The following is a 115,343-nucleotide window of genomic DNA, read 5'->3' as shown; positions in this document are numbered from 1 at the left end:
GTGTTCATATTGAAATTTTGATGCCGTTTTCTACAGCTAACGAACTGAGGTGACGCTATTTGGCGCATTTCAGCTCATCTGAAAATGTAACGAACCTGAGACACGTTATATTCGCGTTTTAGGTGCGTAGAAGTTGTATATCACCTATTTCGAATAAAATAGCGTCACTGAGATTCGTTACATTTCCCACCACATCAATTCCCGATATAAGGTGTGTGTGGTTCGTTAGATGTGTTTTGCGCCTTTTCACACCATGCCTCTTATTACGAAAAGATGGATTCCGGTTTGCTTCGCGTGGTGCGTACCTCTACAACTTTTCCGGCACAACCATTGTCGCCCTTCGCCTGGAACATTACCGTAACGCTGTCTTTGCCTGATGTAACCGCCTCAGGAATATCATAGGTCACATAGAACACTTCGCCGATTTTGTTCATATGAATTCGCTGCTCTCCGATGACGGTACCATCCACAGAGATGATGAATTGTCTGTCATATAACGTACCTTCCCGTTCAAACGGGGAATGATCTCCGCCCCAATAGGCCACACATAGATAATTGGTTGTCTCGCGATCTACCGCCAATTGGTAACTGAAGTAAGCCCCACTGACGCCAAAAGCCTCTCGCCACATATGCAACTTCTTACGGCCATCTGTGGTTGAACCGTTGTGATGCTCCCCACGGCAGTTGCTATCCAGTTGATGTCCAATCTCATCCTGCTGACCATCCGCTTGAACCCTGTCGATCGTGATATCGTTCAACTCTTTCTCCAACGCATCACCTTCGTCGTTAAACAGCCAGTACACAGTATAAAATTCGTGATGCACATCATAGAACGGAATGAGCTTCACTCCTTCGCCCGTGGAAGTGACATCTTTGCTAAGTTCAAATGTTAACGTATCTGCATCCACAACCTTGATCCACTCTCGTACATCCTCCTGCTCCGTCCAGATCACAGGTACAGGTGCAGTCTTGGGATTCAGCGCTGTTTCGTCCACAATCGTATCCTCGGGAAGATCCTCGTTTCCTAGTGCACCAGCGAGTACAATCGGGCCGTACAAGAAGGCTACTTTGTGGGCATCATCCCGGGAAGTGTACTGGCGGAGTGACATCGGCAGTGTGATTGTGATGACATCGCCCGTTGTCCATGTGCGGTCGATGGAAAGATAACCGGGTTCCATCCGTGTATACGGATGTTCCGTATCCCCATTAACCGTTGCCGTCATTGGCTGTTGCAGCCACGAGGGCACGCGTAATCTTAGATGGGCCGAGGCGTTGCCTCCGGTGATCGTCAGGGTCACCTTTTCCGAATAAGGAAAGTCGGTTTCAAGCTTCAGGGATAATCCCTGTGACGCCCAATCCAATTGGGAAGCGATATACAGGTTGACGTACAGGTCCTGTTCATCCTCAAAATAGATGGCCTCGGCATATTTGCCCGGGTTCTCCATGCCTGATCCTGTGCAGCACCACCAAGCGGTATCGTGAGTACCATAGATTTTGTAGTGGCCTTGCAGCGTTGATGCAAAATACGTTTTGTTCCCTGTATCGGGGTCCTGCGTGCCAAGGATGTGATTGTAGATGGCGTTTTCATAATAGTCCATGTAGGCACTATCGTGATTCCAGGCGAAGAGTTGCTTCGTTAGATGTAACATGTTATGAGTACAGCAGCTCTCTCCTGTTTTGATGCCAAGACTCTCCATACCCTTTGCTTCGTAATGCTCCGAGATGCTCGTCGCACCAAATACGTAGGAACGATGATGCACCGTGGTGTTCCAGAAAAACTCTGCCGCTGTCCGATAACTCTCATGGGTATGGTCCTGATTGTAGATTTCGGCTGCACCGATCACTTTGGGAATCTGCGTATTGGCGTGTTTGCCTTGAAGATCGTCCTGCTTGTGCTCCAAGGGTCTCAGGATCAATTGATGGGTGAACTTGTTAGCGATCTCAAGATATAAGGCCTTGCCCGTGATCCCGTACAAGTGTGCAAATACTTCATTCATGCCCCCGTGTTCACTTTGAAGCATCGTCTGCATCTGTTCTTCTGTCATCGGGAGCAAACCTTCTACCGCCCAGTCTGCAAATCGAGTAACCACTTCAAGTGCCTGTCTATTGCCAGTGAGTTTATACGCATCAATCAGGCCACGATAGATTTTGTGCACACTGTACCAGGGAACCCAGTATTCACCGATGTTGAACCCACCGATATTCTCTGCTCGAAAAGCCATGTGGAAAGGTTCTTCGGACAAACCACCGATATACCCGCGCCCCGTGGTCTGCTGGATTCTCGCCAGTTCGGTAACCGCATAATCCAGTCTTTCTTTTAACGTGATATTCCCGGTTGCCTGATACGTCACAGCCAGGGCAGACAGATAATGTCCAAGGGAATGTCCGCTGATGGTACGTGCCTCCCAACCCGCGTAACGCTCTTTTCGGGCAGGTAAACCATGAGCTTCGAAGCATGGAGCCAGGAATCGATCAATATCCAGCGATGACAGGTAACGCTCCCCCACCTCTTGTGATGTTTGGAACACACCGTTTAACAGATCTACATGTTCCGGTCCCAGAAATCCTTTTTTCGTTTCAATCATTACACTCACTCCTTCTCGGATGTACTGTATAAGTTGAACTAAAGATTATTTACACTGACACTACGATGACAGAACAACCTTCCAATCACTGTTATCCCCAGATTTTTTTGATCCCCTTTCTCAAGGGAAAATCCAGGGATAAAGGCGAACGCTTCGCTTTTTCAGGTTTTTTCTGTCCTCTCCGTCATCATGTAAATGATTAGTTCAACTTATATAGATATCCATTCATTCTTGAGGGGTAAAATCCGTTTTATTAGTTACAAGACTAATACTCATCAATCCACTTTAGAGCTTGAATATCCTCATATTATCAAATAAAATACAATTACATCAGACTCATAATCCAAGAAAAGGTGGATAAATCCGTCCTATGCAAAAGCCACTGGAGCATTACCTGTGCGGCAAGTTCATATCCGAAGGCAACTGGAGCCACATGAGACGCAGCATGCCTGTGCATGAGATTATTTTGATGCTGGAAGGTGAGATGTACATCGCGGAAGAAGAGGAACAATATGTAGTTTGTGCCAACGATCTGTTGTTTCTGCGCGCTGGTCGCACCCACTATGGCTACCAGATCAGCGACACACCCGTCAGTTTCTACTGGGTTCACTATGATGCCATGTCGGCAGAATTCAACCAGTTTAGGACACATGCCACCATTCAGGTGCCTTCCATGGCCAATCAGTTATTCAAGCAATTGCTGCATGTGTCATCCTTCTCACCCGAGGAAGCCAACGCTGCTTTGTTATTGTTGTTCAGAGAACTGGAGCGGAATATAGAGGCGGATTATCGCCCGCACAATGCAATTGTGGACCATATCTGCAAGTGGGTCGATATTCATCTGCATACAAACATCACGGTGAGTCAGATTGCGGAAAATTTTAATTTTAACAAAGACTATATCTCCAAAATGGTGAAACGCGAGAAAGGTACTGGACTCAAAACTTATATCCTCACAGAACGTATTCGCCGGGCAAAACAATTGCTGCTGAACACCAATGCCAGTGTAAAAGAAATTGCCGGACAGTGCGGCTTCTCCGACTACAAGCTGTTTCTGCGCATGTTCAAGCAGTACGAAGGCAATACGCCAACCGAATATCGCAATCATCTGTATTCCACACAGCTCAATCGCTGATATGCTTTGATCAATAGAAATGACTGAGTTACCTATAGAAAATTTGAATGAATCGGATTGAATCCGTTATGGTAAAATGCAAGAAAACTATATTCCATACTTAACCCATAAGAGAAGGGGAATTATAAGATGACAACGGCTGCCGTTACGATTCATCCTGCCACAGAAGCAGACCATCCAGAGATTGTAGATATCCTTGTTGCAAGTTATGCCGAGTATCGGGAGACTTTTGAACAAAATGAACGATGGGAAGCCTACCTGAAAGACATTCGAGAGTCTGTGGTTAATCCGTACCTGACACAATTATGGATCGCGAAGATTGATGATCAGATTGTCGGTACAGTCCAATTATTCGAAACAGCGCGCAAGGCTTATCCAAACTTTGAATTGCCAATCGATTATCCGTTTATTCGGCTGTTGGGTGTTGATCCAAAATGGAGAGGTCACGGGATTGCCAGAGTATTGCTCCAGCAATGCGTAGATTCTGCCAAAGAAATGGGCAAAAATACGGTGTACTTATATACGGGCGGTCAGATGGTCAATGCCATCCGTTTATATGAGCGTTTTGGATTTACAGAGGATGAGGAATTCAGCTCCGAGAGTGGCGGGGGCAAGGCGATCTGTTACCGTTATGATTCCTAGTGTTGGGTAACAGCCACCCGGGATCAGCGAACAGAGAATGAAATGTAAAAAAGACCGATCATCTTCATGAACGGTCTTTTTTACGTTTATAGATGATCAATTAGCATTTGAAATGATACATCGCTATTGATTTTTTAGCCGCCAATCTCCACCAAAATCTTCGCATGGCTCTTGTCGCTCATCAACAGCTCAAGTCCTTCCTGCACGATGTCGTCCAGTTTAATTTTCTTGGTGATGACCTGTTTCACATCGAGCGACCCTTCTGCAATCAATGAAATCACTTCAGGGAAAATGTGGCGATATGCCAGCGTTGCCGTTAGATTCGCTTCTTTGACCAGAAGATCGAAGAAGTTCACTTGAAGCGGATTTGGTATCGCAGCGATGACAACAACTTCTCCACCTTTTTTGACAACCGCAATGGCGCTATCCATCGTTGGTTGTACACCCGCTGCTTCATAAGCCACATCAATGCCACCCGATTGTTGCAAGATCACCTCTGTTGCATTAACTTTGGCACTGTTCACCGGAATCGCTCCCAGCTTGGCTGCCAAGTCCAGACGTTCCTCAAATACATCAACTGCATAGATCTCAGAGGCTCCTGCAGCTTTGGCAGACAGAATGGTCAATAATCCAATTGGACCTGCTCCATATACGGCTACTTTGTTCCCCACTTTCAGCTTGCTGTGACGAACCGCGTGAAAGGCTACTGCCGTAGGCTCTACGAGCGCGCCTTCTTCGAAAGATACGTTATCCGGTATAGGATGAACCATGTATGCTTCAACAACAACATACTCCGCAAAACCACCATCACCATTCAGTCCAACGAATCCAAATTGAGCACATTGGTTATAGCGCCCCTGGATACAGTACTCGCATTTTCCACAATGGTACAATGGCTCTACCACAACTCGATCCCCTACACTGATACCGCTTACATTGCTTCCCAATTCACTCACGGTTCCTGCAAATTCATGACCCAGTGTCAGCGGTGCTTTCTGTCCTGAGAGCGGATGATTCTCGCCTTCTTGAATCCCCACACCATGATGATAAGCATGCAAGTCACTGCCGCAGATCCCCGCATATTCCACTTTAATTTTGACCTGACCCGCTTGAGCAACCGGAACCTCCCGCTCTTCCACACGCACGTCTTTATGGGCATACCATACTGCTGCTTTCATGAAGTTCATCCCCTTTATATGATTGTCTATATAAGTTGAACTAGACATGTTACACCTAATTACGCTGGTTGCAGTACCATCTTTCGATCGCTCTTATCCCCAGATTTTCTTCATTTCCTTGATCCAAGGGAAAAATCCGGTGATAAAGGCGCACGCTCTGCTTCTTCAGATTGGTTCTGCACTCTGCGTTTCTGGTGTAAAAGAAAGGTTCTACTTATATAGTAAAAAACTATAACGCTTGTCTATATATTATATCGCTGTTCATGTATTATTCATATTTATAGATACTAATGTTAACATTAGTTGTATTAATGCTAAACGGAGATGAAATCATGAATCTGGAACAGCTCGAATATGTCGTTGAAATTGCGAAGACGCAATCATTCTCCGCCGCCTCAGAGCATCTACATGTCACACAATCGGCGATCAGCCAATCGGTTCATCGTCTGGAGAAAGAATTGGGTATCATCCTGTTCGAACGCTCGCGGCAGGGAACTCATCCCACTCCCGAAGGCAAACAATTCATTGCCAAGGCACTGGACATTTTACAGCGGATTGATGAATTGAAATCCCTGAACGCAGAAGCCTCCTCTCTTAGCGGAGAGCTTCATGTGGCTACTTTTCCAAGTGTCATGCCCTATCTTGTCCAGTCTGCTGCGGATATGAAGCGTGAGCACCCGCAACTTAACATCTCCATTGAAGAGAAAGGGTCCATGGAAATTATCGAGGATATTCGCAATAACAAAACCCATCTGGGCTTTATCGCGATCTATGCCAAACAATTGCGGGAATTCGATGGACTTCACTTCAGTCCCATGTACTCGGGTAAGCTGGTAGTTGGTACGCATCACCTGTCTGAACTTGCCAAGCACAGCCGTGTATCACCTGATCAATTAAAAGAACACAAGCTGGCACTCTATCGAGATGGTTTCATCGAAGACTTCATCAAGGAATTCACCTATGATCATGGACCTCTGTCCATTCTGTTTAAAACAAATAATTCAGAAGCCATCAACATGGTGTTAAGAAACGATATTGCCGCCACGATTGGTCACGACTTTTCCTTTCACCAAAACCTCTTATGGAAAGAAGGTCTGGTGAAGATGGTGGAGATCGCTGGAATCGATCAACCCAAAATGCAAATTGGCTTCGTACAGACGGAGTCCAAGGAGGCCGCCGTAGCCGCAGAACGATTCGCCCAACGCTTCAGACAGGCGATAGAGCTGGATCATTTAAAAGTTTAAATCTAAAAAAGTGCTCCACCCTTTGAAGGAAGTTTGGGATGAACACCAACTTCTCCAAGAGCGGAACACTTTTCTAACTACTTTTTGCGTTACTATTACTACACCTTACTCAAACTATACTTTAACTTTACGTACGGCTTCACTCATCTCGTTCGTCTGCTGCTCCAGCATTGTGGAGGTCTGCGCCACCCTGTTGAACATGGCCGATTGTTCACGCATCAAGCGATAGATTTCATCCGAATGATCCGACACACCAGCTGATATCTGCGAGATCGTATTGACGGAGGCTGCAGCCTCTTCCGATCCTGCCGAGATTTCCTCTGCCGCAGCGGAGACTTCCTGAATGCGGCTGGTCACCAGTTGGAACGCATCAACTACATGAGCGAAAGCTTGCTCCGCTTCTGCGGTAATCGTAACACCTTGTCCAATCTCGGTTGCAGTAACCCCCATCTGTGAGCCAATCTGCTGTGATTCTTGTTGAATACGAAGCAACAAGTCGGAGATCCGTTCCATGGATGTGCTTGAGGCCTCAGCAAGCTTCCGAACTTCATCCGCCACAACCGCAAAACCTTTGCCGTGTTCTCCTGCATGTGCTGCCTCTATGGATGCATTAAGCGCAAGCAGCTTCGTCTGACTCGCAAAATCACGAACCGTGTGCAGGGCACCACCAATTTCCTGGGAGTAATTGTTCAGCACCTGGACCATCGCTACAACTTCACTTGAGACATTTGAGATGCTCTCCATCTGTGTTTTCATCAGTGTCATGCTCTGTTTACCGGACTCCGCCGTAGAAAGCGCACTTGTTGCCGCATCCGATACAACCATCGAGGATTCAGAAATATCCGTTATGCCTTTTGCAATCTCTTCCATCGCATGCGCGCTATCGCTTGCACCCTGCTTCTGCGTATGTGCACCCTGCCTAATCTGTTCGACAGATTGATCAACCGTCTTGCCCATCTCAAGCATCTCTTCGGTACTGCGATTAAATTCCTTCGTTGATTCTGATAGTATATCTGTGGTTACTGCTACGCCTTCAACCATGTTACTCACAATCTTATTCAAGTTACCGGACATATGTATCATCGCTTGGTATGTGGTTCCAATCTCATCCTGGCTGCGCAAACGATACGACGTCAGAATTCGGTTGGCTTCTGCAAGCTCACCCTGTGCCATTTTTTCCACACTCGCCTTCAGCGGTTGAAGTGGTCGCAGTCCTCTTACGATAAACGACGTGACAACAGCAATGCCTATAAGTGTAATTAGTAGCAATAAGGCATAGAAGGGTATACTCGATTTCATTATATCTGACTCAATACTTCCGATCACCGATACCGCCGTATCGATACCAATTACACCTGTTACAGCGCCATTACTATCCAGCATGGGAGCGTAAGAGGAAATATAGTCGCCGTACTCCTCATTGTTGATAATCGAAGAACTGGCTGTTTGCCCCTGCAACAGCTTCTGCACAGCCTCTTGAGGGACATCCGTTACTTCATTAATCGGCGAGGCTTTATCTGTATCCTTCATGCCGTCCACCATAATAAGTGGCGTACCTTTATCATCTATTTTGACGAAATACACATACATTGCACCAATGCTTACGCGAAAGTCATCCAATTCATCACGAATCTTCACGAATTCGTCATTCTCCTTGGGGTCCTTGGCAAACTCGGCATAAGATGCTGTATCCAGCTGATTCACATAACTCTGAGCAATCTGGATGTTGTAACTCGAAATGGCCTCCTGCGCAGCTAGTTTCATATTGGCCACCTGTAACAGCATGCTTCCAACGGCTATAATCGTAATGACCAGTGTGACTACTGCAACAATGCGCACCACCAAACGTTTTCTAAAAAAACCAATCATCCGCTCCTCTTCCTCTCCCGTGAACCCAAGCCTTTTTGACTAGGCGCTACCCAAAAAACGCATGCTTGAAGCACTATGTATGGGAAAATAGTAAACGAATATGTCGAATTAGGCAAGAAAATATTGGGTTAATATAAAAACGCTATCATGGCTGTGGTAGCTTTGTTCTTGGAACAAAAAAACTCCAATGCAAGCATTAGAGTATGTTCAAAGATTGATAATTATCTTTATTCTGTAACTTGATTTACCATTCTAACTCTTCAATCAAGTTAAATATCATTTTTTTATCAAAATCATCCATTGATTTAAAAATAGCTATTTCATCTGTTTTTTTGTCCAATTTGATGAGTGTAGCTATGGCTAAATCTCCGACTTTATAATAACCTAATAATTTATCTGATGGCCCTCTTCTCGATGTAAGTTCCTCCAGTTTTTCATTTATACCAGTTGACCCCAATTTTTCTTTGCCTATATAAGTCATTACATGATACAAGACTATTGGATTTGATTCATTTAATAAAAGTTGCAACTCATCAATTGAACATTGTCCTTCTTCAATTTTCTTTATTAAATTCATATTTCTACCCCCATTAAATTTTATTTCAAATGACTCGTAAGGGTCTGCCTTTCTCTTACATAATTTTCAAACAGAGCATTTGCAATATCATTTCGACCTAATTCATCAGCTATTTTTATTTCTCTCATGTATGCATTTAATTCCATTTTAACACGATTCATAGTCTGAAAATGATAACTCATTCCCGGAAAACCTTTGTTCATATCGTCTAGATAATGTGTGTATTCGTGTAAAAGCGCCCCTATGGATGCATCCTCATTTATAATTAACTGTCCAGGTCCCCCTTTTTTTGGAGAATACGCCATATCCTCGCCTCTATGAATTACTTCGACACCGTTTGATTCCAAGTTATCAATAATTTCTTTCCATTTCTCGGGATGAGATTCCCTACCAGGGCCAAGAACTTCTTTTAATGGATCATCTATACCTTTTCTGAACATATCTTTACTATTATCTAAGCGTGTCCCAACCTCTTTTTCCTTGCCCAGATACTCGGAAAACTTAGAGGTTTCTCTCACCTTTTTACTCTCAGCAATGTTATCTAGAACTCGAAGGCGTTGATCTTGAAGTCCATTAAAGCCACCTGTTAACTGCCCTGTACCAGGCGGACGATTGAATGAATTAATCTTCGCACCGCCTCCTGACGAAGTCAGAAGATTATGCGGCTTGATCATCGTGGAAGCATAACCCCCTCCAACCATTAGACCTCCCAACCCAATCATATTCGCCCAGTGTTCACTGGACCAGGCATTGGTCGGAAAGGTGGCTTCTCGTATCGTTCCATGGATACCAAACGTGAGCCAGTTGGCAGCATCATTCGGAGAGTTGAATGCTTTATCCGCCCTGTCTACATACCCCTGAACAAGACCACTTGGAATACCAAATGTCCAATAATCCAGAAATCCACCTACACTATCATAACGCTTTTGATATCGATCATCCGCAGATTGCATAAAGGCTTGTCCCAATTCGACTAAACTGTCTGCAGACTTCTGAAAAGCATTACGGGTGTCGTTTGCTGGTGCCCTACATTCATCTGGCGGTGGCGGTACGCAACCCGCATCATAGGATTGTACAGTTTGCTGATCAGCAAGTCTGAATTTCTCCGCATGCCCTTCAAGCTCTTTGGCAATGGATAAAGATAGTGAGACAAAGTCATCCATCACCCGCTGCACAACCATAAAATCAATATAAAACCTTTCCTTCGTGCTACCATCCCACTGTCTTTCGATATCGAATAACTGTTGTTTCAAGATGTGGTTCATCTGAAAAACCTGATTCTGAGCTGCTGCAAATTGTTTCGAAACAGATATCAACTGTTCAGGTGTTACTTTTATTGTTGTCATGTGAGACCTCGTTCTAAATATATTTCGTTGTTATACGAATATTTGTCGTTTAGAATGCTATAAGTTTTATATGTACAGATGGGCTTTTATTATAAAGTGAACACAGATCATTTCGTAGAGACTGTCGGTTTATTTATCTAGTTCGTATTACCCCTAATTTGTCCCAGATATAACAAAAACAGATCTTACAGTTTCGAAATAAAATCGTTCCCTTAGTGCATACAAAAAAACACCCCGGCGCAAGCGCCGAGATGTCATGTTGTTCTACATTTGCATACTACCCATTCATACTAAACTGTTTGTTTATTCGTCCTTCTGAATCGAATCAGGGACCAGATAATCAGCAACGCAAGCACGGCAATACATATGCTAATGCTGAATCGATTACCTTCATCAAACACAAACATCACCGCAATCACACTGAGACATAGTACCACAACTCCGGTTATATAAGGGAATCCCCAAACTTTGAAGGTCGGTTGAACCGGATATCTCTTCCGCAATTTCAACTGTGATGAGGCAATACAGATCCACACAAGGATTACCACAAACCCCGGAACGGCGAGCAATACACGGAATAGTTGATCCTGTGCGAACAGGCCAAGCATGGAACCTCCGAGCAATACAACCGCGCATACCAGCAAGGTATTAACCGGGCTACCGCTGCGATTTGTCTTTGACAATGCCTTCGGAGCTTCCCCGCCCACTGCCATGGAGTGCATCATTCGGGATGCACCATAGATCCCTGAATTCGCAGCAGACAGAACTGCCGTCACCAAAATAAAGTTCATTATGTGTGCTGCTCCCGGCAGTCCCGTGGAGGCAAGCACTTGTACAAACGGACTGCTTCCCGGCCCAATCTCATTCCACGGGATAAGACCACAGATGATGAGAATCGGCAAGGTGAAGAACAGAATAATTCTGAGCATGAAATTGCCCACGATTTTGGGCATCACTTTTTCTGCATTTTCCGTCTCGGTCAGGGTCAGACCAATCAGCTCCGATCCCCCATAAGAGAACATGACCACAAGCAGTGCCGAGAAGATCGATGACCAACCGTTCGGGAAGAACCCGCCTGCTTGCGTATAATTTTGCAGATAAGGGGTGTTATCACTTGGGATAATGCCAAAGATCAACCCTGCACCCAGGAAGATAAAAATAATGATCATGGCAATTTTGATCCCGGCTAGCCAAAACTCAAATTCCCCGAACACACCCACACTGAGCAGGTTAACAAGTATAATGAACGCCGCACAAGCCAGACTCAGCGTCCACAGCGGTACTTCACTGAACCAATACTGCAAAAAGCTCCCGGCAGCAATCACCTCAATGACACACACCGATAACCATAGAAAGCAGTACATCCATCCCATAACAAAGGATACTCTGCTACCGAATGCTTCTTGCACGAAGTCTTTCATATTTTTGTTCTTGTACACCGTAGCCATCTCCGCCATCGCGGCCATAACAACCAGCAGCAATAATCCAGCAAAAATGTACGTGACAATAACGCCCGGACCAGCGAGTCCAATCGTCTCTGCACTGCCTTTGAAAATTCCTGTTCCAATTACACCACCCATAGCCATAAAACTGATGTGTCTTGGTTTAAGCTTCTTCTGTAGTGTTCCTTCTGTCTGAGCCAATTCAAGTCCTCCTGATGTAAAAAACGTCTGTAATGCTGTCTTGTTTCATAGACATAATGTCCAGTATACCCTATTGTCCATCAATCAGCCCAGAAGTTCCTTATGGCCAATTCATCCCAAACATATATGGACATAACCTATGTTTTATACCCCACAATCGCATGAAGCAATCTATGTACAATCCAGCTGAGCAAACTGTACACTGCCCCATAGATGAACCAAGCGCCTATGTTACTACCCATTGTTGAAAGATCACTCGCGATATACAACAAAGGCAGCATAAAAGAAATAATCAGCGCTCCCCAGAGTCTAAACCATTTGGCAAAATAACTGCATACTCCAAGCACCACAGCAATGATGGGACATAATATCAATACAGCAAACAGCGGATTCATATGATCGAACCACCAATATATCATGCACGACTCCCTCCACATTCTTCGTCACAAGGCCACGTTGCTTTAATGCTGTATTATTTAGTTTATTCTACTCTTTTTCCAACTTTTAAAATGTACGATATGTTGCAAAATAAAAAAACCAGCATCCTGTAAAAAACAGAAATCTGGTTTCTCATGTAGATCACTTTAGATTTTTTTCGTCATAAACGTGCTGTTCGGGTCCAATATATAATCTGCGAATGGTTCGCAATATTCGAATCCGAAATCTTCGTACAGCTTCCGTGCCGGGATAAATGAATCCATTGAGCCCGTTTCCAGACTGATTCGCTTATAACCGCGGTCTGTGGCAACCTCCATAATATGAGCCAAAATTGTTTTCGCGACGCCTTTTCTCAGATGAGCCGAAGCGGTACGCATCGATTTCAACTCTGCATGCTCTGGATCAAGTTCTTTGATAGCCCCGCAGCCGAGCAAGTCGTCTCCTTCCCAAGCACACCAGAATGTAATTTCGGGCTTCTTGAGTCCATCCAGATTCAACGCATGAATACTCTCTGGAGGCGAATCGGCTGCCATCCCTTGCAAGTGCTCTGCAATTAAAGCCTTAACTTGTCCTCCACTCAAATCATCCACTTTAATCTCCAAAACGTACCACTCCCGCCGACATTTTTATTGGGTCTATCACTGAATGTATATCAATCATTTCATCTTACTACCGTGTCAGGTTTTATGACAAGAGGTTACTTTTATCCACTAAAATACGCTATTGTGATTCACCTGTAATTTCCAGTATGATGAGGCTATCATATGCCAAAGGGGCGAGGTCTATTGCGAAATATACATAGAGTTAAACGTGGAACTAAGGTGAAGCAAGCTTAACTTAATTTAAAGGAGACCCCTATGACACTGACAACGGACAACCTGTTTTATAGCAAACGATTAAAGATGACGCCACCACGCCCTGAAGACGTGCAGACCATGCTGCAATGGAACGAAGACCCGGAGTACCTTCGGAATGTGGATACTGATCTGGCCATTCCCTATTCAGAGAAACAGTTGGAAGATGAGGGCGAAACGAAGAACAAAGAAGTTTACTTCAGACTTCGCACGCATAAAGAGGATATGCTGATTGGTTTTGTCGTCATTCATAGCATTGAATGGAACAACCGCTGCGGCCAGCTCGCCATTGGCATCGGACTTGCCGAACATCGCAACAAGGGATATGGCACGGAAGCGTTGAATCTTATTTTACGATATGCGTTCCACGAGATGAATCTGGACCGGGTTGGCCTTGATGTCATCGCCTACAATGCCAAAGCAATCCGTTCCTATGAGAAGGTTGGTTTTCAGTTGGAGGGTCGGGCACGCTCAGCTGTATATCGTGATGGTAAGCGTTATGACCGCTTGATGATGGGAATCCTAAGACCAGAATGGGAAACACACAATCAGATCCATACGGAGGGTGAACAAGTATGACCAAGAATGCAGAAGTTACTGCGTTTATTGAACAGATTCAGATCCCTTGGCAAATACAAGTCTCTGAACAATTGCGCGAGTTAGTGCATGATACCATCCCTGATGTAGAAGAACGCGTGCAATACAAGAAACCTCATTTTTTGAAAAACGGAAAGTATGCTGCGGTCATCTCGCCATCCAAACAGGCCGTGTCTTTCACCATCTTCCATGCAACCGGACTTGATCTACCCGATGGGATCTTCGAAGGCCCGGAAGAACGCAAAACGATCAAGCTCAAGGAAAAAGATACACCCGATTATGAATGGTTGGCTGGTTTGTTAAAGCAGGCATCTGCGGACTTGTAGACGGATGTAGTGAAGAGGCACATACGCCGAAGTAGTAACTTAGGTAGTAATGTGCGGAACGTATGGTTTGGGCCGTAATGTGCCGGTGGTATGTATGGGGTGAATTTAGGTTTAGGGTTAGGTTTGTGGCAAGCGCTAACGAATCGGACACACCTTATGTCGCAGTTTTACAAACATATGAAATTCTAACGAATCTCAGCAGTCTTATTACAGACAAAACCTCCGATTTGCTTCATAAAAACCTACCAATAGAAGCAATAACGTGGCTACGATTCGTTAGAATACTACACTGCTGCATATTCGCCCAATAAGACGTGCCAGGTTCGTTAGACTATGTAAGAACGACAAACTGCCTCTGCACGTAGAAAAAACAACCCATTGTCTCTCTGGTGACTAAATAACATAACCTGATAACTGTAGCAGAAGTCCCCATCCATCCTGCGCAGGGCAAAGGGGCATCCCATGAAGTTCCAAGAACTTCGGGATACCCCTTGGTTATAGTCTGTCTACTACTGTCATTCCAACCTTAACAGCGGTGTAATATTATAATAAGATAACTGCTTATAATTACTTAATAGCTCATACTAGCTTCCACCATCAAGATTGCTGGTACGATACGGCGGTCATCTGGCACGGCTCACATATGAACATGTAATACATGCCCTCACCATATTCCTCTACCTCACCCCAATCCAATTGTGCGACAGCCTTCATTCTCGCGGAACAGCGTGGACATGGTGGGTACTCCGCATCCTGAACCCATCCCGGATGGCCGCCAATCTGAGATAGCGATGGCTCCATCGCCCACTCACTGGCATGGAATGCATGACGCGATGCATTCGCAATCCGAAACTGCCGGCCAACATCCGCTGCAAGTTTACCATAGTCGTCCAGGTCAATCTCGTCCATTCCCGCAGGCATGACATTATGTGAACTCCATAACGGTTCCCCTGCTGCGTCCAGCTCCATGTAAACCACACCGTAACTGCTGCATATCACGCATGTCTGTATCTGAAGTCTCTGGGCATGCCAAGACACGTCTTTCAGAGCGGGATGTTTAACATCCAGACTAATTAAGGTGGTTAACGCATTGCCACACCATGGACAGCCATTCTTGCTAGGGTTCAGCATCGAGAGTGAATTTCCGGTTGACTCCACGTTAGCCTCTTCATTCTCTTTTACTTTATAGAGTGAATAACTTGGGGTGGTGAATAATTCTCTGCGCTGCCCGTCTTTTGTAAGCTCCCAACCAGCTTCAGTGGTGTAGTGCTCTGGCGCCACGTACAATTCACTCGCCCAAGATGGCGGAGACTGTCTCCATTGTCGGAACTGCTGCACGACAACATCATCCCCGATATGGGCCAGCATGAGCAATATGTGATTTCGATTTTCATCATCGGTGTTCACCTGTTGCAACAGACGATCACGAACCTCACCCGAGGCACTTTTATACAAAATGGCAGGATAATAGATCTCCTGTTCCAGCAGCTCAGGAATTTCGGCAGTCAACGATATATCATGGTAGCAGACCAGATATACCAGAATGTCTTTGCCCGTATCTTCATTACGTGTACGAATCCGTTTCATCGCGTAATCCTTCATCTGATCTTGTTGCTCTACAGACAAAGATAGATATACCTGTTCCTCGGATTGTTCATAGGGTGTATAACGAATTAGTGGATCGCGAACCTGAGGTTTGTGCATGATTTTCAAAACTTCGACCGGGTCTGTGATACCTGCATACAGGTTCACGTCACATCGATTCGCTTCAATGTATCTCTGGCGCTCCTCGCGTTCCATCTCCTGCTTGCAAGGCATGCAATACCCACCTGTTCTCGCAGCCGTTGCTGGCAAAATGGTATTTGCACACCCCTCCCGTATACACGGAATTCGTTCTGTCATCTATAGGTACCCCCTCTGCATGTAGTGGCTATCATTGGAGTATATCATAGTAGGAATTGGCCTCCATTTAGAGAACGGATAGTCAATTAGGATGTTATCCGTTCCTGAGTTGCTTCCGTCGTCCCTTTCCCTATAAAACAGGCTGCCGTCAGCCCGATTACCAAGACAAAAGCAAGCATCAGAAACGTGAGCAGATAACTGCCGCTTCGCATGAATTGAATGGAGAGGATTGGTGCAATACTTGTACCGGCAAACAGAATAAACGTATACACTGAAACTGCAATTCCCCGTGACTTACCTCCAAGCTCACCCACCAAAGCTACCAAAGAAGGAACCGACACAGCGATCCCGGTCACAAAAAGTAAACTCATTAGGATAAGCAAAGATAAGTTGGTGAAGAAGCCCATACATGCGAGTCCAACCACCGCCATTGTAAGTCCTAATCGTAGAACCGAACGTACACCTAGTCGCTGAGTTAATTTCCCTGCAAAAGGCGAAACAAGCATGCCCAGTATACCTGCTGCACGAACGTACAAAATCTGCTGCGCACTTAATCCAAATTCAGGCCCGCTCAAATAACTACCAAGGACACTATACATGCTGACAAAGGACATCAGCAGAACCAGAGCCACCACGTAGCTCAACCGTAATTTGGGCTGTTTCAGTACAGTGCCGATCTGTAGAAGAGATTCCCAGATCGAAGTGTCTTTTCCTCGTTTGATCTCATCTCCCGGCAACAGTAACCAGACTACCAATGAAGTAATCAAGTACACAACAGCCAGCAAAACAAATAGTGTGCTCCACCCGTATTGCTGACTTATTATGCTGCTAATGATTTGGCCTACAATGCCAGCTACCAGAAATCCGGTACTGATGAATCCGATCGCCGTCACTCTACGATTCGCCGGATACATCTCCACAGCATACGCCAATGCAACCGGAGAAAAAGTGGCCGCAGCTGCCCCCTGTATTCCCCTCAACACAATAATCCAGGCAAAAGAATGTACCAGACCCAGCATGAATGAAACGAACGATAATATGAGCATGCCGATCAAAATCACTCTTTTACATCCATACTTGTCAGATATCGCGCCATACATTAAACACCCTACTGCAAACCCTAGCGAAAATATACTGCCCGCGCCCGAAGCCTGGGTTGGTGTTATTCCAAATTGATCAGCAAACACGGGGATGAGCGGAACTGTAACATATAGACTGGACATGACGACCAGACCAGACCAACATAAAATAATAGTCATGATGAGGTAATTTCTGGAGATAGCTCCAGTTTGCATTAATTTCGACATCGTACACCTCTATAAACTTTAGTATCAATCATTTTAGTTAGATAATCTAATTATATATCCAAAAAAAATTTATCTCCCCATACCCAGCCTCTTCTCTATGTTTGTATTTAATTTTAATAAAACCTTCTCCAATACGTCCCTTTCATCCGGCTCCAGGTCCTCCACGAGGGATTCACAGGTGGACCAGAACGAAGGTAACACTTTTTCTACCAAGTCCCTACCTTCTGGTGAGATGCGTACATGAACACTACGACGATCCCGGGCACTTGATTCCCGAATAATCCAGTTCCTTTTTTCCAACCAATCCAGCAATGCTGTGACAGATGCCCTGCGAATACCGAGACGTTCTGCCAATGTCGATGGCGTCACTTGCGTGTTCCCCTCATGCAGGGTTAAGAGTAGTAACAGATCAAACTTGCTCTCGGTAATATCATACTGATCCAGATTCAGATCCATGACATCCAGTATGTTATCGCCAAACCAAAGTGAGAGCAAACCTATATAGGCTAACTTTTGATCCGTACCTTTCGTTGCCGTCTTTTGCATCAGTTCTACATAGGGTTCAGGCCCCAACTTAGGGAGTGGTTCTGTTGTATGTTCCCTGTTATTTTTTCCTTTCATCGTGACCTCCGCCAATACTCGTTATATAATTAGATTATCTAACTAAATGTGATCTTATCTCAAATTACGAGAATTTACAAGTTCAAAATAGATCAGTTCATAAAAACACATCTATCCACTGCAAAAAAAGCACGCCACATCGTGACGTACTTGAATTTAAATTTGCAAACATTCGCTATCTCTAGCCGAGAAGTTGTACATCAGTGATGTCCCAACTGGTCCTTGGTGAATTCGTAAAAGGCAAGCGCATCTTCACTGCTGGCAAAGCCTGCCTGAGCCATCTTTTCACTGCCGCCACCTTTGCCATTGTAGGCTCCAAGATTGCCTTTGAAGAAAGGTCCACAAGCCCATTCAGACGGCTGTCCATTCTGTGCCAGAACAACTTTGGCCTCTGAGATACTGGCAAAGAGCACAAGGCCTTCATGTTCTGCCGTCAGCTTGGTAGCCAGGCTCTGCATATCCTTGAGCGATTTGTCTTCAAAGACCTGAGCAATCACCAGCCCTTGCCGAGCGGCCAGAAGTTCCTCCGCATAATAGGCATCGTTCGTTGTTTTCACTGCATTCAGCTCGGTTTGCAGCTGTTTTTGCTCCAGCTCCATTTTCTCAATACGCTCCAATAATTCGTCCTTGCTGGTCTTTAATTTAACCATGATACTATTGAGCACGTTTTGTGTGGATGTGAATTCATTCAGCGCCCTTGTTCCACATTTGAAATAAATGCGTGTGCCACCCTTCACTTTTTCGGTTTTCAACAGTTTGATGATGCCGATCTCACCTGTCGCGGACACATGGGTTCCACCGCAGGCGTTATACTCCACACCCTCGATCTCGACGATGCGAATGTCCTCCGTTACCGTAGGTTGCTTCACCAGTGGCAATTGTGCGGCCTCTTCTGCTGTAACCCAAGAGGTGTTGATGCAAGCGTTACGATAGATCTGACGATTCACTTCTTGTTCAATGGCAGTCAATTGATTCGCGCCCAGTTCAGGCGCAGCCACATCAATCGTGTCATACTCCGTTCCAAGATGGAAACTGAGCGTCATCGCTTCTGTCAGCTTCAAAGTGATTGCCGATAACAAATGCTGACCCGTATGCTGCTGCATATGATCGAATCTTCGCTCCCAATCCAGCTCACAATGTACCTCGTTCTGTTCAGGGGCGCGTTCCACCTTATGCCATACTTCACCATCTTCGATGTTCACATCCAGAACAGTGATGCCGCCAATTTGTCCCAGATCACAAGGTTGTCCGCCCCCATGCGGGTAAAAAGCAGTCTCCGCCAGCGTGACATATACGCCGTCTTCCTTGTCCACTTTGCCTGTAATCGTTGTATGCCACTCTCTTGTATAAGCAGAGTCATAATAGATTTTTTGCGTCATTGAATCATCCCGATCCCTTCTCGTTCAAATGGTTTTTACCGATCTGCACCTAACCTCCAGATTACACTATCTGGAACTGCGAATCCAATTTAAGGCACACGAGATCGCATCTCCATATCAAAAAGACCGCCCTGTAAGCCATGCTCCAGAGCGGTCTTTTTACCTATACCTTATATTACCCATTTCACTTTTAATGCATATCACATTTAAATGCTGACAGGCTCGACTTTACTTCATCGACTCGGACAACTCTGTGAAAATAACACCCAGCGCATACGCGCCAGCATCCGGGTAGCCCAGACTACGATCGCCGACAGTACCTGCTCGGCCCATACGTGCCACGATGTCTTCGGTTTTCTTCGCACCTTCAACGGCTGCTGCTGCACCTTTGGCAAATGCTGTTTTGAAGTCATCGCCAGACTCCGCACTTTGTGTCCAGGAATCGGCACACGGCACGAGCGCATCAATCAAGGTTTTATCACCTACAACGGCACCACGTCCGAAGGAACGCTCTCCAGTAGACTGAATCCCTTGTACAGCTGCATGGATCATCTCAGCGAATTCAGCAACGTTTAATTGCTGTTTATCCCCTACTGCTTTGCCAGCCGCACGGAATGCCGAACCCCAGATCGGGCCGGATGCGCCGCCACAATATTCCATAATGACCAAGGAACATGCATCCAGGAACGATCCGATGTCTTTTTTATCTTCGTTAATGATGTGATTCCATTCGCGTTTCAACTGGCGGAAGCCTTTTGCCACACTCATACCGAAATCGCCATCACCGGCATGGGAATCCAGTTCACAGAACGGTACCTCGTTCTTGATGATGATCTCACCCATTTTATCGATCAGATAGACGACATTGTCCAGTGAAAATTGATTGCCTTTGATTACCGCAGCTGATGCATCCGTCTCCACTTCGTAAGATACGGGAGCGTCTTCACCCACAACAGCTTCCAGTGCTTCGGAATACGCCACTTGTGCTACTGGAGGGCCAGACACTTTAAATGCAGGTGTATCACTTTCCTTGAACAACAGCGTTTTTAGTTCCTCATCCAGTTTCAGGATCGTAACCGATGCACCCGCCATATCGATACTTGTCATGTAGTTGCCTACAAACGTAGTAGCGACCTTCAGACCTGCATGTCCTGCAAGCTCACGCTGAACGGAATTGTTGAGCAGGTACAGTTCTTGCAGTGGCGTTGCACCAAAACCATTCACGAGCACCGCAATCTCAGCGGATGCATCCTTATCCAACTTCATATCTGCGAGCAATGCTTCGACCATACGTCCTGCCAATTCATCAGCCGATACGATTTTCTCCCGGCGAATCCCTGGCTCACCATGAATCCCTACGCCGAATTCCATCTCATCTTCAGCAATTTCGAATGTAGGCGTGCCTTTGGCGGGCACGGTACAGGATGTGAATCCAAAACCAATACTACGAACGTTCTGAGCTGCTTTCTCGGCAACGGATTTCACATCTGCCAGACTGCGACCTTCTTCTGCTGCTGCTCCAGCAATCTTATGAACCAGTACAGTTCCCGCAACGCCGCGACGTCCAACGGTATACAAGCTGTCTTGTACAGCGATGTCATCCTCAACACGCACATATTGTACGTCGATGCCATCTTCTTCAGCCAGATGCGCTGCATTCTTGAAGTTCATCATGTCGCCGCTGTAGTTCTTGATGATCAGAAGTGTACCCTTGTTGCTGGCTGTTGCTTTAATCGCTTGATACACCTGGATTTGGGAAGGAGATGCGAATACATCTCCACATACCGCTGCATCCAGCATGCCTTTACCGACATAACCAGCATGAGCCGGTTCATGTCCGCTGCCACCGCCACTGATAAGGCTGACTTTATCAGCCTGAATCTCTCTGCGTTTGATGACTTTATATTTTTTCAGAAATTCCAGCTCCGGGTGTGCAAGCGCAATCCCGTTACACATTTCCATAACAACATGTTCGGCTTGGTTAATAATTTTCTTCATTATTTGGCCTCCCGGCGAGCTGCTTTGTACTGCCGACCCATACGGTCAGCCGCTGCAATGGCAGCAGCCACTTCAGGAACGGTGATCGGGAACGGCATGGCGTGAATGGATTCTTCCGGAATACAAGCGATCTCGGCAACTTTCAACAGCTCTTCCTGACTAATCGTATCTACACCGATGTCCGCCAAGCTGATTGGCAGTCCCACTTCGAGACAGAAGTCCATGACTTCGTGCAGCTCTTCAGTAGGTGCATTTTCAAGAACGAGTTGTGCAATCGTACCGAAAGATACTTTTTCACCGTGGAAGAAATGATGTGTGCCTTCCAGAACAGTCAAGCCGTTGTGGATCGCATGTGCTGCGGCCAGACCACCACTTTCAAATCCAAGACCAGACAACAGAATGTTCGTCTCAACGATGTTTTCCAGCGCTTGTGTCACAACGTTGCTGTCACTCGCTACTTTTGCTTTTGCACCGTCAGTCAGCAGCATTTCATAACACAGTTTTGCCAATGCAAGTGCCGCATTAGTACCGACTGCAGATGGTGTATATCCTTCGCGGGAACCCATTGGCAGACTTGCGTTTACACGGGAATAGGATTTCGCTGTTGCTCTTGCTTCGAAGTATGTAGAGAGCGCATCTCCCATACCGGATACGAGGAAACGTGTTGGTGCATTAGCAATTACCGTTGTATCAACGAGTACCACACTTGGGCTTTGTTTGAAGTAAGCATAGTCATCAAAAGAACCATCCGGTGTGTACAATACAGCGGAGTGACTTGTCGGTGCGTCTGTTGCCGCAATCGTTGGGCAGATGATCAGTGCTTCGCCTTCTGCTACACATTTAGCCGCATCAATGGCTTTACCACCACCAAGACCGATGGTAGAGTCACATCCTTTTTCCTTCGCGATTGCTTGCAGACGAGCAACTTCCTCACGGGAACATTCCCCTTTAAAACCGCTTTCAACAAACGTAATATTAAATTTCTCGGCTGTTGCATCAAGCTTTGCTTTGACACGCTGTACATCATCCGGATGTGCAATCAGCAAGGCAGATTCTCCGAAGGATTTAACAAAGTACCCCAGGTTCAACAATTCGTCTTCGCCTTGTACATATTTGGTTGGGCTGATAAATGCTTTTCTCATAATAATATATGCCTCCTAATGATATGAATGGGTGTAGTGATTACATCAAATTTTAATTTCTTACAATTGACCTTAATATAACGCATGAGCAGCAGGTTTACAGTGGACTTTGATAACAAATTATTATAATTTATAATCGTAATTTTTTGCTTTTTGGCACAATCATGGTATCTTATTGTCATGAGATGGTTGAATTTTGACCTCCCATTATACATTACCCGTCATCATTACATCTTAATATGTACAACTTGCTAACTTTTAACGGCCTAAATTATGATTCAGGTTAGCCTATGGAGGTTGCACCAATGATCAAACAATATCTGCATATCAACAAAATTCTCGACCTTAATAAATGGAAGCGTCTACAAGATTCTCTCGCAACAGTAACCAAACTGGCGATCCTAACCGTTGATTATAAAGGCATTCCCGTAACCAGTCACAGCAGCTGTCAGGCCTTCTGCCAGAATGTACGTAAAGACCCGGAGCTGCTCCCCTACTGCCAAAAATGTGATTCGCGCGGTGGTCTGGAAGCGGTTCGATTAAATGAGCCTTATGTGTATTTATGCCATTTCAATATTATAGATATCGCGATTCCGATCACGATTGATGGCAAATATATCGGCGCCGTCATGGCAGGACAAGTGAAACTCGCCGATCCGGAAAAGGGTAGTGACTTGGAGCAAATTGTCACGTCCAAAAACGTACCCATGCATGCAGCCAAGCTGGAGGAATTAAAGGACGATTACGCCCAGCTGCCTGTGATGACCTATGAAGAGATTGTGAAAATCTCCAACATGTTATCCCTGCTCTGCAACTACATTGTGGAAGAAGCGCTTAACAAAAATCTGTTAGTTGAAATGTTCGAGAAAGCTTCAGGCAATCAGGAGTCTCTAAACCTCTCCACCATTCTTCCTGGGTACTCCATTCGCAATATTGAGTCGATCAAAAAAGAGATGACCAATGCGATAGCGGATGCCTATCTCAAAAATAGCCCAAGTGACACGGAAAGCTCCAGTCCAGTGCTCCAGCCTGCTTTTGAATACATTCACAGTCACAAAAGCGAGCAAGTTTCGCTCAAACAAATGGCCGATCTATGCCACCTGAGTCCGAGTTATTTTAGCAGACTGTTTGCCAAGGAAACGGGTGAGAACTTCACCACCTACCTGGCAAAACTCAAGATTAAGTGGGCCAAGCAATTGCTTGAGGTTACCGACATGCCTGTCTCACAGATCAGTGATGAGTTGGGATTTAATGAATCGGGATATTTTATCAAAATATTCAAAAAGTTTGAGGAGATTACGCCTGCCCTCTATCGCAAATACATCCATGAGAAAATGTAGGTCCACTGATACTTTTTTCGTATCAAAGATGAGGTTAAAAGATATTTCACCTATTAATCTGCCATTGCTACAATGGATTCCAGATGACTTAGGGAGGCGACATGAATGGAATATCGCAAATTAGGAAACAGTGGATTAACCGTCAGTGAGATTTCACTCGGCAACTGGATTACGCATGGAGCGCAAGTCGAGGATGGTATAGCAGAAGCTTGTGTTCAGGCTGCATTGGAGGCAGGCATTACTACATTTGATACCGCAGACGTGTACTCCAATACCAAGGCAGAAACCGTACTGGGACAGGCTCTTAAGGATGTAAGAAGAGAAAGTATTGAACTGTGCACCAAAGTCTGTCACCCAACCGGCACAGGTCATAATGACCGTGGACTTTCACGTAAACACATCATGGAAGCCTGCAATGGTTCATTACGGCGGCTACAGACGGATTATATCGATGTCTATTACGCTCACCGTTATGATTACAACACTCCGCTGGAAGAGACGTTTCTGGCATTCTCCGATCTGGTACGTCAGGGCAAAGTTCATTACATTGGCATAAGTGAATGGAACGCAGATCAGATTGCACGAGCAGCCGCTTTGGCGAAGGAACTTCATATACCCTTCATTGCAAGTCAGCCCCAATATTCGATGTTGTGGCGTGTGATTGAGCAAGAAGTGGTGCCTGCAAGCGACCAAGCAGGACTTGGACAGATTACATGGTCTCCTCTGGCTCAGGGTATACTATCGGGCAAATATGCGCCTAACGAAGCGTTGCCCACCGGATCACGTGCAGCTGCTGAGGCAGGAGCACCCTTTTTCAATAGACTGGCTGGTCAGTGGTTACGTGAAGATGTTCTTACCGCTGTGCAACAGCTTGTTCCACTCGCTAAAGAGATTGGTCTAACGCTCCCCCAACTCGCTGTGTCGTGGGTTCTACAACATTCGTATGTCAGTTCCGTCATTATCGGTGCATCCCGGCCCGAGCAGGTATTGGAAAATGTAAAAGCCTCCGGTGTGAAACTGGACTCTGCCATCATGACTCGTATTGATGAAATATTGAATCCGTGGATTGAGCGTAATCCAACCAAGACGGGATAGTTTCTTTTTTTACTACTCACAACATACTAAGTTGAACTAATCATTTACACGATAACGGAGAGGACAGAAAAAACCTGAAAAAGCGGAGCTAAAAGCTTTCTGCAAGAAAGCTACTTCGAAAGCATACACCTCGCCTTTATCACCAGATTTTCCCCTTGAGAAAAGGGATCGAAAAAATCTGGGGATAACAGCGATTGGAAGGTTGTTCTGTCATCGCAGTGTAAGTGTAAATAACCTTTAGTGCAACTCATATTCCCCCTCAACAATGCTCATAAAGCGGGAAACCACTTCCTGATTCATATCCGTCCGCCATGCCGTGTACAACGGTACGGAGGGCGGATTTTCTTCTAATGGAAGAAAGACTACACCCTTCCGCTGGAACACATCCACCGAAGAAGGAACAATAGAAATGCCCATGCCCGCCGCAACGAGATTTACAATCGTATACATCTGAATCGCTTCCTGCGTAATTCGAGGGTCTACGCCATGCTCCCTACAATAATCCAGAACGAGACGATGGAACGGAGAACCCAGATGCCGTGGGAATAAAATAAAATCTTCATCGGCCAGTTCTCGAATCGAAACTTGAGTCTGAGAAGCCAACGGGTGATGATCTGGCAATACGGCAATCAACGTTTCCATCTGACAGGGGCGGAACGAGACATGACGAGTATCTTCCTGATATCGCAAAAATCCAATATGGATCTGTCCGTCTTCCAGTGCCTGCAATTGTTGGGACGAAGTCATCTCACGCAGCGTCAATTCAATTTGCGGATATGCAGCGCGAAATTTCCTAAGGACATCCACCATAATGCTCCCCGAAGCCGAATCCACGAAAGCTACGGTTATATGCCCGATGATACCCTGATCTGCCTTTTGTGTAAGCTGAATGGATCGATCGAGTTGGGCCAGGATAAGTCTGGCCTGTTCCAGAAAGACGGCACCTGCCGGGGTGAGACGAACCATTTTCCTCGTGCGCTCCAACAGCTTCACACCAAGCTCTTCCTCTAAATTCTGAATCTGTTGGCTCAGGGGTGGTTGTGTCATATTTAATTTCTCCGCTGCACGGTGGAAATGAAGTTCTTCTGCCACAGTGATAAAGTATCTTAACTTTCGGATATCCATAAGCCGATTGCGCATCCTTCCGTCTACCCTGTTAATTCATCTGTTCCTGAACCCAGATTGCCGACTCAGCCAGCATTGTCATTAATTCATTAAAGTCCACAGCAATCTCCCGCAGAGGAGTTTCCCCTGCATCGTGGATCAACATCAGCACCTTGCCTGAACTTTGATCCAGTATAGCCATACTTCCTTCACCAAATCCACCAATCGGGAAAGGCTGGAGGTCAGCTGGCAGCTCATATTCTTTCTCAACTTCACGGTATGCTTCCAGAAACTCGGGATAAGCCCAGCTCAGTTCTTTCACCGAATACAAGGCAGGGTCGCCGAAGTTACATGCACCGAATTCAAGTAAAAGTGCACGATACGCTCCCGGCAGTTTCACATTATACTTTTGCTCAAAATCCTCAATGCTCTGTTGCGTCTCAGGAGTACATCCTTCTCCCATTGTCGTATCGTAGGCTTTCACCAAAAGATCACGAATCGGTTTCAATTCTATTGACGTCACTTGAAATCCCCCTTAAGGTACTTTTCCCCACTGATCAGCCGTTGTGAATTCAATAGTTCTGCTTGAAGCACAACACCTTACCCAAAAAAGAGTCGAACATTAAAATCAACTTTTTATCTCACTTGTTTACGCAACTCTTGATCCAGCCATTCCAGTGCTGCACGCAGTTTATCCTGGGGAATTTTCTCATAACGATCACCCGTAGACAATTCAAAGGCGCAGCTGTTCCCACTTGTTTTGTTCAGATATGAAGTCATTCCTATGCCATACTGCTGAGCCATTTGCACAAGAATGGGTTCAACTTCGGCAGCAGCGAGCGCAAAGTGTACATGGAACATATTTGATACAGGTACCTCGGGCAACGTTTGTATCCCGTGACACGCATTCAGTAGAGAGGCGAGTTCTTGAGCCTGCTCGTAATACAGCTCCATTTTGCCAATCCGTTCATTGTAATAATACTGAGAACTCAGAATATACGGATACAGGCCGATCAGATCTCCGCCGTGCCGCCGTTTCCATACTTTGGACTCTTGCATCACATCCGTGTCGCCGGCCAATATGGCCCCCGCAATGCCTCCAATGCCTTTGTAAAAGGACACATACACCGTATCAAACAGACTGCAAATCTCCGCAGGTGTTTTCTGATAATAGGGAGTAATCTCAAACAGGCGTGCCCCGTCCAGATGCAGCTTAATCCCGCGTTCACGGCAATAGGCCGAGATCGCTTCCAGTTCTTCATATGCTGGCAATTGCCCACCAATCTCGCGTTGTGGCAGTTCCAACAGCAGGCAGGCAATGTCCTGGTCAAGCGCTTGTACATCTTCCAAACGAATCAAACGATCCTTGTCCGCCAGCAAAATCGATTCAATCTGGTGTAACTCTTTCAATCCGTCTTCCTCATGGATTTCCAGATGACACAGAGGGTGGTAAGCTACTCGCTTTATCCCTTTGCGGTCACACCAGATCCGTAATGCAATCTGCTGCGCCATCGTTCCACTTGGGAAAAACACCGCCGATTCCTTGCCGAGAACGTCAGCCATCTGTTGCTGAAATTCTTCAATGAGGGGGCCGTTGCCGTAGTGGTCACTAAACAACTCCCCATCGATCTGCTCCAGTACGTTCTGAAGTACCTTCACTTGGCGACTGCCGTGACCGCCTACAATAAAGTCTGCCTGATTAAATGCATCAGCCAACGTTAACTGAGTTTCTTTCAAGATCACTCACTCCTTTATAGTGCATGTTCATAAACGGAATTTTGAACAACCTCTTATAGTTCTGGTTCTGTAATAATCTCAACCAAAGCGTTGAGCGCACTAGATATATGTTCACCACGGGAATACACAAATCCTACTTCCAACCGACAATAAGGATCAGGCAAAGATAACACTGCAATCTCACCTCTTGATTCTGCTTTGGTAACCGAAGAACGTGGCAGCAATGATACACCGAGCCCGGCAGATACACCATTCAGAATCGTGTCTAGTGTTCCATATTCCATGATGTTAAGCGTGTGAATACCCTGATCTTTCAAAAAAGATTCCGCCTGATCGCGATGTGTGCATCCGATCTCAAAAAACAACATCGGCTTGGACAATAACGTGTACATCTCATGTACTCCAGGTTCAGCGATCAACACCAATTCTTCGTCATACATCTTCATATATTTCAGCTCAGGATGATCAATCGGGCCATATATTAAGGCTCCATGCAATTCATGTTGGATGACCTTCTGGTTCAGTTCATGGGTCCCACCCGTGACAAGCGAATGTTGTACTTCTGGGTAGCATGAAGTATATTCAGCCAAAAGCGGCGTCAGAAAAGTGGAGGCTGCTGTCTCTATGGCACCTAGACGAAGCATGCCAGCTGGTGGGTTACCCCCTTGTGTGGCATGCTCTGCTTCATATAATAATTCCAATATTCTATCCGCATACCCAAGCAGGTTCTCGCCTGCTGGTGTAAGCGACATCCCCCGATTGGAACGATGAAATAGCGGTACTTGCAGTTGAGTCTCCAACTGTTTAATCCGTGTTGTTACATTGGACTGCACATAATTAAGTGAGAGTGCAGCTTTACTGATACTACCTTCGCGGGCAACCGCCTGAAATATTTTCAAATCACCTGCATCCATACCCTCATCACCTGCTCGTCGTTATATCGGCATTCTGCATCATCCGATTCATGCAAAATGCTTATCTATTATTTTCAATGATACTGACAATCATTTTTGTTCATTTTACGTGAATCTGCTCCGTCTGTACAATGAGGCTCAGTAGTGAAATCTGGCTACACAGACAGGAGGAATATTAAACATGAAAGCTATTATCCATTCGGGCCAGAGCGGCCTTGCAGGTCTTCAATATACAGATTCAATCTCTCGGGCACCAGAAGCCGGGGAAGTGCAGATTCAATTAAAATCCGCTGGAATCAACCATCGAGATCTATTCATCATGGCAGGACGCGAAACCCAGGACACCCCGCTCATTCCCGGTTCCGATGGAGCAGGTATTATCGTAGCGATTGGCGAAAGCGTAAGAGGGTTCGCGCTAGGAGATGAAGTCATTATCCATCCTACACTCGGTTGGGAATATTCATCTGAAGTGCCGACCGTACCCGATATTGTTGGTGGCCCTACGGATGGAACGCTGGCTCAATATATAACATTACCTGCTGAAAATGCCCTGCCTAAGCCAGCCCACCTATCCTGGGAGGAAGCTGGCGTGCTGCCCCTTTCAGCGCTGACGGCCTATCGCGCTTTATTCACTCGCGGCGTATTGAAGATAGGTGAACACATCCTCATTCCCGGTATTGGCGGTGGTGTAGCGACCTATGCCCTGCTCATGGCAGTAGCGGCTGGTGCCACGGTGACCGTCACCTCCAGAAGTGAAGCCAAAAGAAATGAGGCACTGCGCTTGGGTGCTACCCATGCACTGGATAGTCATGCCGATTGGCGTTTGCAGAACGATCTGGAACCTGTAGATATCATCTTGGATAGCATCGGACAAGCCATGTTCCCAAAATATTTTGATATAATCAGACCAGGTGGATGTATCGTGATGTATGGTGCAAGTTCGGGGGATGATCTGACCGTACCAATTCGCTCTATCTTTTTCCCGCAGATCAGTCTAATCGGCACCTCTATGGGCAGCCGTGAGGAGTTTATCCAGATGCTGCAATGGGTGGAGCAACATGACATACATCCTGTCATTGATGGGGTATATCCGTTGCAAGACGCAGTGAAAGCATTCGAACGTATGGAAAAAGGCGAGCAATTTGGTAATCTGGCTATCCTTATGGAGTGACATCTATTTTGAGATGGGCTTTCATGAATTATTGAAAATTGATTTACGATAATGGGGTGAATCCATCTGACCCGTCTCGCTAAACGTATACTAATTGTTCTTATTGCTACTATCATTGTGGCCCAAATTCCTATGTTAAAAGAAACCTTAGCCCGAGGAGTTACTACGTTATATGTGAAGATAAAATATCCCGAACATTCCTTTCAATTCCAAGACTTCAACTACGAGTCTCATTTCGGGAACTATTTCATTTCTTATACTGATCAAGACGAACAACGCATTAGTCTGATGCTTGAGCCCAAATTTTTTCCGGTGCTCATTATATATGATCCATTGAATCAACCCATGAAAGACTAGTTGGTTCATGATATAAATCATTCAGGAGGTATCGATATGGACAATCAATTACATTTGGTAGAATTGGTTCGCAAACTGATGGATGCCGAAGGAACGGAAGCCGAGTTGGATGACATGTTAACAGAGCTACAGCAGCAGGTGCCTCATGCGGAGATCAGCAATCTGATTTTCTGGGATGATCAAGACCTGACGCCTGAACAGATTGTGGAAGAAGCCTTGGCTGCCCGTCCAATCATTCTTCCGCCCCAATCTTAATATTCTTCAGGAGGTGAACGGTAGGATATGTCTGACATGTCTGATTTAAATCATAATAACAACAATGAACACCCTGATTTTAACGAAATTAGCGGAGAAGAAAAACTACAAGCACTTCGTGATCTGATCGAACTAACCGATATTCACCTTACTCAGCAAGTTCTCGCTATTGGCATGGATACACATGAAGAAGATCTCATCCGTATCGAAGCATGGCGAGCTTTAGGCATGGCAGGCTCCTCTGCTCTTCTGGGTGAAATCCTTCATGCTGCGGCGCAACTTGTTCGTGACTCAGAAGAAGATGAGGATGTACAGAATTACGTCTTGCAAACTCTCGCTCTACTGCCCGTCACAGAAGCCGAGATCCAATTGGCTCAGGAAGTGCTGGAGGGAAATGCCTACATATTAGTCAGAGGAGCTGCCTTTGCTATTCTTGTTGCACATCAACAAGTTAATGGTGCAACATCCGCGTTAGAATCGCTTCAATCCGATCCTGATTTTGGCTCTTCTGCAATGCGGGTACTCCATTCGAAACAAGGAAGCGATCATTAATGAGCGAATATGCAGAGCGTTTCATGCGCGCCAACCTGGGACGTTTTTATGCAGAAGAATCAGCACCGCGTGAACGAACGCAAGAACACAAGATCGAGATTCTCAGATCCTGCATGTATCCATATCCGGTTAAATAAAAATCCTCCATGCTCACGTTGGGAGCATGGAGGATTCTTGATTTATTCTTTATTGAATCACACTATCTGTTAAACTAAACGCCATTGTAGCAAATACAAGTCTACGGTGTATGATTACCCACGTACTGTAAAGTTCCATGAGGGAACTCATTCCATTCACCGGTTAATGAGAACTGTTGTGAACCTGTATATATCCCGCGTTTTCGGATAAACGTCCCGCCAGCAGGCATGAATTGGTCATGTGAAGTTGGATCACCTAACACATCTACAATTCGTCCATCCTTTTTGAGAACCAAAGCAACGACGTTATACTCATTCGGATTATACAATTCCAACTCATCATTGTAGTACCAAGCTGGCGTTATATCGAAAAAATCGTAAAAAGTATAATTGATGTTTAAATAAGGTAACCCCGAAGTAACATCTAATATGTTTTTGGTTGTCACTTTCATTGTGGATGTCTTTTTCAACCACTGATGAACTTCCAATTGATACCCGGTTGCTTTATGTGACGGATCACCGTCACCTGTGTAATAAAGTTGAACAACACTGCGTCCATTCCCTGCATCTGCATACTGAGAGAAGAACAACTCTGACGTGCCCTGATTTTTCGAGTTCACCTGAACGACCACGGCCCTACCGTCATTCCCTATGATCCAGAATAATAATGGAGATACACTCAAAGGGATCTGGGAAGAATTAATCGTATCCGGCCCTGTAAACGTTGAATCTGGTGTACCGCTATAAACTTTAAAACTCGTCTGCCCAGGGAACCAATTGGACGCTGTAAGAATCAGAGGATCTATGACACCGGACTTCGTGTTGATCTGCATGACACCACCGTTAACCAGAGAAGCAGTCCGAACGTTGAAGGTGTAATTTACCTGTCCACCTTTTCCATCCTTCGCTGTTATGGTTAAAGGAGCAACTACATTCCCAGTCCCCGGTTTTAGTATGATCTGGTTACGATTAATGCTTGCATTCACCGCTTCATTTGAGCTGTTGCTTATCGTGAATTGCAACGCATCTCCATCGGGATCACTGAATAGTTGACTTAGGTCAAACGTGCGCTCATTCGTTACATTAGGTGTTAAAACTTGTTCGTAAATGCTACTTACTACCTCAGGGGGCAAGTTAGGGCCAGCAGGCTCGCCTTGTATAGCCAGGCCAAAGGACGCTTGTTCGCTACGCCCTTTCTGGTCATGTACCGTCAACGTCACTGTTGTATTCCCTTCAGCAACTGGAGCAACAGCTATCTGTGAACCATTGGCAGAGACTGTCGCAATATTGGTATCTGCTGAGGAAGCATCCACTGTTAACGTGGCTGTATCAAAATTCATCAGGTACGACGTCAGATCAAGATTCAGAGCAGACCAAGGCCATGTTACCGTTTGATCCGGAATTGAACTGATATTTCCAGATTCAAGAACTTCAATATCAATATAGGCTGTCGCTTCTTTTCCATACATATCTTTTGCTTTGATGTTAGCTTGGAATTTACCAACCTGTCTCGGATGAATAATCAGCTTGTTTTCTTGAATAACCATCTCTGCGATCAGGAGATTGTTGAAATCAAGTGGTGTATGAAACTCTAATGCATCTCCATCGGGATCATTAAAATATTCCGAGAGATTAATGACCGCATCTTCCTTGCCTACAAACAACGTTTGAGCAGGCAGATTCTGAGTAAGCACCGGAGAAGCATTAGGCTTAGGATTAACCCTTATCTGAAATGCGGTTGAAATGGAACCACCTTTTCCATCCTCTACCGAATAATAAATGATGTATTCTCCAAATTCTAGAGCGGTAAAGCTCAGTACACCCGATTCCTCCTCAACAATTAAATCAGGATTAGAGGAGTATGCACTGAATGTGAGTGGGTCACCATCCGGATCTGTATAATAATCATTTAAGTCCACCGAGGGGATAGGATCTGTCAGGAAACCCAAGTATGCTTCAACCCATCCTGGTGAATTTCCTACCGGATTATGATTTGGCACTAGTAGGATATCGATGATAAAGAAATCCTCAGTGATTCCTCCGTTACCGTCATTCACTGTATAAGATATCGTATACGTCCCATTTTGAAGTGATGTTAACTTCAATTCACCCGCATTCTCCTCTACTGTTACCCCGTCTGGATTGGATGAAGTCGCTGTATACGTCAAAGGATCCCCATCTGGATCAGTATATACCTCGTTCAATTTCACTACAGGGATCTCATCCCCCAGGTATACCTCTATTTTCGCTGGAGCTTCGCCGACAGGCGCACGATTGAGTGGTGGCAGAACAACAACTTTCATGTCGAGTTCAGTAATTCCCGTACTGCCATCATCTGCAATTTGCCCATCATCCACCTTTATTTTAAGAACAACTTCCCCCGCCTTTTTAGGCGTTAACCTTAATACAGATTCAGCATAGTTCGATTTTACGATTTCTGTGCCCACGATTTCCGGAGCACTGTTCGTTACACTGTATAGCAATTCCGATTCATATTTCTCATCATCCATAACATAGACCATGAGATCCACATCCTTGCTACCTGACTCAGCTATCAATTCCTGATCAGGAATTGGCGATGCAATAGGAGGTCTATTCACGTAGACTTCGAATGTGGATCTCAGCCTTTTACCACGACCATCATTGGAAGTCACCGTTATGGTAGCCGTGCCATCCCCCAAGGGAACAATATCTAATTGCGATCCATTAAGGATAACCTTTGCAACGGCAGATTTGGATGAACTGACCGTATAAGTTACCAAGTCACCATCCGGATCAGTCACATAGTTGTTTAGGTTTAACGTTGCTCCCTGTCCATTCTGCGTATACTTGCGACTTTCAAATGGTTTCAGAAGTTCAGGAGCACGATTAGCAACAACAGGAGATGTTTCGCCTCCACTTCCCCCACTCGCTCCCCCTGACGAAGGAGATACCGTATTGGAAGATGCCGTTCCTGTATTTCCACTCACAACTGAAGACGAGACTCCGGCAGCCAAGGAAATATCTGAAACTTTCACATTCCCCGCCACATTAATCTGCGTGGAAGGGTTATTCACTTGAAGCTGCTGAATGGTGCCTGCTGCATTAATGTTGACAACGCCTGTCCCATCCACATGGAGTTGCTGTAAAGTGACGTTACCGTTAAGTTGCAGAGATTTGGATGTATTCACATGGACCGTCTCAATGGCTCCTTGTAGCTCCACTTTGCTTGCACCTTCGAGAATATTTAATATCGAGAGATTAGCCGTTTTCTCGATATCAATCATACTGTCTGATCTAACGTTAACTTCTTGAGTACGGGTATTCCCTGTTAGTGCAACATGTACATCGCTTTTATCTACACCCACAGTATTGAGAATGGAATTTTCAAATACAACCGTATTACTATCGCCGCCATAAACGAAGACAGACTGTGCCACATTGATATTTTTGGCATAAAAATCATGCTTCACCTCGGGGGCAATCGTCAGCTTGCCCTTGACTGTAAGTCCTTCCACTGAAACAAAGTCTGCTTTCGTGGTTAGATCCCCATGAATTACAGCGTCTCCGCCATCCAATAGCAGATTGCCGCTAAATTCAGCTTTTCCTGGGCCCCCCTCTTGACCACCTGTTCTAATTTCCAACCCGTTAATTTCAGTGAGCGTATGATTTCGACTCTTGAACTGTATTCCAGCCTGAGCCAGTACAGCCTTATTACGATTATTTAGAAGACCTGCCACTTGTTCAGAGATCTGATAGATAACACCGTTGATCTGAATCTGCTTTCCTTCGATTGACTGAATGACAGACAAGCGGGTTTCCGGGAACATGGCCGAGAGCAGCATGCCTATGGCTTCGCCCCGAACAAGCCCTTGTTTAACTTTATTCTCTCCCTGATATTCGCTTAGAAGTTCATCCTTCTCAGCAGTTCGAATATATGGAGCAGCCCACGTACTCGCTCCTTTCCAATCTGAAGGAAGGGGATCTCCCTGAACTTCTTGTTTAGCCAAAGCTGTGGCTCTTACCAGGACTGTCACCAGTTCCTGTCCAGTGATCTGGGCCTGTGGACGGAAACGCCCTGTTGCATCTCCTTGCAAAATCCCCGCCTTCTTGACCGCCTGAATGGAAGGTGCTGACCAGCTAGTAGATTTCACATCCGTAAAAGATGCTGAGACTGACTTGTCCAGTGTGAGACCTAGAGCTTGAGCAAGAACAACTGCCAGTTCCTGACGGGTGATTGGATCAGCTGCACGAACGTTTCCATCTGGATCTCCCTTGATGAATCCCATGGATACAGCCCTATTCATAACATCGTTTAACTTACTATTGTTATGATGAGCTGAGGATATGTCAGACACAGACATAGTCTGTGCCTCTGACTTATCATGTTGTGCAGATACGGGTACAGTGTTGGAAAGAAGCAACGCAATCAAAGCGAGCTGCACAGTCCTTCTTATTGTTGGCATAGAGGTTCTCCTTCATGATGTGGGATATTTCAAAAATTAAGGATTGGACGGTGAGGATGTGTAGTTACCCAGACCGTTGTAATAGTTCTCTCCTTGTTGGATCCACCGTGCCCCGTCATAATTTGCATCACCATGAACATTACCTGACATTCTTGTTAAAGATTGCGCAGGCTTCAAGATGGCTGTATCCATAGGTTCTCCATCGCTAATCTGATAGAGTATCAAAGTGATGTCTTGGGGTTGATCAATATCAAAATTAAAGGACATATAATAAATCTCGTCCTCATTAATCGGGAAATCTGTAGAGTCATCGGCAATGACCATCGTTTTATAAGGTGCAATGATAGTTCCAGAAGCAAACGTAATCGGATCGTCTATATCACTACGTTTAATTTCAAACTGACTGAGTTCAATTGGTTTGGACGTTGGATTATACAGTTCGATCGCCTGAGTAGTGTCTTCTCCCCAGACTACCTCGGAAATAAACAGGCCCTTTCCTGCATCCGGGTCCTCCACCTTAACCGTAAATGTCGTCTCAACATCTTTACCAGCGGGATCAGTAGCCTTAACGGTAACGGTTGCGGAACCAATAACTTTCTTGAGATCTAAAGTCAATATATTTCCTTGGACACTCACTTCTACCACAGCTGGATCAGAAGATTGTGCTGTATACGTTAGAATGTCGCCATCCATATCTGTGAACACATTAGTCAAATCAACCGTCTTACTCACGGTACCCAGTTCAACTCCAACAGTTGGCAGTGTTTTTACCACTTCAGGAGCATGGTTGATTGGTGGTTGTGGAATGATGATTGGCGGAAATGGCGGTAAAGGTGGAAATGGTGGTGGAATTAAGACCGGTTTGACCACATAAGTGAATGAAGCCGATACACTTCCTCCTTTTCCATCTGCAGCTTTCACCGTAACCGTTGTTTGGCCTGTAGCAGTGGCCATAATTTTTAATTTTGAACCCTGAATATTCGCTGTAGCGATGTTAGAATCGATCTCCGTAATCTCATAGCTCAGCTCATCCTCATCCGCATCAGTAAATACAGCACCGAGATCAATCTCTTGCATGCCGTCTCCGAGATATACCATCATGTCAGAAATGCTAGACTGAACAACAGGCGGTTGATTCTGAGGAGACGGAGGTACAATAACCGGCGGCTCAGGTTCTGGAGTTGGTGTCGGCGTGGGAGTCGGTGTAGGAGCTGGTGTTGAAGATCCTGAGCCAGAATTGGAGTTGCTTGTCCCTGTATTGCTGGATGGTGTGGTCAGTGGCGGTGCACTGCGAATGATCTGTGAGGTTACGCCGCCCTTTGGAAGAATAACTGTATTCGTTTTCACACTTGTTGGTAATTGAATAATGGATTTCACGTTTTTCAACACAACTTCCTTCCACGTCCCACTTCCAAGAACAGTGACTTTGTCAGTCGTATCTACAGTTACCGCATCGATATCACCATCAATCGTTATAGCACTTACGCCTGGTTTTAATACAACCTTGGACAAGGTATCAGCTTTCAGAGCAACGTGATTTGAAGAGACTGTAACCACACCTGGATAGGAGGTACCGACCAAATTCAATTTCACGTAATTTTGAAGTGTGCCTGCTTGGGTAATCTGGATTTCTGATAAGGCAGACAGGTTACGTGTACGTGCATCATAAGTAATTACTGCGTTCTGCAATGCTTCTTTGTTCTCATCATTCAAAATTCTTTGCAATTCCTGACTGATCACAAAAGGACGTCCATCCATATAAGCAACATCTCCGTCCAATGCAGTCAAAGAAGCTGTTCGTTTACCCGTCTGGAAAACATCTACGAGAACCTTCGCTATATCTTGTCGTTGTACCAGAGCTCTGGATTCAAATTTCCCCTCATTTGAATCCAATAGCCCCAATTTCAACGCAGTATGTACCTGTTCTTTAGCCCAGCCACTCACCTTGGATTCATCTGCAAGCGTCTGTTGTTGTCCTCCTTTTGCTCCTTGTGTTCCTGTCACTCTTACCAAAATGGAAGCAAGCTCTTCCCGACGAATCGGATCGTTAGCACGGAAATTGCCTGTTGCATCTCCAGTCATCCATCCCTTTTGACGAATTGCTTCAATATAAGGAGTCGCCCAATCTGAATGTTTAAGTCCAGTGTTGGAAGTCTTATCAATCTCTAATTGTGATGCTTTGGCCAGTAACACGGCCATTTCTCTTCGAGTCAAAGGCTGGCCTGGGTGAAATGATCCATCTGGATAACCTGAAATTAATCCTTTCTCTACTGCTTCCTTTACGGCCTGAAGAGAGGTCGAGCGAATATCGGTCTGATCTGTAAATACCGACGATATGGAGTCTGTTGATTCTCCAGTTTGCTCTGCTGCGTTGACAAATTGAGTTCCCCACAACATGCCTACTACAAGTGAAGTCAGAAACACTTTCTTCCAATCCTGATTCATATTTGTTCCTCCCAATAAAACTCGTTTTCGGCACATAGTTTATCAAGTTTCTCTGAACAATTTCTGAACAAAATAACTAGAAAAAATTCCAGATCAAAGGAGCTTATACAGAAGGAATCCACACTGATTTCGCTTAACATGGGAATACATTGTTCTATATAAATTTTTGGGTTTTGGCATAAGAAAAATGTGCAAATAACTAATCAAAAAGTGTAAATAATATAAACCCATATTATACGTATTCATCCAAAATAACTTAAACTGGTTAAAGATATTCTTTTTCTGAAAAAGCGTGTTACTATCTCAAAAATCGTTATAATAAAAGGAACTTGGTGAGATTTGTAAGTTAATGCAATCATTCAACTTAGCTATTGGAGGATAATTATGGAAACGGAAGCTTTACGCAACGTGGAACAACTAGCTTTGAAGAAACACAAGATTTACAAACAAAGCTTAATCAGGTACCTTGCACGCTCCATGCTGGCCAGTATGTTTATCGGATTCGGCGTCATCGTGGCGTTTAAGACAGGTAACTTCTTTTATATGGAGCAGTCCCCGTTTACCTATCCGATGGCAGCAATTACGTTTGGCGCGGCCATCATCCTGATCGCCTACGGCGGGGGTGACCTGTTCACGGGCAATACGTTTTATTACACGTATGCGGCGCTGCGCAAGAAACTGCGCTGGTTCGAAGTGATCAAGCTGTGGATTGCGAGTTATAGCGGTAACCTGATGGGCGCAGCCGTGTTTGCCTTGTTAATCTACCTGACCGGATTGTTCGACTCGTCCCAGGTGAACGGTTTTCTGCTAAGCGTGGTGGAACACAAAATGGAAGTTCCGACCATGCAGCTCTTTTTCCGGGGAATCCTGTGTAACTGGCTTGTATGTATGGCGTTCTTTGTCCCGATGTTCATGAAGGAGAATGGAGCCAAAATGTTCGCCATGATGCTCTTTGTGTTCTGCTTCTTCATCTCGGGATACGAGCACAGCATCGCCAATATGTGTACATTCGCGATTGCACTTGTGCTGAACCATCCGGGAACGATCTCATTTGAAGGTGTGCTTCACAACCTGGTTCCCGTGACCTTGGGTAATCTGGTGGGTGGTGTGCTGCTGATGGGCTTTATGTATTATGCGGTGAACAAACCGTTTCTGGATGAAGAGACACATTAATCTCTGGCAAAAAAAGAGTCCCTTCCAGCCCGGTCCATTGACCGTGGCGAATCGGTAAGCAAAACTATAAACACCCCGGCAACCTTCCCATCTCAGGGAGAAGGTTGCCGGGGTGTTTCTCTATGGGCAGGCTCACGGATAAGCCGCCTGCCCTCCACACGCATAGCCATGTGATATACAACCACATGGCTCCATGCAACGGGCGACAAGCAGGCCGCAACCAGGTACCCCTGCGTTGCCCGCTTGCCAACCCCATCCGCGGCTTAATAGTAATCCCGCCACGGAGTATATTCAATATCGTTGTCGCCACGCGTGACCACTATCATATTTTCCATTTTGCCCGTTTCCTTATTGGTACGGTAGATCATCGTACGTGTCTCGCCTTCCTCCGGCACGGAGAACAGGAATTTGTCCGCGACGAAGGATGAACCTAATCCTGTCGCATGTTCCGTGAAGGCAGAGCCCGTCTTGCTTGTGAGCAACAGACCAATGCCGTAGGCTGTAGCCGTTTGTGCTGCTTTGCCAAAGAGATGCTCGCCTTGACTGGTCGTGTGCGTTTGCTCCGAATACCTATACTTTTCCGTATCTTTGGTATAGTCCACCACATTGCCCTGTTTATCCAGACTGATGGTGGTCGTTTCGCCCTTGTCGCTTTTCACCTGATACGTACCTACGATGGAATCCTCGGTAATTTTCACCGTCTTGCCCGTATTGGGGTCAGTCTGATAGATTACATCTTCATACTGAAGCCGAATGATGTTCATGCTGGCCTGAATCTGCTGCGCCAGTTCTTCGTCCCCCATCTCTTTGGCTTTCTTCAGCATTTCCTCATAGTTCTGGTATTTCTCGGCATCCTTCTCAGCCCATTCATCCATGTTCTTTGGTGGACCTGGCGTTTTGTCCAGATCATCACCTTTATTTTTGCCCATGGTTGATAGCGCCCGCGCTGCGGTCAGCGCCGTCATGATTGCCTGGCTCACCGCCTCTTCATCTGTCGTGCGGAAACGCTCGGCAATTTTCTTAAGCTCCGACTGAATGGACAGAACCAGTTCCAGAACAGATTTCATCGTGCCTTGAGCCGTTGAATAATCGTTATAGAAGCGTTCCCGTTCCATCCCATCCCAATTGCTGCGCATGACACTCATCTTGCCGTCCAATGTGGACATGAATCCCGATAATTGCTGATGTGCCTGAGCGAACTGCCCACTGACCGTCTCCAGTTGTTCCGGTGTCACCTTGATCTGTGTCATCCTGCACACTCCTCATCCTGGTCATTTATAACTCATGGTCTATCCATTACGACAATCTCTCAGCCTGTTCCTGTTGGATCTCCAGATGCAACAGCGGAAACGGATTACCGGAACCGTCCAATTCGGAACGACCTGTCTGTACAAATCCCATCTTTTGATAGAATCGGGCTGCTCCAGTATTCTGCTCATTAACATCCACCTTGAGGTGAAGGCCTTTGATTTTGAAGGTATGGTCTACGAGCAGACGTCCCAGACCCTGTCCGTGTTGACTCGGATCTACAAACAACATTTCGATAAAGTTATCATCCAAACCAATAAAACCCACGGGTTGTTGCTCTGTATTCAGCGCTTCCCAAACCTCGACTTGCCTGTGCTGCAACACATCACTCACCACTTTTTTATAGAACTGAATGTGATGCTCTTCCAAAAACGTATGTGTTGCCCGAACAGCACTCTCCCAGATCTCGACCAACTTGTCATGATCCTGTTCCCGATATGCAACCACTATCATGTCCAACGTATTCTCCTTTTCTAGTAAAAGGTTATGTAAAAGTCCGATCTTGGGATCGGACTTGTTTGATAGATCAAATTTGAAATAACTCTTCGTTTATTTTACCATGTCCATCATTCAATCTGTACCCATAATTGCCAAACTTGAGTTAACGTTCTACCCCATTTTTGGTTTCCAACGGAAGGTAACTGCCGATTGGGAAGACAGTACATATCGAAACGAATCTCCGCCCATAACTACATCAAAGGAAACTTCTGCCTCACCCGTGTTAGCTGCAACCAGCACCATCGTTCCATCCGGATTGCGGAAGGTTACGTTCTCGAGCTGGCCCTGTTCTTGCGTAGAAGCAACTCTTACGGCTCCCGGACGTACATAACTGCTGATGTGGCCTAACGCATAATACTCGACATTTCTAGTGATTTCATCACGCTCCGGGTCAATCGTCACAACCCCACGACAGTTCTCACAGCCACCGTTCGTGGGTCCACCTTGCGGATCGAGTGCGATGTTCCAGAGCAGTACATTTTTCGCCCAGTTGCGAGGTGCACCAATGATGAGATTGGACATCTGCCAGCTCAGATTCTCGCCAAAATCAGGACTCCACTCCCCACCACTACATTCGGTAAAATAGATGTTTTTGTCTGGGAAGCGCTCATGCACTTCCGACATGGCAGATGGATCACCTGCATAACAGTGAAAAGCAGATCCATCGATATAGGCAGCAGCCTGCTCATCATCAAGCACCTTACCGGTATATTCAACCGCATGATCCCAGTTATGATCATACGCGATGATTCGCGTGTCCAGTTCTGCATCCTGTAGCGCCGGGCCGAGATAATCCCGAATGAACATCGCTTGTTCTTCGGATCCCATACTCATACTCGGATATTTATCCGAGGTGAACTCCGGTTCATTTTGCAACGTGATCACGTAGATGGGAATGCCCTTTGCCTGATAAGCTTTGATATATTTCACGAAATATCTCGCGTAAGCTTCATACACCTGGGGATCGTTGTAATCCAGATACCAACCGTTAGTGGTCTTCTCCCCATACTTCATCCAGGCCGGGGCCGTCCACGGTGTGCCCAGCACTTTAAGATCCGGTTTCAAACCAGCTACACGCTTCAGCATATTCACGACTTCCTGATCCTTTTCGATCGAAAAGTGTTCCATCTCATAGTCCGTGCCGGACTCTATATCATCATAGGTATAACTTGAAGCCGCGCCTGATTCATCTACCGAATAATCGGAGGCACCAATCGTATGACGTACCATATCCATGTTTAGCCCTTCCGTCGAGAACATCTCCTTGAGTAGTTGTTCTTGCTGCTCCTCTGGAAGCTGATTAATCAGATGTACCGACGAACCCGTCATCGCTGCGCCGAATCCATCCATGGTCTGATACGTCTTGTCCGGGTCAATCTGTATGGTGAAATCCGACGAAGATGTGTCTGACTCCTGCGTTGAAAAAACTGAAGAACTTGGGTCAGCATCATGGTGATCTGTAATTGGAATGGGCTTCTGTGGTGTAAGCAGATTTTTCCGATCTCCCGTGGTTAACCAGACTTCGACCGCTCTCTGCTTGTCCGCAACCGGTGGCGGAGCGGGTTGTTCACTTCGGGTGAAGATAAGCCAGATTCCTATACCGACACAACAAACAGCAATCAATAGGATTATCCATCGTTTGGGATGCTCTCGCCAGCCTATATTCATCACGTTTCACTCTCCTTCCATTGTGGAAAAAGCCGCGGCCACTAGGCCACGACTCATTTTCCTAATCTATATGAAGTAGAACAAACTGCATTTAACGGAATAACTTCACTGGGAGAACAACCTTCCAATCTCCCTGATTGCAATTTTATTTACCGGACTTGCTTCCGATATTCACACTGCCTGTCAGACGGATATCATCCGATGCACTGCCAACATACAATTGGACTTTACCCTTAGGCATTACCCATTCATGCGATGTTTCATCCCAGTAGGACAATGCGCTGCGATCCAGTTGAATGTTGACCCGTTGCTGCTTGCCTGCTTTCAGATCAACCTTCGCCCAGCCAGCAAGCTGCTTCTCTGGCGTTTCAACTTTGGTTGGCAGGTTGCCGACATAGACCTGTACAACTTCCGCACCGGCAACTTTACCGGTGTTACGTAAGTTCAGGGATACTTCTACGGTTGCTTTGTCGCCTTTGCCTGTGTTTTTCACATGCAGATTACGATAATTAAAATCGGTATAAGACAGTCCGTGTCCAAAGGCAAACGCCGGTGTCATGCCTTCTTTGTCATATCCTTTATACCCTACAAAGATACCTTCGGAGTAGTTGCCCACCCCATTCACACCCGGGAATTGTTCCGCAGTGGATACCGGAGTTTGGGAATCATCTGATGGGAACGTCACCGGCAACTTACCGGATGGATTCACATCGCCGAACAGAACACGTGCCACTGCATTACCTTGTTCCTGACCTGCATACCAAGCCTGAACTATGGATGGCACTTCTTTTTGCCAGGAATCCATTTCAACAGCGCGACCACTCATTTGAACCACGATCGTTTTTGGATTGGCTGCCGCTACCTTGCGGATCAGCTGCTCCTGGTTATTCGGCAGTTCCAGGTCGGAACGGTCTACGTAACCTTCACTGTCATACGTGCGAGTTACCACAACGGCAACATCGGATTTTTTCGCCAACTCAACTGCTTTTTGCATCTTGGCATCAACAGCATCTTCTGGAGCTTCCCAGCCGAAACGAACCTGAGCTCCCATATCATGACTGGTTTGTACCGGGAAATCTGTACGATATTCAATCCGAATGTTGTGAGACTCGCCTTCTTTAAGCGTGATTTCTTTCTTTGTAGTGCTCAGTGTCGCACCTTGATTGTCTACCAGCAGCTGATCATCCACGTATAGTTTTGCAGAACCCAGACTGGTCAGAGACAGTTTGTAATCACCTGTTTTCGGTGCCGTAATGGAACCTGTCCAACGAGCGGACATTTTGCTATTAAACTTCGTTGGCGTCACCGGAAGTTTAGACGACTGTGCATTGAAGCCTTCATAGTTGTAAAATCCAAGATTCATGTTCACCTGATTATCCGTGCGGACCAGTTCAGGATTGCCCTCCATGTCCTTGTTCGTCCAATATTCGGCATGCAGTCCGTTTTTCGCATTGTCTGAACCACTTTCGTTAACACCCGCTGGAGACAAGAGCGTGGATGGTACCGCGGACGGTCCGTTAAACGCATCTCCTGCCGAGATTGGATCGGTTCCGGCTGCATATTGCACATCTACACCGTTTCCTGCACGGTTACGAATCCCTTCAAGCGGGCTCACCGTATACGTCGGATTAACGAGACTGCTACCTCCACCAGCAGCAGATGCGTTATCTGCATCCGGTCCGATGACAGCGATGGATTTCACGTTTTTCTTGGACAGCGGCAGTACATTATCGTTGTTTTGCAAAAGAACCATGCTCTCTTCTGCAATTTCACGTGCCTGTTTGCCGTCTTTCTTGGCATTGATTTGTGTATTCGTTACAGGGTTATCGAACAGCCCTTTATCGAACATTTGAAGCAAAATGCGTCTAACCTTCTCATCAATGGTTTGCTCGCTGACTTCGCCATTGTTGACGGCTTCCAGCAATTTGTCTCCCCATTTGCCGTAAGGCTCTCCCGGTGTCTCCAGATCCAGACCCGCATTGGCGGACTTGGCTGTGCTGAAGTTTGCACCGTAGTCACTCATGACAAACCCTTCGAAGCCAAACTGATCCCGAAGGACATTGGTAAGCATCTCCTTGTTCTCACAAGCATATGTACCGTTCACCTGGTTAAATGAACACATGGCAGAACCAAGATCCGCTTTTTCAACCATCGCCTGGAACGGACGTGCATAGACTTCCTGAATGGCACGTTCGCTGGCTGTTGCATTGGTCGTGAAACGTTCCGTCTCCTGGTTGTTCAGGATATAGTGTTTCGCTGTAGCGATAACCGGATTACTTTGAATCCCGTTCACATACGCTGCACCCATGCCCGAAGCCAATAGCGGATCTTCCCCGAGAGATTCGAAGTTCCGGGAACCCCATGGTGTACGTGCAATATCCAGCCCAGGGCCGAGCACTACATTATGTGTTGTATCATGTGCTTCCTGACCGATCAGATCGCCATATTTCTTGGCCAGATTGGTATCCCAGGAAGCGGCAAGCGCGATGGGTGCAGGCAGTGCCGTGGACTTTTTGTCCTGCACATCCGGGTTAGCCACACGTACCCCTGCAGGTCCGTCTGCCATCTGTAATGCCGGAATGCCGAGGCGCTCCAATCCATCATTATAGAAACCATAATAGTTATTGACTTTACCGGTTACGAATCCAACTTTCTCCTCCAGCGTCATCTCCTTGAGCAGCAGCTCGGTGCGTTCCTCCGCAGACAAGGATTTGTTCATCCAAGGACGATTGGCCCCAGATTCCGCCTCCGCGGCGAAGGCGTGCAGCGGCATAGCCGCAACCGCCACGATGATTAATAACATAAACCATCGTTTGAGGAAAATCAGATTGAGTCTTCTGTTCATGTTGTAAGCTCTCCTTCTCTCTTGATCATTTTTCTTGTGCACATATTGAATACATGTATACAAGGGAATGCAAACTGGCTTGATCCCAGTCTTTCAAGCATTCAGGTTGTCCTGCACATGGCTTCTGAAACTGCAGCCTGCAAGCAAGTCAGCAGATTTCGCTTCCTAACGATAGCCGACATGATCATGAATTACATCCCCTTAAATTTGGTAAATGACCGATTAGAACAAGCCTAGTTCTTTGGAATCACCATATTAACAATTCAGATAACAAAACAAGAAAACGAATTATTTACATTTCCGTAACTACTTTCGAACAAATTCTTTACTTTTAAAAACAGTCGGTTCGACCCACTCCCGATCAACCAATTAATGCAATTAATTATCAGATTAAGGAATATGTCGACACACTCTGGGTCCTAAGTCTATTTGAAAACGGAACCAATCCGGTCCATTGAAATATCCAAAAATATAAAAGCAACTGAGGTCCCTTTTAACAGGTTCTTCAGCTGCCTTTATGTTGGAATTGCTCCATATTGTCCACTTTCCGTCCATGATTCTTGTTCTACACTCGTTATATTGAGATTCGAAGTTACATTAAAATCGGAGTAGCAAATAAAAAACCGCCCCAAGAGGGGCGGCTCACTTCTGTTCAATCACTTCTAGTTCTGTAATTGTGCAAGAATCTGCGGGTCCTTGATCTTTTTATCTTCGGCGAGCAACATCACCTTGGACAAAATCTCAGCTGTTCTCGGATCTTCATCCAGGAATGGCAGGAAGATTCGACCCCGATGCTGACTGTGCACCGGAACAATATGAAGTGCACCTGTAGCTTGTTTGAACACATTACCACTCCCCAGATGAACAGCATACTCACCCAATTCACCATCAATTCGTGCGTAATTCCCGTCCAAACGTACATTGTCGATCTTCAGCAGACGCAACGACTCGTTCACAATGACGTGACGCATCTCGATTGTTGTCAGGCTGGCTTCCGGATCTACGCCTCCCACATGTGCAACGCTGACCACCAGATCGATATCACGCATAACTTCCGAGAAGAACGTCAGCGGCACATCTTGCAGCGCTACAGGTTTGTAGCTCTTACGATCGTAGAACTGCACCGTCTCCAAGGTAGGTGCCTCCGTATCTGCTGGTGAGAACCAATCTGCCATGGCATAGAGATTCGCAATCAGATTGTGCTCGTAACTTACCTTCTGCAGACCTTCCTCATAACTGACAGTCCATTGGCGTCCTTTAAGCAGAGCTACTGCTTTTTTCGGTTGAATCTGATATCCGGCGTATCGACGAGACACCGTACCATTAGCCAATTCGTCCTCGTTAGGAAGATACAGCTCACGGAATACCTGCTTGAAGGGCTGACGCTCCTGACGGGTGAACAGATCCCGCTGGAATTCACTCCAGCTTCCGCTCTGATACAGATGAAGCGGATGAGCAATCAACAGTTGATCCTGTTCCGATAGTGCATGGTTCGTACCCTCCGGCCCAGGAGCAACCAAACCATTGGATGATACATCGAATCGTCCCGTCTTGTCACCTGACTGGAATATAAGCGTTCTTACCAGCGGATGTATAACCGGATTTTGCATCAGACTGGTAATTTCCTCACGTGTAAAGGATGTTCCAGCAGTCATCGAACGTTCCAGCTCCTGCCGTGCCCGGCGATACTGATCCACCAGATCCGATTTGAGCTCTTTCAGTTCAGCGATATATCCATCTTTTTTGAACCGGGCAGGTACAGATTTGAGTGTCTTGCCTTTGCTAACGATAACCATTTCGGGTTGGCCTTCCTCATCAATGACCAATTGTGCTGTCGTGTCAGCATCTAATGCATGAGGTTCAAAGAAGGATTTCATCTCATCCAACTTACGTGCTTCCATGTCCCACATCAGCCGCGTAACATCAGCATAACCTGCATTACGAGCGAGATTGCCCAGTGCAATCTGTGATGCTACACCTTCACTGGCACGGCGTTGTGCACCGAATTGCTTGCTCTGCAACAGAAACTTCTGAATGAAGTCGTATCGCTCACGCAGATCCTGTTCCCGATTTACGGCGAATGGGATCAAACTGTAGGTTAACAAATGATCCTTGTTTCGCTTGTCTGACACGGAATCACGCATATCGTCCAATCGAAGCTTGCCCAGTGCAGCATCTGCGAACAATTGGGATCTGCGGTGGTTAGCTCCCCCGGAAATGTACTTGGCGCAATCGTATAACAGATTGAACCGTTCCTCACCGACAGCAGCATAGGCTTCTTCAAACCAAGCGATATCAAACGCACCTTCATTAAAGTCCTGTGGTGAGATTGGAGAATAGTGGGCCACGATGGTTTCTTTCTCCGCAGTAAAGCGTTCATTGATATGGGCATGGAAGTACCATGCCGCACTGCGGAGACCTTCCCATCCCAGATGTTTTGCAACAATCTCCATCCACTGCGGGGCGTACATAGCCGCTTCCAGCAATTTTTTCTCATTCACCGGATACTTCTGGAGTAATTCTCCAAGACGCTTCTCATCTTCTCCATCCCGTGGATGACAATTCTGAATTAGATAGCTAAACGTCTCTTTACGTGTTGTGTTGTCCCCATAACTGTAGATATATCCACGGACAAATGTATCCTGATCCATCGCCGAGACCAGATGTACCCAGTGTTCCATGCCTTCAATTCGTTCCAGTTTCATGGCAAGTGTACTTACTTCTGTAGAGAGTTCTCCCCGGGTCAGCTCGATCTCCAGAATCCGATTAACGACCGTATCCCGTAAATGAATCAGCTTGGGATCACTTGCGATCACTTCTGTACGAGTGGATGTTAAGTCCCGAATAAACATCAGACGATTCCCACCGACCAGAACCTGTCGGTATATCTCCTGTTCATCAATCAAGTTCAACTGGTACGCACGCAGAAAATCTTCAAGTGACAGTAAAGACAGCGGATGACTACTCTCTACAAGACTGGTGAACTGGTAAGCTGTCTGGAAGAAACGTTTGAAACTGTTATCGTCATGGATTTTGCCACGAACCACATAATTCCAAGATCCAGTCAGAATATGAAGCATGCCTGACTCTTTCTCGAGTCGATCAGCAGGCATACTCGCGATGATGGAGGCCCAGGTTTTCTCAGCTATTTCAAACGTGTCGATCGGATCGCTATCCAGAAATGCCGCCGATATCAGTGCCACTACCTGATCCTTATACGTTAACGAATCCAGCATCTGCTGCAGCTTTTCGATGTCATCCAGAGGATAGGTCTGTTCAGCAAACGTCTTGCGCCAGCCTTCCAGTAACGGAATCTTTTGCAGTTCTTCATAGTCATACTGATCATGGAAGTAACTGTAATGGTCACTCAATTTGCCATTGAAATCCCGGAGCTGTATAACCATGTATAGTTGCATCAGTTCCACACTGCTAAACCCAGCATGTTGAATAAAGTTTTCCCATATGTCATGTAGCGGGAACTGTTCCATCTGCTTCATTTCATTCCGCTCTCCATATGGAACCTTGGAGCGAAGACTCGCTCCGACTAACAATGTATCTTTGTAGCCAGCGTAGTATTCCACCTGGTACTCATAATCCCTGTGTTCATGCACTAATTCACTAAGTCCCTCCAGAAATGGTCTGGTCTTATCCAGAGAGAGTGTAAAGATATCCTTCGGAATATGGCCCTTGAGATCACGCTTCTCATCCAGCAATAGCTCACGTCGCTTCGGATCGAATAAACCAAATCCATTAGAGGCTGTGTAACGACTCCCCTGATCGGTCAGCTTATCCAGCAGTTTCTGTTCCTTCGCGGTTGGCGTCTCAATCAGCTGTGCCAATGGCTGCAATTGCTCCTGCTGATCTGCCCGATCCGGATCTGCCGCAATCTCGGTCAACAATTCGAGCGCGCCTAGACGCTGCAACTCACTCTTGGCCTGCAAAAGTCGCTTCAGTGAAACCGTCAATTGGTCCACGGGTTGTAGTAACAATACATGGATGACCTTCTGACGAAGTGAGCCTGTCTTGAGCTTCATCAGCGCCTCCATCTGTTTCATCTCTTCAACCGTCAACGTGAGCTGCTTCGCCTTGGAGAGCGCACTTTCCCGATTACTGATGCTTTTATCAGACAAACTCTCAAACACAAACTGTCTTTGCACCTCATTATCGGGATGCTGAACAAACTGGGACAACAGTTCCCCGCGCAGTTCTGGGCTCAAACGGTCCTTGATTGCGATGACTTCGCCGATCCATTCCGGGTCCATATCATAAGCGGCCAGATATAACATTTTCTTCACTACATCATCTGTATCAATCCGGTAGTGAACATACTCAAGTACACCCGATGGTCCACCTGATCCGCCTTTTGGAATGACAGCCAACATCTGTTTGAATTGATCAAAGTCCTGACGTCTCAATGCCTTATCTTCAAGCGCAGGCAATGGCCACACGTAGACACTACGCTGATTCTCTCCATTCTCGAAACTCCAGTTGTACATATACATGGCATCATAGTTGGTCACAATCCAGTGCATCAACTCGGTATCCTGCGCCTCCAGATAACGACGTGCAATGTGCAAACGAAGCTCTCTGTTCTGGCTGTTAGCCAGTACGTATTGGGCAACAATCTTCTGATATAATTGGCCTTGATCCATAATCTCGATGATCTTGCTCGTCAGTTCATTCTCTTCAATGACCGCTGTCGCCCACAGGCTGATAAAGAGCTTGTTGGCGTTCGCTTCCTGCTGCCAGGCCTCGCGTACTTCTGGTTGAACAAGCGTCTCATAGGCCTGTTCAATGAGCTGTGCGGCAACACGTTGATTGGCTGCTTCTATGCCGATTCCTGTCCATACAGCGAGCGCTCTTACCACCGAACTGAAACGGATCAGGTTGTTGGCGATAATGATTTTTAATATGTAAATATAGGCTTCCAGTGTTCCTTCATCCATCCGCTCCACAATGCTTTGGCGCAGCCCTTCCTGCAACCTTGCTGCAACGAGCAACTCACCCACCATCTGATAGGCATCTGCCTGATCGCTCATGAATATACCTTTGATCATTTCATGGGTTAACAGCGCCGTCTGATTGTCACCATAGATAATATCGTGCAATGCCTGCTTCATATCTCCGCCCTGATGATCCAGTTCATATGCGATACAATCCGCCAGAACCCAACGGATCTCATGCAGATAATCCAGCTTGTACTCACGAAGTGACACATATTCACTCAGGGAGAAATTCTTCATCTCCATTCGGAACAATCCCATCAGTTTACGGATGACTTGTGCTACATGCTGCTCCGGATCGGATGTGCGGAAAGGGCGGCGTTCATAGTTGTTACTGTATGGGAAGCGAGTCGCACGCTCTGCGATATAACGGAATCGTGCAACCAATGACTCGCTCGCCAGATGCTGGAGCACATCCAATAGTGGCTGGAATAATGGTTTCTGCGTTTCTGCAGCCAACCTTCCAAGCAACTTATCAGTATTCAAAAACATCTTTTCATCTCCACGCAAATACGTAGACCCGGCGATCTCCACAACATAGCCTGCCAGCTCAAGCTGTACCCCTGTTAACGACTTGGCTCTTTCCTGCAATCCATCCATATACACCTGTACTTGCTCTTCCTGATTCATCCTATTCTCCTCCTTCATCGCTCTCTACCACAGACGTCCGGCAAGCATTGTAAAACGAACAAACACCACGTTGTCGCCGTCTTGTATAACCACGGAATTGTCCAGTTCCTGCAATTCTTCATCGTTGAGAAACACTTTGTACAACCCATCCTCATAGGCGGTTATAGCTGTCTCCATCGCACTATTCAGATCAGGAGCGCCCTCATTGTATACTGCGCCAAACCCGACTTTCCCCGTCGCTCCCTGCGTCTCAATCTCATCCGGCATGAGGAAGGCGAGTAATTCTGCCTGTTGCTTCTTGTCCTGAAGGACTTTCACTTGCAGAGCCACCATGTTCTCAATGAGCTGCCTCAGCGTATGGGTTGTTTCCGGAAGTTCGGCAGCTTGTTTGGCAAGTGCCGGCTTGCGCTTACCCAGACTTTTTACCGTTATCCATATGTTCACCGTGTTCCCTCCCTATGTCCTGCCCTATTTGAAGAAGCTTCCATAAGCCCCGATATCTATACCATGATGCGTAATATCCTAAACTCGAAACTGTTGTCGGCCTCAAAATATAATCAAAAATACGTACATATGTACCCCTAATAAACATCATAACTAAAATTCAATCCATATTCATGAGCCAATCCTCATGTTTACGTGGAACCACGGAACTATGGCCTACTTGCGTACATATACGCAAAAAAAGCTGCACAGTCTCATATAAATATGGACTGCGCAGCCGCTAAGCTACCATTAGAACAGTTTATGTCGCCTGAGAACCTTTATAAACTGAAACCTGCATGAATCATCTCGCCAGACGCAACGGTCGAATGGTTACAGCTGCTGTCTTGAACCCAGGCATCCGGCAGAACGGATCTAACTCTGGTCTGGTGGCCCGATTCACATTCTGAATGCCGCCCCAATGCATCGGCACGAACAAGGTATCCTCCCGAATCGAATCCTTGATGCGCGAACGAACCGTGAAGCTTCCGTACGTCGATTGAATCTCTACCCACTCTCCATCGTGAATACGATAACGGGCAGCGGTAGCCGGGTGAAGTTCAACAAAGTTCTCCAATTCACGAGCTGCCAGTGCCGGACTGCGATGTGTCTGCACCCCTGTAAGATAATGAGGCAGCACACGCCCATTGGTGAGAATTAAGGGGAACTCCGAAGATATATCATTCCAGCCCGGGCTGGATTCAAATGTGAATGCCGCTTTGCCATCCGGGTGAGCAAATCGTTCACCGAACAGCAGTCCTTCTCCCTGATCCTCCAGGGCAGAACACGGCCAGTATACCCCTTTCTCGTTACGCAAACGCTCATAGGTAATGCCATAGTAATCAGCCACTCCGCCACGACTCGCCACCCGAAGCTCATTAAAGATATCCTCAGCAGTTTCATATTCAAAATAAGAAGCTTTACCCAATTGTGCGGCAATCCGGCATAATATATCCCAATCATCGAGCGTTTCTCCCGGCGCAGGCTGCCCCTTTTCACGGAGCAGAACACGCCCCTCCAGATTGGTCAATGTACCTTCATTCTCCATATAAGATGTAACCGGCAGAACCAGATCAGCCATTCGCGCTGTCTCGGACAGAAACATGTCTACCACGATCAGAAAGTCCAGCTTGCGCAGACCTTCTTCCACCAAACGCACATTGGGGTTGGATACGACCGGGTTGGAGCCCATTACAAGCAACGCCCGAATCTCCTGATCATGGACCTTCTCCATCATCTCGTAGGCAGATACCCCTTTGCCTGGCAAACTTGCAGGGTCCACACCCCAGACGGATGCCACATAGGCACGATCGGCTTCATTTTCAATGGATCGATAGCCCGGCAGCTGGTCAGCCTTCTGTCCATGCTCCCGTCCGCCTTGCCCGTTTCCTTGACCTGTGATGGCACCATATCCGCATCCTTCTCGGCCGATTTTGCCAGTCGCGAGCACCAAGTTCAGAAAGTGCCTGACGGCCATATGCCCATCCGTCTGCTGCTCCACACCACGTGCTGTCATGATCATTCCTGTCTCTGCCTCACCGTAAGCCATCGCCGCCTGACGAATCAGCGCCAGATCAACCCCGCACGCTTGTGCCGCCTGTTCGAGTTGCAGATCAGCCAACCCTTGTATCAATTGCTCGTAACCATGCGTTCGTTCGCCTATAAAATGAGGGGCCACCAATCCGGCATCCATAATCACCTTCAACATGCTATCCGCCAACAAGGCATCCTTGCCAGGCTTCACCTGCAAGTGAAGATCGGCAATGGCTGCGGTTGCCGTCTTACGTGGATCAATAACGATAATGAAGGCTCCGTTCTCCTTCGCTTGGTTGAAGTATGGCAAAAGGGTAGGTTGGCATTCTGCAATATTGGTACCTGCAAGTACAATGCAGCCCGCCTTGGGAATATCGGACAGACGGAACGTCAATCCACGATCCATCCCAAACACTTTACTGCCAGCTGAAGCCGCAGCTGACATGCAGAACCGTCCATTATAGTCGATATATTTTGTCCCCAATGCAACTCTGGCAAACTTGCCGAGCAGATAGGCTGTTTCATTTGTCAGAGATCCGCCTCCGTATACTCCGACCGTATCTGCTCCGTATGAATCTTTCAAGTCCTGAACCCGCTCTGCGATGGTCTGAATGGCCTCCTCCCAGGAACAGGGTTCAAGCTCGCCATTACGACGAATGAGCGGATGCATTAATCGTTGACCACTAAGCGCATGTTGATGAGCATTCATGCCCTTCACACACAACCTGCCCTGAGAGGCTTCATTCGGGACACCCTGAACCCTATACTCACCACGATGCTGGCCTGCAACAGGTGCAGCCAGTTCTTCAACAGTCATCTTGCACTGCACACTGCAATACGGACACTGGGTTTCCTTTACATAGAGCTTGGAGGCTGTTGGTTCTGAACTCACGGATAATCCCATCTTTCCATCCCCGCCTTTCATCTATATATCAGCTTGAAGTGTAGCTGCAAGTTCCTTCTGTAACTGGTCATCCAGCAGCGTTTCCCGAATCGTCATGAACCCCAATCGTTCCGTCCATGCCCATAACGGCTCATCATACCAAGCGGTTTGGCGATACCACTGAAGGCAGGCTGATGCGAGTGCTGCCGCTTGTATCTCTGTTTCAGCCACCCCAATCAAGCCACCTTGCTTGACCGGATGTTCTGCGTGACCGCCTGCGTATATCTCCCATCCAGCCGGTGAAGCCAGCAAGCCGATATCCTGCACTAGTGCGCTCACCAATGACCCGGGTCCTGGTGCGACTCCCATATTCACCGGCGACGGCATCGCTGCGTCGATCCAACGCGCACGAAGTTGTGCAGCCAAGCCACCCGCATCCCTCGCATAGGATGATATCGGGATCTGATCATCCCAGCGCACCTGAACCTCTGAGTGAGCCTCGATCTCTCGAACAATCATCGTTCCACCGGATACCTGTAAGTAATAATGAATTACGGGGCGACATACCGAGCAACCAAGCTCCGAACCCCAACCCAGCTTTTGCAAGATCAAAGATATGTCTGGTAGCCCTGTCTCCAGAACATCGATGTCAGCCAGGATTTCCCTCAGCTCTGCGTGCCCAAGATCCGTACAACTGCATACAGGCATTGGAGCAGGTTTATCCGGTGTGGCGACCACGCCAGTACCCCCGTTATTTTTCAGGTTATGCGTATGTTTCAATAGAGCAGCCACCATCGGGCGACAGCCACCGCATGAACCTGACGCCTTGGTCTGCTCCTTCACCTGATCTGCCGTTTCCAGACCCAGTTCCTGAATGGCCTTCATTATCGCAGCCTTGGTCACATTGTTGCAGGCACAGACAGTCTCCTGAGCCGATAATGCCGCAGCAGCCATCTCAGCAGGGTCGGGGGCGCCTTCACGCGGAGCCAATTCCGCCACATCTGCACCTCGTTGCACAAGTCCAAGCAATGCCGTTCCTTCGGTTGTATCTCCAAATAAAATGGCTCCACGCACTTTGCCAGCCTGCATCAGCACTTTTTTGTATGTGCCTTGAATGCCATCCAGATGTTGAATTGCGGTCTGCATGCCTTCCCCACTGATCTCACCCGCCGAGAAAACATCAACCCCCGATACCTTCAACTGTGAGTAGGGAATAGATCCTTTGTATTCAGGCGTTTCCTGTCCACAGAGCGTACGTGCGAGCACCTTCCCCTGTTCGTATAAGGGGGCCACCAGACCATAACTGATTCCCCGATGTTCGGCACATTCCCCAACTGCATATATATCCGGTACACTGGTGCGCATATAGTCATCTACCATAATGGCCCGATTGGTGGCGATCCCGCTTCGTCTGGCCAGATCCACATTTGGCCGAATCCCTACAGCGACAATGACAACCTGAGCTTCAAGCTTGGAACCATCTGTGAATAGCAACCCCTGGGCCTGCGATCGCCCGGTAATTTTCTGCGTATTTTTGGTCAAAAGAAAAGACATGCCCTGCGCTTCAAGTTCCTGTTGAAGCATCGCGGCAGCCTTCTGATCCAACTGCCGGTTCATAATGTAAGGTGCGTTATGGACCACCACAGCTTCCATGCCCAGATGCAACAACCCGCGCGCAGCCTCCAGCCCAAGTAATCCGCCACCAATGACGGCGGCCTTGCGATAGGTTTTAGAATAATCAGACATGCGCGTACAATCATCAATCGTTCGGAAGGACATGACCCGCTCTTTATCAATCCCCGGAATCGGTGGGATAAAAGGTGAAGACCCTGTCGCCAGAATCAGGACATCATAGGTTTCTTTTAGTCCGGATTCTGTCTCTATATATTTTCCACGGGTATCAATGCGGTGTACCGTTTCACCTGTACATAGCCGTATATGATGCTCGGCATACCAAGTCCAATCATTGATAATGATATCCTGTAACGAATGCTCACCCTGCAACACTTTCGATAACATGATCCGATTGTAGTTGGGACGGGGTTCATTGCCGTAGATGACAATCTCATACGTATCAGGCTCCAGTGCGATAATCTCTTCGACACACTTCACTCCAGCCATGCCATTCCCGATAATCACCAGTTTGCTTCTACTCATGGGCTGCCCCCCTATCTCTCTCACCTGAAAATAAACAGAAAAATCCCTTCTCCATGATTCGGAAAAGGGCACCGTTGCCTCCGGAATCCACACGCCTTTGTGTGGATTCATATTAGATTCAGATTAAGGGAATCGGAATATAATGTCAACATAATTAACACCAAAACTCCGGAATACAATAAAAAATGAATTATTTAAAATTACATGTAATTTTTGTTGACATACCTATTTTCTCTTGATTATAATTTGAATCAAAATCACAGTGCTGTGATCAACTCAGATGCGGGAACACAATGACGTGTACCGCCTGTCGGCAACGGGGCCGCAAATCGTTCAGATCTGGACGATTTGCGGCCTTTTTCTGCCTCAACAAGCACATAGACAAATCACGAAGATCTCAATTGGATGAGGAGCGATGATGGATGATGGAGAGCAAAAGTTTTTGGAAAAGCGGGCATAAGCCCACCCTCTTCGGGGCGTTTATGTATTTTGACATCAGTTTTATGATATGGGGGATGCTTGGTCCGCTCGCAGTTGTCATAGCGTTGGATTATCCGATGACTCCGCTGGAAAAGGCCAATCTGGTCGCATTGCCTATTCTCGGCGGCTCCATCCTGCGCCTTGTGCTTGGCCTCATGTCTGATTATATTGGTCCGAAACTGACCGCACAGATCGGGATGCTCGTCACCTTAGTTCCTTTATTACTCGGCTGGTTATGGGTCGACTCTTTAGGCCAACTGTACGTGGTGGCACTCTTGCTTGGTGTCGCAGGCGCTTCCTTTGCTGCTGCGCTACCTCTGGCAGGCCAATGGTATGGCAAGGAGCATCAGGGTCTGGCCATGGGTATTGCCGGGGCGGGTAACAGTGGAACCGTACTCGCGACATTGTTTGCCAATCGCTTGGCTACGCATTTTGGCAGCTGGGAAGTTGTGTTCGGACTTGCTATTATACCAATCGCTATTGTATTCATCTTCTTTTCTATCTTTGCCAAGAATAGCCCTAACCGGCCTGAACCCAAGAAATTATCCCAATACGGAAGTCTGCTTAAACAAAAAGATGCTTGGGTATTCTGTGCCTTCTATTGTGTAACTTTTGGTGGTTTCGTTGGATTATGTAACTATCTCACCATCTTCTTCAACACCCAGTATGGGCTCTCTCCTGTTCGTGCCGCAGACATTACCACCTTCTGTGTAATCGCAGGCAGTTTCTTCCGGCCTGTCGGGGGTTACCTGGCGGACAAAATTGGCGGAACCCGCATGCTGACTTTCCTGTACACTGGAGCCTGCATCATGTTGATCGGAGTATCCTTCATGCCACCGCTTCCTGTGGTAGTAGTCATGCTGTTCCTCGGTATGATGTGTCTGGGAGCTGGAAATGGCTCCGTGTTCCAACTCGTTCCCCAACGCTTCGGTAACGAGATTGGTCTGATGACAGGTATTGTAGGTGCCGCTGGCGGATTAGGCGGGTATGCACTACCGCTGATTCTCGGTCAACTGTATAGCAGCTATCAATCCTATACACCAGGTTTTGTCATTCTTAGCCTGATTGCAGCAGCTTCCCTGTTCCTGGTGCTCTTCATGCAATCCCGCTGGCGTGTAAGCTGGCTGAGCCGAGGTAACAAAGGCATGGCCGATTCGACATCCCTCTCTTCCTGAGGCGTACAACCACTCGGCCGTTAACCAAGGTACAGTGTTTACGAGTGATCCATAAGTAAGCAAAGAAACAGCGCAGCCCCATAAGGCAGCGCTGTTCTTTGCTTACGATGTCTTTCTACTTAAGATGAAAATTTTTGAAGAACAATAACCGCATTATGACCGCCAAAACCAAAGGAATTAGACATCCCAATCCGCAACTCTGCTTTTCTTGCCTCATTTGGTACATAATCCAGATCACATTCGGGGTCCTTCTGCTCCTGGTTTATGGTTGGAGGAATGATGCCATGCCGCAGACTTTGGATAAGTGAGATCGCCTCCGCACCACCAGCTGCACCAAGCATATGTCCCGTCATGGACTTATTCGCTGTGACCGGAATATCATAGGCACTTGTCCCAAAAAGTTGCTTAATCGCTCTCGTCTCAGAGAGGTCACCCGCCTCCGTACTGGTGGCATGAGCGTTAATCACATCAATGTCTTCAGGCTCAATCTGTGCTTCTTTCAGTGCTGCTTTCATCGCCAGATATGCCCCCCGTCCTTCCGGGTGGGTAGCTACCATATGATACGCATCTGAACTGGCACCATATCCAATCACTTCGGCAAGAATATTCGCCCCTCTTCCCAGTGCATGAGACAGTGATTCCACAACCAGAATTCCAGCGCCCTCCGCCATGACAAAACCGTCTCTTCCCGCATCAAATGGACGACTTGCTGTTTGGAAGGCTTCATTTCTTGTTGATAACGCTGTCGCATTACCAAAGCTTGCCAGCGACACTTCGGTTACAGCCGCTTCTGTCCCGCCAGCAATAATGACATCGGCTCCGCCATGACGAATTAACCGAAAAGCCTCTCCAATGGCTGTATTTCCAATGGAACAAGCTGTTACTGGCGATAATGTCGGTCCCCAGCAACCAAACCTCATACTGACCATAGCCGCAGCCATATTGGATATCATCATAGGTACCAGTGTTGGGCTGACTCGCGCAGGTCCCCGATCTGACAGGACCTTGCCTTGTTCCATCAATGTCTGGATTCCGCCTATGCCTGAACCAATATATACACCTACCCGTTCACGGTCCAGTTCATCCATCACAAGACCCGATTGCGATACAGCCTGGTCCGCAGCAGCAACAGCAAATTGAACGAATCGATCCATACGCCTTGCTTCCTTGCGTCCAAAACGCTCTTCACCATCAAAATCACGGACTACACCAGCGATTCTGGTTTTGTACGAAGCTGTATCAAAATGTTCTATATGCGATATCCCTGATCTACCCTCAATCAATCCGTTCCAGAATGTATCTACATCATTTCCCAGAGGAGAGATAACTCCCATTCCTGTAATCACGACTCGTTCCATGTCCATCCTCCTTCAGCGCTGTTGTCTACCTTAATCTTACGCTCTGCCACTAATAGTGCACTTTTGAATATCCTATTACAAGTTGTCAATTATAATAGTATAATGACTACCATGATAACGAGGATTGAAGGTGATGGATTGAACTACGATGTCAGGTTACAGGCATTGTCCACTTTTCTGAAAACACAGCGTTCCAAAATTTCTCCCGAATCGGTCGGTTTACCCACTGGAAGTCGGAGAAGAACGCCTGGGCTGAGAAGAGAAGAGGTTTCCCAACTGGCAGGAGTGAGTACAACATGGTATACCTGGCTTGAACAAGGTCGGGATATTCAGGTATCCCATTCTGTGTTGGATAACATTGCTTCAGCACTGAGGCTTACTGCAGATGAACGAAAGTATCTGTTTTCGCTCGCCATGGAGCATCATACAGAGCTGCCCACACTAGAAGAAGAACCGGTTCAACTTCACCCTTCCTTGCAGAAAATTTTGCAAGAACTTCATCACTGCCCTACCGTGATCTCGGATCGGCGTTGTTACATTGTCGGCTGGAATGATGCAGCCCGGCATGTTTTTATGGATTTTGAACAGATTGCCCCCGAACAGCGGAATATGATCAGTCTGTTATTTGATCGAAAGGAGTTTCGCAGGCTCGCGGTGAACTGGGAGGATTTTGTTAGCGGATTTCTGGCGATTTTTCGTGCTTACTATGGCCAGTATGTTGATGATGAATGGTATAATTTATTTCTGGATGACATGATGAACAGACATCCCGATTTTCATACCCTTTGGAAACAAAGCAGTGTCAGCAGTGCCCCGGACGTATTAATCGAATTCAGGCATTCCAAAGCAGGCAAAATGTTGTTTGATCTGACTTCGTTGCAGGTTCAGGGCAGTTCCGATCTGCGTTGCAGTGTCTACACTCCTGCGCCAGAGAGCGCTACCGAGCGCAAACTGATGCGCCTGATCGAGCGTGAAGCTGATCCACATCTTGGCAAGCATTAAATCGGAGTCTCTCACCTTCTTGGAGTCATGTTAGCGTCTTGACATCTTCATGTTGCATGTTTTAAATATCAGGTATATTAAGTAATTCATGGATCTTAGTCCTTCTACAAGAAGGGGGTTCAGAAAGGAATATCATGACGAAAGTGCTTATCATAGAGGACGACAACATGTTAGGCGATACATTATCCTTGTATTTGCAAGGTGAAGGGTATGATGTTATTCGTGTCGATAACGCAAGAGATGGTCTTCTACAGCTTCAAGCGCGGCCTGATATCCTGCTTCTTGACTTGATGCTCCCTGATTCGGGTAATAAGAATCCTTGTTCTCTCATGCGCCAACATACGGCAATCCCCATTATTGTCATCTCTTCATTAACCGAGGTTTCTGAGCGGATTCGATCATTAACAGATGGGGCTGATGACTATGTATGTAAGCCTTTCAGCATGCAGGAGCTGAAGGCACGTATTGAGGCCGTATTGCGCCGCTACTCTATATTGAACAGCTCTGTTGTCACTGAACAGGAATCAGGAATATCTCTCGATCTGGCCCGAAGAACTGTTCTGTTGAATAACCAGCGCGTAGAGATGACGTTTTCCGAATTTGAGATCATGAAGCTGTTTATTCTCAATCCTGGCAAGGTCTACAGTAGGTATGCCCTGATTGAAGCCATTCGTGGTATTGATGCGTACATTAATGATCGCACCATCGATGTGCACATTACCAAGCTTCGCAAAAAAATTGAGGACAATCCAAAAAACCCCCAATACATTCAAACCATCTGGGGGGTCGGATATAAGTTCACACCTTAAAACCACACAGCTTCATTCGATCACCATGGCAGGGACTCGGTAATTTTATCAATTTCCTGTTGTACCTTCTCCAATGCCGAACGCAGATCCTCTTCTTTGAATAACGGACGGGACAAGAGCGATTCCAATTGGAGAACCGCACACATCAGGTCCACTGCATGCAGATTCGCAGCTACGCCTCGAAGAGAATGAACACTACGAATGACATCAGCAATCTGCTGTTGCTGAAGCTGAATCGCCAGTTTTTGCTGAAACGAGCCATACTCCATTCTGAATTTAGTGAGTGCATATTGCAGAATATGCGGCTTGCCGTCCATCTGTCTGATCGCCTTATCTGCATCAATTCCATTGATCTCCCTTATGCCCTTAAGATCAATCCATATTTCCAAAATGTCTGCGAGCTGTTGTTCATGTATAGGCTTAGTCAGGATGGCATTCATGCCTGCTTCAAGATATAATTCATGGTCGCTTTTCAAACTATTCGCTGTAAGCGCGATAATAGGTGTACGATCATATTTCCTCATCTTGCGAATGTGTCGCGCTGCATCAATTCCGTTCATAGCTGGCATATAGAGGTCCATCAGAATCAGTTCCCATGTTTGTTCGTCCAATTTCTTCAAAACCTCTGTGCCACTGTCTGCCAGCGTCACCTTGAATCCGGTATGTTCCAGCATGGCCCGAATGACCAGTTGATTGATTTCATGATCTTCAGCGATCAGAATGTGTCCTTTGGATTTAAGCAAGTAGGATTCATCGCCTTCTATCATCCGCTTTTTCTCCAATGGCCCTTCACCCTGAAGTGCAAGTAACACTTCGAACAATCCCAGACGTGTAATCGGTTTGATCATCATGAGATCCGGGCGAAAGGATCTCTCCTCACTCCACAGGGCATTTTCACTAAAAGCATGGGTATAACCCACTATTTGAAATTTGGTTCGGTTCAATCGCTTCATGAAACTTTCCCATAACGATCCGTTGACTGTGTCCTCTGCATCCATATCCATCATCATCAACATGGAACTTGCCCCATCTACATGAGAGACACACCAATCACTTTCCATCATATGGTTCAACGAAGGATACAGCTTCGGCTTCATTCCGAATGAGTAGAGTATCTGCTTCAGATTTGTGCCCATCCGTTCATCTTCTTCAACGATAACCACCTCATCCGCACAATATAGAAGAGGGTATGTTTGCAGGAAGGAACTTTCTTCTTCCGACTCTGCAAGTTCAAATATCAAGTCGAATGAAAACAAACTGTACTCTCCAAGCACACTATCTACCCGCAAGTTTCCTCCCAAGGAAGTCACCAGAAGGTAACAGATGACCAGCCCAAGACCAGAACCACCATATGTTCGATACGTCGAGGGTTCCGCTTGAGTAAACGGTACAAAGAGCCGTTCCAATTGTTCGGGTGACATTCCGATTCCCGTGTCCTCTACCTTAAAACGGACCTGAACTCGCTCCGCCTCCAATGAAAGCACCTCTGCTTGCAGCGTTACATACCCATGCTCCGTAAATTTAATCGCATTACTGAGCAGATTCAATAACACCTGTTCAAGCCGGAACGGATCACCAATCACCGTTAGCGGCAGATCGGGATCGGTTGTAAAGATCACTTCGATATCTTTGTGCCCGATGGCTACACCGATCTGATCTGCCACACGTTTGATCACATCCTCTGGTGAAAAAGAGACCTTCTCCAAAATCAGCTTGCCTGCCTCAATTTTCGAAAAATCAAGAATATCATTTACGAGGGCAAGCAAGGTTTGGGAAGACGCGTTGATTTTACTCAAATAATCCTTTTGTTGTGGAGATAGATCTGTTCGTTGAAGCAACAACGAAAAGCTGATAATGCCGCTCAGTGGGGTACGAATCTCGTGGCTCATGAATGCGAGAAACTCACTCTTCGCCTGGCTTGCTTTGTCGGCCTTAACACGTCTATAGTGATCCGAAATGTCTCGAATGACTGCCTTAATTTTCTCACTCGAGTTTAATACTTTAACAGGGTATAGGTGAACCCGAACATGCTGCTCATGACCTTCTCCAATAATGAAACTCAGTTCCGTATCCTGGGCTATATTGTGATGTAAGGCTTTTTGGAAAACGAACAACCAGTTCTCCAGCTGCTCAATGAACAACAATTCTTCAATCTGACGCCCAATCACTTCCTGCCTGCCGAGACCGAGAACATCCAGAAATTTCTGATTAACCGACACTATACATCTGTTGTTATCCAAACCGACAAACCAATCTGCCGACACTCGCTCAAGTGTTCGATATCGCTCTTCACTTTCTTGAATCCTTCGTTTAACCGCTCTGTGTTCCGTAATATCAAGTCCATATCCCACGACATATTTCACCACACCCTTTTCTCGCAGAGGGCGAACTTTCACCAGCGAATAGTACCCTTCATGCTCAATCTCGTAAAAAAAAGATTCCCCTTCCCATGCCCGGTTAAACTGCTTTCGCAGAAATTCTACCTTTTCCTGAGGTAAAATATCCAATGTGCCCAGTTTGTAATCTCGCTTCAGACTACTCATATCCAAGCCCAGTTGGGAGAGCATCTCTCCTTCAAGCACAAGATACTCGAATTTTCCGTTCTGTTTTCGGATTTTAAAAGTAAAACCCGGCTGCATACGAAGCATCTCCAGCATTTCCTGATCCCTCTGAATGACCAATCTCCTATATCGATGATTTTGGTTCAGGTAATACAGGAATAATATAACGGACAGCAGGCAGATACATTGAAAAAGGAGAATCTGCCCCATCATTAGCAGAGAAGGGGAATGTGTCTTTAGTACAGAAAGTTCATACACAGTAATCAGCAGCAACGCTCCGGACAACCACTTCTGCATAAATCCCCTGATATACTTAAAGATCAGACATATGGCTACAACAAATAACAACTCTGTCAACGCATACTGCCAGTTCTCCAACAAGGGATTACGCCCCATATTAATCCGAAACATCCACATGAATGCAAAAGTAACGAAAGCAGATCCACTCCCACCAAAATAAGCAGCAAGCAGATACACACTGGCCCGGAAATTCAACAATGTACCATCCTCAAGCACAATAGAGAAATAATAGAGCGCCGTGCCCAACATGCTCAGCGTAATACCAATAATGATCCGAGTCGTGATGGATGTTGAACGGGTAGCATTTGTATGGTTCAGATAGTGATGAATTAGGAAAACAAAGATCAAAATTAGCGTGAAATTTAATACAAGATCGCGTAGCAAATGGTCACCGTCCACATTACGACTTCAGGATTTCATGCATTCAATGAATGTTGTCAGATTCATGGTCGCAGTTCCCCAGTACACAAATCATAGTATGCCGGACTCCCTTATTCAATTGACGATATTGACCATTTTTTTGAAAATAATTACTACTTTCAGCTAACATACCCTTATCACCAAACAACGATTTTTTTTCATGAAAATTCATCATTAAATATGCTGATATAAAAAAGAGAATCATCCAAATGAACCGATGTAATCGTAACTTGGGCTTCCCACACTTCCTGATCGGCCTTCATCAGTTTGGCTACGCCGGACCAGGTCTGATTTCCTCTCCAGTGGGTATCCATTAGTAATCGGGCAGGCTGACCTATGGTGCTCTCCCGTGAGAATCCTGTTTTGGTTACATAAACGGAATTCACATCCAGAATCACACCCTCCTCATCTGTAATCATGACCGCATCCGTTAGCAGTAAGAAGGCTTTGAGTTCCAGTTGCATGGTTGTCCACTCCCTCTAATGAAACATGATATGATGCTGTCGCTGTGTGATACTCTCTTCTACGATCCCGTTTAATACTTAAACTGTCTAATCAGGCGCTGCAGCTCTTCAGCCAGGGTAGACAAGCCACGAGCCGATGAAGAAATCTGCTCCATCGCTGCCAGTTGTTCCTCTGAGGAAGCGGCCACTTCTTCGGAAGTTGCGGCGTTGCCTGACGCAATGCCTGCCAACTCATTGGATACAGCAGATACTTCCTGTACACCTGCTGTGATCTCTTGCGACGTGGCAGCAATTTCTTCAATCTGAGGTGTCGTTTCCCGCATGCTATCCAGAATACGTTCAAACTTCCGAATCGCTTCTGTGGAGATGTCCATGCCCTCTCCAACCTCTGAAGTCACCTTCTCCATCATGCGAACGGAAGCAGCCATATCTTCCTGAACCGCCGTAGTCAGCACGGTGATTTCATTGACGGACTGCCCGGATTGCTCTGCCAACTTGCGAACCTCTGCTGCTACAACGGCGAATCCATTGCCATGTGTACCTGCACGAGCAGCTTCAATGGATGCGTTCAGCGCGAGCAGGTTTGTCTGTTTGGCTATATTTCCGATTAACTCCGTGATCGCTGAAATTTGGTGTGATCGTTCATATAACGCCTGAATCAATTGGTTTGTCTGTTCTACCGTCTCTTGAATCGATTGCATCTGACTCACCGTCTGCTTGACGGTGTTGCCACCTTCTTCTGCTTGTACGGTTGTATGTTTCGCCAAATCAGCGACATGTATGGAACGTTCGGCGATTCTTGTAATCCCAATCGTAATTTCATTCATGGCCTGATGGTTATGTTCAATACCTTCGGTCTGTTTCTCCGCACCACTCGCAATTTCCTGAATGGCTCGCGCTACCTGTTCACTGGCTGCGCTGGTTGATTCCGCACTCTGAGTCATTTCATCCGATGAGATGACTACCTGACTGGCGCTGTTCTCCACATTTTGAATCAGCATACGCAGATTGTGCTGCATTTTGCCAAAGGCATCACTCAGTTCACCAATCTCATCATAGCTTGTACTTGTTATGGTCTGGGTTAGATCCCCTTCACTCACCTGAATCGCCTGATCCTTCAACTGACGAATCGGTTTAACAATCGATCGCATCACCAGCCAGATGATCAAAATTCCGATGACAAGACAGGAAACGATCACCATGATTGTTCGATTCAGAATAGGCGCAGCGGCATCCTCTACTTCAGAAGAGAACATGGTACCTGCAACCTTCCATCCCGTGGATGCATTCGTGGCGTAATACATGACCTTATCAACCTGATCAAAGGTATAGTTGAAGTTACCGGATTCATTCGTATACACTTGTGTCCAAAAATCTTCTGTTGCATCTGTTCCAGGTTGCATCGTCGGATGATAGATATACTTTTCGCTGGCATCCAGCAGAATCAGATGTCCCTTTTCTCCTACTTTAATTCCGCTAACCAATTGACTAATGTCCGCCAGATTGAGATCCAATTGGACCACACCAGATTGGTCTTCCAGTGCCTTGGCGATGGTGATGGTGATCTCGTTTGTCTCGGCAGAAATATAAGGGTCTGTAACAATGACCTGCTCTGGATTTCCCATTGCTTCGGTATACCATGGTCTTACTCGGGGATCGTAATCCTTGGGCATCTCTGCATCAGAGGACATCAGATACACACCGGCTTCTGTGCCCACACCTATGGTGATGATATCTGTGTTCTGCGCAGCGTACCCCTTCAATTCGTTCACAACCCGAACCTCAGCATCTTCTTGTCGTAATTCCTCTGCAAGTGTATTCGCATAGTATTCAATATGATTCCGTTTGGCATGGATCGAAAGATCTATCGTTGCACTGGCAAGGTTCACGTTTTCCATCGCACTATGTAAAATTTGCTTCTCCACTTCATCTTTTGCACTGTTATACGACAAAACGCCAATACTTAACGAAGGAATGGCCAGGAAAGCAATAAAGGACACCACCAGCTTGGTCTTAAAGTTCTTATGCATCTTGTTGAACCAGGTCGATTTGCTATTTTTTTGGGACAAATTTCTCTACCTCTTCCAGATTAATTTTAGATTTACTTGATCTAGCTCTTGTAAAGCTCTCATAGATTGTAAACCATCTTTCTAAAAACTAGGTCTCACTTCTTGTGAAAAACACTTTTTACACTAAAAAACTCGAACAAATCTCTTAATTTATAATCCTAAAGAACTATTTTCAAACAAATTATACGAAAAAACTATTAAATAAAGTGTTCCGGGGATATGACCAAATTGTTAACTTTCTAAATACTTATTAATAAGCAGAGGATGACAAAAAAAAGATCCAAGCGTTATCGCTCAGATCTAAAGGTTATTTACATTGGACCAACGTATTCTCTATTTAAATGCCGGGATCGCAATATCTGCGTATTTCTCTTCGAAGAAAGCTTTGACCTCTGGACCCGCCATACGTTTAGCCAGCTTCTGGATCGCTTCGGAATCCTTATTATCCTCACGGGCAACCATGGTGATGGCAAAATGGGAATCATCCTTCTCGGTTAACAGTGCATCCTTTTTCGGTGTAAGACCGAGCGGACTGGCATATGCAGGTGTCATGGCTACCAGATCAGCATCATCCATCATGCGAGCCAGCATCAACAAGTCCACTTCCTCAAACTTGAAGTTCTTTGTATTCTCGGTGATGTCTGCCTGTGTGGCGTTAAAACCTACGCCCTCTTTCAGCTTAATCAATCCGTTCTGCTCCAGCATCACAAGAGAGCGACCAATGTTGGAAGGATCGTTCGCAATTGCAATCGTTGCACCTTCTGGCAATTCCTCAATCGTTTTGTACTTTTTGGAGTAGCCGCCATAGATGGCATTATAGATAGGCTGTACAGCCACCAGATTGGCATTGTTCGCTTCATTATACTGAGTCATGTAAGGCACGTGTTGGAAGAAGTTTGCATCCACTTCCTTATTCGCGAGTGCTGTATTTGGTTGAACGTTATCTGACAACACAACAACTTCCAGGTTGACGCCATCTTCCTTCAAAAGTGGTTTAACAATATCCAGCACATCTGTCATCGGCGGAATCAACGTGGCCACTTTCAGCGTAACTTCTTGTGCAGCTTGTGTGTCTTCCTTCGTTCCTTCAGCCGCAGGTGTTTCTTCTTTTTTGCCACAAGCAGCTACAACCAGCATTACTGCAAGCAACATAAGCATCATTTTTGCTTTCATTTCATGTCTACCCCTCATCGTATAATCTGTATTGGTTATTCTTGATACTGCTCTGTCATCCGCTTAAGATCTGCGATCCAGCCAGTGGGACAGTCTGCTGCCTGTGAATTGGATCATCTGTACCAGGATAATCATAATGATGATCGTAAATACCATAATCTCCGTTTCGAAGCGCTGATAACCGTAGCGAATGGCAAAATCGCCAACCCCTCCGCCACCTACAATGCCCATCACCGTCGAGTAGGAGATGAAGCTAATTGTAGCTGTCGTGAGTCCCAGTACAAGGCCAGATCGTGCCTCCACGTACAAGAATTTCACCACAAGTTGCATCGTCGATGCCCCCATGGAAGCAGCAGCTTCAACCACCCCCCTAGGTACATCCAGCAACGCTTGTTCCACCAGTCTGGCGTAGTAGGCAATCGCAATGACCGAGAGTGGCACGGTTGCCGCCAGCGTACCTATGGACGTTCCCACGACAATCCGTGTGAATGGAATCATGAATACAACCAGCAGTAAAAACGGAAACGAACGAACGATGTTGACGACACTGCCGAGTACAAAAGACAGCGTTTGATTCTGATAGCGTTGTCCTCTCCGGAATAAGTACAGCAGTGTACCCAGAGGTAACCCGATCAGAACAGCTGCCGCAATGGAGATGCCCACCATGACAAAAGTCTCTCCGATCGCCTGCCATATCTCATGCTGATACTTCAGCACAGACTCAGGTAACCTCATGACTTGTCCTCCTGTTCTGCCTGACGGAACAAAGACGAACCTGTCATCCCGTATTCGTCACCCGCAAGCAAGGAGGTCAGCAGATCAGGCTGTGGAGCGGGGATACTGCTCACTTCCGCTTTAGACAACGTACGAACGAGTCGCCCATCCTTCATGACGGATATCCTGTGACATAGTCTGCGAGCCACTTCCATCTCATGCGTCACTACAACAATGGTCACACCCAGCGTTTCATTGACATGATGCAGCACATCCAGGATACCGTTTGTGGTCTGTGGATCAAGCGAAGAGGTCGGTTCATCACAGAGCAGCACATCCGGACGACTGGCGAGCGCCCGTGCAATCGCCACACGCTGCTTCTGTCCTCCGCTAAGTTGAGCAGGATATTGATCTGCCTTGTCTTCCAGTCCAACAAACCGCAGTACCTCAAGTCCACGTTTAACTCGCTGCGCACGAGATATACCCGCCAGTTCCAGCGGCATGCAGACATTGCCACTCACCGTTCGATTACTGACCAGATTGAAGTGTTGAAAGATCATGCCAATGGATCTTCGTGCCTGACGCAGACTCTGTTCATTCATCTGGGTCAGGTGCTGCCCATTCACAACAACCTCACCATCATCCGGCTTTTCCAATCCGTTGAGCATTCGCAGAAGCGTGGATTTACCTGCACCACTCGATCCGATGATGCCATGTATTTCTCCTTGTCCCACTTCGAGGGACACCGAGCTTAATGCTTCGAATCCCTGATCTGCACGGGAACCGCGCTCGTTATAACGTTTGCTTACACCATATAATGAGATCATGGAGAGTCCTCCCGTGAATGATCATGCATGGTTCTTCAAGAACACATGAAGAAAGCCCGCACAGCCGATAACCGGAGCGCGAGCAATCCTGTTCATTTATAATAAATCAACATCCCTGATGAGACAAGCTTTTAAGGTGAGATTGCCTCCTACAGGCGGCTGGCTTCATATACACGAAAACGTCCGTTGGACGAACCCACGTAAACTTCATTGCCGATCCGGTTGATCGTTCCATTCTTCGCATCCCGGTCGCGATGCTCCGGGTTTCCCATCACAACATCATGTACACGACCTAACAGTGCTCCATTTTTTTTGTTCATTACGAGCAAATTCTCGTCCATGGGCAACAGCAACTGATCATCAATGACCAGATAACTTCCCTGATTCGTCGGATGCCTTAGTGTTGCAATCGTATCTTTGGCATTCCAGCGCGTCTCCCCCGTATCATAATCCAAAGCCGCGGGGTAACCATTTTTAATCACATACAACTGATCCTCTTCCACCAGTCCTCGTTCAATCTTGCCCTTGAGCGTCCAGCGTGTTTTGCCTGTCTTGGCATCATACAGGGTAGTTGTAAAATCTTCATATTCGCCGTAATGATCGCCGTTTTTGTTCTCACGGATCAACAACATGCCATCATTCAGCTCCTCAAATCTCTGTCCTACCCGAGCAGGGAATTGAGCAAGCTTTTTCCCCGTGTTCAGATCAAGCAGAAGCCACTGATTATCTAGTGATAGCCATCTTTCAGCATTCGTGGTTGCAAAGGGATCAAGACGTTCAATTCCACCAGTATATGGATCATTCCAAAATTGTTCTATGGTGGATCGTTTGCCCTTTAAGCTCCATACGGTTCGCCCTGATTGCGGATCGACTGCAACCAGCTTATTCTTTTCCCAATACAACACATAGGGGTCATCTGCACTCTTGTTCAATAATTCATAACCCGTAGCCAGTTTTCGCGTCCACAATGTTTTTCCGTTTGCACTGTCCAGAACCGTTAACCAACTGTTGCTTGAGCTCTCAACAACCGGGTTATCTACAACCACAACGTTCTTCGCAGCGGTGATGCCATTTAGTCTAAAATTTTGCTTAGGAGTGTACGTCCATGTGACCTTTCCGTTCTTCAAGTTCAGATGACGAATACGATCCACGTATTTTTTCTTATCAGGGTCATAATCGGTGTAGATTGTAACGTATTTACGCTCTGCATCCACCTCTGCCTGCTGTCTTCCAAAGCCCCCATTAATCCCCCATAATTTCTGGCCCGAATGTCGGTCAAGAGCATATATGGAACCTTCGTAGTAACCTCCGCTAAATCCACCGTCATCGCCTTTCATCAGGAGTACATCATCCGTGGCTGCTTGTAAAAAAGTGTAGTTAATATCCCCCTGGTTGGTCCATACCGGTTTCCAAGGGATTGTCATCGGCAGTGTTGTGCCATAGATTTTTGTTGTGAACCCATATTCATCCGCCCGACTGATGTTCCAATCGGAAACGACAGCATTTCGATTATCCTGTGCTAAATTCCAGCGTGTTCTGACCAGTCTGCCATTCTTGTTGAATGTGACCAGAAATTGCGCATCTTCCCGCTCATATCTCCAGGTCTGTCCAATACTCATTGAATAACCCGTGAAATTTAGATTGCTAGAACTCTCTTTCCAATCCGGCTCGCCTAACCACCCAGACACTTGTTTGGAGGTGGTTGCCTTGTTCAGCTTAATATCTGTCAGATGGCGTATAACCAAAGTTGGCAGCGATACCTCCTGATTAAACCAGCCATCAGCCATATTCATCCGCTGTTCTATAGCCTGTGCCTTGATCCAGAAGAGTCCTGGCCGATACGTAGAGGATTCTTTATTCCAGACTCGTGGGGCAATGGAGACCCCGTACCATCCTTTCCACTTTGCAACAATAACAGCCTTATCCGTTAGCGCTTTCTCATAAGACCAGGTTGTAGAACTATCTGGAGCCAGATACAGCTTACTGCCTGATTGGAGCGTGAAGCTTTGGGGAGCCGTTTCCGTCATGCTTCTGCTCTCCTTCAGTGCATACCAACTTGGCAGCCAAAAGTCTCCATGCTCGGTTGACTTAAGCTGTACCCACTCGCCTCGAACCGAGGCCAACGTATACTTTTCGTTTTTTGTTGTATAGTATTCAATCCCCAGCTGGTCAGCAGCCACACTGCCGTCCCTTCTGTTTTTGAACAAAGGTATGTCATTCATGAGTGTAACGGTATCTCCTTGTTTGTAGGCCAACTGTGTTGATGAGGCTTGGGAACTTGCACCCAAGGCTTGTGGCGTTGTAGCCAAAGCTTGTCCTCCAAAGGCGACCATTTTGGAATCCAGCAGCATCCATCCCGTCAACAGCATAGCTGATAATCCAGTCATGGTAATCCATTTGTACCCCGTTCTCTGCCAGTCAGGACCCGTCTTCACTCTCGTTCATCCCCATCCATTAGAAGTTATTTCCATATAGACGCTGTAAACAGGAAAAAGTTACCGGTTACCTCAATATATTTCTCTCTATCTCCCCGTATTACCTTACATCCACCATCGTAGCATGATAAGGAAAGGTAATCCCGATGTAATAAGCCGCTGTTAAGGTGAGGATATAATAAAATACAAACCACAGATCAGCTCGCGAATAGCCAATCTGAATGTAATACGTGCGGCTCGCGCCATCTATGAACCCTTTCGCTTCCATCGCTACCGCCATTCGCTGTGCACGGCGAATGCTCTGTGCCAGCAGCGGAATAGCGTAACGCTTGAGTGTACCATACACGTTCCAGCGAGAGCCACGTTGCCGTGTTCCACGTATACGAATAGCGTAACGGAGCGTCTGGAATTCATCCAGCAAAATCGGGATCATGCGCATCGCGGCCAGAAAGCTATAGGCATATTTTGCAGGAAGCTTCCATTGCTGCATCAGGGAATAAAACAGCCGTACCGGCTTGGTCGTGAGACCAAAGAATAACCCAGCCGCTGCCATGCTCAGCGAGCGAAAACCCAAGTGTAGACCGCGATAAAAGCTCTCTTCGGTTATGTGAATCAGTCCCCATTTATACCATGTGGTCTCGCCCTTACCAAACATCATCATACCTGTAGACGTGGAGATAAACACCAGAATGAATGGTGATGCGTACAGTATCAATTTATACCACGGATGACCTGTCCAGCACAGTAATAACATCATCGCCACAGCAACATTGGCCATTACATTCAGATTGTGGATAAGGATAACGATAACAAACATCATCGTCAGAATGATCATCTTTAATCCCGGATTGACGTTATGAAGCCAGGTTTCACGGTGAGGAAACGACAATTGCATCAGTTAACCTCCCCTCATCTACCGTCCAGATTCGGGTGCAATATCTTTTTACAATTTCACGATCATGGGTAACCATAACAATAGCTGTTCCCTCTCTCCGCAATTGCTCCAGTTGTGCTAACATGGCAAAAGTATTGCGGGCATCCTGTCCAAAAGTAGGTTCATCCAACAGCAGTATTCGCTGCTCTCTCACCAGTGCAGAGGCAACGCTCAAGCGTCGTTTCTGCCCCATCGATAATTGGTAGGGATGACGCTCGGACAGGTCGATTAATCCAAATTGATTCAACATATGATCAGTCCTGACAAGTCTTTCTTCCGTTGTAAGCCTGCCCCCCAGCAATGAGAATTCCACTTCTTCCGCGACGGTGTTAGTCACAAATTGAAACTCCGGGTTCTGAAATACAAACGCGATTTGATCTGCAAGCTGCTCCGTTTTGCCAGAAGGCTGGCCTTCAACCTCATAATGACCTGTTGTTTTCAGGATATTCATCAGAGATAACAACAATGAACTCTTTCCAGCTCCATTAGCTCCGACAATACCAATCCAGTCTCCATGCCATACTTTGGCCTGCTCGACCTGAATGAAGGGTGTTTTCCCACGCCATCCGGTGAACTGCTTCAAGTCCAGTGCAGGCTGATAGGTGGGTGATACAGGTGATAAGGATGAGACGTGAGATATGGGGGATATACCCGGTGTAACGGATAAGCCAGACGATTGCTGTGCTTCCAAGTTTGAGATGCCGTGATCCACACACACTTGAAGTTCTCCAAAAGCACTTCCCTCTTCTTCCTTAGCTGCCAGCTCTTGCTCCTCCCATATGCCTGGATACCAGATTCCATAAGCCTTCAGCTTGCCTCGTTCATCCGTGAATACCTGCTGCGCTGGCCCATCCGCCACAATCTTTCCTTCAGGTGACAACACAATGATGCGGTCGACCATATCCACAATCTTGTTTATTTTGTGTTCAACAATGATGATTGTTTTGTCACTGGCGATCCGTTTAACGGTATCCCACACTTGGGAAGTGCCCTCATCATCCAGCAGTGCAGTGGGTTCATCCAAAAACAATACCTCCGGGTCCATGGCAAGCATCGAAGCAATCGCAAGACGCTGCTTCATCCCCTGAGACATGGACTGGATCAATACACGATTCTGTTCAAAGGATAACCCCACTTGTTTCAGATAATATTCAATCAGAGCCGGCATCTTTTCACGTGGAATATTTCGGTTTTCCAGAACAAATGCGATCTCTTCATCCGTAAAGGACATACAGAACTGGGTATCCGGATCTTGAAAGACCACTCCTGCTTTAGCGGGAACTTGGATATCATCACATTTCATCGGAATCTCAACCGAACGTGGTATCAGACCGCTCAGAATTTGCAATAACGTCGATTTACCGGAGCCACTCGGGCCAAGCAACAGCACTTTCTCTCCTTGACGCACAGAAAGAGACAAGCCTTGAAATACCAAGGCTTTCTCTCCCGGGAACTTGCATCTTAGATTTGTCACACTTACCGCTTGCGAATTTCCCTCTCCGCTCATCTAATCCAACGCCTCATAATCCTGTTTGGATACCGGTCTGAGGGAGCGTGTTACACCGGTCAGTTCCAATGCTTTTGCGAGATAATAAGCGAACACTCCGGCAATCAAGATGCTTCCAATGAAGCGGAATCCGATAAATAACGTATAATTCCAGGCCGAGAGTGAATCAATATACCCGTATTGATAATCCAGCAAAAGCGAAGCCGCTGCGGCTCCTATGGCTGCAAGACAGGTGACAAACAGATTGGTTTTTCGATACAAAAATGCTGCGAAGAATATCTCGGCTCCCAATCCTTGCAACAGACCGTATACAAGTGTGGACATGCCCCATTCACTGCCCAGAAAGGCACTTACCGTTGAAGCCGCAACTTCGGCAAGAATAGCCACGCCTGGTTTACGAATGATAACAAAAGCAGACGTGCCCGCCATAAACCACATGCCGTAGATCATCTGCTCCGCATGAACGCCAAATGGTTTCATCAAGTCATATGTAGGTCCCCATATCTTGTAAATCACCCCAAATACCACTGCGATCACGATGGTTACCAGAATATCCGTTAGTTTCAATCGCTTGTTGCCTGCTGTTGTTGCCATGTTCTCTACGTCCTTCCTCTGTTCCCTGTGAGGGTTGTAAAAGTGTGTGTTCAAAAAGACTGGTTTTCAGTACCAAGAAGATGGGATGAAGCTAGAAATGGAGTAGCGGAGCGTAGGGAAAACTACGCGAGCAACGGACATTTCGGCTGAATTCCATCTTCGATGCTGATGATGCCGTCAGGCATCCTTCGTAATCAAAAGCAGACTTTTTGAACAACCTCTAAAAATAAACGAAAAAGCCTTCCCGGTTCCGGGAAGGCCTTACGCGCAGTATACAATCCTCACAATAATGTATCAGATGGATGTCGAAAATACGGAATATCAACAATTCCCTCTTCGCGCTGGCAGATACACCACCACAGTTCAAAGAGATCTGTTGTTCATCCACGTTCATTCCCATAATTCACCCTTACATATCGCAAATCCATGTTCTCTACGCTGGCATTACCCAGATCAGATGTACGGTCAGCGGCACAAGGCCACTCTCTCAGCCCAACTTCATTGAGCTCCCGGTTCACTTTTTTCATTGCTTCTAATGTACATCAGATGGGTATTTGTGGCAATCCCTAGAAAAAGCTTTATTTGGGGTAACAGGGAAAAGGACATCGGATGGTTCACTTTCCATAATATGAAACATTTAGGTTATGCAGTCCGTCTTAAACATTAGAAGGGAGATTGATAGTGATGAAAGATTACAACTCTGTTTGGCAGCTTAAAACATGGAAAATGGTCCTTGCCGCTTCGATACTCACCGCAGGCACGGCACCTGCCTTACTCTCATCCACTGTGGCGGAAGCCGCAGCAACCAAGCCTAAACCGACAGCTTATATTAACAATGTTCAAGCTCAATATGATGTTGTCATACGGCAGGGTATTACGTACGTGGCATTGACGGAGCTTCAATTCCTCGGCAACTATACGTTTGGTTACAATAACAAAACAAAAGAGATCAGCATTAAGACAGGCAGCGATAAGTATGTCCTTACACCTAACAGCAAAACAATGAAGAAAAACGGTCAGAATGCGACATTATCCTCAGCGCCGATTCTGGTGAATGGTAAAGCGATGCTTCCGCTCCGTGCCATCGGTGAAGCTTTTGGTGCCAATGTGCAGTGGAACCAGAAGGCCAAGGAAGCCTACATTTACACTACCGATGCTACGATTGTAAAAGAATATAACAGTTCCGATCTGACTGTGGCGCGTGAAGCCGCACTGCATCTGCCCCGCTTTTCTGAACTGGGACAAGCACGTCTGGACATTCGCAACCCTTTGGGTCCAGTGGATTCATCCATTGAATACATTTTTGAACAAGACAAAAAAGATCGTTTCTTCGTTGTTGAGGATAACGATCTAATTAGTTATTATATCCTTAAAAATGGAAGTGCCTTGCTACAGTGGCAGGCCAACATCAGCAAAAGTGCCGGAACCATCGGTGACCTGTTCTTTATTAAAACCAAAGCCGTTGCTGAAGCAGGGACTCGTCCTTCCGTAGCAGGTCAAACACTCGTATCATTCAAGTACTCTCGCATGCTTGAAGAAACCTTTTACGAAATCATGAACAAATTGGGCTCTATTGATACCGGTTCTGTTGTCCCCGAGAAAGGCAAAGTCATCGTTGGAGTTCCGGGAGAGAAATAATTTGAGCATCCTCTATAAAACATCACTCAGCAAAACTATACTATGACATCTGCATTACAGAGAGCGCCCTCTAAGTCATTGTGGCAATGACCTTGGGACGCTCTTTTTGGCGTTATATTTTATTACAAGCAAAGCTTAAACTTTTACCAACTCCAGCGATTCAATCTCCTGTCTAATATTGCGTGTTCCCAGACTGGCTCGTTTTCCCTGAAGCAAACCCCTTGAACAACGTTGGTACTTTGGAATAACGGGTATTCGTAATTTTGCCTTGTGATGTACTGCTGTCTGTACGCATAATCGAATCTTTCACATTGGAAATGTTAGAGTTATCCAGCGTCATGTTAACTGCGAAGGAAGTCCCACCATTTTGGCGAACCAGTTTGCCAATATCATCTGCACGGAAATTTTTGATGTTAATTGTTCCAGCTGCATTCATCTGGAACACTTTATCATAAGCCTTATACGCTGCCCCACCGGTTATGTTAACCGTTCCGGCAGACTTCAATGTCAGTGCATCCTCGCCCACGTCCTGCCAGACTACATTCGATATATTACAGTTGCCATAACAGTGAACACCATCAGCAGCTGGTGATCCAATGTTTACGTTTTTGAGCGTGGCCCCTGCCTCCAGACGGAAGACTGGTTTCTGACCCTCAGCTTGAGATCCGTCGCCCAGTGTGGAAGGATTGGCTACAAATGTTTTACCTTGGCCGTCATAGGTCGTGCCCTTTGGAACCACAATGGTTGAATTTACAACGGTAGGTGCAGCCGCAGCCGGAACGGCACCAAATATAGAAGCAACCAAACCAGCGGACAGCAACAACGTCAACATTTTTTTCATAATTTTATTCCTCCCTTATTCTCTCGTTTTTGGTAGTGTACAAGCCTAAGCTTGTTCTGGAAGTTCGTCAGAGGTGCACCTCTGTCCGACCCACAACCTAATCCTACCAAATAAGGAAGGTAACTAGAATGATCATTAGATCAGATATATCATGACACCGCACAATCCCTCTCATATCGGCATTTTTTGCATATCAGGTCCCTCAAGCAATATGCTGATATCAACCTACGGTATGCTCATTTGTAACGTAATGTACCCCTCACTTTAATCCCCGGTAACAAAGAAAGACCACTACATTTGTCTCCAAATGTGTGATCTTGAATGTCTTCTGGCTTGCTGATATAAGATATCAGGCTCCGAATCTCTGACGATAACCGCACTTTCGACACAACTCTTCCACAGCTTCCCGCCTGGAGAAGCCATATACCAGATTGTTCGCTCGCTCACCCTCAATAATCTCCGAGAATGACTTCTCGTGCACGTTACCCAGGTTAATTACACCCTCGCCATCGAGACAGCATGGAACCACCGTTCCATCCACAAGCACAGCTGCCTGACCACGCAATGCATGGCAGAAGCCTTTGCCATCATCTTCAGGTGCATCCAGACTTGGCCACTGGAACTCGTGGTCCTGATTCAGGTATACATTTGGGGCAATTTTGACCCCGCTGCCTGGAACCACTTTTTCCTCAATGCGGAAGTCCAGATTGAACTCACGTTCCAGCACTTCAAGGGTCTCCCGATTTCGATTCATCTGAGCATTCGTGAAGTTATCCTGCGTCAGATTCCACAGTCGGAAAGAGATGATGACATTGTGCTTAACGGCCTCATGTACAAAGGACAAAATATGACGCAGATATCCGTCACGATCTGTTGAACCTTCATGCCCATCGAAGCTGTGCAGGGAGAAATTCATCTGCCGCAGCGCCGGTTTGCCAAGCAATTTATGCTGAGTCTTGGGCAGCAGTGTACCATTCGTTGTAATGTTCACCTTGAGTCCCTTCTCATGTGCGGAATCAAGCAACAGATCTATTTTGGGATGCAACAAGGGTTCGCCTTTGACATGTAGATAAATATGATTGGTGTGTGGTTTAACTTGTTCCAGTATATTGTTGAAGACTTCAGGGTCAATGAATCCTTTGGCACGCTGCGTCTGCGGACAGAAGCTGCAAGCCAGATTGCAGATACTCGTGATCTCAATATATACTTTTTTGAACGTTTTCAACTCGGGTCCCCATTCTGCCTAGGAGGGAGAACATCCCACCTGCATTTTGTGATCCGGCCAATACGGGCCATCCCTATTATATCGGGTTCATGAGCCGAGGTAAATTGTTCAGTTATCATGCTGCCTCTTTACAGTTCATGTTCGAGTGATATATGCTGAACACACAACTGCATATCTTGAACTTTTGCACTAGGGGAGCCCCTGCGGCTGAGACGAATATGACTATTCGGACCCTTTGAACCTGATCTGGATCATACCAGCGGAGGGAAGTGGAGCGGCCTTTTAGTAAGCGGAATTTTTTCATGTATGTGAAGATAAATTGCGGATTTAACTTACAGACCCACTCATTTCTCCGGAAATGGGTGGGTCTTTTTTGTTCCTTTTGCAGAGTACAGGATGCCGTTGTTATTCCAGCAGTCTGACATCAAGGGGGTGAGGATCAGATGGCCAACCATGTAACCATTCACAACGTAAGCTTCGCTTTTCACGAAAAAAAGGATTCACCCGTACTCTCCAATGTGTCGCTTCAGGTTCAACAAGGAGAATTTGTCTCGCTCATCGGCTCCAGCGGATCAGGTAAAAGCACACTCTTCAAGTTGCTTGCAGGCTTGCATGAGCCAACCGCTGGCACCATCGATATAGCTGATGTACCGCAAGGACAACGGCTCGGACGAGTCGCCTATATGCCGCAGAAAGATCTGCTGTTATCCTGGCGTACCGTCATGGAGAACTGCATGCTGCCTGCCGAGCTGGCACCAGGCCGACAAAACAAGAACAAACTACGAGCCGATATCATCGCAGGATTGGCAAGGTTCGGCTTGTCCGGTTATGAGCAGGCCTATCCAGATGAGTTATCCGGCGGCATGCGGCAGCGGGTGGCATTGCTGCGTACCTTGCTTACAAGCGGGCAGCTCATGTTGCTGGATGAACCCTTCGGTGCACTCGACGCCTTAACCAAACGACAAATGCATCGCTGGTTATTGGAGCTGTGGGAGGGCTTTGGCCAAACCGTGCTGTTCATTACACATGACATCGAAGAAGCCCTGCTGTTAAGTGACCGTATCATTCTGTTAACTCCAGGGGGGCAAGGCCAGCAGTTGCGGGAGATGACGGTTCCCTTACCACGCCCAAGGCATTCGGACATGATCTACGAACCGGCTCTCGTGCAGATGAGGCAACAACTGGAGGAACAATTGCATGCAAATTGATAGAGCTGAGGTTAGCGTTTGGACGTGGTGTTCAAAGTGGCTCCCGAGGTCGTTTTCCCAATATGGTTTGTTTATTATGCTCATGTTCTTATTACTGGCGATCTGGGAAGTGATTGTGCGTATGGGATGGGTGCCCTCCTTTATCATTCCTGCACCCACGGCCATCGTAAGCTCACTGGTTGAGCATCGTCGTCTGCTGTTGACCATCCATCTGCCTGCTACCTTTATGGAGGTTGTTGTTGGTTTTGTCTTGTCCATAGTGACTGGAATTACGCTGGCAACAGGCATGCATATGAATCGATCGATTGAAAAGGCCTTGTATCCCTTCATCGTGATCAGTCAGACCGTCCCGCTGATTGCCTTGTCTCCCGTATTTATCCTGTGGTTTGGTTACACGTTGTGGAGCAAAGTCGCGGTGGTATTCTTAATCGCATTCTTCCCCATTGTGGTCAGTACCTACGATGGACTCCGCCAAGGCGATCCAGAGCAGCGTGAACTACTGCTCACCATGGGCGCCAGCAAGTGGGATATTTTTTGCAAACTCCAGGTTCCGCTGGCACTTCCCTCTTTTTTCTCGGGGTTAAAGATGTCTGTGGTGTACTGCGTGGTTGGGGCAACGATTGGTGAATGGCTCGGTGGCAGCAAAGGTCTCGGATACTTCAGCCGCCGCATGTCCAGCAACATGAACACGGATGCGATGTTTGCTGCTATTGTGCTGTTATCCTTACTTGGGATCGTTTTGTTTGTACTGATTGCCTGGCTGGAGAAACGGTTTAGCATACGGCGTCATCGTCATGGAGGCAAAAGAAAAGTTGGATAATACTTAGACAGAAATTAGAGGTAAATACAGGAGTTACAATCTTCAAAACATACCTTATGCACAATTTCAGCAGCATCTTCAATCAGTTCATTGTCACATTGTCCGTTAACATGCTGCTGTCCATTTTCTACAAACCAAAACGATGAAATGAGGAACTTCATTTATGAATAACAAAGGTATATACTCCCTGCTTCCCATCATGCTCATTAGCCTTTTGCTGATCGTTAGCGGATGCAGCACCACGAATACTAGCAAAAACACGCCAACAACAGACTCTGCAACCAATGCACAACAGACAGACATGTCTGCAACCGAGCCAACATCAGACGCCAAAGATAAACTGTCCATCATGCTCGACTGGTACCCGAATGCAGTACACTCCTTCATCTACGTTGCTCAGGAAAAAGGATACTTTGCAGATCAAGGTCTCGATGTCGAAATTCAGATGCCTGCGGATACCAATGATTCACTCAAACTTGTTGCTGCTGGAAAAATTGATTTGGCTCTAAGCTACCAGCCCCAAATTTTGCTCGCTCGTAGTGAGAACATTCCTGTACGTTCCATTGCTGCTGTTGTTCGCCACCCGCTTGTGCATCTGTTGACCGAAGCAAATGGCAACGTGAGCTCACCCAAAGGTCTTGAAGGGAAAACTGTCGGTTATTCTTCGATTCCGCTGTATGAAGCGATGGTTCGTACGATGATTAGCAAGGATGGCGGCAACCCCGACAACATGAATTTGGTCGACGTTGGGTTCGATCTGATTCCTTCGCTGGCTTCCGGACAGGCGGATGCAATTATGGGTGGTTTTATTAACCATGAGCAACTGATTCTGGAGAAAGAAGGACATGCCATGAAATCCATTAACCCCGTCGATTATGGTGTGCCTGATTATTATGAATTGGTTCTGACCGCGAGTGAAGCTGGCATTGAAGCAAAAAAAGACCAACTTACCCGGTTCGTCAAAGCGATCCAGAAAGGACAGAAATATGTAACGGAGCATCCAGAAGAAGCCTTGAATATTCTGCTCGCTCATGAGAATGAAACGTCTCCGCTTGACCCGGAGATTGAAACCAAAAGTCTGGCTATTTTACTGCCACTTATGAATGAAGATGGTCAGATGTTTGGTCGGCAGGAAATGGCGTCCTGGGAGAATGTACGCGCATGGCTCGTTGAACAGGATTTGATTCCTGAATCGGTGAAAGCCGAGGATGCTTTTATTAATCTGCAAGGAGAGTAAATAAAGGAGCGCAACGGGAATAAAGGAAAAGTGACTGAACGCAAGGGAATGAAAGCAAAGTTAGCAAGAACGTGAGGATCGGATGCATGAAGGTTTGTGAAATGGAATTGGCCTGAAGCAAGCATCGGAGGATCAGAATTTATAACAATCCTAAGTGGCTTGATGTGCATCTGGGCAGCTTGATATGCGTTTTGGTGGCTTGATATGCGTTTGGGTAGCTTGTTGATATGTATTTGGTAATGTAAGTTAGCGCATATCTTCAGGCCTACCATGAGCTGAATCGCGCCCTAATATGCCCAGAGTAGAACATGGAGCGAGCGCTAACGAATCTGAGGCGCCCTATTCAAGGATTTGGAGCGGTTGAAGAAATCTAAGGAACCTGAGACATATTATATCGGAAAAAATAGCAATTTATAGTGTTTCGGTCAGGGGAATTTGGGAAATAACGTGTCCTGTGTTCCTTACATTTCATAAAGAGGATCTGACAGCCATATAAGACGTCCTGTGTTCTTTAGAAACATCGTGTGACCTTCGTGCCCCGATCAGTCGGGTATCGACATCCAGGGCTTTAGGACTCTCTTTGAACGCTAACGTCCATCACCGTATCGCTTGCCTGAGTTTGGAGACATACCATGGCTCCACTTTCTTTATTCTGTCTTTTATACTGTTTCGTTTTTTACTGTTTCGTATTTGTACTGTTGCTTTTCGCGAATTTACATTTTATACGGATCCACCTTTTAGCTGTTTCAATCAAGGCTGGATATAGATCAAAGTGATTCAATTTGTCTATATCCATTTACAAAAATCCATTTTTAGGGAGTTATGAAATTGTTTTAGATTTTACGTTTCTGCTTTTCCCGTATTAATGCATCTGGCTGTAGTTATACTTGCGCCCCTACTCAACAAGGAGACTCATATCCTATTATTCTGCTGAGTGACTCCAGATATCGGACTTCCGCCGATGGGGTTACTTCAAAACAAGGAGGAAATTATATGTCTTATCTGGAACGTGTTCGTACGCAACATCCGCTGGTACACAATATCACCAACCTTGTCGTGGCTCCCTTCACAGCCAATGGCCTGCTTGCACTAGGTGCGTCCCCTTTTATGGCCTATGCTCATGAAGAGGTCGCTGATGTCGCCAAGATGTCAGGTGCTGTGGTACTCAACATCGGTACACTCGATGACAAAGTCGTTCAGGCGATCCGTCTGGCAGGCCAATCGGCTAATGCGCATCACGTGCCTGTGGTGCTTGATCCCGTCGGCGCAGGCGCAACCACTTATCGCACGGAAACCGTGCAGATGCTCGTTTGTGAGCTTCGCCTCACGGTACTGCGCGGCAATGTGGCGGAGGTCGCTAATGTCATCGGTGAGAGTTGGAGTATTAAAGGCGTGGACGCAGGATCAGGTGAAGGTGATCGGATCGGCATTGCCGAGCGGGCAGCGCATAAGCTTGGCTGTGTCGTGGTCATTACCGGGAAAGAAGATATCATTACTGATGGACAATCCACATTCCTCACGAGTAATGGACATGCCCTGCTCACTCAGGTCACGGGTGCAGGTTGTCTGCTAAGTTCGGTGATTGGTGCTTTTACAGCCATAGCGGAATCAGGAGCCGATCTTCTAGGCAGTGTTGTTGAAGCGCTTGCGTTTTATGGTATAGCAGCTGAACTGGCGGCAGAGCGGACAGCTCATCAGGGGCCGGGCAGCTTTCAGATTGAATTGTTGAATCAACTGGCACAAGTAACACCCGACCTTTTGGCAGAACGCGCACAGATCCGTCAGATCCGTGGAGGTGCAATATGAGCATTGCTCAAGCGCTAACCATTGCAGGTTCTGATAACGGGGGCGGCGCAGGAATTCAGGCCGATCTAAAAACATTCCAGGAGCTTGGCGTATACGGCATGACCGTTATCACGGCTATTGCTGCCCAAAATACAACAGGTGTGCAGGGCGTTTTTCCCATCCCTTACGATGGCATTGCCCAGCAATTGGACTCGACCGGCGAAGACTTTCAACCAATCGCAACGAAGACCGGCATGTTATATAGTGCCGAGATTATTCGTCTAGTGGCTGAGAAATGGCAGCATTACCGTTGGTCAAATCTGGTCATCGACCCTGTGATGGTAGCCAAAGGTGGCGCCCCCCTTCTCCAGCAGGAAGCTGTACAGGCTTTGGTTACGGAGCTGTTGCCCCATGCCCTGATCACAACACCTAATATTCCGGAAGCGGAATTGCTTACCGAGATGTCCATCACGAATCTGAGTCAGCGGGAAGAAGCCGCAAGACGGATTGTACAGATGGGCTCAACGTATGCTTTGGTCAAAGGTGGTCATGATGAAGGAAGTGGCATGATCGTGGATGTGCTCTACGATGGGCAGTCTTTTCATTATCTGGAGAATGTTCGTGTGGTAACACGTCATACACACGGAACAGGGTGTACATACTCTGCTGCCATCACCGCAGAGTTAGCCAAGGGTTCACCTGTTCTGGCTGCCGTTACGACCGCGCGAGCATTCATTCAGGCAGCCATCGAAGATGAGCTGGGGATTGGGGCCGGACATGGGCCGACAAATCATTTTGCGTATCAGCGCAGACAGCGGGGTGAGCAGTGATGCGCCCTTGGGATGCAGAAGCAGTACGACGCGCGATGCAGGTGTATTTGGTGATGGGCAGCGTTAATACAACGCAAGACCCTGTGGAAGTGCTGCACCAGGCCATTGCTGGCGGCATTACGCTGTTCCAGTTCCGTGAAAAGGGAACTGGCGCCCTGGCTCACGAAGCTCGCATCACGCTTGCGATGCGGCTTCGCGAGGTGTGCAGCCAGCACGGGGTCCCGTTCATCGTGAACGATGATGTGGAGCTGGCTGTAGCGGTGGAGGCCGACGGCGTGCATGTCGGCCAGGAAGATGCGGACGCCGCGCTAGTACGCGCCCGCATTGGAGATGGGCGGATGCTTGGCGTATCCGCCCACTCTGTGGAAGAGGCGCGCCGTGCCGTGCAGGCGGGCGCCGACTATCTTGGCGTCGGGCCCATGTACCCGACGCGCTCCAAAGCGGATGCCCACGCTGTGCTGGGCCCCGCAGGGGTGGCGGAACTGCGCGCCGCAGGCATCGCAGTTCCGATTGTGGGTATCGGCGGCATTACGCCCGATACCACGGCCGCCGTGATGGCGGCTGGAGCCGACGGCGTAGCCGTCATCTCCGCCATCGCGGGCGCGGCCGATGTGCGCGCAGCGGCTGCGCAGTTCGCTGCGGCAGTGCGCGGGATGCAGGCGTAGCCCTGCTCTCCCTGCACTGCCAGCCCCGTGGGCTGCACCGAATACATGGTGCAGCACACAACCGCTCGCTCTCCTTTCCATAACAGAGGAGGCGCGCACAATCCCCCTGCGGCGCGGCAGTCTATGTCTTCGACTTAGAAGCGCGTCCGCTCCCCTACAGTGACTGAATGATACAATAATTTAGTCATATCCAGTCACATCTATTCACCAATCCATGATCAAGATGCAGCTTCCATGCTCGCATCTTGTTTTTTCATTTTCAACGGTTGACTCTCACGTAACGTGACACTATACAATCGGTGTTGTAAGGAGGTTTAACACATGGCCATGAAGGTAAAAGAAGTTGCCGAACTTGCCTCGATCAGTGTGCGCACACTGCATCATTATGATGAGATCGGACTATTAACCCCGGACGAAGTGACTTCTGCCGGGTATCGATTATATTCAGATGCCAACCTGGAACGGTTGCAGCAGATATTGTTTTTCAAAGAACTCGACTTCTCTCTGAAGGAGATCAAAAACATTATAACCAACCCCTCCTTCAATCCGGAAGAAGCACTTAAAATGCATCGACTTATACTACTGGAGAAGCGCCAACGCTTGGACCAGATGATTGCTACCATTGATAGAACGGTTTTACACGTGAGAGGAGAAATTAAAATGACAGCCAAAGAACAATTCGAAGGATTTGATTTTAGCCAGAATCCGTATGAACAAGAAGCGCGGGAACGTTGGGGAGACCATGCCGTCGATCTCGCAAATCAGAAGCTGCACAGTAAATCAACCACAGATCAGAAGGCTCTATCCGATCAAATGAACGAAATCTACAAACATCTGGCTTCACTTCGTCACACAGAACCAGCATCTGCCGAGGCACAGGCCGGTATTCAAGAATGGTACACCTGTTTAAACCAAATGGGAAGTTACTCACCTGAAGCCTTCAGAGGACTTGGTCAGATGTACGTGGACGATGAACGCTTCACGCGTAATATTGATCAGTTTGGCGATGGTTTGGCAGTATTTATGAGAGATGCTATGGCTGTATTTGCTGACCAAAACAAATAATATAGCCCTGTCTTCAACCACATACAGTATTATTCAACTCTCATTGCCGTAAGATATGCGCTTTAAACGATAATCTGGAACTTAAAGCTCTGTCCTCTAGTGGTAAAAGTAATCTCTCATCATCAGCTTTATAGCTGTAAATGGCCATTCGGATATTTGAACCTACCTCCTGGGGTGACCCTATCTTTCTTGTAATTAACCTTATGAACATGCTGGATATTTACTAGGGTTACCTAAGTATACAATTTAAATCGATCCGAGTTATTACATCAGTTATGTGCAATATCCCACCTCCTACCTGGTGGATACACAAAAGGGACGTACACCCTCAGGCGTATCGTCCCTTTTATGTATGCAAGTCACTCAGCCGCAATGTGAACATGCCTAACTGCTGCTCACTCTGAGTACTTTATAAATATCTTTTAAAGTAGATGCTCTTTACTACGTTTTTCTTCTGCTGCCAATCCTTCGATATAACCTTTTCACAAGTGCTTAGGATGATGAGCATTAAGTTTCTTCTGTCAAACGTTCTTCATTTTGCTGCCAAGCGTCCACCGTCTATCCGATTAAGCTCTTGGCGCGTGATCCGATGAAGAGGCATCCGTGGCTAGACTGGTTCTCGCCATCCGGCCAGGAATCTGCCATGCAGACACAATCGCAAGCACAATGAATAACAAATCAATCGGTTGACTGAAGTAGTCCTGGAAGGTTTCTGCAAATGCACTGATCATCTCGCTATCAAACACAAGTTCCATCACGCTTACATCACCAAACAGTTCCGAAGTAAAATAAACCACCGTCAGATATTTCCCCAACAAAATGCCGACGAGCGCAAACAGTACAGCAATAATCTTATGTACCGTCGCAATTCGTTTATTGGAGAACAACACAACTGCGTAGCCCGTGAGCGCTCCAATCAAAATCGCAATTAATCCCACCTCATACTCGGTCATTGCAGCAATAGCTGCCCATACGATGCCTCCCAGAATGGCTGCAATTAAGCCACCAATGATGGGCATACCGATTTTAACTCCTTGTTTCTCTTCCACGTTGTCTTTCCCTCCTGAGTCATGCATATGCTTCTTTTCCAGAATTCACCTTTCCTATGAAACCACAAAAAGACCTATTATTCAACATTTTTCTACTTTTGGTGAGCAAATATATTTATATAACATAAAAGATATATTAAGCATCCATTTCCTTATTCGCTCGAATATCATTTTAGTTCTGTCCACAAACAACTCATAATCATTCCCTTGGGATATAAAAAAACATCCCTCCAACAGCATAATAGCCGTAGAAGGGATGTTGTCTATATCTGTATCATAGATATAACCAACGTAACCCAGAAAACTACATCGGAAAGCTCGCTCTATCTTACCTTTGTACTTCCTTGGAAGGCTGAATGACAGCTGCAATCTGTGCCAAAATGGCATCCACCGATGCCGGATCATGTACATCATACTCATCAATGTTCAGACGCAGCACAGGGCAAGCCGTAAACTGATCAATCCACACGGAATAGCGCTCGTGCATGTGCTCCCAGTACGAACGATCCGTCTGAATCTCCATCTCGCGTCCGCGTTCCGTAATTCGGTTTAAAATCGAAGGCAGACTGCCTTCCAAATAAATTAGCACGTCTGGATGTGGGAAATACGGTGTCATTACCATCGCTTCAAACAAACTGCTGTATGTCTCAAAATCTGTAGCAGACATGGTTCCTTGATCTGCATGCATTTGTGCAAAAATGCCCGTATCTTCATAGATGGAACGATCCTGTACGAATCCTCCACCCAGTTCAAAAATCTTTTTCTGTTCCTTGAAGCGCTCTGCCAGGAAATAAATCTGCAGATGGAAGCTCCAACGTTCGAAGTCATGATAGAACTTCTCCAAATATGGATTATGATCGACTTGTTCCAGAGAAGTCTTGAAATTCAAACGCTGTGCAAGCGCAGCCGTTAACGTGGATTTACCCACTCCAACCGTACCTGCTACCGTAATTAATGCATTCGTTGGAATGCCATAGTTATTCATATGATATACTCCTTTACGTGATTAACAATTTGCCTGAAGTGTGCAGGATGTTCCACAAAGTCGAGTTGCTCTGCATTGACCTTAATGATTACTGGCGGATTTGAGCTATTTGCCAGATAGTCCATGCCTGTTTTGTAATCAGCAATGAGTTGTTCCATATATGCCGGGTCCATATCCTGCTCAAATGAGCGTCCACGCTTGTTAATGCGGTACATCAACGTATCGAGTTCAGCTTCAATATAGAGCACCAGATTGGGCTTTGGCAGATCATCTGTTAACAGATGATAGATTTGACGATATTTATCCCGCTTCGTTCCCTTTAAGGTACGATCGGCAAAAATCATATTTTTATAAATATGGTAGTCCGAAATGACTGGGGTATTCTGCTCTACATAATGAGCACCCGTGTCTTCCAATTGTTTAAACCGATTACACAGGAAGAACATTTCCAATTGGAAACTCCACTCGTCGATATCCTGATAAAAGGAAGCCAGAAATGGATTCTCTTCTACGATTTCTTTAACTAACGGAAGATTCAATTCATGGGAAAGCATCGTTGCCAGCGTTGTTTTCCCCGCTCCGATCGGACCTTCCACGGCAATAAACGGGGCTGATTTCATCGTGTTCACTGTTCCTCCTCGTACTTATGCGTGTTTCCGTTTTCTATATAGACCTCACCTATTGTATCACAGCTTTAAGGATTGGAACGCCAGTATTTTATGTATATAACAAGTCAATCGGAACTTATGAATTACAATAAAATAAAAAAGACACACTCGATATCATCAAGTGTGTCTTCTATTGCTTGGCGGCGTCCTACTCTCCCAGGACCCTGCGGTCCAAGTACCATCGGCGCTAGAGGGCTTAACGGTCGTGTTCGGGATGGGTACGTGTGGAACCCCTCCGCCATCGCCACCAAACGCGTAGCTTACATTTCAGAGTGTTGTTCTCTGAAAACTAGATTCGAAACGAAATATGCGAATTACAACTTGCATATTTGGATAAGCCCTCGACCGATTAGTACTGGTCAGCTCCATGCATTGCTGCACTTCCACCCCCAGCCTATCTACCTCGTCGTCTTCAAGGGGTCTTACATACTGGGAAATCTCATCTTGAGGGGGGCTTCACGCTTAGATGCTTTCAGCGTTTATCCCGTCCGTACATAGCTACCCAGCGGTGCTCCTGGCGGAACAACTGGTACACCAGCGGTACGTCCATCCCGGTCCTCTCGTACTAAGGACAGCTCCTCTCAAATTTCCTACGCCCACGACAGATAGGGACCGAACTGTCTCACGACGTTCTGAACCCAGCTCGCGTACCGCTTTAATGGGCGAACAGCCCAACCCTTGGGACCTACTTCAGCCCCAGGATGCGATGAGCCGACATCGAGGTGCCAAACCTCCCCGTCGATGTGGACTCTTGGGGGAGATAAGCCTGTTATCCCCAGGGTAGCTTTTATCCGTTGAGCGATGGCCCTTCCATGCGGTACCACCGGATCACTAAGCCCGACTTTCGTCCCTGCTCGACTTGTAGGTCTCGCAGTCAAGCTCCCTTATGCCTTTGCACTCTTCGAATGATTTCCAACCATTCTGAGGGAACCTTTGGGCGCCTCCGTTACTCTTTAGGAGGCGACCGCCCCAGTCAAACTGCCCACCTGACACTGTCCCCGCACCGGATTACGGTACCAGGTTAGAACCTAGATACGATCAGGGTGGTATCCCAACGTTGCCTCCATGGAAGCTTGCGCTCCCACTTCAAAGGCTCCCACCTATCCTGTACAGATCGTACCCAAATTCAATATCAAGCTGCAGTAAAGCTCCATGGGGTCTTTCCGTCTTGTCGCGGGTAACCTGCATCTTCACAGGTATTAAAATTTCACCGGATCTCTCGTTGAGACAGCGCCCAAGTCGTTACGCCATTCGTGCGGGTCAGAATTTACCTGACAAGGAATTTCGCTACCTTAGGACCGTTATAGTTACGGCCGCCGTTTACTGGGGCTTCGGTTCACAGCTTCGGGATTACTCCCTAACCACTCCCCTTAACCTTCCAGCACCGGGCAGGCGTCAGCCCGTATACTTCGCCTTACGGCTTCGCACAGACCTGTGTTTTTGCTAAACAGTCGCTTGGGCCTTTTCACTGCGGCCCCCTCGTGCTATTCACACTACCGGGGCACCCCTTCTCCCGAAGTTACGGGGTCATTTTGCCGAGTTCCTTAACGAGAGTTCTTCCGCGCGCCTTAGAATACTCTTCTCGCCTACCTGTGTCGGTTTGCGGTACGGGCACCTTCACCTGGCTAGAGGCTTTTCTTGGCAGTGTGAGATCATGACCTTCGCTACTATAATTTTCGCTCCCCATCACAGCTCAGCCTTAATGATGTGCGGATTTGCCTACACATCAGCCTCACTGCTTAGACGGACATCCATCAGTCCGCGTCACTACCCTACTGCGTCCCCCCATTGCTCATAACGGCTTACGGTGGTACAGGAATTTCGACCTGTTGTCCTTCGACTACGCCTTTCGGCCTCGCCTTAGGTCCCGACTTACCCTGAGCGGACGAGCCTTCCTCAGGAACCCTTAGGCTTTCGGCGGATCAGATTCTCACTGATCTTTTCGTTACTCATACCGGCATTCTCACTTGTATAATGTCCAGCGCTCCTTACGGTACACCTTCAACCCTTATACAACGCTCCCCTACCCCTGATGCAAAGCATCAAGCCATAGCTTCGGTGGTGTGTTTAGCCCCGTTACATTTTCGGCGCAGAGTCACTCGACCAGTGAGCTATTACGCACTCTTTCAATGGTGGCTGCTTCTAAGCCAACATCCTGGTTGTCTGTGCAACTCCACATCCTTTCCCACTTAACACACACTTGGGGACCTTAGCTGATGGTCTGGGCTGTTTCCCTTTTGACAATGGATCTTAGCACTCACTGTCTGACTCCCGGAAGTAAGTCTATGGCATTCGGAGTTTGACTGAGCTTGGTAACCCTTGCGGGCCCCGCACCCAATCAGTGCTCTACCTCCACGACTCTGTTTTCCGAGGCTAGCCCTAAAGCTATTTCGGGGAGAACCAGCTATCTCCGAGTTCGATTGGAATTTCTCCGCTACCCCCACCTCATCCCCGCATTTTTCAACATGCGTGGGTTCGGGCCTCCAGTGCGTGTTACCGCACCTTCACCCTGGACAGGGGTAGATCACCCGGTTTCGGGTCTACGTCCACGTACTAATTCGCCCTATTCAGACTCGCTTTCGCTGCGGCTCCGGCTCTTCACCTTAACCTTGCACGGGAACGTAACTCGCCGGTTCATTCTACAAAAGGCACGCCATCACCCCTAAAACGGGCTCTGACTTTTTGTAAGCACACGGTTTCAGGTTCTATTTCACTCCCCTTCCGGGGTGCTTTTCACCTTTCCCTCACGGTACTGCTTCACTATCGGTCGCTAGGAAGTATTTAGCCTTGGCAGATGGTCCTGCCGGATTCATACGGGGTTTCACGTGCCCCGCACTACTCGGGATCCGTCTCGGAGGGAACAGACTTTCAACTACAGGGCTTTTACCTTCTTTGGCGGGCCTTTCCAGACCTCTTCGCTTAACCGGTTCCTTTGTAACTCCATGTGAGACGTCCCACAACCCCAAAGAGCAAGCTCTCTGGTTTGGGCTTCTCCGCGTTCGCTCGCCGCTACTGACGGAATCACTATTGTTTTCTCTTCCTCAGGGTACTTAGATGTTTCAGTTCCCCTGGTATGCCTCTACACAACCTATGTATTCAGTTATGAGTAACTGGAAATTACCCCAGCTGGGTTTCCCCATTCGGACACCCCCGGATCAAAGCTTGCTTACAGCTCCCCGAGGCAGTTTCGTTGTTCGCCACGTCCTTCATCGGCTCCTAGCGCCTAGGCATCCTCCGTGTGCTCTTAGTAGCTTAACCTCGTGCTCCGGTTTCGACTGCTCGCTTCCCTTGTTTTGCTTACGCAAAGCCAAAAGTCGCTCCCATTCGATACCATCGTACGTGCAATCTACCGTTTTTATTGAAACTTGTTTAACACAAGTTCAGCTAAAAAGGAATGTTCTAATTCGCGTTTGTTTCGTTTCGATATCTAGTTTTCAAAGAACAAGCTCCATGCAAAAGCAAGCTGTTTGAGAGTTTGAGCTCTCAAAACTGAGCAACGAGTGAGTAACTAGCCGACCTGGCTAGATTTTATATTTGAATGTTTCCGTTGCAGGAAACGATTCTCCATAGAAAGGAGGTGATCCAGCCGCACCTTCCGATACGGCTACCTTGTTACGACTTCACCCCAATCATCTATCCCACCTTCGGCGGCTGGCTCCTTGCGGTTACCCCACCGACTTCGGGTGTTATAAACTCTCGTGGTGTGACGGGCGGTGTGTACAAGACCCGGGAACGTATTCACCGCGGCATGCTGATCCGCGATTACTAGCAATTCCGACTTCATGCAGGCGAGTTGCAGCCTGCAATCCGAACTGAGACCGGCTTTGTTGGGATTGGCTCCATCTCGCGATTTCGCAGCCCGTTGTACCGGCCATTGTAGTACGTGTGTAGCCCAGGTCATAAGGGGCATGATGATTTGACGTCATCCCCACCTTCCTCCGGTTTGTCACCGGCAGTCTATCTAGAGTGCCCACCCGAAGTGCTGGCAACTAAATATAAGGGTTGCGCTCGTTGCGGGACTTAACCCAACATCTCACGACACGAGCTGACGACAACCATGCACCACCTGTCTCCTCTGTCCCGAAGGAAAGGTACATCTCTGTACCGGTCAGAGGGATGTCAAGACCTGGTAAGGTTCTTCGCGTTGCTTCGAATTAAACCACATACTCCACTGCTTGTGCGGGTCCCCGTCAATTCCTTTGAGTTTCAGTCTTGCGACCGTACTCCCCAGGCGGAGTGCTTAATGTGTTAACTTCGGCACCAAGGGTATCGAAACCCCTAACACCTAGCACTCATCGTTTACGGCGTGGACTACCAGGGTATCTAATCCTGTTTGCTCCCCACGCTTTCGCGCCTCAGCGTCAGTTACAGCCCAGAGAGTCGCCTTCGCCACTGGTGTTCCTCCACATATCTACGCATTTCACCGCTACACGTGGAATTCCACTCTCCTCTTCTGCACTCAAGTCACCCAGTTTCCAGTGCGATCCGGGGTTGAGCCCCGGGATTAAACACCAGACTTAAATGACCGCCTGCGCGCGCTTTACGCCCAATAATTCCGGACAACGCTTGCCCCCTACGTATTACCGCGGCTGCTGGCACGTAGTTAGCCGGGGCTTTCTTCTCAGGTACCGTCACCTTGAGAGCAGTTACTCTCCCAAGCGTTCTTCCCTGGCAACAGAGCTTTACGATCCGAAAACCTTCATCACTCACGCGGCATTGCTCCGTCAGGCTTTCGCCCATTGCGGAAGATTCCCTACTGCTGCCTCCCGTAGGAGTCTGGGCCGTGTCTCAGTCCCAGTGTGGCCGATCACCCTCTCAGGTCGGCTACGCATCGTCGCCTTGGTGAGCCGTTACCCCACCAACTAGCTAATGCGCCGCAGGCCCATCCCCAAGTGACAGATTGCTCCGTCTTTCCAGTTTCCTTCAGGCGAAGGAAACAACTATTCGGTATTAGCTACCGTTTCCGGTAGTTGTCCCAAACTTGAGGGCAGGTTGCCTACGTGTTACTCACCCGTCCGCCGCTAACCATCAGAGAAGCAAGCTTCTCTTCAAGTCCGCTCGACTTGCATGTATTAGGCATGCCGCCAGCGTTCGTCCTGAGCCAGGATCAAACTCTCCAATAAAGTATTGAAAAGAGCGATAAGCTCATTTTGAATCTGACGAGATTAAAAATCTCATTTGTGCTCCAACCGATCCAAGCCAAGGCTTGTTTCAAACTTTTGCGTTCATTCTGCAAGCAGAATGTTTACTCACTCGTTGTTCAGTTTTCAAAGATCAAACTTGTTTTGTTACCGAATGTCATTCTCTTCAGCAACTCTTATATAATATCATGTCCGAACCAACTTTGCAAGCTCTTTTTTTAAGTTTCTTTCGAAGCTTATTTGATTTGCTTGCCGCACCGTGTAAACCGTGTTTTCTTGGCCGGAATAATAATATATCACGTATAGATATTAATTACAATACTTAATTTAATAAAATTCATTTACTACAAATCAACTACCTTTACTGTGTAGCTCTCCTCTATCCCAGTGTAAAGTTTATTATAGCTTAAATGACACTCTTTCGATTCATACATCGCAATACATGTCTAATTGATTTTAGAATTATTAGCTACATCTCCTCTCATATAATTGAGCTTCATTAATATGCTCAATTTAGGTTGTCCTTTTATCAACGTCTTTCAAGATTACTGGGGTGACTGTAAGTTACCACGAGTATAAGTAGAACTACTATAGAAGATAAACAAAAAAAGTGATGCACGCATATCGCTATACGTGAACCACTTTCTTGGGTGTTATTACATTATATATAGAAGGAAACTCTTAATGTTGTGCCTGTGCTGATGCTGGAGGCGTCATCGTCATTTGTCCATTACCTGCTTTTTGCATGCCAACTCGCAGCAACGTAATTCCCCACGTAATAATCGAGATCAACAGAAGATGAACCATGTATCCCCCCACTGCTTCTCCACTATAGATCAAACGCATAAATCCCTGTACCCCATTGGAAGCGGGCAGAAAGTTTCCGATATAACGGTAGAATGGCGCCAGCATCTCGGCTGGAATGATATTTCCTGCAGTCATCAACTGGAGTGGAACCATCGCTACATTAAATAGAGGGCCTGCATTGCCAAACAGGGCAAAACTCATTTGTGTAAAACAGATACAAGCCAGACTCACAAGCACATGATACAGATACAAAGCGCCGAAGGAGCTCGCAACATCCGTGAACTGAAGAGCTACTGTATCCACAATCAGAGGAACGATCACAGCTATACACAATAACAGCAATTGCCGTCCCCAGAAGATTTCCCATTTTGAGTGGTTACGTTTCATGATATTCGACGTAATATTGAACTGAATGTTCATAGTCATCGAAGCAATATAGGTGATAAAACCCAGAATCATGGGCAGCATCGATGTTGCAAAATCACTTACGCTGTTCGTTTTATTAATTTCAGCCTTCACAGGCCCTTCATTCATCTTCGCCATCGCTTGTCCAATGGCTGCACTCAGTTCATCGCTGTTTGTACTATCGTCATTGAGTGTCACTTGAACCTTGGATTCCAGAATCCCTTGTCCCATTTGTGCAGTCATTCCAGTCGCCGCGTGTTCCACAATCGATTTGGCTACATCAGCATTTCCCTGATTGATATAAAAGGACAAGCTTGCGTCTGTACCGCCGCCAATCTGGTCAGCAAACCCATCTGGAATCACAATAACCATCGCGTAATTACCTGCATTCATCTGTTGCTCAGCTTCCTCGGCAGATTCCAGTACATTAACATGGAAAGGCGCGAGCGTTTCAATCTGCTTCTGCACCTCTGTTCCCTGTGTCCCGTCTTCGTTCACCAGAGCAACTTGAAGTTGATCCACTCTCTCCGTGGCTTGATGATAACCCGTCATCCAGATCACAACAAATAACAGCGGAACAATCAATGCAAAAACCAACCCTATTTTTGTCTGTGGCACTTTAAGAAAATCTTTGAAGCTTTTCATTCGTTCACGACTCCCGTTAGTTAAAATTAAAATAATTGCACTACACATATATGCACGTGCATATATTTGCCCAAAAAAATTTATTTCATCTTTTCATAGATGCGATTCATCACATTCATGAATGCTTCAAGCTCTTCAGGGGAACATTCGGCGAGTGCCTCTTGCTCTTGCTGTTTTGCCTTTGGTGTCAGAACGTTATTCATTTCCAGTCCTTCCGCCGTCAAACAAAGTAAAACCGCTCTGCGGTCCTGTGGATCTTCTTCTCTTGTCACCAGACCTTTGCGAATCAACTTGTCTATAATTTTGCCTACCGTTGTCTGGTCCCGCACTGTTAATTCAGCCAGTTTTTTCTGTGATATATGGCTTCCAGCCTTGCTCAATTCATTCAAGACTGCAAATTGTTCCGGCGTAATATCCTGTTCGCTCAGATTTCTGGTTGTTGTTTTTTTGTATGCCAGATACGTCCGTGACAGAATCAGTCCAAGTGGATTTTCATCCATATTAACAGGCATGCTGATGCTCCTTTCTCTATATAGTAGCACTACCATCTAATTTGCGTAAGCTCTATATTATTACCATATCTACAATACTGTCAATTTAATTTTTTATCTTTTCAAGCAAAAAGAGACCCACCCGTTAGTCAGGCAGCTCTCTCCTCTGGCATCGCCAAGCCATACTTACTCGGGCTTGCCACTTGAAGTTTCGGTATCGTCCTTCTTCTTTGTGCCTTTACTTTTATAAGGCTTCGGTGCACTTTTCGCCCGGTTAGCAGCGGCTTGCCAACGGTTCCAGCCTTTTTTACCCGTACCACGGCCGGTGCCGCCTTTTCCTTTTGCATTGCTCATGTTATCACTCCAATAATCCTGTATATGCTTAAAAATGACCGTCCTCGGTAACTTATTATGCAACCCAGCCCATCTAATTCACTTCCAGCATTTCTTATTATACCAAAAATCCACGTCTTTACGTCCATTTCCATAAATCATTGTATTGTTATTCTGTTATGAAAGCGGTATAGTGGACATAATTGAAAGAGGAAGCTGCGTCTTCTTCGGGATTGTTACTGGTAAGCAGGCGATACCCAAACCAAGGCTGTCTATTTAAGCCTTAGTTTGGGTTTTTTGTTATTATTACGACCAATTGAGGTGAAACACATATATGATCATCCGTCAGATTTTTAACAACAATGTCATCCGGGCAGAGAACCAGGTTGGTCACGAATTTGTTGTCATTGGCAACGGTCTTGGCTTCAAAAAGAAAAACGGACAACCCGTGGATGAGGATAAAATTGAAAAAACTTTTGTGCTGAAATCGGATAAAATACCGCAAAAACTCATTGATCTGATTGGAGAAACGTCGGTCGAATATTTGAAGTTGGCGGACGAAATTGTAGGCCATGCCAAAAAGGAAATGGGCGATATTTTTAGTGATAATATCTATATATCATTGATCGATCATATTCAGTTTGCCATTACCCGGTACCGTAAATCCGTCGGGCTGAAGAATTCCCTTTTGTGGCAGATCAAGAAGTTTTACAAAAAGGAATTTGGGATTGGAATGAACGCTGTGGAGCTGATCCAGGAGCAATTCGGCATCCAGATGGATGAACATGAGGCAAGTTTTATTGCCATGCATTTTGTAAACGCACGCCAAGATGCTCAAGGCATGAAACAAACCGTTGAAATTACCGAAGTTATTGATGATATCTTCAATATTGTGACTAATCATTACCAAATTGCCCTGGATGAAAATTCGTTTAATTATTCCCGGTTTATTACTCATCTGCAATACTTTGTCCAGAGAATGCTGAGTAATGAACAGGAGCAATTTGCTTCAGGAGATAACTTTCTGTATGAACAGGTGAAGGACAAATACAGCAAGGCTTTTGAGTGCACACAACGGATCAATCAGTACCTTGAGGAAAAGTTTGAAAGTGCCATGTCCATTGATGAAAAGGTGTATTTAACGATCCATATTCAACGTGTCACTTCCCGTAACGAGTTGCTGGACACGGAATAAAAAAAGCTTGCAAACGATTTCGGCGTCATATATAGTAGGTCTCACAACTTAACGACAAGGATTGTTACTGCTTAAGCAGGCGATACCTAAATGATTGGCAACAGGTCATCTTTCCGATGATCATAGCCATTCGTTTAGGTATTTTTTTGTTTTCAGGCAATCTTAACAACAAAGGAGAATGAACATGGATCATAAAAAAATGGGGGATGACATCGTTCGTCTCGTCGGCGGAGAAGCCAATATCAATGGTCTTGTCCACTGTGCGACCCGGCTGAGATTCGACCTGAAAGATTCGAAAAAGGCCGAACGTGAAACGCTTGAGAAGCATGAAGGCATTATTACCGTTGTCGAAAGCGGCGGCCAGTTCCAGGTGGTCATCGGTAGTAACGTGGCTCATGTATATGCGGAGATCATGAAAAACCGGGATTTGGGAGGAGATTCCTCCTCATCCGCTGAGTCCACAGGAGAAAAAACCTCGCTATTATCCAAAGTTTTTGAAATTATATCGGGAAGTTTCTCGCCGTTAATCCCGGCTATGGCAGGATCAGGTATGCTAAAAGCTTTGCTGACTGTCTTGACGATGCTTGGGTGGATGTCTGATACAAGTGACACATACTTGATTTTGTCCGCTGCCGGCAACGCTGTATTTTATTTCTTGCCCATTTTCCTCGGCATCACACTGGGTATGAAGCTGAAAGCCAATCCTTATGTAGCTGGTGTAATTGGTGCCGCTCTGATGGAGCCGAACTTCACCGGACTGATGGATAAAGGCTCAGATGTATCGTTCCTGGGCATACCGGTTGTCATGATGAATTATTCAGCCAGCGTATTCCCAATCTTCATATCAATTAGCATCTACGCTGTTCTGGATAAGTTACTTAAGAAAATCATTTTGAAAGACCTGCAATTGTTCCTTGTACCGATGATTGCTTTGATGATTATGGTTCCTCTATCCGCTATGGCCTTCGGACCGTTCGGTACTACGGTAGGTGACTGGATCTCCTCCGGCGTAACTTGGCTCATTGGCGTCAGCGGTATATTATCAGGGGTTGTACTGGGTGGATTCATGACCTTCATGGTTGTATTCGGACTCCACTGGGGCTTTACTCCAATCACGATTCAGAATATCGGGGTTGGCGGCGACCCGATCGAAGCCATGGCTGCTGCAGCCGTATTTGCACAAATCGGTGTAGCGTTCGGTATTTTCCTGAAAGCCAAAAAGAACAAAACCCTGCGAACCCTTGCTGGCTCGACCAGCCTTACCGGTTTACTTGCAGGTGTCACTGAACCAATCGTATACGGCCTGATCCTGCGTTATAAACGTGTGATTCCTATCGTGGTCATCGCGGGTGCGATCGGCGGTGCCATTAATGGTCACTTTGGTGTTAAAATGACTGCTTATGTGTTCCACAATATATTTGCCATTCCTGTCTATACACCAACGGTTGTTTACGTGATTGCGATCGCGTGCTCCTTTGCTGTAGCAGCCGTATTAACCGTGATGTTTGGTTATGAAAGCAAAACCAAAGACACAGATTCCGTTAAAAACGAATCCGTCTCCAACACATCGACTGAAAGTACACCAGCAGAACTTCCTGTTGTATCTGAGACCAAAACAACTGAAATCAAAAAGGAACAAATATATAGCCCACTTACAGGTAAAGCCGTAGCACTGAGTACCATTAACGACCCAGCTTTTTCGACTGGTGCTATGGGCAAAGGATTGGCGATTGTCCCTGAGATTGGTGAAGTTGTCGCTCCGGTGGATGGTGTTATCACTTCCCTCTTCCCAACTGGACATGCCATTGGACTAACCACCAACGCAGGAACGGAAATCCTGATTCATGTTGGCATCAACACAGTAGCGCTGAAGGGAAAACATTTCTCTCCTGTCGTTCAGGAAGGAGATATCGTCAGACAGGGCGATCTGTTGATCCAGTTCGACATCGATAAGATCAAGGAAGCAGGATACGAAACCGTAACACCTGTCATTGTGACCCTAACGCAGCAAGAAGTAGATGTGTTCGAAACAACTCAGGAACAGGTACAGAAAAATGATGTCCTGCTGACTCTCGTTGTCTGACCCAACTTATATATTATGAATTCAACTTAGGAGGAACTAACCATGAAACATACTCAACTGAAACCATTTCCTAAAGATTTCTTCTGGGGAGGTTCAACCTCTGCCTATCAGATCGAGGGAGCCTGGAATGAAGATGGCAAAGGTCCTTCTGTCATCGACATGGGCAATCATGTGGAAGGCGTAACCGACTTCAAGGTAACCAGTGATCACTATCATATGTACAAAGAAGATGTGGCGTTGCTCGCCGAAATGGGCTTTAAAGCCTACCGCTTCTCCATCGCATGGACACGCATCTATCCGCAAGGAGCGGGTGAAGTGAATCCGAAGGGTCTCGCCTTTTACGATTCCCTCATTAATGAATTAATTAAATACGGTATTGAGCCTATTGTAACCATGTACCACTTCGATCTTCCTTATGCACTTGAAGAAAAAGGTGGCTGGTCCAACCGTGCAACGATTGATGCTTTTGAACAATATGCCAAGACTCTTTATGAGAACTACGGAGATCGGGTTAAATATTGGCTGACCATCAACGAACAAAATATGCTAATCCTGCATCCTGGCTCTCTGGGCACACTGGATACAACGCTAGTTGATCCGCAAAAAACACTGTATCAGCAAAATCACCACATGCTGGTTGCTCAAGCTAAAGCTATGGTCCTGTGTCATGAAATGCTACCTGAAGCCAAGATTGGCCCAGCTCCTAATATCGGTGTAATTTACCCGGCGAGCTCCAAACCTGAAGACACACTCGCGGCTGATAACTATGCTGCCATTCGTAACTGGCTCTATCTCGATATGGCCGTATACGGACGTTATAATCATATTGCCTGGAGTTATCTCGAAGAGAAAGGATATACGCCTGTCATTGAAGACGGAGATATGGACATCCTGGCTCAAGGAAACCCTGACTTTATTGCGTTTAACTACTACACTTCCCAGACGGTTGGTGAAAGTCTGAACGATGGTAATGACTTCTCCCATACAGGAGACCAGCATGAAATCGTAGGTGAACCGGGCGCATATAGAGGATCTGTGAATCCCAATCTGCAAAAAACGGAGTTTGGCTGGGAAATTGATCCCGTGGGCTTCCGCTCTACCCTGCGCCAAATCTACTCCCGTTATCACCTGCCATTGATTGTTACGGAAAATGGTCTGGGTGCCTTTGATAAACTGGAGGAAGGCGACGTGGTTAACGATCCATATCGTATTGAATTCTTCAATAAACATATCGAACAGATTCAACTGGCGATCACGGACGGCGTGGATGTATTTGGCTTCTGCCCTTGGTCTGCGATCGATCTGGTTAGCACACATCAAGGATCAAGCAAACGTTATGGCTTCATCTATGTGGATCGTGAGGAATTCGATATTAAGGAATTGAGACGTATCCGCAAACAGAGTTTCCACTGGTATCAAAAACTGATTGAAACGAATGGAGAAATTCGTTAATACCGTACTATTAAAAAAGTCGACTGCACATGTTTCATGTGCAGTCGACTTTTTTGGTGTTGATGCATTGATATGGATGCTTTCTTTTCCAATTATAAAATTACATTTCAGCCTTCGGTTGTTTTACCGCTTTGGCCCCTCTGAGTACTCGCAGGGATAACAGGAAACAGATCGCCAGAACGGCAGCTGCCGAAACATAAGGATAGTTAATATTCACATCGAACAGTGCTCCAGCTACGATTGGACCTGCGATATTCCCCAAACTGGTATACGCCGAGTTCAGTCCGGCCACAAAGCCCTGTTGTTCTTGTGCCAGTTTGGACATCTGTGTACTGATCGCCGGACGTAAAATATCCATACCCAGAAAGACGATAAACGTTACGACGAGAATCATCCAGTACGTACTTACAAACAAGGTCAACAATACAAATACGGCTACAAATAACAGACAGACCGAAATGACCATCTTTTCACCAAACCGGTTGAGCAACCAACCGATCAGAGATACTTGTACAACTGCACCCGCGATGGAACCAAAAGTAATAATGAATGCAATGTCTTTGGTCGTGAAGCCAAATTTGTGATCCACAAATAGTGAAAATACCGTCTCATAGTTCGCCAGACCAAATGCCATAACAAACACGATAATCAAGCTGAAAAAGTACGGTTCACGATATGAATTGAGCAATTGGGATACCATACCCGGAGCTTTGACCTTCTCTGCGCCAGCTACAGGTTTAGTTTGCTCTCCTGTGCTTCGCGTGGATTCAGGCAAAATAATCAATGTGATAATTGATGCCAGCAACCCGGCAACCCCTGCGGCGTAGAACGGAATTCGAATGCCAAAGTCTGCGATGTATCCACCAATTCCCGGGCCGATGATAAATCCGGTTGTAATCGCTGCATTAATCAATCCCATACCTTTGCCGCGTTCTTCCTCTGTTGTAATATCTGCGGTGTAAGCCATAACCGCCGGGAAGATCATCGCCGCACCAATACCACCAAGCATGCGGGCAGCGAAGAGCAAGACTGGTGCATTGACGGCACCAAACATAAACTCCGATACGGCAAAGATCAGCATACCGCCAACGATAATTTTTTTACGTCCCCACGTATCCGACCATCGACCCGCAAGCGGGGAGAACAGAAACTGAGTGAAGGAAAATGCCGCTACCAGCAATCCAACCGTGAATCCGGTGATCTGCAGGAGATCCATATACGCAGGCATGATCGGCACAACCAGACCAATACCCGTAAAAACAAGAAAAATATTAAACATTAACAGCAGCAATGCGCCCCTGTTCCGTGTTAGTAATGCCATGATTCCATCCTCCGTAGTTGTCAAAATGTTGCTTAAGCTTTATCTTTTGCAATCCCATGTAAGAATACACTGGCGGCCTGGCGGTATAACGCAAGAGCCTGATCAGGCTCCATCCCCCGTGACATCTGGCTAAGACCAATAATGGTACTTTCTAATATGAGCGCGAGATGATCTACATTGTCTGCTTTGAACTCACCGCTCTCAATGCCTTGCTCTATCATTTGTTTATTAAATTGAATATGCCGCTCAAACATTAAGGAGATCCGCTCCTCAATATCATTTTCTTTCTTTTCCCCTGTGAAGAACTCATCAGCTGCCTTCGTCAGCGGGTGATTCATGTCATCCATGACGAGTTGTTCAGCTAGTCCGTAAATCTTCTCCGTGGAGGTGCGATACAGATGTTCTTTGGCCGCCCAGCTCTCTTCCCACTCCCGGTCCCACTCATCAATTAGATAGAGGAACAGACCTTCCTTACTTTTAAAATGGTAATATATATTGCCCTTGCTGCTGCCCGTCGCAGCTACAATATCCTCAATGGACGTTGCTTTATAACCTTTTTGTACAAAAAGGGCTTTGGAAGCATCCGCAAGTTTCTTCTTGGTCTGCTCGGTTTGAAGTTGCTTTTTATTCATATTCATTCCATTTCACTCCGTTCCATACATACTGAACATTCGTTCTGTATTTTAACAGATGTATCGAATATAAGCAATGAAAAAGGAGAATTGGCACATAAGCCAACTCTCCCTCCACAATCATTTCACTTTTTTACCTTTACCATGCAATATTTTCAGTTGACCATTCTCATAACCCAACTGATACTCGACCCGATATTGCGATAGTATATATTCCCCATCCTTGCGTTCATTTGCTGTAATCATTGCCTTCACTTCCATCTCGTCATCGCCTTTATTCACCGAGGATACCTCACTGATGGTCACCTCACTTGTATTCAGGTATCCTTCTCTGAACTTTGCATATGTTGTAGCACTCTGCCACTCGCTTCCGAGCAGTGCATAAGCGGTGACATAATCACTCAGATTAAGGCTTGTATAAAAGTCCGTTACAATTCCTTCTGCTTGCAATGTCTTAGTGGCTGAACCCAAGTGAGTATCTCCAGCCGTCCGTACCAACGTTGTGCCAGAAGGATTTTTGGACCACGCCTGCACCTGCTTGAGCACACTAGTCATAGGGATGCTGAATCCTATTCCCCCCTCCTGTTCCACAACCGCCGAATTAATGCCGATCACTTCACCAGTCTCCGCACTAATGAGTGGTCCACCACTGTTGCCATGGGTTATTGGTGCCGAGATCTGATAGAGGTTACTGTAGATGTAAGGCGCTATTTCAAAGCTACGCCCCAATCCACTGATGATTCCGGTTGTTACGGTGTTCTCTAGCCCAAGTGGACTACCCAATGCCAGAATCTCGTCTCCGGTCTCGGCTTTGGATTTGGCGATGATTAACGGCTTAATTTTTTTCAAATCAGGAACCCTGACTACAGCTACGTCTGTTTCATCCCCAATACCAATAACCGTCCCCTTATATTCTTCATGATTCAAGGTCCGAATAGTTACTTCATTCGCCCCCTCCACCACATGCGCATTGGTCACAACATCTCCCTGATCATTATAGAGAAAACCGGAGCCCAATCCACTGCTACTCTCGATCGTTACAACTTTCTTCTGACTCTCTTCAATAATCTGTTTGCGTGTCTTCTTCACAGGTTGCTTGGAGGCAGTCGTCGCTGCCACATTTTCCGTTTCCTTCGCGGCAACAACTGCCAGTCTGGGCCCATCCTGCAACTGATCTGCTGAATGCTGGTGTATCCAGAACACGCCTCCTGCTCCAGCACCAATGATAATAGCACTGGATATGATCGTACTCCATGTTCGTTTGGCCATTCCAACCTGTCCCCCTATTCGAGATACCACGTTGCATTCACAACAGAGATTTCCGCTTCCTCGTACACACCATAATAATAGGTTTCAAAGAAACCTTCTTCACCTACATCCAGCCAGCTTGGAGACACATCTGCATAAGTTTGGCCCAGGTATGCACCGTCTATATCATAAATATCAATCAAAACTGTAACGGAAGAGATCGGACGAGTTGCATTATTGATCAATGAACCGCTAATATAAAGATCCCCGTACATATCAAGCGTCGCATCAACGTTCACGACACCTACTGCCGACGTTCGATTCTTCAGATCTTCTTCTGCAGCCTGTTGCTCCGCCAGTTGAATGCGATCCGCTTCCGCTTTTTCAAATGCCTTTTTTTCACTGAGCACCCGTTCACGATACGAAGTCAGTTTTTCATTTTCCGGAGCATAGGACAATCCCTGGTCGACCGTTTGTAAAGCAGTTGTGAAATTCTTTTGCTTTACTTGCTGTTCCGCCTCTTTATAACTTATGCTTGCGAGCTTGTCGACAATTTGCTTCTTTACCGTCTCAGCTTCCTTGCCTTTCAAGTTTGATACGGTATCCAGCTTCTCAGCTAGTGCCTCAATTGTTGTCAAACTGTCGATTTCCTTTTTCACCTTCAATACGGCCAGCGTTACCTTTCTGTTGTTGAATGCGGCACGCACTTTGGCGAAAACGGGCTCTTTTCGCTCTTTCAATGCTTTCGCTACTGCCTGAATGGATTTGTCTCCTGCGGACAGCTTTCCTGTCTTCAGACTTGTGGATGCCTCATCCAACTGATTCATCAAGTTGAACGCCATCGTTGTAATTTGCCGATCCTGTATAAGTGCATCATAGTTCGGTCGTTTCATTAGAGCGCTGTCTAGCAGCTGAAGAGCCTCTTTATATTTCCCCTCTAGTGCAGCTTGTTCCGCCTGTTGATGCAGAGTTTTCACCTCCGCATTAATACTCATCTCCTGCTTGTAGTAGAACGTTAGTAAAGCCCCCATCACGGCTGCAAGTAGCAGTGGAATGATCCAACTAAATGCGCGGCCTTGACTGGTGTTGCTCTGTCTGGGTGCAGGCTGTTGCTGCCGGGATAATAATTCGGCTGTTTCTTCTGTTCTTTTTTCCAAACCCACGGCTGTTTCCGCCCAGATCTGTTCCTCTGTGGAGCTTGCATCTTTCAGTTTTGTGTTACACTTTCTGCACGTACTATCCCCAGGACTACTTTTGGTCCCACATATGTGACAATACATCCTAATCCCTCCATCAAAAAGAAACGTATGTATACTTACCTTCTAACTTTTTAGTACATCAGCTTTAGGCATCTTTCGATACTTAGTGTCAACAGGAATCGACACTTATCATATAGCAAAAAGGTAAAATACACCATATGTAATCCGGATAAATTCTGTGCGTGTTTCCATAAACGAAAAAGGAGATACCGACACGCGGTATCTCCTCCTGTTCAGCCCTGCTGTCCTGCGCGCACCCGGATGTTGCCCAGTTCGTTGGCATTGATCGCAAATGCATTACCGCCCTGTCCAACCGAAGCTTTGGCTGACTGTCGTGCCTGGAATTTCAAACGGCTTTTGTCCACGTCCACCCGGTTAACCTGTTTTGCTTTCTTTCTGCGTGTACTCATTATTCATCCCCCTCCCTACTTCTCTTCTTTGCTGCCAGACTAACGTCTGCGAGAAGAACGGCGACCTTTCTGTTTCATGATCTGCACGTTGACTGCATTACTTGCAAGTACATTCCCTGAATCGGCATAACCCTTCGCGGTTTGGTGAATCTGGATTACGATATATTGCTTTTTTCCAATACGATAGCGATAACTTTTCACGTTTGAACGAGTCATGGTCATCTCCCTGTGATCGTTTTTAACAAGCTCGGGTTATCCTATTCATGTCCATGTACATGGGGATGTGTGAATGCATACTTCCGATAATAAATGGATGCAAAAAAACCTTCCTATAAACTATAGGAAGGCTCTACTTATTTTCATTTTGTCACGCCGAAGGAAAAGCGCTTAGATCCATATAGGAGACTTCCCACAGATGATCATCCAGATCCTGAAAACTCCATCCGTACATGAATCCGTGATCTTGTGGTTCGTTGGATGGCTTCGCTCCTGCATCAAGGGCAGCTTGTACAATCACATCTACCTGCTCACGGCTATCTACAGACAGGGCAACGATGACTTCGGTTGTATCGGCAGCATTGGAGATTTTTTTCGAGATGAAGGATTGGAAACGTTCCTCCACCAGAAGCATGGCGTAAATATTTTCCCCGATGATCATACAAGTAGCAGACTCGTCCGTAAAATTGGCGTCAAACTCAAACCCCACCTTGGTAAAAAACTCAACGGATTTCTTCAAATCTTGAACAGGTAAATTGACAAAAATCTGCTTAGCACGAATAGCCACCATCGATCACCTCGAACTCATAGAATAGATTCCACCTCAAAATAACACCTCGCGAATACGCTGTCAATTGAATACAATTAGTGATATTCCAACTTGTGATTACTGCTCGGAATTAAATGATTCCATATTGAATAAAATGAAACAAAAAAGGCCCAGTCTCATGTTCGAACTATAACATGGTGACCGGGTCTTTTCATTATGTTTGCGGAGGCTATATATTAAATCAGAGTTACTGCGCAATCTCCAACTTTTCCAAGAAAGGCTTTAATTTATCCACGACATAGTGGCTTCCGCCCCGGCCGTTCACCTCTTCAATTACAGCGGATAACAGGAAGGTCGGAGAGTCGGTATCAAATACTACGAAAAATCCGTTTTCCTGTCCCTTCTCTCCCTTCTTCGCTTTCAATTCTGCTGTTCCTGTCTTGCCCGCGAGTCCTCCAGAAATTGAATTCAAGGTATGGGCGGTACCTCCCTGCCGGGAAACAACTTCTCCCAATGCATCCTTAACCGTATTTGCGGCTTCCGGAGTAATGATTACCTCAGGCTCAGTGCTTTCTTTTCCCTCAATCAGAACAGGTTTCACCAGTTTCCCCTCATTAATAAAAGGTGTAAATGACGATGCCAGATGAATCGGGGACATCAACATCTCCCCTTGCCCGTAGGACGTATCAGCGAGTAATACCTCAGACGACAGATCCAGATGTGCTTCATTGGCATATTGGCTTGGCTTCAGATACAGTTCATCCAGTCCAAAGTTATCGCCAAAACCAAACTTCTGGATCCCATCAATAAACTTGGCGCTGCCCATCTCGATCGCTTCCATGGCAAAGTAAATATTGTCCGAGTACACCAGAGCATCGACCATGTTAACCGGGGATAAACTCTTCACACGCTTAACATAGTAACCGCCCCAACTATCATTTTTGCGCCATTGCAAGCCAGAGATATCATGTGTTTTGTCCGCTGTGGTCACCTTCTCCATCAGTCCCGCTGCGGCTGTAATCGCTTTGAAGGTTGATCCTGGTGCATACCGGGTAGTGACTCTGTTGATAAAAGGAAGCTTCTCATTCGCCGAATAAGCATCCCACTCTGCCTGAGTAAGCCCTGTAACCATCTTGTTCGGGTTATAGGAAGGCGCACTAACCAACGCCAGCAGGTTGCCGTCCGTCGGATTCATCAGAACCATCGCACCTGCGTCTCCTCCGCTGGATAATGTCTGATACAGTTTCTTTTGCTGTTTGGAGCTAATCGTCAGCTGAACATTCTGTCCATCTACAGCATCCTTACGAATAAGCTCAGAACGGGAGTTACCGGATTCATCGGTGATTTCGATCAGACCACCACGTTCACCACGCAGCTGTTTCTCCATGGACTGCTCCAAACCCGCTTTACCGATCCAATCCTCGGCACGATAATACCCTTCCGTATCCTTATCCAGATCTTCCTTGGTGGCTTTGCGCACGTAACCAATCAGGTGCGCAGCCGCCTCGCCGAGTGGATAATAACGGATTTCCTTGCTTTGCATCGTAACCCCGCTTAAAGATTCTGGCACGTCAAACTCCTCCGTTGAACCAATCGGGACAAAATACTCCGGCTTCACCCATGTCTGAGCAAGCGCCTTATGAATGGCATCTTCCGAAACCTGATAATGGCTCGCGATTCGGGTAATCATCTGGTCCGGGTTATCACCAAGTTTCTCCGGTACAATGCCCCATTCATTCATCGTTCCCTTGGTAGCGAGTGGCAAACCATCACGATCTACAATGTCTCCACGATCCGGGAACAGCGTCCTCACTCGTACCTTACTGCCCTTAACCATGTCATTCAGGATCAGCGAAGGCTGCCAGTTTATTTGCCAGTTTTTGCCTCCGTCCTCAAGCTCTTGCCGGACCAGTTTCAATGTATGCGTCTCACTGACTTCTCCCAAAAAAGTTGTCAGTTGCAGATTATAATCCACCTCATACGTATCCGGGTTTTGTTTATCTGTATCAGTCTTACTGCCATCGGAAGCCGTTTCGGCAACATCCACAGGCTGAACCTCCGCTTTGACGGTGGATACTTCCATACCCGAATAGATCGCATTGTATTTCTCAACAAATTGTTCCTTGTTCATGCCCGACTCTTGCAGCGAAGCAGGTGTCATCAAGCTGTACAACTGGTCAAATTCTTTTTTTTGCAGATGCTCTATGTATTGATTCACGGTAGTCTGGGGTTTAGCCTCTGCTTCTTTGTTATTCTGCATGTATAGATACATTCCGATTCCACCTGCAAACAAGATGGGCAGCAGTCCGTACATTAATTTACGTTTGGATTTCATGGTTACATCACCTCTAATATACACTATAGATTTCCAGAGTCATTTAAACAATGAAACAAATCTGACGAATTTATCATTAAAAATAGCCGAAAGCTCACATAATATGTTTAAATAAGAAGAGTGAGATTACATACTAAAGCTTTTTTGCTATGCAAAAGGCTGAAAAGGAGCCCGATGATGGAAATCAGCTATTTTTTACTCCCCAAAGCCGAAGTGGCCTATATCAAGTCTACCGCTTCCATGAAAGATGCTATTGAGCAATTGGAATCGCAACACTACACCGCCATTCCCGTGATTGACCAGGATGGAAAATATGTTGCTACCCTGTCCGAAGGCGATTTGTTATGGAAAATGCGAAATACACCCGGATTGACTTTTGATACGATGGATCAGGTTCAAGTCCATGAGATTAACAATCGGGTATATAATGAATGTGTATTCATTGAGGCTGAAATGGAGGATATGCTGACACTTGCAGCAGACCAAAATTTTGTGCCCGTGGTGGATGTCGATCGTGTCTTCCTCGGTATTATCCGTCGTAAGGATATTATTGAATACTATACGCGTAACATTTCGGATTAGATGAAGTCGAACATCCTGTAATAAACGAATATTCAACTCGAAAGGGTACTCCTGTGGTCATATTTTGGCCAAAACGGGGTACCCTTTTCGTTTCATGGTATGGTCGGAATCACTCTAGGTACGCTTGGCGCGCTCTTCCTTATAATAGTTCAACACGTCCCTTGGGCTTCCCTGGAATGCCCGCTCTTTGCCGAACTCATACGCCTGATGCAAATACGAATACGCCTCGTCATGCTGTTCAAGTCTCATGCAGATCATGCCGAGATCGATCAACGGACTCGTACTTCTATCCGAACTCCGCGTACTTAACGATATCTCAGCCCACGGCTTCGCCAGTTCATACTGCTTCAGATCGATATGTGCATTCGCATGACAGGATGCGATCCAGCTTGCAATCTCCCATTCCATCTTAGGCTCGGGCAACATGCCCCATGCCTGATCATAATAGATAAGTGCTTGTTCATGTTGTTGCGTCTCATCCAGCACATTACCGGCTTCTACCGTTTCTACAATTTGTCGCTCCAGTTCGGCATGTTCCGGTGTTAGATCTTTCATTGCACCGTCTCCTCCCCCAGGACGAAATACCACTCCAGAAAAGCATTGAAATCAGCCCACTGCGGCTCACTCTCGCCATTAAGAAACCGTTCAATCGATTCGCCCAGTTCCACCAGCACCACTTCTCCCGTCTGACGGTTGTAGAAAAATCCACCTTCACCTTCAAAACTGTCCAGTGGAATATACGCCTCGGGAAGTCCCAGTGTAAGCTGTGCTACATTCATGTCTTCCATATATACAGTGTTCTCCATAAACCAGCAGATCTGATACAACTCCTGATGCCTGCTGTAAAAAGTCGGTCCATCCTCTGCATATAGATAAAATTGTGCGAAATCCGATTGAAGATCAATCTCAAGCTTCCGCAATGCTTCTTCGTATGCTGCTGGAACATCTTCATGCCACCAGCCTTGCTCCTGGCAATGATCAATTACTTTATTAGATAACATCGTAGACCTCCTAATTCAATTTTGCTCACACAGATTTTACAGGTATCCAGACTTGGGGAGGTGTGCCGTGACCTCTATACACTTCAAGTTCCGGAATCCCTGCATGCTGATATGAAGTGGAGGGAAACCAATCTGTCATAATATGGTGCCACAAGCGTTGTATCGCCTCCGGCTCTAATTCATCGGCCTCAAATACAACCCAATGGGACGCGGGAAGTTCGATGGAAACCAAACCTTCAGGCACTTCACCTGAGTGAGAGGTAGCAATCCAATACTCCATTTGATTGTCCTGCAGCTCTCTCTGATCTACACAGATGCCCACCAGACCGGGAATGGCTCCGTTATTGAACCCGTTTAAACGTTCCTCAATTCCGTCTGCCAAAGCATCCTGCCACATCTTAGGAATTTCTCTTAAATTCTCACCATCCACACAAGAGAACGTTCGTTTGATGCCCACAAAGGTAAGGGACTGCTGTTCGATCACCTTATCATTCACATTCATTAGATGGACTCCTCTCGAGAGCGATATGGGGCACGGTTCTCCATGACCCATTCATGAAAACATTGTTCCATACATAATATATACCTCCGATATGTCCTACAGATACTGTATCAAAAGAGTAAGTAGATTGGAAATAGTGCCAGTATACCTGCAAATAAAAAAAGTCCGCAGTGACTGCGAACCTTATTTCTAAAAAGGAATTACTCATAGCTTCACTCAAGAAAACACTTCCCGGCCGTGGAATATACGATATGTGGCAAGTATAGTCGAAACAGTCATGAAAGCCATCACAACTATATATAACGTTAAATAAGACATATTCAGTCCGAATAAGGAATAGTTTATTGGTGTTTGATAAAGCCCTGTTACCCGTATCATTGTACTTATCGAAAATTTCTCGACCCAATTTAATGACCCGGAATTCAAATTTAATACGTCAAAGGCCAAGTATGGCAGACCTACTATCACGGTATTCACAATTATAGCTATAAAGGATGTAGAACTGAGGACGGATACCAGTAAAACAACAGATGCAAAGACCAAGCTACCTGCTATATGAGTAAACAATTGAACTAAATAATATTGAAAAGCAGTAAACGTATATGGTGAGAACTCATAATCAAAGCTGTAAACATACATGCCCACGCTCTGTATGGAAGTATCCGCCCCAGCTAGATTACCAAACCTTAACCAATATAAAACCAAGTTTACCCCAGTAAATAAAACGACACACATCACAACGTACAATATGGAAGCAATGCATTTTGCTGATACGAGCTTGCTTTTGCCTCTTTTGCTGCTACGCAGTAGTGATGCTGTACCTAGTACATATTCTTCGGTAAATACTGGAGCCAACCCTAGCAGAATCATAATCATCATAAAAACTACACCGAATTGATCAATGTATTCCAGAAGGTAGCCCCAAGGTTTATTATAATAAATCTCGGATACATTCACTGTTCGCTCCAAAATGTTGCCACGATCATCATATCGTGTGCTGTTCTTCATCGTTTCTGGAGAAAAAAACACAATATCGTAAAATGCACCATACTGGTATCTACCTTTGGTACTATCCCAAATGGAATCATATTGATTATGTGCGATTTTTACCTTCTCTGTTGTAATAGGACCTTCATAAGGTTTGTAAAAAGCGGAACCATCCATTATCCCAGGATGCCTCCAAAAAGAGTATACGACTAGAAAAACAATTAACATAGACATTGCTATACCAATACTTTTACGCGTTATAATTTTATAAAACTCGAATTGAGTTAAACGAATCAAGACTTCGTCTCCTCTCCAAAATAGTGCATATACACATCTTCAAGCCGAGGTGATTCTGGTACGGCTTGCGGAACAGGCTGTTCTTTGGCCAGAATTCGGGCTACGATTCCATCTGACTCATAAGATAAACCACTTACTTTGAAATGAGAGGTAAGATCAGCAAGTTGCTGCGAATTCAATTTCGCTTTCCATACGGTATTTTTCATCCGGTTCATAATCTCTTCCGGAGTATTATGGGCGATGAGCTGCCCTTCATTCATCAGAATCATCTCCTTACATGAAAACTCCAAATCAGAAATGATATGCGTAGATAACATCACAATACGATCTCTTCCCAGCTCGCCGATAATGTTACGAAATCGAATGCGCTCTTTGGGATCCAATCCAGCTGTAGGTTCGTCAAGAATCAAAATTTGTGGATCATTCAGCAAAGCTTGGGCAATTCCCAATCGCTGCTTCATTCCTTCGGAGAATGTGCGGATTTTATGTTGTGCTTGATTTTCAAGGCCCACCATCACTAACGTTTCCTGCACACGTGCTGAAGCTTGATTAATACCGATCCCTTTCAAAGAGCACATATACATTAGAAACTTATAAGCACTGAATCGGTTATAAAATCCAAATCGTTGCGGCATGTAGCCTAACAAACTTCGATAACGGTCTCCCATGTTTTGGATAGACCGCCCGTTCAACAAAATTTGTCCAGACGTAGGCTTGGAAATGTCTACAATCATGCGAAGCAATGTTGTCTTCCCTGCTCCATTCGGCCCAAGGAGACCGTAAACACCACCACTAGATAGTTCCAGTGAGACTTCTTTTACCGCCAACTTGTTCCTGTATTTCTTAGATACGTTATCCATGGTCAGTATCAAAGGAGTAACCTCTTTCTGTCTGTAATGTATATTTTCTTGCCATCTCATAGATCTGACTGATTAATAGTAGGACTCCGCATAGAGCCATCGCTATAAGTACTGTGGGCTGGATCGTTTGAAGTAGAGTCTTCAATTCGGGATTACTTAGTACAAGCCAAACCAGTGCGAACCACACAATTAAAAAGATACTGACGGCTGTCCCACCTCTGATACGCATCGCGAGCCATAGACTTGTACCTGCTGCGATCATAAGCTGTGTATACGAAAGGCTGATAGCACTCCATGATATGGAAACACCTGTTTCGTTTGATATAAGTAAATTAAGCAAAAAAACAAACGCCATGTTCCCAATGAGCACTACGATTAGACGGGTAAGCATCAGTTGCTGTGCTGTAATTTTGCAGGTCAGCTCGATTTCCATTAATCCTTGATCTCGACCTTTGAAAACTTCTAGCAAACCAAGTACAAATGGGACAGGAACTATAAAGAATACACTCATGTACGGGTCTGTCGTACTGTGGGTACCTAGCCAATAGCCGAACAACAAGAGCATTGAACAGACTAACCAGTAAGATTTGTGGAAGACAGCAACCTCACCATAAACTAACTGAAACAATTCCTTAACTGAATTCCCAGATGATTTTTGTTTCAGGTGAGCATTCATGTGATCTGGCATATATGTATCCAGTATCCTAATTGTCTTGTCAATCTCCATCTCGGATGGAAACTCAACCGGATACTCATCCAGATATGAGGCAATTTCGTTGTACTCTTCTATTTCCAACTCTGCTACAGGATTCGATTCATCTCCGTTTCCTCTGCTTTTCATCCCGTTCACCTCCCACAATAATCTCCTTTAATTTCGTTATCCCCAATCGAATGCGTGACTTCACGGTCGATTCGTTGGTTCCCGTAAGTTCAGCAACTTCCCTGATCTTCAATCCATTGTAATAGTTTAGAATGACTGCATCTCGCTGGTGATCAGGCAAACTTAATACTGCCCGCCTGACTTGCTCGTTCTGAAATTGCTTATGAAAAATATTCCAAACATTCTGTTTTTCACTGGCAGGGAACGCATCCTCAGTTAATTCACTCTCTCTTTGTTGCTGCTTGAACTCCCGCCCACGATAATAATCTCTACAATGGTTCACTGCAATCTTCAGTAGCCAGTGACTGAATTGTCCTGTGTTCTGATACTTGTTCAGGGAATTCATCATTTTTACAA

At 46.3% G+C, this 115,343-nt stretch carries 89 protein-coding genes, 3 rRNA genes and 2 riboswitches (1 of these 94 running past the window's edge); of the genes, 27 read left to right on the top strand and 65 right to left on the bottom strand.

The annotated features are described in order from the left end of the window. Positions 1-263: 263 nt before the first annotated feature. Positions 264-2,585: a beta-L-arabinofuranosidase domain-containing protein gene (locus NZ043_RS14025; RefSeq protein ID WP_339312287.1), complete on the bottom strand. Its 2,322-nt coding sequence runs from the start codon at positions 2,583-2,585 to the stop codon at positions 264-266. Between the two features lie 370 nt (positions 2,586-2,955). On the opposite strand from NZ043_RS14025, the gene NZ043_RS14020 reads away from it, so the two are divergent. Further along, a complete protein-coding gene (locus NZ043_RS14020) occupies positions 2,956-3,720 on the top strand; it encodes an AraC family transcriptional regulator (protein WP_339312285.1) in 765 nt (254 codons plus the stop codon). A 129-nt stretch (positions 3,721-3,849) separates the two neighbouring features. After that, positions 3,850-4,362, top strand: a complete 513-nt coding sequence (locus tag NZ043_RS14015) for a GNAT family N-acetyltransferase (protein WP_091034581.1) — start codon at positions 3,850-3,852, stop codon at positions 4,360-4,362. Positions 4,363-4,496: 134 nt separating this feature from the next. Here the strand turns inward: NZ043_RS14015 and NZ043_RS14010 are convergent, their stop codons facing one another. After that, positions 4,497-5,540 (bottom strand): 2,3-butanediol dehydrogenase, encoded by a 1,044-nt coding sequence (locus tag NZ043_RS14010; protein WP_091034582.1) that lies wholly within the window; start codon positions 5,538-5,540, stop codon positions 4,497-4,499. A gap of 332 nt (positions 5,541-5,872) precedes the next feature. On the opposite strand from NZ043_RS14010, the gene NZ043_RS14005 reads away from it, so the two are divergent. Beyond that, on the top strand, positions 5,873-6,784 hold the full coding sequence (locus tag NZ043_RS14005) for a LysR family transcriptional regulator (protein WP_091034584.1): 912 nt from the start codon (positions 5,873-5,875) through the stop codon (positions 6,782-6,784). A 114-nt stretch (positions 6,785-6,898) separates the two neighbouring features. Here NZ043_RS14005 and NZ043_RS14000 read toward each other — a convergent pair whose 3' ends face one another. From NZ043_RS14000 to NZ043_RS13975, 6 genes are all read right to left on the bottom strand, one after another. Next, positions 6,899-8,653 (bottom strand): HAMP domain-containing methyl-accepting chemotaxis protein, encoded by a 1,755-nt coding sequence (locus NZ043_RS14000; RefSeq protein ID WP_339312281.1) that lies wholly within the window; start codon positions 8,651-8,653, stop codon positions 6,899-6,901. A gap of 244 nt (positions 8,654-8,897) precedes the next feature. Then, positions 8,898-9,230 carry a hypothetical protein gene (locus tag NZ043_RS13995; RefSeq protein ID WP_091034589.1) on the bottom strand — a complete coding sequence of 111 codons (333 nt, stop codon included), beginning with the start codon at positions 9,228-9,230 and terminating at the stop codon, positions 8,898-8,900. 20 nt (positions 9,231-9,250) lie between these two features. After that, positions 9,251-10,576, bottom strand: a complete 1,326-nt coding sequence (locus tag NZ043_RS13990) for a WXG100 family type VII secretion target (RefSeq protein ID WP_339312279.1) — start codon at positions 10,574-10,576, stop codon at positions 9,251-9,253. 290 nt (positions 10,577-10,866) lie between these two features. Further along, complete coding sequence (locus NZ043_RS13985; RefSeq protein WP_339312277.1) at positions 10,867-12,219, bottom strand: amino acid permease; 1,353 nt, start codon at positions 12,217-12,219, stop codon at positions 10,867-10,869. A 137-nt stretch (positions 12,220-12,356) separates the two neighbouring features. Then, a complete protein-coding gene (locus NZ043_RS13980; protein ID WP_091034594.1) occupies positions 12,357-12,638 on the bottom strand; it encodes a hypothetical protein in 282 nt (93 codons plus the stop codon). A gap of 165 nt (positions 12,639-12,803) precedes the next feature. After that, positions 12,804-13,259, bottom strand: a complete 456-nt coding sequence (locus NZ043_RS13975) for a GNAT family N-acetyltransferase (RefSeq protein ID WP_133386492.1) — start codon at positions 13,257-13,259, stop codon at positions 12,804-12,806. Positions 13,260-13,514: 255 nt separating this feature from the next. On the opposite strand from NZ043_RS13975, the gene NZ043_RS13970 reads away from it, so the two are divergent. Next, entirely contained in the window at positions 13,515-14,090 is a 576-nt protein-coding gene (locus NZ043_RS13970; protein ID WP_206105806.1) for a GNAT family protein, read from the top strand. Continuing rightward, positions 14,087-14,434, top strand: a complete 348-nt coding sequence (locus tag NZ043_RS13965) for a DUF1801 domain-containing protein (protein ID WP_133386491.1) — start codon at positions 14,087-14,089, stop codon at positions 14,432-14,434. Before NZ043_RS13970 ends, NZ043_RS13965 begins: the two co-directional genes overlap by 4 nt. A 597-nt stretch (positions 14,435-15,031) precedes the next feature. Here NZ043_RS13965 and NZ043_RS13960 read toward each other — a convergent pair. From NZ043_RS13960 to NZ043_RS13935, 6 genes are all read right to left on the bottom strand, one after another. Next, positions 15,032-16,336: a DUF1963 domain-containing protein gene (locus NZ043_RS13960; protein WP_133386490.1), complete on the bottom strand. Its 1,305-nt coding sequence runs from the start codon at positions 16,334-16,336 to the stop codon at positions 15,032-15,034. An 86-nt stretch (positions 16,337-16,422) separates the two neighbouring features. Next, positions 16,423-17,643: an MFS transporter gene (locus NZ043_RS13955; RefSeq protein ID WP_133386489.1), complete on the bottom strand. Its 1,221-nt coding sequence runs from the start codon at positions 17,641-17,643 to the stop codon at positions 16,423-16,425. A gap of 69 nt (positions 17,644-17,712) precedes the next feature. Beyond that, positions 17,713-18,264: a MarR family transcriptional regulator gene (locus tag NZ043_RS13950; RefSeq protein WP_133386488.1), complete on the bottom strand. Its 552-nt coding sequence runs from the start codon at positions 18,262-18,264 to the stop codon at positions 17,713-17,715. Positions 18,265-18,464: 200 nt separating this feature from the next. Next, positions 18,465-19,643 (bottom strand): alanyl-tRNA editing protein, encoded by a 1,179-nt coding sequence (locus tag NZ043_RS13945; RefSeq protein ID WP_133386487.1) that lies wholly within the window; start codon positions 19,641-19,643, stop codon positions 18,465-18,467. Between the two features lie 228 nt (positions 19,644-19,871). After that, entirely contained in the window at positions 19,872-21,641 is a 1,770-nt protein-coding gene (dhaK, locus tag NZ043_RS13940) for a dihydroxyacetone kinase subunit DhaK (RefSeq protein ID WP_289391231.1), read from the bottom strand. Further along, positions 21,641-22,783, bottom strand: coding sequence for a glycerol dehydrogenase (locus NZ043_RS13935; protein WP_289391230.1), 1,143 nt, complete (start codon positions 22,781-22,783; stop codon positions 21,641-21,643). Before NZ043_RS13935 ends, dhaK begins: the two co-directional genes overlap by 1 nt. A 305-nt stretch (positions 22,784-23,088) precedes the next feature. Here NZ043_RS13935 and NZ043_RS13930 point away from each other — a divergent pair, with 305 nt between their 5' ends. After that, entirely contained in the window at positions 23,089-24,123 is a 1,035-nt protein-coding gene (locus NZ043_RS13930; RefSeq protein WP_289391229.1) for a PocR ligand-binding domain-containing protein, read from the top strand. Between the two features lie 105 nt (positions 24,124-24,228). Then, positions 24,229-25,218 (top strand): aldo/keto reductase family protein, encoded by a 990-nt coding sequence (locus tag NZ043_RS13925; RefSeq protein ID WP_289391228.1) that lies wholly within the window; start codon positions 24,229-24,231, stop codon positions 25,216-25,218. 237 nt (positions 25,219-25,455) lie between these two features. Here NZ043_RS13925 and NZ043_RS13920 read toward each other — a convergent pair whose 3' ends face one another. The 4 genes from NZ043_RS13920 to NZ043_RS13905 all read right to left on the bottom strand — a co-directional run bounded on the left by NZ043_RS13920 (position 25,456) and on the right by NZ043_RS13905 (position 28,973). After that, positions 25,456-26,343 carry a LysR substrate-binding domain-containing protein gene (locus NZ043_RS13920; RefSeq protein WP_289391227.1) on the bottom strand — a complete coding sequence of 296 codons (888 nt, stop codon included), beginning with the start codon at positions 26,341-26,343 and terminating at the stop codon, positions 25,456-25,458. Between the two features lie 31 nt (positions 26,344-26,374). Continuing rightward, on the bottom strand, positions 26,375-26,845 hold the full coding sequence (locus NZ043_RS13915; RefSeq protein WP_289391226.1) for an SMI1/KNR4 family protein: 471 nt from the start codon (positions 26,843-26,845) through the stop codon (positions 26,375-26,377). A 113-nt stretch (positions 26,846-26,958) separates the two neighbouring features. Next, positions 26,959-28,059: a beta-eliminating lyase-related protein gene (locus NZ043_RS13910; protein ID WP_289391225.1), complete on the bottom strand. Its 1,101-nt coding sequence runs from the start codon at positions 28,057-28,059 to the stop codon at positions 26,959-26,961. Positions 28,060-28,112: 53 nt separating this feature from the next. Then, complete coding sequence (locus tag NZ043_RS13905) at positions 28,113-28,973, bottom strand: LysR family transcriptional regulator (protein WP_289391224.1); 861 nt, start codon at positions 28,971-28,973, stop codon at positions 28,113-28,115. Between the two features lie 181 nt (positions 28,974-29,154). On the opposite strand from NZ043_RS13905, the gene NZ043_RS13900 reads away from it, so the two are divergent. The 4 genes from NZ043_RS13900 (at position 29,155) to NZ043_RS13885 (ending at position 31,445) form a co-directional block, all read left to right on the top strand. Continuing rightward, entirely contained in the window at positions 29,155-30,144 is a 990-nt protein-coding gene (locus NZ043_RS13900; RefSeq protein ID WP_289391223.1) for a zinc-binding dehydrogenase, read from the top strand. Between the two features lie 393 nt (positions 30,145-30,537). Then, the gene (locus NZ043_RS13895) at positions 30,538-30,756 is read left to right on the top strand and encodes a hypothetical protein (protein WP_339312267.1); all 219 of its coding nucleotides are present in this window, start codon (positions 30,538-30,540) and stop codon (positions 30,754-30,756) included. 27 nt (positions 30,757-30,783) lie between these two features. Next, on the top strand, positions 30,784-31,308 hold the full coding sequence (locus tag NZ043_RS13890) for a hypothetical protein (protein WP_339312265.1): 525 nt from the start codon (positions 30,784-30,786) through the stop codon (positions 31,306-31,308). Further along, complete coding sequence (locus tag NZ043_RS13885) at positions 31,308-31,445, top strand: hypothetical protein (protein ID WP_339312263.1); 138 nt, start codon at positions 31,308-31,310, stop codon at positions 31,443-31,445. Before NZ043_RS13890 ends, NZ043_RS13885 begins: the two co-directional genes overlap by 1 nt. Positions 31,446-31,546: 101 nt before the next feature. Here the strand turns inward: NZ043_RS13885 and NZ043_RS13880 are convergent, their stop codons facing one another. Together NZ043_RS13880 and NZ043_RS13875 are read right to left on the bottom strand one after the other, a co-directional pair. After that, complete coding sequence (locus NZ043_RS13880; RefSeq protein ID WP_339312261.1) at positions 31,547-35,890, bottom strand: S-layer homology domain-containing protein; 4,344 nt, start codon at positions 35,888-35,890, stop codon at positions 31,547-31,549. A gap of 36 nt (positions 35,891-35,926) precedes the next feature. Then, positions 35,927-38,335, bottom strand: a complete 2,409-nt coding sequence (locus NZ043_RS13875; RefSeq protein WP_339312259.1) for an S-layer homology domain-containing protein — start codon at positions 38,333-38,335, stop codon at positions 35,927-35,929. A 384-nt stretch (positions 38,336-38,719) separates the two neighbouring features. Here NZ043_RS13875 and NZ043_RS13870 point away from each other — a divergent pair, with 384 nt between their 5' ends. After that, on the top strand, positions 38,720-39,508 hold the full coding sequence (locus NZ043_RS13870; RefSeq protein ID WP_017690511.1) for a formate/nitrite transporter family protein: 789 nt from the start codon (positions 38,720-38,722) through the stop codon (positions 39,506-39,508). A 263-nt stretch (positions 39,509-39,771) separates the two neighbouring features. Here the strand turns inward: NZ043_RS13870 and NZ043_RS13865 are convergent, their stop codons facing one another. From NZ043_RS13865 to nirB, 8 genes are all read right to left on the bottom strand, one after another. Next, positions 39,772-40,758: a WXG100 family type VII secretion target gene (locus NZ043_RS13865; protein WP_339312257.1), complete on the bottom strand. Its 987-nt coding sequence runs from the start codon at positions 40,756-40,758 to the stop codon at positions 39,772-39,774. Between the two features lie 46 nt (positions 40,759-40,804). Continuing rightward, positions 40,805-41,275, bottom strand: coding sequence for an acetyltransferase (locus NZ043_RS13860; protein WP_339312255.1), 471 nt, complete (start codon positions 41,273-41,275; stop codon positions 40,805-40,807). Between the two features lie 150 nt (positions 41,276-41,425). Next, positions 41,426-42,982: a glycoside hydrolase family 30 beta sandwich domain-containing protein gene (locus NZ043_RS13855; protein WP_339312253.1), complete on the bottom strand. Its 1,557-nt coding sequence runs from the start codon at positions 42,980-42,982 to the stop codon at positions 41,426-41,428. Positions 42,983-43,127: 145 nt separating this feature from the next. Then, positions 43,128-45,827 (bottom strand): glycoside hydrolase family 3 C-terminal domain-containing protein, encoded by a 2,700-nt coding sequence (locus NZ043_RS13850; protein ID WP_339312250.1) that lies wholly within the window; start codon positions 45,825-45,827, stop codon positions 43,128-43,130. Positions 45,828-46,489: 662 nt separating this feature from the next. Continuing rightward, positions 46,490-51,460 (bottom strand): DUF4132 domain-containing protein, encoded by a 4,971-nt coding sequence (locus tag NZ043_RS13845; protein ID WP_339312248.1) that lies wholly within the window; start codon positions 51,458-51,460, stop codon positions 46,490-46,492. 24 nt (positions 51,461-51,484) lie between these two features. Beyond that, positions 51,485-51,904: a hypothetical protein gene (locus NZ043_RS13840; protein ID WP_091034653.1), complete on the bottom strand. Its 420-nt coding sequence runs from the start codon at positions 51,902-51,904 to the stop codon at positions 51,485-51,487. Between the two features lie 343 nt (positions 51,905-52,247). Next, positions 52,248-54,380, bottom strand: a complete 2,133-nt coding sequence (locus NZ043_RS13835; RefSeq protein ID WP_339312246.1) for a molybdopterin oxidoreductase family protein — start codon at positions 54,378-54,380, stop codon at positions 52,248-52,250. 21 nt (positions 54,381-54,401) lie between these two features. After that, complete coding sequence (gene nirB / locus NZ043_RS13830) at positions 54,402-56,516, bottom strand: nitrite reductase large subunit NirB (protein WP_091034656.1); 2,115 nt, start codon at positions 56,514-56,516, stop codon at positions 54,402-54,404. A 425-nt stretch (positions 56,517-56,941) separates the two neighbouring features. Here nirB and NZ043_RS13825 point away from each other — a divergent pair, with 425 nt between their 5' ends. Continuing rightward, positions 56,942-58,171, top strand: coding sequence for a nitrate/nitrite transporter (locus tag NZ043_RS13825; protein ID WP_339312748.1), 1,230 nt, complete (start codon positions 56,942-56,944; stop codon positions 58,169-58,171). A 119-nt stretch (positions 58,172-58,290) separates the two neighbouring features. On the opposite strand, the gene fabF is transcribed toward NZ043_RS13825, so the two are convergent. Further along, positions 58,291-59,529 (bottom strand): beta-ketoacyl-ACP synthase II, encoded by a 1,239-nt coding sequence (fabF, locus tag NZ043_RS13820; protein ID WP_133386468.1) that lies wholly within the window; start codon positions 59,527-59,529, stop codon positions 58,291-58,293. Between the two features lie 138 nt (positions 59,530-59,667). Between fabF and NZ043_RS13815 the strand changes: the two genes are divergently transcribed. Together NZ043_RS13815 and NZ043_RS13810 are read left to right on the top strand one after the other, a co-directional pair. Then, positions 59,668-60,531: a helix-turn-helix transcriptional regulator gene (locus NZ043_RS13815; protein ID WP_091034663.1), complete on the top strand. Its 864-nt coding sequence runs from the start codon at positions 59,668-59,670 to the stop codon at positions 60,529-60,531. Between the two features lie 134 nt (positions 60,532-60,665). Continuing rightward, positions 60,666-61,340 carry a response regulator transcription factor gene (locus NZ043_RS13810; protein ID WP_091034665.1) on the top strand — a complete coding sequence of 225 codons (675 nt, stop codon included), beginning with the start codon at positions 60,666-60,668 and terminating at the stop codon, positions 61,338-61,340. Between the two features lie 20 nt (positions 61,341-61,360). Here NZ043_RS13810 and NZ043_RS13805 read toward each other — a convergent pair whose 3' ends face one another. From NZ043_RS13805 to NZ043_RS13760, 10 genes are all read right to left on the bottom strand, one after another. Continuing rightward, positions 61,361-64,585 (bottom strand): response regulator, encoded by a 3,225-nt coding sequence (locus tag NZ043_RS13805; protein ID WP_339312241.1) that lies wholly within the window; start codon positions 64,583-64,585, stop codon positions 61,361-61,363. A 194-nt stretch (positions 64,586-64,779) separates the two neighbouring features. After that, positions 64,780-65,085 (bottom strand): PAS domain-containing protein, encoded by a 306-nt coding sequence (locus NZ043_RS13800; protein ID WP_036672654.1) that lies wholly within the window; start codon positions 65,083-65,085, stop codon positions 64,780-64,782. A gap of 71 nt (positions 65,086-65,156) precedes the next feature. Beyond that, on the bottom strand, positions 65,157-67,115 hold the full coding sequence (locus NZ043_RS13795; RefSeq protein ID WP_339312746.1) for a methyl-accepting chemotaxis protein: 1,959 nt from the start codon (positions 67,113-67,115) through the stop codon (positions 65,157-65,159). A 372-nt stretch (positions 67,116-67,487) separates the two neighbouring features. Then, positions 67,488-68,345, bottom strand: coding sequence for a MetQ/NlpA family ABC transporter substrate-binding protein (locus NZ043_RS13790; RefSeq protein ID WP_221819287.1), 858 nt, complete (start codon positions 68,343-68,345; stop codon positions 67,488-67,490). 45 nt (positions 68,346-68,390) lie between these two features. Beyond that, positions 68,391-69,062 carry a methionine ABC transporter permease gene (locus NZ043_RS13785; protein ID WP_047841707.1) on the bottom strand — a complete coding sequence of 224 codons (672 nt, stop codon included), beginning with the start codon at positions 69,060-69,062 and terminating at the stop codon, positions 68,391-68,393. Continuing rightward, positions 69,059-69,868, bottom strand: a complete 810-nt coding sequence (locus tag NZ043_RS13780) for a methionine ABC transporter ATP-binding protein (protein ID WP_339312239.1) — start codon at positions 69,866-69,868, stop codon at positions 69,059-69,061. Before NZ043_RS13780 ends, NZ043_RS13785 begins: the two co-directional genes overlap by 4 nt. Before the next feature lie 149 nt (positions 69,869-70,017). After that, positions 70,018-72,303, bottom strand: coding sequence for a PQQ-binding-like beta-propeller repeat protein (locus NZ043_RS13775; RefSeq protein WP_339312236.1), 2,286 nt, complete (start codon positions 72,301-72,303; stop codon positions 70,018-70,020). Between the two features lie 100 nt (positions 72,304-72,403). After that, positions 72,404-73,198 (bottom strand): energy-coupling factor transporter transmembrane component T, encoded by a 795-nt coding sequence (locus NZ043_RS13770; protein ID WP_339312233.1) that lies wholly within the window; start codon positions 73,196-73,198, stop codon positions 72,404-72,406. After that, a complete protein-coding gene (locus NZ043_RS13765; RefSeq protein WP_339312231.1) occupies positions 73,173-74,744 on the bottom strand; it encodes an ABC transporter ATP-binding protein in 1,572 nt (523 codons plus the stop codon). Before NZ043_RS13765 ends, NZ043_RS13770 begins: the two co-directional genes overlap by 26 nt. After that, the gene (locus tag NZ043_RS13760; RefSeq protein WP_339312229.1) at positions 74,745-75,338 is read right to left on the bottom strand and encodes an ECF transporter S component; all 594 of its coding nucleotides are present in this window, start codon (positions 75,336-75,338) and stop codon (positions 74,745-74,747) included. 414 nt (positions 75,339-75,752) lie between these two features. After that, positions 75,753-75,861, bottom strand: a riboswitch (TPP riboswitch). A 161-nt stretch (positions 75,862-76,022) separates the two neighbouring features. On the opposite strand from NZ043_RS13760, the gene NZ043_RS13755 reads away from it, so the two are divergent. Then, on the top strand, positions 76,023-76,976 hold the full coding sequence (locus tag NZ043_RS13755; RefSeq protein WP_133386458.1) for a copper amine oxidase N-terminal domain-containing protein: 954 nt from the start codon (positions 76,023-76,025) through the stop codon (positions 76,974-76,976). A gap of 172 nt (positions 76,977-77,148) precedes the next feature. On the opposite strand, the gene NZ043_RS13750 is transcribed toward NZ043_RS13755, so the two are convergent. Then, positions 77,149-77,817 (bottom strand): pectate lyase, encoded by a 669-nt coding sequence (locus NZ043_RS13750; protein WP_133386457.1) that lies wholly within the window; start codon positions 77,815-77,817, stop codon positions 77,149-77,151. 349 nt (positions 77,818-78,166) lie between these two features. After that, positions 78,167-79,042 (bottom strand): radical SAM/SPASM domain-containing protein, encoded by an 876-nt coding sequence (locus tag NZ043_RS13745; protein WP_133386456.1) that lies wholly within the window; start codon positions 79,040-79,042, stop codon positions 78,167-78,169. 181 nt (positions 79,043-79,223) lie between these two features. Beyond that, a riboswitch (TPP riboswitch) is annotated at positions 79,224-79,327 on the top strand. 158 nt (positions 79,328-79,485) lie between these two features. Here NZ043_RS13745 and NZ043_RS13740 point away from each other — a divergent pair. The 7 genes from NZ043_RS13740 (at position 79,486) to NZ043_RS13710 (ending at position 86,652) form a co-directional block, all read left to right on the top strand. Continuing rightward, the gene (locus NZ043_RS13740; RefSeq protein ID WP_133386455.1) at positions 79,486-80,250 is read left to right on the top strand and encodes an ABC transporter ATP-binding protein; all 765 of its coding nucleotides are present in this window, start codon (positions 79,486-79,488) and stop codon (positions 80,248-80,250) included. Beyond that, positions 80,240-81,070, top strand: a complete 831-nt coding sequence (locus NZ043_RS13735) for an ABC transporter permease (protein ID WP_133386454.1) — start codon at positions 80,240-80,242, stop codon at positions 81,068-81,070. The genes NZ043_RS13740 and NZ043_RS13735 overlap by 11 nt, the downstream gene beginning before the upstream one ends. A 163-nt stretch (positions 81,071-81,233) precedes the next feature. Continuing rightward, positions 81,234-82,307: an ABC transporter substrate-binding protein gene (locus NZ043_RS13730; RefSeq protein ID WP_133386453.1), complete on the top strand. Its 1,074-nt coding sequence runs from the start codon at positions 81,234-81,236 to the stop codon at positions 82,305-82,307. A gap of 993 nt (positions 82,308-83,300) precedes the next feature. After that, complete coding sequence (thiM, locus tag NZ043_RS13725; protein ID WP_133386452.1) at positions 83,301-84,113, top strand: hydroxyethylthiazole kinase; 813 nt, start codon at positions 83,301-83,303, stop codon at positions 84,111-84,113. Continuing rightward, complete coding sequence (gene thiD, locus NZ043_RS13720; protein WP_133386451.1) at positions 84,110-84,922, top strand: bifunctional hydroxymethylpyrimidine kinase/phosphomethylpyrimidine kinase; 813 nt, start codon at positions 84,110-84,112, stop codon at positions 84,920-84,922. Before thiM ends, thiD begins: the two co-directional genes overlap by 4 nt. Beyond that, positions 84,922-85,587: a thiamine phosphate synthase gene (gene thiE, locus NZ043_RS13715; RefSeq protein ID WP_133386450.1), complete on the top strand. Its 666-nt coding sequence runs from the start codon at positions 84,922-84,924 to the stop codon at positions 85,585-85,587. The genes thiD and thiE overlap by 1 nt, the downstream gene beginning before the upstream one ends. Before the next feature lie 321 nt (positions 85,588-85,908). Beyond that, positions 85,909-86,652: a MerR family transcriptional regulator gene (locus NZ043_RS13710; RefSeq protein ID WP_133386449.1), complete on the top strand. Its 744-nt coding sequence runs from the start codon at positions 85,909-85,911 to the stop codon at positions 86,650-86,652. 566 nt (positions 86,653-87,218) lie between these two features. On the opposite strand, the gene NZ043_RS13705 is transcribed toward NZ043_RS13710, so the two are convergent. From NZ043_RS13705 to NZ043_RS13665, 9 genes are all read right to left on the bottom strand, one after another. After that, positions 87,219-87,701: a hypothetical protein gene (locus NZ043_RS13705; protein WP_240768242.1), complete on the bottom strand. Its 483-nt coding sequence runs from the start codon at positions 87,699-87,701 to the stop codon at positions 87,219-87,221. A 328-nt stretch (positions 87,702-88,029) separates the two neighbouring features. Continuing rightward, entirely contained in the window at positions 88,030-88,686 is a 657-nt protein-coding gene (locus NZ043_RS13700) for a deoxynucleoside kinase (protein WP_036672670.1), read from the bottom strand. After that, positions 88,683-89,306 (bottom strand): deoxynucleoside kinase, encoded by a 624-nt coding sequence (locus tag NZ043_RS13695; protein WP_339312224.1) that lies wholly within the window; start codon positions 89,304-89,306, stop codon positions 88,683-88,685. Before NZ043_RS13695 ends, NZ043_RS13700 begins: the two co-directional genes overlap by 4 nt. A 183-nt stretch (positions 89,307-89,489) precedes the next feature. Next, a 5S ribosomal RNA gene (gene rrf, locus NZ043_RS13690) occupies positions 89,490-89,606 on the bottom strand. A gap of 77 nt (positions 89,607-89,683) precedes the next feature. After that, positions 89,684-92,612 (bottom strand): 23S ribosomal RNA (locus NZ043_RS13685). A gap of 312 nt (positions 92,613-92,924) precedes the next feature. Beyond that, positions 92,925-94,477, bottom strand: a 16S ribosomal RNA gene (locus NZ043_RS13680). The 16S, 23S and 5S rRNA genes sit together here, the layout of an rRNA operon. Before the next feature lie 699 nt (positions 94,478-95,176). After that, positions 95,177-96,352 carry an ABC transporter permease gene (locus tag NZ043_RS13675; protein WP_133387309.1) on the bottom strand — a complete coding sequence of 392 codons (1,176 nt, stop codon included), beginning with the start codon at positions 96,350-96,352 and terminating at the stop codon, positions 95,177-95,179. A gap of 80 nt (positions 96,353-96,432) precedes the next feature. Beyond that, positions 96,433-96,864, bottom strand: coding sequence for a MarR family transcriptional regulator (locus tag NZ043_RS13670; protein WP_036605963.1), 432 nt, complete (start codon positions 96,862-96,864; stop codon positions 96,433-96,435). A 165-nt stretch (positions 96,865-97,029) separates the two neighbouring features. Beyond that, positions 97,030-97,197, bottom strand: coding sequence for a DUF3934 family protein (locus NZ043_RS13665; RefSeq protein ID WP_074093608.1), 168 nt, complete (start codon positions 97,195-97,197; stop codon positions 97,030-97,032). 313 nt (positions 97,198-97,510) lie between these two features. Between NZ043_RS13665 and NZ043_RS13660 the strand changes: the two genes are divergently transcribed. The 3 genes from NZ043_RS13660 to NZ043_RS13650 all read left to right on the top strand — a co-directional run bounded on the left by NZ043_RS13660 (position 97,511) and on the right by NZ043_RS13650 (position 101,906). Then, positions 97,511-98,371 carry a PRD domain-containing protein gene (locus NZ043_RS13660; RefSeq protein WP_133387310.1) on the top strand — a complete coding sequence of 287 codons (861 nt, stop codon included), beginning with the start codon at positions 97,511-97,513 and terminating at the stop codon, positions 98,369-98,371. A gap of 184 nt (positions 98,372-98,555) precedes the next feature. Further along, on the top strand, positions 98,556-100,454 hold the full coding sequence (locus NZ043_RS13655) for a beta-glucoside-specific PTS transporter subunit IIABC (RefSeq protein WP_133387311.1): 1,899 nt from the start codon (positions 98,556-98,558) through the stop codon (positions 100,452-100,454). A 42-nt stretch (positions 100,455-100,496) separates the two neighbouring features. Beyond that, on the top strand, positions 100,497-101,906 hold the full coding sequence (locus NZ043_RS13650; RefSeq protein ID WP_074093605.1) for a glycoside hydrolase family 1 protein: 1,410 nt from the start codon (positions 100,497-100,499) through the stop codon (positions 101,904-101,906). 100 nt (positions 101,907-102,006) lie between these two features. On the opposite strand, the gene NZ043_RS13645 is transcribed toward NZ043_RS13650, so the two are convergent. The 8 genes from NZ043_RS13645 to NZ043_RS13610 form a co-directional block, all read right to left on the bottom strand. After that, positions 102,007-103,227 carry an MFS transporter gene (locus NZ043_RS13645; RefSeq protein ID WP_091019627.1) on the bottom strand — a complete coding sequence of 407 codons (1,221 nt, stop codon included), beginning with the start codon at positions 103,225-103,227 and terminating at the stop codon, positions 102,007-102,009. 32 nt (positions 103,228-103,259) lie between these two features. Then, positions 103,260-103,859 (bottom strand): TetR/AcrR family transcriptional regulator, encoded by a 600-nt coding sequence (locus NZ043_RS13640; RefSeq protein ID WP_091038948.1) that lies wholly within the window; start codon positions 103,857-103,859, stop codon positions 103,260-103,262. A 120-nt stretch (positions 103,860-103,979) separates the two neighbouring features. Continuing rightward, on the bottom strand, positions 103,980-105,128 hold the full coding sequence (locus tag NZ043_RS13635; protein ID WP_339312219.1) for a trypsin-like peptidase domain-containing protein: 1,149 nt from the start codon (positions 105,126-105,128) through the stop codon (positions 103,980-103,982). A 14-nt stretch (positions 105,129-105,142) separates the two neighbouring features. After that, a complete protein-coding gene (locus NZ043_RS13630) occupies positions 105,143-106,270 on the bottom strand; it encodes an FxLYD domain-containing protein (protein ID WP_133387313.1) in 1,128 nt (375 codons plus the stop codon). Positions 106,271-106,599: 329 nt separating this feature from the next. Further along, positions 106,600-106,776 carry a hypothetical protein gene (locus tag NZ043_RS13625; protein ID WP_165980439.1) on the bottom strand — a complete coding sequence of 59 codons (177 nt, stop codon included), beginning with the start codon at positions 106,774-106,776 and terminating at the stop codon, positions 106,600-106,602. A 39-nt stretch (positions 106,777-106,815) separates the two neighbouring features. Continuing rightward, positions 106,816-106,992, bottom strand: coding sequence for a hypothetical protein (locus NZ043_RS13620; protein WP_176873166.1), 177 nt, complete (start codon positions 106,990-106,992; stop codon positions 106,816-106,818). A 151-nt stretch (positions 106,993-107,143) separates the two neighbouring features. Next, complete coding sequence (locus NZ043_RS13615; RefSeq protein WP_133387314.1) at positions 107,144-107,560, bottom strand: VOC family protein; 417 nt, start codon at positions 107,558-107,560, stop codon at positions 107,144-107,146. Positions 107,561-107,789: 229 nt separating this feature from the next. Continuing rightward, a complete protein-coding gene (locus NZ043_RS13610; RefSeq protein ID WP_339312215.1) occupies positions 107,790-109,877 on the bottom strand; it encodes a penicillin-binding transpeptidase domain-containing protein in 2,088 nt (695 codons plus the stop codon). A gap of 177 nt (positions 109,878-110,054) precedes the next feature. On the opposite strand from NZ043_RS13610, the gene NZ043_RS13605 reads away from it, so the two are divergent. Continuing rightward, positions 110,055-110,459 (top strand): CBS domain-containing protein, encoded by a 405-nt coding sequence (locus tag NZ043_RS13605; protein ID WP_047840578.1) that lies wholly within the window; start codon positions 110,055-110,057, stop codon positions 110,457-110,459. A gap of 114 nt (positions 110,460-110,573) precedes the next feature. Here NZ043_RS13605 and NZ043_RS13600 read toward each other — a convergent pair whose 3' ends face one another. The 7 genes from NZ043_RS13600 to NZ043_RS13570 form a co-directional block, all read right to left on the bottom strand. After that, entirely contained in the window at positions 110,574-111,014 is a 441-nt protein-coding gene (locus tag NZ043_RS13600; protein WP_133387315.1) for a hypothetical protein, read from the bottom strand. Next, positions 111,011-111,460, bottom strand: a complete 450-nt coding sequence (locus NZ043_RS13595; RefSeq protein ID WP_339312213.1) for a hypothetical protein — start codon at positions 111,458-111,460, stop codon at positions 111,011-111,013. The genes NZ043_RS13600 and NZ043_RS13595 overlap by 4 nt, the downstream gene beginning before the upstream one ends. Positions 111,461-111,485: 25 nt before the next feature. After that, complete coding sequence (locus NZ043_RS13590; protein WP_133387317.1) at positions 111,486-111,962, bottom strand: GyrI-like domain-containing protein; 477 nt, start codon at positions 111,960-111,962, stop codon at positions 111,486-111,488. A gap of 216 nt (positions 111,963-112,178) precedes the next feature. Then, positions 112,179-113,246 (bottom strand): hypothetical protein, encoded by a 1,068-nt coding sequence (locus NZ043_RS13585; RefSeq protein ID WP_133387318.1) that lies wholly within the window; start codon positions 113,244-113,246, stop codon positions 112,179-112,181. Beyond that, entirely contained in the window at positions 113,243-114,118 is an 876-nt protein-coding gene (locus NZ043_RS13580; RefSeq protein WP_249913498.1) for an ABC transporter ATP-binding protein, read from the bottom strand. The genes NZ043_RS13585 and NZ043_RS13580 overlap by 4 nt, the downstream gene beginning before the upstream one ends. Beyond that, the gene (locus NZ043_RS13575) at positions 114,099-114,947 is read right to left on the bottom strand and encodes a hypothetical protein (RefSeq protein ID WP_133387320.1); all 849 of its coding nucleotides are present in this window, start codon (positions 114,945-114,947) and stop codon (positions 114,099-114,101) included. The genes NZ043_RS13580 and NZ043_RS13575 overlap by 20 nt, the downstream gene beginning before the upstream one ends. Further along, positions 114,922-115,343 carry the 3' portion of an RNA polymerase sigma factor gene (locus NZ043_RS13570; protein WP_240768323.1) on the bottom strand. Its footprint extends 151 nt past the window's final position, so only the last 422 of its 573 coding nucleotides appear in the window; its start codon lies off the right edge, out of view; its stop codon occupies positions 114,922-114,924. Before NZ043_RS13570 ends, NZ043_RS13575 begins: the two co-directional genes overlap by 26 nt.

The sequence above is a fragment of the Paenibacillus sp. FSL k6-2145 genome (assembly GCF_037976585.1).
Taxonomy (GTDB): domain Bacteria; phylum Bacillota; class Bacilli; order Paenibacillales; family Paenibacillaceae; genus Paenibacillus.
The sequence above is the reverse complement of the archived record's forward strand: the minus strand, read 5'-3'. Positions and strand labels throughout refer to the sequence as shown.

What these genes read in the sequence shown, in the direction of transcription:
- NZ043_RS14025 (WP_339312287.1), bottom strand. Translation starts at nt 2,585, where the DNA reads ATGATTGAAACGAAAAAAGGATTTCTGGGACCGGAACATGTAGATCTG.
- NZ043_RS14020 (WP_339312285.1), top strand. Translation starts at nt 2,956, where the DNA reads ATGCAAAAGCCACTGGAGCATTACCTGTGCGGCAAGTTCATATCCGAA.
- NZ043_RS14015 (WP_091034581.1), top strand. Translation starts at nt 3,850, where the DNA reads ATGACAACGGCTGCCGTTACGATTCATCCTGCCACAGAAGCAGACCAT.
- NZ043_RS14010 (WP_091034582.1), bottom strand. Translation starts at nt 5,540, where the DNA reads ATGAAAGCAGCAGTATGGTATGCCCATAAAGACGTGCGTGTGGAAGAG.
- NZ043_RS14005 (WP_091034584.1), top strand. Translation starts at nt 5,873, where the DNA reads ATGAATCTGGAACAGCTCGAATATGTCGTTGAAATTGCGAAGACGCAA.
- NZ043_RS14000 (WP_339312281.1), bottom strand. Translation starts at nt 8,653, where the DNA reads ATGATTGGTTTTTTTAGAAAACGTTTGGTGGTGCGCATTGTTGCAGTA.
- NZ043_RS13995 (WP_091034589.1), bottom strand. Translation starts at nt 9,230, where the DNA reads ATGAATTTAATAAAGAAAATTGAAGAAGGACAATGTTCAATTGATGAG.
- NZ043_RS13990 (WP_339312279.1), bottom strand. Translation starts at nt 10,576, where the DNA reads ATGACAACAATAAAAGTAACACCTGAACAGTTGATATCTGTTTCGAAA.
- NZ043_RS13980 (WP_091034594.1), bottom strand. Translation starts at nt 12,638, where the DNA reads ATGATATATTGGTGGTTCGATCATATGAATCCGCTGTTTGCTGTATTG.
- NZ043_RS13970 (WP_206105806.1), top strand. Translation starts at nt 13,515, where the DNA reads ATGACACTGACAACGGACAACCTGTTTTATAGCAAACGATTAAAGATG.
- NZ043_RS13965 (WP_133386491.1), top strand. Translation starts at nt 14,087, where the DNA reads ATGACCAAGAATGCAGAAGTTACTGCGTTTATTGAACAGATTCAGATC.
- NZ043_RS13960 (WP_133386490.1), bottom strand. Translation starts at nt 16,336, where the DNA reads ATGACAGAACGAATTCCGTGTATACGGGAGGGGTGTGCAAATACCATT.
- NZ043_RS13955 (WP_133386489.1), bottom strand. Translation starts at nt 17,643, where the DNA reads ATGTCGAAATTAATGCAAACTGGAGCTATCTCCAGAAATTACCTCATC.
- NZ043_RS13950 (WP_133386488.1), bottom strand. Translation starts at nt 18,264, where the DNA reads ATGAAAGGAAAAAATAACAGGGAACATACAACAGAACCACTCCCTAAG.
- NZ043_RS13945 (WP_133386487.1), bottom strand. Translation starts at nt 19,643, where the DNA reads ATGACGCAAAAAATCTATTATGACTCTGCTTATACAAGAGAGTGGCAT.
- dhaK (WP_289391231.1), bottom strand. Translation starts at nt 21,641, where the DNA reads ATGAAGAAAATTATTAACCAAGCCGAACATGTTGTTATGGAAATGTGT.
- NZ043_RS13935 (WP_289391230.1), bottom strand. Translation starts at nt 22,783, where the DNA reads ATGAGAAAAGCATTTATCAGCCCAACCAAATATGTACAAGGCGAAGAC.
- NZ043_RS13930 (WP_289391229.1), top strand. Translation starts at nt 23,089, where the DNA reads ATGATCAAACAATATCTGCATATCAACAAAATTCTCGACCTTAATAAA.
- NZ043_RS13925 (WP_289391228.1), top strand. Translation starts at nt 24,229, where the DNA reads ATGGAATATCGCAAATTAGGAAACAGTGGATTAACCGTCAGTGAGATT.
- NZ043_RS13920 (WP_289391227.1), bottom strand. Translation starts at nt 26,343, where the DNA reads ATGGATATCCGAAAGTTAAGATACTTTATCACTGTGGCAGAAGAACTT.
- NZ043_RS13905 (WP_289391224.1), bottom strand. Translation starts at nt 28,973, where the DNA reads ATGGATGCAGGTGATTTGAAAATATTTCAGGCGGTTGCCCGCGAAGGT.
- NZ043_RS13900 (WP_289391223.1), top strand. Translation starts at nt 29,155, where the DNA reads ATGAAAGCTATTATCCATTCGGGCCAGAGCGGCCTTGCAGGTCTTCAA.
- NZ043_RS13895 (WP_339312267.1), top strand. Translation starts at nt 30,538, where the DNA reads ATGGACAATCAATTACATTTGGTAGAATTGGTTCGCAAACTGATGGAT.
- NZ043_RS13890 (WP_339312265.1), top strand. Translation starts at nt 30,784, where the DNA reads ATGTCTGACATGTCTGATTTAAATCATAATAACAACAATGAACACCCT.
- NZ043_RS13885 (WP_339312263.1), top strand. Translation starts at nt 31,308, where the DNA reads ATGAGCGAATATGCAGAGCGTTTCATGCGCGCCAACCTGGGACGTTTT.
- NZ043_RS13880 (WP_339312261.1), bottom strand. Translation starts at nt 35,890, where the DNA reads ATGCCAACAATAAGAAGGACTGTGCAGCTCGCTTTGATTGCGTTGCTT.
- NZ043_RS13875 (WP_339312259.1), bottom strand. Translation starts at nt 38,335, where the DNA reads ATGAATCAGGATTGGAAGAAAGTGTTTCTGACTTCACTTGTAGTAGGC.
- NZ043_RS13870 (WP_017690511.1), top strand. Translation starts at nt 38,720, where the DNA reads ATGGAAACGGAAGCTTTACGCAACGTGGAACAACTAGCTTTGAAGAAA.
- NZ043_RS13865 (WP_339312257.1), bottom strand. Translation starts at nt 40,758, where the DNA reads ATGACACAGATCAAGGTGACACCGGAACAACTGGAGACGGTCAGTGGG.
- NZ043_RS13855 (WP_339312253.1), bottom strand. Translation starts at nt 42,982, where the DNA reads ATGAATATAGGCTGGCGAGAGCATCCCAAACGATGGATAATCCTATTG.
- NZ043_RS13850 (WP_339312250.1), bottom strand. Translation starts at nt 45,827, where the DNA reads ATGAACAGAAGACTCAATCTGATTTTCCTCAAACGATGGTTTATGTTA.
- NZ043_RS13845 (WP_339312248.1), bottom strand. Translation starts at nt 51,460, where the DNA reads ATGAATCAGGAAGAGCAAGTACAGGTGTATATGGATGGATTGCAGGAA.
- NZ043_RS13835 (WP_339312246.1), bottom strand. Translation starts at nt 54,380, where the DNA reads ATGGGATTATCCGTGAGTTCAGAACCAACAGCCTCCAAGCTCTATGTA.
- nirB (WP_091034656.1), bottom strand. Translation starts at nt 56,516, where the DNA reads ATGAGTAGAAGCAAACTGGTGATTATCGGGAATGGCATGGCTGGAGTG.
- NZ043_RS13825 (WP_339312748.1), top strand. Translation starts at nt 56,942, where the DNA reads ATGGAGAGCAAAAGTTTTTGGAAAAGCGGGCATAAGCCCACCCTCTTC.
- fabF (WP_133386468.1), bottom strand. Translation starts at nt 59,529, where the DNA reads ATGGAACGAGTCGTGATTACAGGAATGGGAGTTATCTCTCCTCTGGGA.
- NZ043_RS13810 (WP_091034665.1), top strand. Translation starts at nt 60,666, where the DNA reads ATGACGAAAGTGCTTATCATAGAGGACGACAACATGTTAGGCGATACA.
- NZ043_RS13800 (WP_036672654.1), bottom strand. Translation starts at nt 65,085, where the DNA reads ATGCAACTGGAACTCAAAGCCTTCTTACTGCTAACGGATGCGGTCATG.
- NZ043_RS13795 (WP_339312746.1), bottom strand. Translation starts at nt 67,115, where the DNA reads ATGCATAAGAACTTTAAGACCAAGCTGGTGGTGTCCTTTATTGCTTTC.
- NZ043_RS13790 (WP_221819287.1), bottom strand. Translation starts at nt 68,345, where the DNA reads ATGAGGGGTAGACATGAAATGAAAGCAAAAATGATGCTTATGTTGCTT.
- NZ043_RS13785 (WP_047841707.1), bottom strand. Translation starts at nt 69,062, where the DNA reads ATGAGGTTACCTGAGTCTGTGCTGAAGTATCAGCATGAGATATGGCAG.
- NZ043_RS13780 (WP_339312239.1), bottom strand. Translation starts at nt 69,868, where the DNA reads ATGATCTCATTATATGGTGTAAGCAAACGTTATAACGAGCGCGGTTCC.
- NZ043_RS13770 (WP_339312233.1), bottom strand. Translation starts at nt 73,198, where the DNA reads ATGCAATTGTCGTTTCCTCACCGTGAAACCTGGCTTCATAACGTCAAT.
- NZ043_RS13765 (WP_339312231.1), bottom strand. Translation starts at nt 74,744, where the DNA reads ATGAGCGGAGAGGGAAATTCGCAAGCGGTAAGTGTGACAAATCTAAGA.
- NZ043_RS13760 (WP_339312229.1), bottom strand. Translation starts at nt 75,338, where the DNA reads ATGGCAACAACAGCAGGCAACAAGCGATTGAAACTAACGGATATTCTG.
- NZ043_RS13755 (WP_133386458.1), top strand. Translation starts at nt 76,023, where the DNA reads ATGAAAGATTACAACTCTGTTTGGCAGCTTAAAACATGGAAAATGGTC.
- NZ043_RS13750 (WP_133386457.1), bottom strand. Translation starts at nt 77,817, where the DNA reads ATGAAAAAAATGTTGACGTTGTTGCTGTCCGCTGGTTTGGTTGCTTCT.
- NZ043_RS13740 (WP_133386455.1), top strand. Translation starts at nt 79,486, where the DNA reads ATGGCCAACCATGTAACCATTCACAACGTAAGCTTCGCTTTTCACGAA.
- NZ043_RS13735 (WP_133386454.1), top strand. Translation starts at nt 80,240, where the DNA reads ATGCAAATTGATAGAGCTGAGGTTAGCGTTTGGACGTGGTGTTCAAAG.
- NZ043_RS13730 (WP_133386453.1), top strand. Translation starts at nt 81,234, where the DNA reads ATGAATAACAAAGGTATATACTCCCTGCTTCCCATCATGCTCATTAGC.
- thiM (WP_133386452.1), top strand. Translation starts at nt 83,301, where the DNA reads ATGTCTTATCTGGAACGTGTTCGTACGCAACATCCGCTGGTACACAAT.
- thiD (WP_133386451.1), top strand. Translation starts at nt 84,110, where the DNA reads ATGAGCATTGCTCAAGCGCTAACCATTGCAGGTTCTGATAACGGGGGC.
- thiE (WP_133386450.1), top strand. Translation starts at nt 84,922, where the DNA reads ATGCGCCCTTGGGATGCAGAAGCAGTACGACGCGCGATGCAGGTGTAT.
- NZ043_RS13710 (WP_133386449.1), top strand. Translation starts at nt 85,909, where the DNA reads ATGGCCATGAAGGTAAAAGAAGTTGCCGAACTTGCCTCGATCAGTGTG.
- NZ043_RS13700 (WP_036672670.1), bottom strand. Translation starts at nt 88,686, where the DNA reads ATGAATAACTATGGCATTCCAACGAATGCATTAATTACGGTAGCAGGT.
- NZ043_RS13695 (WP_339312224.1), bottom strand. Translation starts at nt 89,306, where the DNA reads ATGAAATCAGCCCCGTTTATTGCCGTGGAAGGTCCGATCGGAGCGGGG.
- NZ043_RS13675 (WP_133387309.1), bottom strand. Translation starts at nt 96,352, where the DNA reads ATGAAAAGCTTCAAAGATTTTCTTAAAGTGCCACAGACAAAAATAGGG.
- NZ043_RS13670 (WP_036605963.1), bottom strand. Translation starts at nt 96,864, where the DNA reads ATGCCTGTTAATATGGATGAAAATCCACTTGGACTGATTCTGTCACGG.
- NZ043_RS13665 (WP_074093608.1), bottom strand. Translation starts at nt 97,197, where the DNA reads ATGAGCAATGCAAAAGGAAAAGGCGGCACCGGCCGTGGTACGGGTAAA.
- NZ043_RS13660 (WP_133387310.1), top strand. Translation starts at nt 97,511, where the DNA reads ATGATCATCCGTCAGATTTTTAACAACAATGTCATCCGGGCAGAGAAC.
- NZ043_RS13655 (WP_133387311.1), top strand. Translation starts at nt 98,556, where the DNA reads ATGGATCATAAAAAAATGGGGGATGACATCGTTCGTCTCGTCGGCGGA.
- NZ043_RS13650 (WP_074093605.1), top strand. Translation starts at nt 100,497, where the DNA reads ATGAAACATACTCAACTGAAACCATTTCCTAAAGATTTCTTCTGGGGA.
- NZ043_RS13645 (WP_091019627.1), bottom strand. Translation starts at nt 103,227, where the DNA reads ATGGCATTACTAACACGGAACAGGGGCGCATTGCTGCTGTTAATGTTT.
- NZ043_RS13640 (WP_091038948.1), bottom strand. Translation starts at nt 103,859, where the DNA reads ATGAATAAAAAGCAACTTCAAACCGAGCAGACCAAGAAGAAACTTGCG.
- NZ043_RS13635 (WP_339312219.1), bottom strand. Translation starts at nt 105,128, where the DNA reads ATGGCCAAACGAACATGGAGTACGATCATATCCAGTGCTATTATCATT.
- NZ043_RS13625 (WP_165980439.1), bottom strand. Translation starts at nt 106,776, where the DNA reads ATGAGTACACGCAGAAAGAAAGCAAAACAGGTTAACCGGGTGGACGTG.
- NZ043_RS13620 (WP_176873166.1), bottom strand. Translation starts at nt 106,992, where the DNA reads ATGACTCGTTCAAACGTGAAAAGTTATCGCTATCGTATTGGAAAAAAG.
- NZ043_RS13610 (WP_339312215.1), bottom strand. Translation starts at nt 109,877, where the DNA reads ATGAAATCCAAACGTAAATTAATGTACGGACTGCTGCCCATCTTGTTT.
- NZ043_RS13605 (WP_047840578.1), top strand. Translation starts at nt 110,055, where the DNA reads ATGGAAATCAGCTATTTTTTACTCCCCAAAGCCGAAGTGGCCTATATC.
- NZ043_RS13600 (WP_133387315.1), bottom strand. Translation starts at nt 111,014, where the DNA reads ATGAAAGATCTAACACCGGAACATGCCGAACTGGAGCGACAAATTGTA.
- NZ043_RS13595 (WP_339312213.1), bottom strand. Translation starts at nt 111,460, where the DNA reads ATGTTATCTAATAAAGTAATTGATCATTGCCAGGAGCAAGGCTGGTGG.
- NZ043_RS13590 (WP_133387317.1), bottom strand. Translation starts at nt 111,962, where the DNA reads ATGAATGTGAATGATAAGGTGATCGAACAGCAGTCCCTTACCTTTGTG.
- NZ043_RS13575 (WP_133387320.1), bottom strand. Translation starts at nt 114,947, where the DNA reads ATGAAAAGCAGAGGAAACGGAGATGAATCGAATCCTGTAGCAGAGTTG.